Source organism: Branchiibius cervicis (assembly GCF_042661605.1).
Lineage (GTDB): Bacteria > Actinomycetota > Actinomycetes > Actinomycetales > Dermatophilaceae > Branchiibius > Branchiibius cervicis.
In genome coordinates this window covers 2726438-2841780 of the sequence record NZ_JBHSWJ010000002.1, presented here as the reverse complement: position 1 = coordinate 2841780, position 115343 = coordinate 2726438, and the positions used below count along the sequence as shown (strand labels likewise).

The following is a 115343-nucleotide window of genomic DNA, read 5'->3' as shown; positions in this document are numbered from 1 at the left end:
TTTCGAGTTGGCCGGGCTCTCGTTCATCGGTCTCAACGGCGGCCCGCAGTTCCGCCCGACCCCGGCGCTTTCCTTCATGGTCAACTTCGACCTGTCCAGGGACCCCGACGCGCGGGGATCGCTGGACCGGGTCTGGGCTGCGCTCAGCGACGGCGGGCAGGTGCTGATGGAAGTGGGGGAGTACCCGTTCAGCCCGCATTACGGCTGGGTCGATGACAAGTACGGCGTGAGCTGGCAGCTGATGCTGACCGATCCGGAGGGCGACCTGCGTCCGCACATCATGCCCAGCTTCCTGTTCAGCGGAGCGGTCACCGGCCGGGCTCAGGAAGCAATTGCTTACTGGGGCAGTCTGTTCGAGGGTTCTCACCCGGGACAGATCGTGACGCGCCCCGAGGCTGAGGGCAACGCCGCCGCCGGCTCGCTGTTGTACGGGGACTTCACCCTCGGCGACCAGTGGTTCGTCGCGATGGATTCGCCGGTGGAGCACGCATTCACCTTCACCGAAGGTGTCTCGTTGAGCGTCTCCCCGCACGGCCAGGACGGTATCGACCACTTCTGGGCCGGCCTCTCGCACGTTCCGGAGGCCGAACAATGCGGGTGGTGCAAGGACCAGTTTGGCGTCTCCTGGCAGATCGTGCCGGTCAATATGGACGAATTGATGAGCAAGCCGGGTGCGTTCGCGACCATGATGAAGCAGCACAAGATCGTGATCGGCGAGTATTGAGCTAAGTTCGGCCGTGGGCTTCTAGAACCAGAGCAGGGCTATGTGCAGAACGGGTCGAAAATCGACGGTTATGTGAGTGTCGGCGCGGCTCGTCCGACCTGACCCCGCCGGCCGCCGGAGACCGCTAGCGTTCAGCTCAGCGATCCAAAGAAAGGGCAGCCCCATGACCCAGCCCGCCACCGAGTCCGCCCTCAGCGTTGAGCAGAACGGCATCAACACCGTCCCGGACGCCGAGCACAAAGGGCAGCCGCGAGAGCTCTTCTGGCCGTGGTTCGCAGCGAACATCTCGGTCCTGGGCATCGCCTACGGTGCCTACCTGCTGAACTTCAAGGTCTCCTTCTGGCAGGCGGTGATCGTCGGCGTACTGGGCATCCTCGTGTCGTTCTTCCTGTGCGGGCTGGTCGCGTTGTCCGGCAAACGCGGGCATGCGCCGACCATGACGTTGTCGCGAGCAGCATTCGGGGTCAACGGCAACCGGCTCCCGTCACTGATCTCCTGGCTGCTGACGGTCGGCTGGGAAACCGTGCTCTGCTCCCTGGCGGTGCTGGCCACCAGCACGGTGTTCAAGGAGCTCGGCTGGAGCGACGGCAACGCGACCAAGATCATCGCGATGATCGTCGTGGCGGCGCTGATCGTGGGCGGCGGGGTCATCGGCTTCGACTTCGTGATGAAGCTGCAGCAGTGGATCACCATCATCACGGGCGTACTCACGATCGTCTACGTCATCCTGGTCGTCGACCAGATCCACTGGTCCACCGTCAGCGCCATCCCGGCCGGGGGAGCGCCGCAGGTGATCGGTGGGGCCATCTTCATGGCCACCGGATTCGGTTTGGGCTGGGTCAACGCCGCCGGTGATTACTCGCGGTACCTACCCAGCAGCGCGTCCAACAAGGGCGTCGTCGGCTGGACCACGCTCGGCGGCGCACTCGGTCCGGTCATCCTGCTGATCATCGGGCTGCTCCTGGTCGGCTCCTCCCAGGATCTCGGCCAGGCCATCAACAACGACCCGATCGGCGCGCTGGCCTCGGTGCTGCCGAACTGGTTCCTGCTGATCTTCCTGGTCGTGGCGATCCTCGGCCTGATCGGCGGCGCGGTGCTGGACATCTACTCCTCCGGGCTGGCGCTGATGAGCGTCGGGGTGAAGGTGCCGCGCCCGGTGGCCGCCGGCATCGACGGCACGATCATGATCCTGGGCACCATCTACTTCGTCTTCATCGCCGACAACTTCTTCTTCCCCTTCCAGGGCTTCCTGATCACGCTCGGCGTCCCGATCTCGGCCTGGTGCGGTGTCTTCCTCGCCGACCTGCTGCTGCGACACAAGGGCTATGCCTCACGTGAGCTGTTCGACCCGAACGGCCGCTACGGCAACGTCAACTGGATCTCTGTTGGCCTGGTCGTCGTCGGCACCGCCGTCGGTTGGGGCCTGGTCACCAACACCTACGCCGGGTGGCTGGGGTGCAGGGCTACCTCCTGGGCCCGATCGGCGGCAAGGAGGGCGACTGGGCCGGCGCCAACCTGGGTGTCGTCGCGGCTCTGCTGATCGGTTTCCTGGGCTACCTGCTCCTGGGCCGGCGCAACGTCCAGCGTCAGGAGGACATCCCGTTGCCCGAGTCCGAGGCCAACCTGGACATCGAGGAGCCCACGCCGTGAGCCGCCGCGAGGTGTTGATGCTCATCGACATGCAAGCGGTGTTCGCCAGACCCCCAGCCCGTGGGCCTCCGGTCAGTATCCGCAGGCCGAGCCGCACGCGCTCAGGCTGCGATCGGCGTACCCCGATGACCGTACGGCGATCACCCGCTACCTGCCGCCCGACCCGGTAACCGGGGCGTGGGTGCCGTATTTCGAGGTGTGGCCGTTCGCTCTCGATCCGGATCAGGCCGACTACGAACTCATGCCCGGCTTCGAGCCGGGCGGCGCCGTCCTCATCGAGCGCACGACCTTCGGTAAGTGGGACGCGGCGTCGTACCTGGCCATGGGCCGCCCGGATGCGATCGTGCTGGCGGGCGTCAGCACCGACTGCTGCGTGTTGTCCACGGCGCTGGCCGCTGCTGATGCGGGTGTCCAGGTCCGGGTCGCGGCCGACGCCTGTGCCGGTGCGAGCCCGGCCGACCACCAGCGGGCGCTGGACGCGATGGCACTCTACGCCCCGCTGATCGAGATCACCGACACGGACACGGTGCTGCGATCGTTATCGGCGTGAGACCGGTCGGATGGCACAGATCGGCCGCCCGAAACGTTGCACCACACAGATAATGGTGTGAGCCAACGAGAAGGGATCCCGTCATGGCGAGCAATCCGGTGTTCGACCGGTTCGACAAAGACCTGAGCAAGGGCGAATACGCCTCCATCGGTCAACCGCAGTACGGCCAGTACGCCCAGCCCCAGCAACCGGGGATGCCCGGGGGCCAGTGGTCGCAGGCCCCGGCCGCGGGTGCCGCGGCCTACCAGCAGAACCTCGAGGACCTGTACAACTCCCCGTCGGCGACCGCCGCGCAGACCCGGCGGATGACGATGAACGACGTGGTCATGAAGAGTCTGGGCCTCTTCGCGGTCCTGGTCGCTTTCGGCGCCGCGGCGTGGTTCCTGTGCGACCGCAACCCCTCGCTGACCGTCCCGTTCTGGATCGGCGGAGCGGTGCTGGGTCTGATCCTGGTGTTCGTCATCTCCTTCAAGAAGGTGGTGTCCCCGCCGCTGATCGTCGCCTACGCCGCGGTCGAGGGCGTCTTCCTCGGGGCCATCAGCCGCACGTTCGAGCACGCATTCCCCGGCGTGGTCATCCAGGCGGTCATCGCCACCCTCTGCGTCTTCGTCGGCATGTACGCGCTGTTCTTCACCGGTGTCATCAAGGTCACCGAGCGCTCCCGCAAGATCTTCATGATGGCGTTGCTCGGTTACGTCCTCTTCGCCGTCGTCAACGCGATCCTGGTCTGGACCGGAGTGCTGTCCGGTTGGGGAGTCGGCAACAACAGCGGTTGGGGCATCCTGATCAGCGTTTTCGCGGTCGGTCTGGCCGCCTACTCATTGGCCGTCGACTTCGACACCATCCAGCGCGGTGTGCAGGCCGGTCTGCCGGAGAAGTACTCCTGGCTGATGGCCTTCGGACTGATGGTCACCGTGGTCTGGCTGTACGTCGAGCTGCTGCGCCTGTTCGCCCGGATGCGCGACAACTGATCGACGTGCCGGACGCGGTCTCGGCCGAATTGGCCCGGATCGTCCGCCGCTGGCACGAGTTGCCGCAGGACCGGGCGGCCGGCCTGGCTCCCGCCGTGCATCACGTGACGCAGGCCCTCGCCGACGAGACGGCGAGGGCCTGCGGGCGCCAGCGGCTCGGCGTACCCGATCTGGGCCCGGCGCTCGTGGTCGACCAACTACGGGTCATCACGTACGACGCCCTGCAGGCCGGTCTGGACCGCACCTCGGTCGCGGACCGGCTGACCGCCCTGCGGCGCATGATTGCCTGAGCACGCACATCCCACCGATTTTTGGAGCGGGATTTACCCAGATCGACGCGTCTGAGGTGAATCGCGATCCAAGAGTCGCTGCTATGAACCCCGGACAAGATGAGGGGCCCGGTCGCTGATTGCGACCGGGCCCTTCACGCGTTATCTCAGCTCAGGCGTTCGTAGATGATGGCCATGCCCTGGCCACCGCCCACACACATCGTTTCCAGGCCGAAGGTGCCGTCGACGGTCCGCAGACCATTGAGCAGGGTGGTGGTGATGCGGGCGCCGGTCGAACCGAACGGGTGACCCAGCGCGATCGCACCGCCGTGGATGTTGAGTTTGTCGTAGTCCATCTTGAGGTCGTCGGCCGAGGGCAGCACCTGCGCCGCGAAGGCTTCGTTGATCTCGTAGAGGTCCATGTCGCCGATCGTCATCCCGGCCCGCTCGAGCGCCTGGTTGACCGCGCCGACCGGGCCCAGGCCCATGATCTCCGGCGACAGGCCGGTGACACCGGTGGAGACCACGCGGGCCAGCGGAGTGATGCCCAGCTCTTTGGCCCTGGTGTCGCTCATGACGACCAGGGCAGCGGCCCCGTCGTTCAGCGGGCAGCAGTTGCCCGCGGTCACGGTGCCGTTCTCACGGAAGACCGGGTTCAGGGTGGACACCTTCTCCAGCGTGACGCCGGCACGCGGGCCGTCGTCCGTGCTGACGACCGTGCCGTCGGGCAGTGTGACCGGGGTGATCTCGCGCTCGAAGAAGCCGGACTTGATGGCTTCCTCGGCCTTGTTCTGGCTGCGGACACCCCACTCGTCCTGTCGCTCACGGGACACACCGCGGGAGGTGGCCACGTTCTCAGCCGTCTGGCCCATCGCGATGTAGACGTCGGGCAGCAGACCGTCCAGGCGCGGGTCGGTCCAGGTGGCGTTGGTCTTCGCCGTCTCGTCGGTGCGCGCGATGGCCTCGGCGAACAGCGGGTTGCGCCAGTCGGCGGCGGTACCGCCGGCGCCGGAGAAGTTGGCGTAGCGGGAGACGCACTCGACGCCGGCGGAGATGAAGACATCGCCCTCACCGGCCTTGATCGCGTGCGCGGCCATCCGGGTGGTCTGCACCGAGGAAGCGCAGAACCGGTTCACGGTCGCACCCGGCACCGAGTCCAGACCGGCCAGCACTGAGACGACGCGGGCCATGTTGGAGCCCTGCTCGGCCCACGGCTCGGCGCAGCCGAGGTACAGGTCGTCGATGGTCGTGGCGTCGAGCTGCGGCACCTGGCCCAGGGCGGCGCGGACGATCTGGGTGGCCAGATCGTCGGGGCGGATCGTGGTCATCGATCCTTTGAAAGCGCGGCCGATCGGGGTCCGGGCGGCGGCGACGATTACTGCTTCGGTCATGGATCCTCCGTCGTTGCAGGTGTGGTCCAGTCTACGGCTGGTTACCGGCAGGTAGCGGTTCGGTCCCGTCCGAGGAACCTCGGGCGGTGCCGTCGGCGGGATCATCGGGCGCGTCGGTCTCTTCGGACTCGGCTCGCGGCGCTGTCTCGGCCGGCCTGGGTGCTGACGAGCGCCGCAGCAATGTCGCCCACCGGCCCCTCGAACCGCGTCCGGACCCATCGACCTCGGCCGGACTCACTTCGGTGCCGGGGTGACTGACGGCGCGCTTGGCCGCCACGCTGACCGGACTCACTGCCGGCTGGACGCCGGTCCCCAACCGGCTCAGCACCGGCCGGACGTTGGTGTGTTCGCCGAGGGCGTCCAGGACGCTGGGCAGCAATGCCGCCGCGACACGGGCGTATCCGGCGGGTGAAGGGTGGAACTGATCGGCGGAGAACATGATTTTGGGCGTTGCTTTGAACTCCGGCCCCAACAGGTCGCCCAGGGAGACCGTCCGGCCACCGTGCTCGACCACGGCCACCGTCTGCGCGGCAGCGAGGTCACGGGACAGCCGCTGGGCCACCAACCGCAACGGCTGGGCGACCGGCCGGACCACACCCAGATCCGGGCAGGTGCCGACCACCACCTCGGCGCCGATCTCGCGCAAGTCGTCGACCACCTCGATCAGCGATCGGACCGCCGCCGCCCGCGGTGTGCGTTTGGTGATGTCGTTCGCGCCCACCATGATCACGGCCAGCTGCGGCGCAGGGCCTTCCCGGACCAGCTTCATCTGTTCGGCCAGGTCCGCCGAGACCGCGCCCACCACGGAGAAGTTGTGCAGTTCAACCGGTCGGCCGGCGAAGGCGGCTACGGCAGTGGCCACGATGGCGCCCACCGTCTCGTGCGGAGCATCGACGCCGAGACCACGAGCGGAGGAGTCGCCGATGACCACCATCTGCAGCGGCTCACCCGGCCCCGCGCCGTACCGGCCGGAATCCTCCAACCCCTCACCCCACGGCGTACCCACGATGCGGCGCGCCCACTTGGCCTCCCCGACCAGCACGCCCCACGCGGTCGCGAGTCCGGCGGCGCCCAGACCACCGCCGTACGCAGCCGCCGCGGCGATCTTCTGTGCTCGTCGTGCGCGTCCCATGGGTCACCTCCGCCTCGTACGCGTCTCCCTGGAACCTAACGCAGCGACCCGACAGTGCGGTTCCGCGGTGTGCGGATGCGAGACTGCAAGGGTGAGGTACGCCGAACACATCGCCGACCTGGTCGGCGACACCCCTGGTCAAGCTCAATCACGTCACCGACGGCATCGCCTGCACGGTCCTGGCGAAGGTCGAGTACGTCAATCCTGGCGGCTCGGTCAAGGACCGGATCGCCCTGCGGATGGTCGAGGCCGCCGAGCGCAGCGGTGCGTTGCAACCCGGCGGGACGATCATCGAGCCCACGTCGGGTAACACCGGTGTCGGCTTGGCGTTGGTCGCCCAGCGCAAGGGTTACCAGTGCATCTTCGTCTGCCCGGACAAGGTCAGCGAGGACAAGCGCAACGTGCTGAAGGCGTACGGCGCGAAGGTCGTCGTCACGCCCACCTCGGTCGCGCCGGATGATCCCGACAGCTACTACAGCGTGTCCGATCGCCTCGTCCAGGAAACCCCGGGCGGCTGGAAGCCGGACCAGTACTCCAACCCGGAGGGCCCCAACAGTCACTACCACTCCACCGGACCGGAGATCTGGGCCGACACTGACGGCCGGATCACTTCGTTCGTCGCGGGCATCGGTACCGGCGGGACGATCACCGGCACGGGCCGCTACCTGCGCGACGTCTCGGCCGATCGTGAGGGCGGCCGGGTGCACATCGTCGGGGCCGACCCCGAGGGTTCGGTCTACTCCGGCGGCACCGGGCGGCCCTACCTTGTCGAAGGCGTCGGTGAGGACATGTGGCCGCGCGCCTATGACCCGAAGGTGCCGGACGAGATCATCGCCGTCAGCGACGCCGAGTCGTTCGCGATGACCCGTCGGTTGGCCCGCGAAGAAGGTCTGCTGGTCGGCGGCTCCTGCGGGATGGCCGTCGTGGCCGCCCTGAAGCACGCGGCGACGCTACCCGCCGACGCGATCGTCGTCGTACTCCTGCCCGACGGCGGACGCGGCTACCTGTCCAAGATCTTCGACGACGAGTGGATGGCGTCCTACGGGTTCCTGTCCGCAAGTGATGAGGTGAGCGTCGGTGAGGCGCTCGCGCGCAAGTCCGGCGCCCTGCCCGCGTTGGTGCACACGCACCCGGCGGAGACCGTGCGCGACGCGATCATGATCCTGCGCGAGTACGCCGTGTCTCAGATGCCCGTCGTCAACGCCGAGCCGCCGGTGGTGGTGGGCGAGGTCGCCGGATCGGTGAGTGAGCGCGAACTGCTGGACGCGTTGTACGCCGGGCGCGCGCACCTGGCCGATGCGGTCAGGAAGCACCTCGAACCTCCGCTGCCGTTGATCGGAGCGGGCGAGCCGGTCAGTTCGGCTCGCGAGCTGCTCGAGAAATGCGACGCGGTGATGGTGGTCGAGGACGGCAAACCCACCGGGGTGCTCACCCGGGCCGATCTGCTGTCGTTGTTGATCGACTGAGTTCGCGAAGGGCTGCCTCGGCGGCCTGGAAACCCGCCATCCCGTGCACGCCGCGACCGGAGTTTGGGTGGCCCTCGATTCGGTGCCCTCGATGTCCGTCGCCGCCAGACCGGCGCGGGCCAGCCGGATTTCGGCGGTCAGCCGGTTGGGGCCGCTGCCCACGACGACCGCTGTGGCAGGGTCATCGGCGGGTATGTGCGAAGCCTCTGCGCGCAGCGCCCATCGGGTGCTGACCAGCGGATTTGGCAGGTGCGCCACCCCTCGTCTAATGTCTTCCATGTCAGCCGCTGAACGCGGCAGGCAAACCCGGAGCAGCGCGCTGAACCGAGTTGGTAACAACCGATTCGGCGTGATATGCTGAGGGTCCTCTCGGAGCCAAGTGCGCGAGGAACGGCCAGTCGGCCGGTCTGACGCCCAAGAGCCGAGGGTGAAAACATCCGCTTGATGAGCAAGAACCTTCCAAGGGTTTCTGTTAGTCATGTCGGCGTGTTTCTTGAGAACTCAATAGTGTGTCGAGTGATTGATGCCAATTGTTTTTTGATTGGTTGTCAGTGTTATGAATTGTTGCCTGACCTTTTGGTTGGGTGCTCTTTGTTGATTGATTGCCAGTTTTGGATTGTCTGTATTTTTTTGCGGAGAGTTTGATCCTGGCTCAGGACGAACGCTGGCGGCGTGCTTAACACATGCAAGTCGAACGCTGAAGCACCAGCTTGCTGGTGTGGATGAGTGGCGAACGGGTGAGTAACACGTGAGTAACCTGCCCTTCACTTTGGGATAAGCCTTGGAAACGGGGTCTAATACCGGGTATGACTGCGCATCGCATGGTGTGTGGTGGAAAGCTTTTGTGGTGGAGGATGGGCTCGCGGACTATCAGCTTGTTGGTGGGGTAATGGCTTACCAAGGCTTTGACGGATAGCCGGCCTGAGAGGGCGACCGGCCACACTGGGACTGAGACACGGCCCAGACTCCTACGGGAGGCAGCAGTGGGGAATATTGCACAATGGGCGCAAGCCTGATGCAGCGACGCCGCGTGGGGGATGACGGCCTTCGGGTTGTAAACTCCTTTCGCCATTGACGAAGCCTTTTTGGGTGACGGTAGGTGGAGAAGAAGCACCGGCTAACTACGTGCCAGCAGCCGCGGTAATACGTAGGGTGCGAGCGTTGTCCGGAATTATTGGGCGTAAAGAGCTTGTAGGCGGTTTGTCGCGTCTGCTGTGAAAGCCCGGGGCTTAACTCCGGGTCTGCAGTGGGTACGGGCAGGCTAGAGTGTGGTAGGGGAGACTGGAATTCCTGGTGTAGCGGTGAAATGCGCAGATATCAGGAGGAACACCGATGGCGAAGGCAGGTCTCTGGGCCACTACTGACGCTGAGAAGCGAAAGCATGGGGAGCAAACAGGATTAGATACCCTGGTAGTCCATGCCGTAAACGTTGGGCGCTAGGTGTGGGATCCATTCCACGGGTTCCGTGCCGTAGCTAACGCATTAAGCGCCCCGCCTGGGGAGTACGGCCGCAAGGCTAAAACTCAAAGGAATTGACGGGGGCCCGCACAAGCGGCGGAGCATGCGGATTAATTCGATGCAACGCGAAGAACCTTACCAAGGCTTGACATACACCGGAATCATGCAGAGATGTGTGAGCCTTTTTGGCTGGTGTACAGGTGGTGCATGGTTGTCGTCAGCTCGTGTCGTGAGATGTTGGGTTAAGTCCCGCAACGAGCGCAACCCTCGTTCCATGTTGCCAGCACGTGATGGTGGGGACTCATGGGAGACTGCCGGGGTCAACTCGGAGGAAGGTGGGGATGACGTCAAATCATCATGCCCCTTATGTCTTGGGCTTCACGCATGCTACAATGGCTCGTACAGAGGGTTGCGATACTGTGAGGTGGAGCGAATCCCTTAAAACGAGTCTCAGTTCGGATTGGGGTCTGCAACTCGACCCCATGAAGTCGGAGTCGCTAGTAATCGCAGATCAGCATTGCTGCGGTGAATACGTTCCCGGGCCTTGTACACACCGCCCGTCAAGTCACGAAAGTTGGTAACACCCGAAGCCCACGGCCTAACCGGTTTACCGGGGGAGTGGTCGAAGGTGGGATTGGCGATTGGGACTAAGTCGTAACAAGGTAGCCGTACCGGAAGGTGCGGCTGGATCACCTCCTTTCTAAGGAGCGCTCACCTGTCATGTCATGTGCTTCCACCGGTTGGTGGGGGTGTGGTGTTGGCGGGTGCAGAGAAGACATCAGCATCACCGATACTGCTTACCCGTTGTGGGGTGGGTGGGTCCGTGTGGTGGGTGTTGCTCAAGGGTGGAACATCAATCATGGTGCCTCGTGACCGCGAGTGCCGACTCGATCAACTAGTACTGAAGATCAAGCCCGTTGTGGTGTGGTGTTCGTGGAGGGTTGGTGGTGTTGGTGGGTGTGGTGTGGGGGCGTCGGCACACTGTTGGGTCCTGAAGGAACACGTGAGTGTTTTTTCTGGTGTGGCACGCATGGTGCTGGTCCTCATCTGGTGGTGGGGGTTGGTGGTGTGGTGTGTGTGTTGTTTGAGAATTGCATAGTGGACGCGAGCATCTTGTTTTTTGTGTCTTTGTGAATTTTGGTTGCTGCCTGCTGTTGGTTGGTGGGTGGTGGTCAAGTTTTTAAGGGCGCACGGTGGATGCCTTGGCACCAGGAACCGATGAAGGCCGTAGTAATCTGCGATAAGCCTCGGGGAGTCGATAAACGGGCTGATCCGAGGGTTGCCGAATGGGGGAACCCGGCTGGAGTTATGTCCAGTCACCTGCACCTGAATGTATAGGGTGTGTGGAGGGAACGCGGGGAAGTGAAACATCTCAGTACCCGCAGGAAGAGAAAACAATAGTGATTCCGTGAGTAGTGGCGAGCGAAAGCGGATCAGGCTAAACCTGCGTTGTGTGATACCTGTCAGGGGTTGCGGCGTGGGGGTTGTGGGATGCGTTGTACCGGTACTGACATGCTGGTGGGTAGTGATAAATCGCGCGTGTAGTCGAAGCATCTTGAATGGTGCACCGTAGAGGGTGGTGGTCCCGTAGACGAAACATGTGTGACTGCCTGAACGTTTTTTCCCAAGTAGCACGGGGCTCGAGGAATCTCGTGTGAATCTGGCAGGACCACCTGCTAAGCCTAAATATTCCCTGGTGACCGATAGCGGACTAGTACCGTGAGGGAAAGGTGAAAAGTACCCCGGGAGGGGAGTGAAATAGTACCTGAAACCGTGTGCTTACAATCCGTCAGGGCCTGCCCCGTTGGGGGTTGGGTGATGGCGTGCCTTTTGAAGAATGAGCCTGCGAGTTAGTGCTCAGTGGCGAGGTTAACCCGTGTGGGGAAGCCGTAGCGAAAGCGAGTCCGAAGAGGGCGTTTGAGTCGCTGGGTCTAGACCCGAAGCGGAGTGATCTACCCATGGCCAGGTTGAAGCGCCGGTAAGACGGTGTGGAGGACCGAACCCACTTCAGTTGAAAATGGAGGGGATGAGCTGTGGGTAGGGGTGAAAGGCCAATCAAACTCCGTGATAGCTGGTTCTCCCCGAAATGCATTTAGGTGCAGCGTCACGTGTTTCTTGCCGGAGGTAGAGCTACTGGATGGCTGATGGGCCTCACCAGGTTACTGACGTCAGCCAAACTCCGAATGCCGGTAAGTGAGAGCGTGGCAGTGAGACGGCGGGGGATAAGCTTCGTCGTCGAGAGGGAAACAGCCCAGATCACCAGCTAAGGTCCCTAAGCGTGTGCTAAGTGGGAAAGGATGTGGAGTTGCTGTGACAACCAGGAGGTTGGCTTAGAAGCAGCCACCCTTTAAAGAGTGCGTAATAGCTCACTGGTCAAGTGATTCCGCGCCGACAATGTAGCGGGGCTCAAGCACACCACCGAAGCTGTGGCAATCACACATGTTCCCTAGTACCCGGACTTGTTCTGTGGTGTTCAGGGGTGTGGTTGGGTAGGGGAGCGTCGTGTCACCAGTGAAGTCCCGGTGTGAACCAGGGGTGGAGGTGACACGAGTGAGAATGCAGGCATGAGTAGCGAATGACGGGTGAGAAACCCGTCCGCCGAATAACCAAGGGTTCCAGGGTCAAGCTCATCTGCCCTGGGTAAGTCGGGACCTAAGGCGAGGCCGACAGGCGTAGTCGATGGACATCCGGTTGATATTCCGGAACCGGCGAAGGACCGCCCATATCGAGGCGAGGGATGCTAACCACCCAAACCATGGTCGTTGTGTCACCTTCGGGTGGTACTGATCGTGGGGAGCGTGGGACCCGATCTCGTAGTAGGTAAGCAAGGGAGTGACGCAGGAAGGTAGCCTCCGCGTGGCGATGGTTGTCCACGTCTAAGAGCGCAGCCCGATCGGTAGGCAAATCCGCCGGTCATGTGGGTGAGGCTTGATAGTGACCACGAATGTGGGAAGTAGGGTGATCCTATGCTGCCTAGAAAAACTTCTAGCGAGGTCCGAGCCGCCCGTACCCTAAACCGACTCAGGTGGTTAGGTAGAGAATACTAAGGCGATCGAGTGAATCGTGGTTAAGGAATTCGGCAAAATGCCCCCGTAACTTCGGGAGAAGGGGGCCCCAACCCTGAAGCCATTTACTGGCTAGGGGGAGGGCCGCAGAGACCAGGGAGAAGCGACTGTTTACTAAAAACACAGGTCCGTGCGAAGAAGTAATTCGATGTATACGGACTGACGCCTGCCCGGTGCTGGAAGGTTAAGAGGACCGGTTAACATCCTTTGGGTGTGAAGCTGAGAATTTAAGCCCCAGTAAACGGCGGTGGTAACTATAACCATCCTAAGGTAGCGAAATTCCTTGTCGGGTAAGTTCCGACCTGCACGAATGGCGTAACGACTTCTCCACTGTCTCAACCGCGAACTCGGCGAAATTGCACTACGAGTAAAGATGCTCGTTACGCGCAGCAGGACGGAAAGACCCCGGGACCTTTACTATAGCTTGGTATTGGTGTTCGGTACGGCTTGTGTAGGATAGGTGGGAGACTATGAAGCCGCCACGCTAGTGGTGGTGGAGTCAACGTTGAAATACCACTCTGGTCGTTCTGGGCTCCTCACCTCGGACCATGATCTGGTTCAGGGACAGTGCCTGGTGGGTAGTTTAACTGGGGCGGTTGCCTCCCAAAGAGTAACGGAGGCGCCCAAAGGTTCCCTCAGCCTGGTTGGCAATCAGGTGTTGAGTGTAAGTGCACAAGGGAGCTTGACTGTGAGACAGACATGTCGAGCAGACACGAAAGTGGGGACTAGTGACCCGACGGTGGCTTGTGGAAGCGCCGTCGCTCAACGGATAAAAGGTACCCCGGGGATAACAGGCTGATCTTGCCCAAGAGCTCATATCGACGGCATGGTTTGGCACCTCGATGTCGGCTCGTCGCATCCTGGGGCTGGAGTAGGTCCCAAGGGTTGGGCTGTTCGCCCATTAAAGCGGTACGCGAGCTGGGTTTAGAACGTCGTGAGACAGTTCGGTCCCTATCCGCTGCGCGCGTAGGAAACTTGAGGAGACCTGTCCCTAGTACGAGAGGACCGGGATGGACGAACCTCTGGTGTGTCAGTTGTCCCGCCAGGGGCACCGCTGATTAGCTACGTTCGGAAGTGATAACCGCTGAAAGCATCTAAGCGGGAAGCACGCTCCAAGATCAGGTTTCCATCACCAACACGGTGTGAAGGCTCCCAGCTAGACGACTGGGTTGATAGGCCGGACGTGGAAGCACAGCAATGTGTGGAGCTGACCGGTACTAATAAGCCAACAACTTGACCACACCACACCCCTAGCCGGTGTGGCAGGTGGCACCAAAACCACCACAAGAACACGAACACACGAACTGCTTGCGTCCACTATGCGAATCTGAAACAACACCCCACAACAACACGAATAAGTGAAAAGTGGTGGAACAACACGTTGTTTCACAACGTTACGGCGGTCATAGCGAAGCGGGAAACGCCCGGACACATCCCGAACCCGGAAGCTAAGCCCTTCAGCGCCGATGGTACTGCACCCGCCAGGGTGTGGGAGAGTAGGACACCGCCGAACAACCATTCAGCAAACCCTTTCAGGGCCACCCCACCGGTGGCCCTGGAAGCATTTTCGAGGTCGTTTCGGTTCCCGCTCGGAGTATGCAGAGCGGATTTGCAGGGTTATGTGGCAGGCTGGTTGTCTTATGGCAAGCACCGTCACCGGGGTCGCATCGTCGCGTCCGCCGTCTCCACGTGCACGACCCCGCCAGTCCCGCCAGCCGCTCGATCGGAGCAACTGGCGTGAGCAAGTAGCCATTTGGGTCGGCCGACTTCTGATGATTGCGGCGGTCTGGTCACTGATCACCATCCCGCTGCGCGGTTCGGTGCTGGCCGAATTCGGTGCCGACCTGCTCGGTCTGCTGAACATTCCCGCTGAGCCCAGCTTCTTCATGGCCGGCTTCCTGGCGGTACTCGCCGGCGGCGTGCGGCGACGGCTTCGCGCGGCGTACCTCTGGTTGGTCGTCTTGTCCGCCCTGTCCGTCGCGGCGTCCATAGCGATGGTCGTGCGCGCCCAGGACCGGCCCGAGTTCATCGACGATCTGCGGTTGCGGGGACTGGCTCACGAATATGCCGTCTTCCGAACCGGCGAGGTCGCCTCGGTCATCTCGCTGGTGGTGGGCGTAGCGGCGTTCGTCGTCCTCCTCAGCTGTCGCAGCCAGTTCCCGGCCCGCCTGAGCAAGAACGCCGTGGGCGCTGCGATCGGCGTCCTGATCGGGGGCCTGTTCTTCTCGTTCGTCGTGACCTTCTTGCTGACCTTGCAATTCCACGGCAGCCTGCACTCCCTGACCGAGAAGTTGGTGTGGTCATCCCGGTCGACGTTCGGTATCGATTCCAACCCGTCCAACGCCGCTGTCCTCAATGGGCACAGCGGGTTGCCGTGGGTGTACGGCCTGGCCGGCGTACTGTCCGCGCTTGCTCTGTTGTTGGCTCTGCTGGTCTTCTATCGCTCCGGGCGGCAGGCCGAAGCCATCTCCGCCGACGAGGAGCTGCAGGTGCGGCGGCTTCTGCTGGAGTACGGCGAAGACGACTCCCTGGGCTACTTCGCTACCCGCCGCGACAAGAGCGTGCTGTTCTCCCACGACGGTCTGGCGGCGGTGACCTTCCGCAACGAGGGCAGCGTCAGCCTGGCCAGCGCGGACCCGATCGGGCGGCACGACTCCTGGGCGGACGCCGTCGATCTGTGGATCAAGCAATGCCGCGACACCGGCCGCTATCCGGCCGTGCTGTCCTCCTCCGAGCGCGGCACGCTCACCTACAAAGCCGCCGGCCTGCGTACGTTCCCGCTCGGAGATGAGGCGATCATCTCGGTGCAGCGCTTCAACCTCAACGGCCCGGCGATGCGCCCGGTGCGGCAAGCGGTCCGGCGGGTCGAGCGTGCGGGATACACCACCCAGGTACGCCGGCACAGCGAGCTCACTCCCGACGAGCTGGCGCTGATCGCCACACTGGCCGAGGAATGGCGCGGTGAGGACACCGAGCGAGGGTTCTCCATGGCCCTCAACCGGCTGGGCGATCCGGCCGACGGACGCTGCCTGATCATCACCGCCCACGACACGACCGGAACCATCCGCGGGTTCCTGTCCTTCGTTCCCTGGGGCAGCCGGGGCGTGTCGCTGGACCTGATGCGACGGGACCGAAGCGCCGAGAACGGCCTCAACGAATACATGGTGTCGTGCCTGGTGGACGCCGCTCCCAAACACGGCATCCGGCGCATCTCGCTGAACTTCGCCGTCTTCCGGGAGGTCTTCAGCAATGCCGACCAGGTCAGCGCCGGGCCGGTTACCAAGGTCACCGATGCCGCGCTCAGCTATGCATCCAAGTTCTTCCAGCTCGAGACGCTCTACCGCAGCAACGACAAGTACCAACCGGACTGGGTCCCACGGTTGCTGTGCTACGACGCCGCCCTGACCGTGGCCCGCGCGGGTCTGGCGATGGGCACCGCTGAAGGTTTCGTGCCCGTCCTCGGCCCCCGCTTCCTGGTCGGGCAGCGACTGGCATCCGAGCAGGAGCAGCGCTCCGAACCGGACTTCGCCCTCAAGGTCCGGGCCCAGGAACAAGAGCTCCTGGCCGCCCGTGCCCCCGACCCGGTGCTCAACGAGCAGCAACGGGTCCGTCGTGACAAGATGGCGATCTCCGAGACCGAGGGCTTGCAGCCCTATCCGGTGTCGGTGCCGCGCACCCACCGCGTCGCGGACCTGCTCCTGCGCTACGTCGACCTCCCGCCGGACCGGATCACCGATGACACGGTCTCGATCGCCGGCCGGATCCGGGCGGTGCGGGACTTCGGTGGGGTGGTGTTCGCCGTACTCGATGACGAGGGGGCCCGGATCCAGGTGATGGTCACCGGGGACGGCACACCCGAGCAAGCCCGCTGCGCGTGGCGCTCGGCCACCGACCTGGGCGACCTGGTCAGCGTCACGGGGCGCATCGCGACCTCGCGCACCGGTGAGCTGTCGGTGCTGCTGGAGTCGTGGCAGTTGGCGGCCAAGTGCCTGTCACCGATCCCGACGTTGGGCACCACCCTGAGCGACGACCTGCGCGCTCGCAACCGCACCTTGGAGTTGCTCTCCGACCCCACCGCCATGGAGGTGTTGCGCAAACGGTCCCTCGGTGTGCGTTCGATGCGAAACACGCTGCAGGATCAGGACTTCCATGAGGTCGAGACGCCGATCCTGCAGACCGTCCACGGTGGTGCCAACGCACGGCCGTTCACGACGCACATCAACGCCTACGACATGGACCTCTACCTGCGGATCGCGCCCGAGCTCTTCCTGAAGCGACTAGCGGTGGGTGGGATGCAGCGGGTGTTCGAGCTGGGTCGTAACTTCCGCAACGAGGGGGTCGATGCCACCCACAACCCGGAGTTCACCTCGCTGGAGGCATACCAGGCGTACGCCGACTACAACGTCATGCGTGAACTGGCCCGTGAGGTCATCATCAACGCCGCGGTCGCGATCCACGGATCCCCGGTGGCGGCCCGCAAGCGCGAAGACGGCACCGTCGATCTGATCGACCTATCGGGGCCGTGGCCGGTCAAACCGGTGTACCAGGCGGTGTCCGAAGCAGTCGGCGTCGAGCTGACGACGGCTACGCCCCGAGAGCAGATCGCGGCGGTGTGCCGCGACAAGGGTCTCGAATTCGACGACCGGATGACCGCCGGGCAGTTGGTCGCTGAGCTGTACGACGAATTCGTGGAGGGCCAGACCACCTTCCCGACGTTCTATATCGACTTCCCGGTCGAGACCTCGCCGCTGACCCGGGTGCACCGCACCGATCCGAAACTCTCGGAGCGTTGGGATCTGGTTGCCTGGGGAGCCGAACTGGGTACTGCCTACAGCGAGCTCATCGATCCGATCGACCAGCGGCGCAGACTGACCGAGCAGTCGCTGGCCGCGGCGGCAGGAGACCTGGAAGCGATGGAGGTCGACGAAGACTTCCTGCGGGCGTTGGAGCTCGGTCTGCCGCCCACCGGCGGGTTGGGCCTGGGCGTGGACCGGGTGATCATGATGATCGTCGGCGAGCAGATCAAGGCCACCTTGGCCTTCCCGTTCGTCAAGCCTCGTACGATCAACGGGTGACCCGTCCGCTGATCGGCCTGACCAGCTACCACGACACCGTCTCCCGCGGTACCTGGGTGGACCAGGACAGTGCCTATCTGACGTACTCCTATGTCGCCAAAGTGGCTGCGGCGGGAGGGATCCCACTGTTGATCCCGCCCGTCCACGGCGCGGACGAGACCTGGGCACGCGACGTACTGGAAGGCTTGGACGGGCTGTTGCTCAGCGGCGGGGATGACGTCTCGGCTGCTCGCTACGGGCAGTCCCCGCATCCGTCGGCCCAGGAGCCGAACCCGCAACGTGATGAGTGCGAGTTGCTGCTGGCGAGGGTGTCCCGGAGTCTGGACCTACCGATGCTGGGCATCTGCCGCGGGATCCAGGTGATGGCGGTCGAGGCCGGCGGTGAGTTGATCCAGCATCTGCCGGATGAGTACGACGTCGTCGACCATCCCTCCGGCGGAGGTGTTTTCGGATCCCATCCGGTGCAGATCGAGCCGGGTTCAGTTCTGCACGAGCTGCTCGGACCCCGGGTCGACGTACCGACCTACCACCATCAGGCTGTGCACAGGGCGCCCGGCTATGAGATCGTCGCGCGAGCCGACGACGGGGTGGTCGAGGCCATGGTCGATCCCGTCGCCCGGTGGCGGGTAGGGGTGCAGTGGCATCCCGAGGAGGCTGCCGACCTGCGCCTCTTCGAGGCGTTCGTGACGGCAGCTACTGGAAGTCGCGCGACTGGGTGACCACCGTGATCGGCAACGCTTCGATCCGGTCGGCGACGACGTTGGTGACGCCCTCGGCGGTGCGTTCGAGGATCCCGCGGATCACCATGGCCGGCGCAGTGCGGGCAGTTCGCCGATAACGCTGCCAAACTCCCTTGCTGACAACGATATTCGCCAGGCCGGTCTCGTCCTCCAGGTTGAGGAAGGTGATGCCGCTGGCGGTGGCCGGTCGCTGCCGGTGGGTGACCACCCCGGCGACCCGGATGCGCCGACCAGACTCAGCGGTCGCCAGATCGGTGACCCGCAGGACGCCGTCCTTGACCAATCCCTCGCGAGCGTGTCGCATCGGGTGGTCGACCGGGCTGATCCCCGTCGCTTGCAAGTCGTGGATCAGTAGTTCACCGGTGGTCAGCTCGGGCAGCAGTGGCGGTTGGTAGGCCTGCTGCATCGGCAACTGATTGCTGCGTACGCCGGCCGCGGCCCCCGCCTGCCACAACGCCTCACGGCGGGTGCCCGCGATCGGTTCCAACGCGCCGGACAGGGACAGGGCCTCCAACTGATCGGTTTCCAGGTGGCAGCGCCGGGACAGGTCGGTCATGTCGGTGAACGGGCGGCGGGTTCGTTCGGTCACGATGCGCTGCGCCAGGTCGGCACCGATGGCGCTGATGTCCGCCAGACCCAGGCGCACGGCGTACCCCGCATCGCGTCGGTGGCCGGCCGAGTCGTCCGGTGCGTCCGGGTCGAACGGTGGCATGGCGCCCGGGTCCGCATCGTGCAGGCACTCCTCCCGACCCGGGTGACGTGCGCCGGTCAGTTCGAGCTCGGCGTACACCCCGGAGCGCACGATACAGGGGCTGAGCACCTCGACCCCGTGCCGGCGCGCGTCGTGCGTGAGGGTCTGCGGCGAATAGAAGCCCATCGGCTGGGCCCGCAGCAGGCCGGCGAGGAACGCGGCGGGGTAGTGCAGTTTGAGCCAGGAGCTGGCGTAGACCAGGACCGCGAAGCTGAGCGAATGGGACTCGGCGAAACCGAAGTTGGCGAACGCTTCGATCTTGGTGTAGATCTCGTTCGCGACCTCTTCGGACAATCCGTTGGATCGCATTCCGGCGTAAAGCTTTTCCCGTAACGCATCAATCCGCTCGACTCCGCGTTTGGATCCCATCGCGCGTCGTAGCAGGTCGGCGTCGGCTGAGGAACAATCACCGACGGCCATCGCCATCTGCATCAACTGCTCCTGGAAGAGCGGTACGCCGAGAGTGCGCTCCAGGACCGGCTCGAGCAGCGGGTGGGCGTAGGTGACCGGCTCTTCACCGGTGCGCCGGCGGATGTAGGGGTGGACCGCGCCTCCCTGGATCGGGCCGGGCCGGATCAGACCGATCTCGACGGCCAGGTCGTAGAAGCAGCGCGGTTTCAGCCGGGGCAATGTGCCGATCTGAGCCCGGCTCTCCACCTGGAATACCCCGATCGAGTCCGCCCGGCACAACATGTCGTAGACGCCGGGCTCTTCCTTGGGAAGCGTCTCGATCCGCCAGGTCTCGCCCAGGTGCTGGGCGGTCAGATCGAAGGTGTGTTGCACCGCCGCCAGCATTCCCAGGCCGAGCAGATCGAACTTCACCAGTCCCATCCAGGCACAGTCGTCCTTATCCCATTGCAGGACAGTACGATCCGGCATTCGTGCTGGCTCAATAGGACACACCTCACTGACCGGGCGGTCGGTGAGCACCATGCCGCCGGAGTGGATGCCGAGGTGGCGGGGAAGCTGAGCACCTGGGTGGCCAGGTCGACCACCTCGACGGGGATGTCGTGGTCGGTGCTATTGACTTCTGCACCCCACCGCTCGACCTGGCGAGAATAGGCGTCCTGCTGACCTTGGCTGTGCCCCAGCGCTTTTGCCATGTCCCGCACGGCGTTCTTGGGGCGATAGGTGACCACGTTGGCGACCTGGGCGGCGTTGCGCCGGCCGTAGCGGCGGTAGACGTACTGGATCACTTCCTCGCGGCGACGGGAGTCGAAGTCGACGTCGATGTCGGGTGCTTCCTCGCGCAACTCGGACAGGAATCGTTCGAACGGCAGCCCGTAGTAGATGGGGTCGATCACGGTGATGCCCAGGACGTAACAGACCGCCGATGCCGCAGCGCTACCCCGGCCCTGGCACAGGATGCCGCTGCGCCGGGCGAACTGCACGATGTCGTTGACGATCAAGAAGTAGCCGGGGAAGTCTTTGCGCTCGATCACGTCCAGCTCCCGCTCGAGGCGGGCTTCGGCCTCTGCCGTGAGGGTCGGCCAGACCCGTGCCGCACCCCGCCAGGTCAGCTCTCGCAGCCAGGACATCGGGGTATGTCCCTGCGGCACATCCTGTTTCGGCAGACGCGGGCTGGCGGCTCGCAAGGGGAACGCGCACTCGTCGGCGATCTCGACGGTGCGTCCGATGGCTCCGGGGAATCGGGTAAACCGGCTCTGCAGCTCCGCGCCGCTCTTGAGATAGGCCTGCCCGTGCGCAGGCAGCCAGCCGTCCAACTCCTCCAAGCTGCGCCGGGAGCGCACTGCGGCCAGTGCCGTGGCGATCCGGAACTGGTCCGGGGTGGCGTAGTGCACCGCGTTGGTCGCCACGACTGGGACCCCAGCGCGTACGGCGACCCGCGCCAATTGGTCGCAGCGCACCGAGTCCGCGGGCGAGCCGTGATCGGTGAGCTCGACGAAGACGTTGCCGGCACCGAAGTGCTCCTGCAGGATCGAGACTTCCCGGGCGGCGGCATCGACACCGTCGCGATCCAGGGCTCGCCGGACAGCACCCTTGCGACAGCCGGTCAGCACGACCCAGCCGCCGGCGGCCTCCGTCGCAACGCTGGCGAGGTCGTGCACCGGCCGGCCCTTCTCGGCGTCGCTGGCCAGGTGTCCGTCGGTAAGCGCCCGGGACAACGTGCGATACCCCGCGCTGCCTTTGGCCAGGACCAGCAGATGATCCCCTTCAGGGTCGGCGATGCCGTTCTGCGGTGTGCTCAGACCGAGGGAGAATTCGGCACCGAAGCAGGTCCGCAGGTCGATCGCATCCTCGGTCGCGGCGTACGCCTCGGCCGCCTCGGCGAACCGGACCACGCCGTACAGACCGTTGTGATCGGTCAGCGCCATCCCGTGAAGCCCCAGCCGGGCCGCCTGGGTGATCAGTGCCTCGGGGAGGCCGCGCCGTCCAGGAAGCTGTAGTGCGAGTGGGCGTGCAATTCGGCGTAGGGGACATTCGGTCCGTGATCCACCTCGAGCGCGCGAGCTTTGAACGCGGCTCGTTTGCGGGAGAAGCCGGGTGCATCGCCACCATCGGCGGGGTAGGTCCTGGCTTTGGGTTCGGGCCGGATGCCCTGGGACAGGGCACGTTCCAGTTGCCACCAGGGGATTGCCGGGTTATTGAAGCCCATGGCTCACCTCAGTCATAACGCGCCTCAGCCCACCACTCGCCGGCCGCGTGCAGCACCAGCCAGGCCTGCTGTTGGTCGTCGACGAGTTGGAACCGGTGCAGGGGTTTCTGGTCGGTCTTGGCCCGTCGCCACCACCGGCCGTTGACCGGCCATGGCCCGGCCCACGCGGTGATCCGACCGGTCGACCGGCCCGGCCATTCGGCGGTGGCCGGGGTGCCGGTGAGTACTCCGCGATCACTGATCGAGAGCGGGGTGCCGCGCTCGGTCAGCACCCGCATGGCTTGGGCTTCCCGGAAGACGACCGATGGGGCGGGACCGGGGACGGTGTCCGGCCACGGTTGTTCCAGCCGTCGCACTGCCCGGTCGGGAGTGGCTTGTCCGAACGGGGAAAAAGCTTGTCGCTCATGCAACATCCGGCCACCGACGACACTGCCGACCAGGACTGCGTCATAGCCCAGCCGGTGCTGCAGGCCGGTGAGGGTGTGCAGCACGTGGTCGTCAGGCCGATCCCCCCACAGACCCTGGCTGTGCTGCACGGCGGCGTCCAACTCGGTGGCGGCGATCTCGATCAGGGTGATCGGCCGGCGCTTCTGCTTGCCCAGATCGGTGAGTTGCCACTGCACCCGGTCGAGGATCTCCCGGGCGCCCAGGTGCCATGGGTGGCGCCACTCGCGTTCGTGGATCTCACCGGCGCTTTCGCGGGGTCCCGGCTCGTGGTGGGTGATGATCCGGATCCCGGTGCACACCAGTGATCCGTCGTTGATGCGAGCACTGAGTTGCTCCACGGCAGAACCGCATTCGCTGACGATGGCTTCGATGGCATCGGAGGGTTCGTCCAACACGATGCGGGCGGCCAGCTCGTCCGGGGCGGTGCGCGGATTGAGGATCGGTGCGTCGAGCCCGCACGCCAGCTGATGGGCACGAAGGCCGGCCGCACCGAACCGGTCGAGAACCTGTTCGCGGGGTAGTCCGGCCAGTGCGCCGATCGAGCGAATACCCATGCGGCGCAGCACGTTCGCCATTTTGGGATCGCCGGCTGCTTCGGCAATGACGGTGACGGGCAGGTCGGCCAGCAGGCCGGGGAGCCGCCCGGCGGGACGACCTCCACCCCCTGGTAGGCCGCTTGTTCTGCCGCGAAGAGACCGTCAGCCACTGCCACGCGAACGTCTGGTGCCCCGTCAGGGTGGGCTCGGCGTACGGCGATCTGCAGCTCCTGCGCGGCCCGCACCTCGGACCCGTAGAAGCGGGCGGCTCCGCCGGCCCGGACGGCGGCGACACCGGGCCGGACCAGATGCACACTCGGCACCACGTCAGCCATGGCCCGCAGAATAGGCTCGAAGGCACGCTGCTCGGCCTCCGGATCATGTTGCAGGACAATGAGATCCGGGCAGCGATGTTGCGCCTGGCGCAGGCGGTCCCCGGGTCGGATGCCTTCGTCGCGCGCGGCCGGTGAACACGCAACCACGGCTCCTTTGGCGACCAGTGCCATCGGTGCGTGCTCGGGCACCCGGTGGATCATCCGGGCGGCGAGGACTGGCCACTGAGGACACCAGATCAGCATGACCCGGACGGGCTGCGGCGCTGGCTTCACCGTTGCCCCTGCGGTTTCTGAGGTGATCGCAGTTTGTGAGGGTCATTCAAGGCACAGGCATCCTCAGAATCCTCGATCTCCTCAGAATCGGTGACCAGTCCCGTCATGAGAGCTCCAGGTGCACGCTGCGTGTCCTGTGCCGCTCGGTGATGTCCAGGCGCAGATGCCGGCGGGTCAGATAGCCGCGGCCGTCGCCGATGCCGTCCCAGCGCTCGGTGTGCGCGTGCACGTGGGCCAGCGATCCGGCCGGCCAGCGGCCCAGTACGACGATCGTTGCGCGACGGTCCCGCAAACGCGCAGTCAGGCGGTTCAACTCCGCAGGGGCGAGCCGCGGCGGGGCGGGGGCGATCACCAGGTCGACCGCCTCGATCAGGGCGGCGATCACCTGGGTCCAGTCTTTCCCACCGGTCGGCAACAGGATCAACCGGTTCAGGGCGATACCCCAATCGGCGGCGGCCTCGATGCCGAGATCGGGAATGCCGACCACGCCCGCCCAGCCACCGGCGTCGCTGGCCCCGGCGATCAGGCCGAGGGCGATCGTGAGGGAGCCGGTCAGGTGGTAGATGCCTCCGCGGCGCAGACCGCCAGGGAAGGCAGGTGCGAGAATCGGGTGCACCGGCAGGTTGCCGCGCGGTGGCCGGGAGGCTCCGCTGAGGTGCTCGATGGGATCCAGCGGGCGTACGTCGGCCGGGCGCACCGCGGGGGCGCGATCGGTGACGGGAGCCGGTTGGAGCATCCATCGATCATCGAACAAGTGTTCGAACTATGCAACCCGCGGCGGCGTGTCGTGTGCGATGTATCAGGACATGGGTGACAGGGAAAACGCTTAGCGTTTCGCCCACGCTGCACTTACGGTCGCGAGCGTGGAAACCCTTGCATATCGACCATTGCCCATCGACCAGTCCGAAGTGGTCTATGCGTACGGGCCGGACTCACAGCTCCAAGACGGCGTTTCCCCTGGCGAGACGGTCGAGCTCGTTCTGTTGGGCAGTACTGCATACCCGGGCACCTCGCGTCGCGTCTGGGTGCACACGCCGGCAGGTCACGACGCCGCGAGGCCCGCGCAGGTGGTCGTGTTCCAAGATGGCTGGTGGTACCTCGACCCCGCAGGGCAGGTGCGCGCCGGGACCGTGCTGGACAACCTCGTCGCCTCGGGAGCCCTGCCACCGACCCTCGGGGTGTTTGTCGACCCCGGCGTCTTCGCCGACGTCGAGGACCCCGACGAGCGGAAGAACCGCCACGCCGAGTACGACGCCTTCGATGACCGGTACGTCACCTTCCTGCTGGAGGAGGTCCTTCCGCTTGTGGAGGGCCGCTGGGCCCTCAGCGCCGACCCGGCCCACCGGGCCATCTGCGGCGGCAGCAGCGGAGGCAATTGCGCCTTCACCGCCGCCTGGCATCGGCCGGATCAGTTCGGACGCGTCATCGCCTTCCTGTCCAGCTTCGCCCAGATGCCCGGGGAAACCCCTACCCGCAGCTCATCCCGAAGACGCCCGCTAAGCCACTGCGGGTTTTCCTGCAGGCCGGACATCGCGACCTCAATTGGAATGAGCCCGAAGAGAACTGGCTGGCCACCAACCTGCGCGTCTCGGCAGTTCTTGCCGAAGCCGGCTACGACTTCCGCCTTGTCCTTGGTGACGGTGGGCACAGCCCCAACCACGGCGGTGTTTTGCTCCCTGACGCGCTGCGCTGGACCTTTCGGCCCACCACCGACGAGGTCTTCGCATGAGTTGATAACCCAGGGTTATCAAGCCGCCGAACCTTACCGTCGTTCTGTCGGGGGAAAGGTGTGGGTAGCGCTCCAGAACGCCAGGTAGCCGCCCGGACGCAACAGTTGCCAGGCCTGACGGTAGCGCTGGGAAGGGTCGATCCAGTGCCACGCCGTGGCAGCGAAAACCAGGTCGAAGGGCTCGAACTGATCTGGTGGGAGGTCTTCGAAGCGGGCCTGCCGGACCGTGATGTCGGGGAACGCTCGAAGGTTGTGACGTGCCGCGGCCGCCAGGGCGGGCCCAGGCTCAACACATGTCGTGCGGCAGCCCCGTCTGGCTAGCGGCAGGGTTGCTTTGCCCATGGCGCAGCCGATCTCCATCACCCGGCTGGAAGCGGTCAGTTCGGTGGCGGCGATCAGGGCCTCATACAAGGCGTCGGGGTAGGTCGGGCGTGCGTCCTCGTACAGGTCTGCGACCGAGTCGAAGCTCCGCCGCAACTCCGATGGTTCGATCACGGGCTGATCATTTCACCGAACCCCAACGCCAAGCCTGCGCGCAGCATCACACCTGGAAGAGCGACGCCAACGACATGGGGGCGCTTGTGGTGGAGGTGCATGACCCATCGGTCAAGCACGACGAATTTTATTGCCGGACAAGCTTTTACGGTGCAAGACCTACAACACCTTGCCCGGGTTGAAGATGCCGTGCGGATCAAGGGCCTGCTTCACGGCACGTTGCATCGCAAGCTCCTCAGCCGACAGCTCTTGATGCAGCCCGTCACGTTTGAGCAGGCCGACACCGTGCTCACCGGTCACGGTGCCACCAAGGTCCAAGGCGTCGGCAATGATCTGACGGAACGCGGTCTCGGCTCGTTCGCGTGCAGCGGTGTCGCCGACATCGGTGATCAGCAGCGGGTGCAGATTTCCGTCGCCGGCGTGGGCGATATTCGCGATCAGGGTGTCGTTGTCGACAGCAGCCTTCTCTATCCGGCGCAGCATCTCCGGCACGGCAGCCTTCGGGACGCACACGTCCTCGGTGAGCACCGGGCCGAGCCGCTCCAGTGCGGGGTAGGCGAGTCGGCGTGCGGCGAAGAGCGCCTCAGCCTCCTCGGGGTCGCTGGAGGCGGCAGCCCAGGTCGCACCGGCCGTCTCGAAGGCCTCCAGCATCACCTGGGCCTCGTGCTCACCGGCGGCGCCGGGCGCGTCGGTGCGGCCCAGGAGCACGACGTTCGCATCGACCGACAGACCCATGTTCTTCCACTTGTCGACCGCCGCCAGACAGTGCTTGTCGATCAGTTCCAGCGCCGAGGGAACTACCCCTGATGCCCCGATCGCCTCGACGGCGTTCCCGGTATCGACGATGGAGGAGAAGTAGCCCGCCACCGTGCGTTGCGGCGGTTGCAGGTCGCGCAGGCGCACGGTGACTTCGGTGACCACCCCGAGCGTGCCCTCCGATCCGACGATCAGCCCGGCCATGTCGTAGCCGGCGACGCCCTTGGCCGTACGGCGACCGAGCCGGACGATCTCACCCAGCCCGTTGACGACCTCGAGCTCCAGGACGTAATCGCGGGTCACGCCGTACTTGACGCAACACAGTCCGCCCGCGTTGGTCGCGACGTTGCCGCCGATCGTCGACCACGGCGCACTGGCCGGGTCCGGCGGGTACCACAGGCCGTGCTCAGCAACGGCGGCTCGCAGGTCGTCGTTGACGACGCCGGGCTGGACGACGGCAAGGCGTTCGATGCCGTTGACCTCGACGATCCGGGTCATCCTCTCCGTCGACAGGATCACGCACCCGTCGACGGCGTTCGCCCCACCGGACAGCCCGGTGCCGGCGCCCCGGGTCACCAGCGGCACCGAGTGTTCGAGGCATACGCGGACGACGGCCTGGACGTCGGCCGTGTCACGAGCGCGGACCACGGCGAGCGGCGGGGCGTACGGCGCCCATTCGGCCTCGTCGTGGGAGTAGGACGCCAGCACCTGCGGATCGGTGACAAGACGCCCCTCCGGCAGAACTTCGGTGAGGCGGGCGACGACCAGGTTGGTCAGTGGTGCGGTGGAGGGGGCTGAAGACGTCACCACCTCAGTGAACATCACCATTCGCGGCGCTCGGACGCCAAGGGACGACCGACCCAGCCGCGTCGTAAGTTCTGGGTAAGTTCTGCGCCGCTGCTCTGGTGTCCGGAACCGGTGAGGAGTTTGCTCCTAGGGGTATCACCCTCACCCCCAGGAGCGCGCCATGTCCCGTCCACGCACGATCGTCCTCACTGCCGCCGTCGCCAGTGTCACCGGATTGGGGCTGGTGCCCACCGCTGATGCAGCGAGCGTGCGCTATGTCGCTCTCGGCGACTCCTACTCCGCCGGGGTGGGGGCCGGCAGCTACATCTCCAGCAGCGGCAGTTGCGATCGCAGCCCGAACGCCTACTCAGCTTTGTGGGCGGCGGCCCACGCGCCCTCGTCGTACGCATCGGTGGCTTGCTCGGGGGCGACGACAACCGACGTCATCAACAAACAGCTCTCGGCGCTGTCGTCGAGCACCACGCTGGTCAGCATCACCATCGGCGGTAACGACGAGAACTTCGGCGGGATCATGCAGGACTGCAACCTCAAAGGCACCACGACCTGTGTCAACGAGATCAACGCGGCCAAGGCCGATGCGACGGCGCACCTGCCGGCCAAGCTGGCCAAGGTCTACAGCGCGATCAAGTCCAAGGCGAGCAACGCCCACGTGGTGGTGCTGGGCTACCCCGACTTCTACGACGTGGCTAAGAGCTGTATCGGCCTGAGCCAGGCATCACGCACCGCGATCGACAGCGGCATCGACCTGCTCGACTCGCTCACGAAAACCGCTGCTACCAAGGCGGGTTTCACCTTCGGTGACGTCCGCTCGGCGTTTGCCGGCCACGAGATCTGTGACTCCGGCCGCTGGCTGCACTCGGTGAATCTGCTGGACATCGAGGAGTCCTACCACCCGACCGCGACCGGTCAGAAGTCCGGCTACCTGCCGGTCTTCAGCGCGAAGGTGTGATCCTCACACGTCCCGATAGAGTTCGGCCGCCCAGCCGACGGGGCGGAAGCCCATCGCGTCGTTGACCGCGATCATCGGGGCATTGGACTCTGCGTTCCAAGTGCGCACGTACGCCGCGTGCGGGAAGGCCTCCTGCATCGCCCGGGCGGTGCGCACTTTGAGTGCCATGCCCAACCGGTGCCCGCGATGGGCGCGGTCCACCAACGTGCCCCACTGGTAGACCCGGCCGCCGTCGGTCGCCGCGTACACCAGGTCGGTATAGCCCACCGGTTCGCCATCGGGGGATAGCGCCAACGTCGTGATCCGGGTCCTCCCTTGCTGCTCCAGCTCTTCTTCCTGCTCGCGGATCCGCCGCTCGTCCCACACCTCGACCTCGGGCACATGCTCACCCGTGGGCGCTTCGGTTTCCACCGCACCGACCAGCCGGCCGTAGCCGGGCAGAACCTCCTGCGGTGCGGCGCCGGCCCACGTGCGGAATGTGTAGCCCGCATGATGATCGGCCGCCTGACGCTCCAGATCGTCCAGTACGTCGACCGGCACCGGCAGGTCGAGGATCCGTTGGACTTCGAGCTGGCTGACGTGAAATCCGCTTGCGGCAGCGAATTGCATTCCCGGAGAACCGGATCCGTCGCGACGGGCGTCGTACGGCCACTGCAACCAGGCGATGGCGCGACTGCGGTGCGCCGATCGTGCCTCGCTCAGCAATGACTCCAGCAGCGCGGTCCCAATACCGTGCCGCCGGGCCTCCGGCACCACCGCGATCCCGACGTCAGCGGTGCTGGTGTTGTCCAGCAGCGGCAGCATCGCGGCAGCCACTCCTACTACCTGGCCGTCGCTCAGCGCCTGACGCAGGACCCGTCGCGCAGCGTGCTGCGGACTGCGCAGCATCGCGATGGTCTCCTGCAACGAGTAGGAGGTGTGATAGGCGAAGTCGTGCTCTTCGGCCCGGTTGCGCGCTGTGTGGAACGCCTCGACGGCTGCGTCGGAGGAAACGTCGAGCGGTTCGATCACCCAGGTCACGCGTGCGAGCATCCCCTAGGGCACCGGCGTCGGCAACACGTTTTAGCCTGGCCCTATGAGTGAACTCAGCGGCACCGTTGCCCTTGTCACCGGCGCTTCCAGCGGGATCGGGGAGGCGACGGCGCGCACACTGGCCGCCGCAGGCGCGTCGGTCGCGCTCGTGGCCCGGCGCAAGGACCGGCTCGACGCCCTCGCCGCGGAGGTCGGCGGCGGCGCGCTCGCCATCGAGGCAGACATCACCGACCGTGACCAGGCCGGTGCTGCCGTTGAGCACACCGTTTCGCAGCTGGGGCGCTTGGACATCCTGGTCAACAACGCCGGCGTCATGCTGCTCGGCCCGATCGAGGATGCGCCGATCGAGGAGTGGGACCGCATGCTCGACATCAACCTGCGCGCGGCCCTGTCGATGACCAAAGCGGCTCTGCCGCACTTGCTGGCGGCCGCCGACAGCGATCCGCGCCGGGTGGCCGACCTGGTCAACATCTCCTCGACGGCGGGGCGGCAGGTCAAAAAGGGTTCGGCCGTCTACAACCTGACCAAGCACGGCCTGGGTGCGTTCAGCGAATCGTTCCGGCAGGAGTTCAGCCGGCGCCACCTACGGGTCGGGGTCGTCGAGCCCGGCGCGGTGGTCACCGAACTGCGTGAGCAGCTGCGCGACGGGATCCGGGAAGCGAACTACCAACGGCTGGAAACCATGGAACCGCTTCAGGCGCAGGACATCGCTGACGCCATCTTGTTCATGGTGACGCGGCCACGGCACCAGACGATCAATGAACTCCTCATCCGCCCGACGGAACAGGACGACTGAAAGCCGGCCGATCGGCGTACGCGAAGAGGGTTCTCAGCCAGGCAGGATGTCCTGCTGCGCAGGCAACTGGTCCTGACGCACGATCCCCACCGGGCAGGTCATGCCCTTGAAGCCGTGGTTGCAGTATCCGCCGGGGTTCTTGTGCAGGTACTGCTGGTGGTAATCCTCGGCGTAGTAGAACTGGCCGACGTCGGAGGCCGGCTTCTCCTCGGTGCTGATCGCGCCGAACCCGTTGTCGTAGAGCACCTTCTGGAAGTCCTTGGTCGTCTGCGCGACCGCGGCCTCCTGCTCGGGCGTGGTCCAGTAGATCGCCGAGCGGTACTGCGTGCCGACGTCGTTGCCCTGCCGGTTGGCGGTCGTCGGGTCGTGGTTCTCCCAGAACGCCTTGAGCACCTCGCCGGCGCTGATCTGCTGCGGGTCGTAGACGACCATCGCGGTCTCGGTGTGCCCGGTGCGGCCGGTGCAGACCTCTTCGTAGGTGGGGTTGGGGGTGTAGCCGCCCATGTACCCGACGGCGGTGGTGATGACGCCGGGCAGACGCCAGAAAATCCGCTCGGCGCCCCAGAAGCAGCCCATCGCGACATAGAGCGTCGCGGAGCCCTCCGGGAACGGCGGGTGCATCGACGTGCCGAGGACCACGTTGGTGTCGGGGATGTCCGGCAACGGGTCGGGTCGACCGGGAAGTGCTTCCTGTGGCGTCACCATGGTGGCGGTGCGTCCGAATCCAAAGACCATGTCGTCGATTGTCTCATTTTGATCACGGATTGGCTCGCCCCGCGGGTGGCCGAAACCGATTCGGTGCCTCCCCTGGGGATGGGTAGCCTTTGCGGGTGCTGACCGTGCAAGACGCTTTGCTGACCCTGCAGAAATTCTGGACCGACCGGGGTTGCCTGGTCGTGCAGCCGTTCAACACCGAGGTCGGCGCCGGAACCATGAACCCCGCGACCATCCTGCGGGTGCTGGGTCCCGAGCCGTGGCGCGTCGCGTACGTCGAGCCCTCCGTGCGCCCCGACGACAGCCGGTACGGCGAGAACCCCAACCGCCTGCAGACGCACACCCAGTTCCAGGTCATCCTCAAACCGGATCCGGGTAACCCCCAGGAGCTCTACCTGCAGTCCCTCGAAGCCCTCGGCATCGACCTGGCGGCGCACGACGTCCGCTTCGTCGAGGACAACTGGGCCCAACCGGCCATCGGCGCGTGGGGTCTGGGCTGGGAGGTGTGGCTGGACGGGATGGAAGTCACCCAGTTCACCTACTTCCAGCAGGTCGGCGGGCAGAACCTCGAACCGGTCTCGGTCGAACTGACCTACGGCATCGAACGGATCATGATGGCCCAGCAGGGCGTCACCCACTTCAAGGACATGGTCTACGCACCGGGCGTGACCTACGGCGAGCTGTTCGGCCAGTCCGAGTACGAAATGTCGCGCTACTACCTGGACGACGCCGACATCGACACCAACCGCGAGCTGTTCGAGCGCTACGTCGCCGAGGCCGAGCGGCTCATCGAGGCCCGGTTGCCGGTACCCGCGCACACCTACGTGCTGAAGAGCTCGCACGCCTTCAACGTGCTCGATGCCCGCGGTGCCATCTCCACGACCGAGCGTGCCGCCGCCTTCGCGACGATGCGCCGGCTCTCGCGCGAGGTGGCCGGATTGTGGGTCGAGCGACGTGCCGAACTGGACTTCCCACTGACCAAGCAGGAATTGTCGTCGATGGGCGGTCTCGCAGCTCCCTCGCCCGAGCCCGCGGCGTTGCCTGACCCATTGCCCTCGGAGCCGGCGACCTTCGTGCTGGAGATCGGCACGGAGGAACTACCGCCGCACGTGGTGGACCAGGCCATCGAGCAGGTGCGCACGTTGGCGACCGAGGCGCTCGCGGACTCCCGATTGACGTACGGCGACCTGGCCGTGGCCGCGACCCCTCGCCGGATCGTGCTGACGATTCCCGCTGTCTCTGCTGCGGAGCCGGACGCGTCGACGTTGCGTAAGGGCCCGAAGGTTGCCGCCGCCTATGACGCGTCCGGCCAGCCGACCAAGGCGCTGCAGGGCTTTGCGCGGGGCCAGGGTGTCGAGGTATCCGATGTGGTCACAGCCGAATTCGACGGTGCGACGCACGTGGCGGTGTCGGTGGAACAGAAGGGCCGCACCGCGCCGGTCGTGCTCGGCTCGTTGATCGAGAAGGTCGTCGAAGGGTTGCGCGCCGACCGCAACATGCGCTGGTCCGATCCGCAGTTGGCCTACAGCCGCCCGATCCGCTGGCTCGTGGCGCTGTGGGGCTCGCTGGTGGTCCCCGCTCAGGTGTCGTCGCTGGTCACCGGCCGCACGACGTACGTGCAGCGGGGGATGACACGCCGCTGGTCGATGTCGCCTCCGCGACGGACCTCATCCCGACGCTCGGTGCGCACGGCATCGTCCTGGACGTCGCTGCCCGCCGGACCGAGGTCGTCGACCAGGCCACCGATCTGGCGCAATCGGTCGGTGGCACAGTTGATTTCGACGCCGAGTCTGCTCTGGTCGATGAGATCACCAACCTGGTCGAGCAGCCCGTCGGCATCCTGGGGTCCTACGGCGAGAAGTACTTGGAGCTGCCCGAGCAGATCCTGGTCACGGTGATGCGCAAGCACCAGCGCTACCTGCCGGTGCGGGATGCCGCGGGCAGGCTCAAGCCGTACTTCGTCACGATGGCCAACGGCGACTGCGATCCGGACGTCGTGCGCACCGGTAACGAGTCGGTGCTGCGGGCCCGCTACGAGGACGCCGCGTTCTTCTTCGACGCGGACCTCACGGTGCCGTTGGCCGACTTCCGTTCTGCCATCGACAAGCTCACCTTCGAGGAGCGCGTGGGCTCGGTGGCTCAGCGCGCCGACCGGATTGCCTCTGTAGCAACGAAACTCGCCGAAGGAGTGGAGGGCGTCGACGAGGTCACGCTGACCCGCGCCGGGGAACTGGCGAAGTTCGACCTGTCCACGCAGATGGTTGTCGAACTGTCCTCCCTGGCCGGCACCATGGCCAAGGTCTACGCGCAGCGGGCGGGGAGACCCCGGCCGTCGCCCAGGCCCTCTACGACATGGAGTGCCCGCGCACCGCCGGCGGTGCGTTGCCGGAGACGCTGGAGGGTGCGCTGTTGGCGCTGGCGGACCGCTTCGACCTGCTGGCCGCGATGTTCGCTATCGGCGCGAAACCGACCGGCTCCTCCGACCCCTTCGCGCTGCGCCGCGCGGCGCTCGGTGTCGTTGCCATCCTGCGCGCGCGGCCCGAGCTGTCCGCGATCACCGTGGCGGACGGCCTGAAGGCGGCTGCGGTGCGACTGGTTGCCCAAGGTGTGACCGTGCCGGGCGAATCCGTTGACGCTGCAGCGGAATTCGTGCGCGATCGGTTCGTACAGCAATTGCGTGACGAGGGTGTCCCGGCCGGGTTCGTCGACGCGATCGCGCCGCTGGCCGATCGGCCCGGTGCGGCTGAGCAGGCGCTGGCCGACATCGAGTCGCTGCGTAAGGACGCCGGCTTCGAGAAGCTGGTGGAGGCGACCCAGCGCATCACCCGGATCGTCCCGGGCGGCACGTCATCGGCGTACGACGCGTCGGTCCTGACCGAGCCGGCCGAGCTGCGGCTGGAAGCCCAGGTGGCCACGCTGCCGGATCAGAGCGCGGCTGGTCTGCCCGAATGGGCGGCGACCGCCGGTGACCTGACCGACTCGCTGAACACGTTCTTCGACGACGTGCTGGTGATGGCCGAAGACCCCGCGGTGCGCGCCGCCCGGTTGGGGCTGCTGCAGTCGATCGTCGACAAGGCGCCGTCCGGGATCGACTGGAAGGCGTTGTCCAGCGCGCTCGGGTGAGGCAGGGCGCCCGGTCAGGCGGTCTGTGCCGGTCGGTGCTTACGGTTGATGGACGCCTTGGCCGCGCGGGTAGCAGCCGCGGGCACCATCGACCTGCTGGCCCGCGGCTATCAGACTCGTGAGGTGGAGAAGGATCTCGAGGGCCTCCAGCACCCAGGGGTTTAACCCCTCGCGGTTGTCCGCGGCGGATGGTTGAGTGCGGGTATGGCCTCCCGCGCTTCAAACTTCTGCATCGACGCCGCCGACGCCTACGCCCAAGGGGTGTGGTGGGACCAGGTCCTGGAGGACTTCACCCTGGATCCGGAGGCCGAGCCAGGCGAGGAGGAGGTCGGGCTGACCGGGCCTGACGACCGCTTCCTGATCTTCCTGGAGGTGCCCGAGCCCAAGACGGTCAAGAACCGCATGCACATCTGCCTGCGCCCTACCGACACCGGCCGCGACGAGGAGATCGAGCGGATCCTGGGGCTCGGGGCGACTCTGGTGAACGACCTGCGCAACGGGGACAAAGGGTGGGCGGTGCTGGCCGATCCCGAGGGCAACGAGTTCTGCGTGCTGACGCCATACAGATCCTCGGGGGCCGACTCGTAGGGTGGAGACCATGACGGGTTTCTCGACCAAAGCCATCCACGCCGGCCAGGAGCCGGATCCGCGCACCGGTTCGGTGGTGCCCGCGATCTACCAGACCTCGACGTACAAACAGGACGGCGTCGGCGGGCTGCGGGAGGGTTACGAGTACTCCCGCTCGGCGAACCCGACCCGGGACGCGCTTCAGGAGTGCCTGGCCGAATTGGAAAGCGGCACAAAGGGATTCGCGTTCGCGTCCGGGCTGGCCGCCGAGGACGCCATCCTGCGGGCGGTACTCAAGCCGGGTGACCACGTGATCATCCCCAATGACGCGTACGGCGGGACCTTCCGGCTCTTCGACAAGGTGCACCGGCCGTGGGGCGTTGAGGTGTCGCTGGCGAAGGTGTCGCAGCCCGACGCCATCCGCGGGGAGATCCGGCCCAACACCAAGCTGATCTGGATCGAAACTCCGACCAACCCGCTGCTCGGCATTGCGGACATCGAGGCCATCGCGGCGGTCGCCCGGGAGGCAGGGTGCTGCTGGTCGTCGACAACACCTTCGCCTCGCCGTACCTGCAGAATCCGCTCACGCTCGGCGCCGACATCGTCGTGCACTCGACCACCAAGTACTGCGGTGGCCACAGTGACGTCGTCGGCGGCGCGGTCGTCGTGCGGGAGGCGGAGCTGGCCGACGCGATCGGCTTCCACCAGAACGCGATGGGCGCGATCTCCGGCCCGTTCGACTCCTGGCTGGTGCTGCGCGGCCTGAAAACCCTCGCGGTCCGCATGGAGCGGCACAGCGACAACGCCGAGAAGGTGGCCCAGTTCCTGGTGGAGCGCGACGACGTCACGCACGTCTACTACCCGGGCCTGGACTCACATCCGGGGCACGACGTCGCGGCCCGGCAGATGCGCCGCCCCGGCGGGATGATCAGCTTCCAGGTCACCGGCGGGCAGGACCGGGCACTGGATGTCGTCGGCGGCACGAAGGTGTGGACGCTGGGGGAGTCACTCGGTGGCGTCGAGTCACTGATCGAGCACCCGGCCAAGATGACGCACGCCTCCGTGGCCGGCACCGAACTGGCCGTGCCGGACGATCTGATCCGCTGCTCGGTCGGCATCGAGGACGCCGACGACCTGATCGCCGACCTGGCCGAAGCGCTGGATCGCACCCGTCGCTGACCGCTAACGCGACAACGCGCCGCGACGAAAATCGTCGCGGCGCATTGGTGTGCAGCAATCAGCCCTCGAAGGGGCTCGCCGAGACGATCTTGACCTCGACGGTCTTGCCGTTCGGTGCTTCGTAGCTGACCGTGGAACCGACCTTCTGGTCCAGGATGGCCGCGCCCAGCGGGGACTTCTCGCTGTAGACGGTCAGGTCGTCACCGGCGCCCTCGCGGCTGCCGAGCAGGAACTTCTCCTCGTCGCCGAAGATCTCAGCCGTGACGAGCATGCCCGGGTGCACCGTGCCGTCGGCCTTGGGAGCCTCGCCCACCGTGGCGTTGCGCAGCAACTCCTCCAGGGTGCGGATGCGGGCCTCCATCTTGCCCTGCTCCTCCTTGGCCGCGTGGTAGCCGCCGTTCTCCTTCAGGTCGCCTTCCTGGCGGGCCTCTTCGATCTTGGCGGCGATCTCGCTGCGACCGGTGGTCGTGAGCTGCTCGTGCTCGGCCTTCAGGCGGTCGAATGCGTCCTGGGTCAGGAACGTCGTGCCGGTGTCAGTGCTGGTCACGTCGATCTCCTCCAACTGGTATAAGACAAAAAAGGTAGGCCCGGACCCGCGGGTCGCCGCTTGCTGGAACTTTTCCAGGATGCGCGGCCGGTCTGCAGGTCCAGACCCGTTCGTGCAAGAACCTCCATTATAAACGACGCTCTGTGGAGCACCCGGCGATGGGGTGACCTGGGTCACCTGCCGCGCTCAGCGGTATTCGCAGGAATCCACTGTGGCCGCGACCGCCCGGGAGACCGTCGCGACCGAGCGGGTGTAGCGCGTCGTGGTCAGGTCGCTGGCGGGCAGATCCACCTGGAGTACGCCGACCTGCCCGTGATTGTTGTCGAGGGCTTCCAGCGTGCACCGGACCGGCCGGCCGCCCTGGTTGGTGACATCGAATATCACGTCGACCCGTGCGTCACTGACGACGTTGTGCCCGGCGTCGGACCACGCCAACCCCTTGGTGGCGGACAGCCCGAACCAAATGGCCGCCAGCACACCGAGGGTGATACCGATCGTGCCGACCACCCACCACTTACCGGTGCCGGGGGCGGGTTTTGGCAGGGCCATGGAATGAGACAATAGAGCGCGTGACTGGCTCGGATCAGACCGCCCTGGACTCTGCACGGGATGCAGACCGCAGCAGCCTTCGCCTGCTCGCGGTCCACGCCCACCCCGACGACGAATCCAGCAAGGGCTCGGCCACCATGGCCAAGTACACCGCGCAAGGTCACCGGGTGATGGTCGTGTCCTGCACCGGCGGGGAGCGCGGCGACATCCTGAACCCCAAGCTGGCCGACGACCCGGAGGTCAAACGGGACATGGCCGAGTACCGGCGCCACGAGATGGCCAAGGCCGCGCAGATCCTCGGGATCGAACACACCTGGCTGGGTTTTGTGGACTCCGGGCTGCCGGAGGGCGATCCGCGGCCGCCGTTGCCCGCCGGCAGCTTCGGGTTGGAACCGCTGGAGGTGACCGTCCCCGCCCTGCTGCGGGTGATCCGCGAGTTCCGGCCGCACGTGATGACGACGTACGACGAGAACGGCGGCTATCCGCACCCGGACCACATCATGACCCACGTCGTATCGCTGGCGGCGTTCAACGCGGCGGGCGACCCCACGGCGTACCCGCAGACCGGTCCGGCCTGGCAACCGCTGAAGCTGTACTACGACCGGGGCTTCTCCCGCGAGAAGATGCTGGCGATGCACGAGGCGCTGCTCGAACGCGACGGGGAGTCGCCGTTCGGGGACTGGATGAAGCGCTGGGAGGGCGCACCCCCGCCGCGCATCACCACACGCGTCGACGTCGCCGACTACTTCCCGGTCCGCGAGCAGGCGCTGCTGGCGCACGCTACCCAGATCGACCCGGACGGTTCGTTCTTCGCGCTCTCGCCCGCCGAGCAGGCGAACATCTGGCCGACGGAGGAGTGGGAGCTGGCGGCGTCGTACGTCCCGGTCCCGGCCGATGAGGACGACCTCTTCGCCGGAATCGACCCCGACACCGCGGACGCCCTGGCCAGCAAGGGCTCGTTGGACCTGGTCGTCGACGACATCCGCGAGACGACGCTGCCCGAGAATCTGCGGGTCGGCTGATGGGCGGCGACGAGAACGTCTCGACGACGGCCGGCATCTGGGGCTTCATCATCCTGTTCGCGCTGGCCTTGGCGTGCTGGCTGCTGTTCCGCAGCATGAACAACCGGCTGCGCAAAGTGCGCTACTCCGCGGCCGACGAGGCCCGGGACCGCGAAGCGATCGAAGTGTCGGAAGCGACCGGTGAATCCGAGCGGCAGGCGGCGATCGAGTTGGACGAGGAGCGCCTGGAGGAAAAGGGCGAAATCACCGAGACGGCCGACGAGGATCGGCAGTAGCGGACGGTCAGTGGGTGAGCGTCGCCGCGGTGACGTCGTGACCGTAGATGGCCATCGACGCCGCGACGTAGTGCGCGACGAACGCCAGGATGGTGAAGGTGTGGAAGATCTCGTGGAACCCGAACCAGCGCGGTGAGGGGTTCGGCCGTTTCGTGCCGTAGATGACCGCACCGATCGTGTAGAGCGCGCCGCCGGTGATGATCAGGGTCAACACCGCCGGGCCGCCGCCGTGCAGCATCGGCTTGATGTAGAAGACCGCGACCCAGCCGAGCGCCATGTAGACCGGGACGTAGAGCCAGCGCGGGGCGCCGGTCCAGAAGACCCGGAAGCACACACCGAGCAACGCTCCGGTCCACACGATGATCAGCAGCGATCGGGCCTCGTTCGGCGGCAACAGGGTCAGCGCGAACGGCGTATACGTGCCGGCGATGATCAGGAAGATGTTGGCGTGATCCATCCGGCGCAGTGTTGTTGCGGTCTTCGGACTCCAGTTGCCGCGGTGATAGACCGCGGACGTGCCGAACAACAGCACCGCGGTGACGGTGAAGACGATGGCGCCGACCCGACCGGTGGTGGTGTCGGCTGTTGCGATGAGGACGGTCCCGGCTATCAGGGCCAGCGGCGCCATCACCAAGTGCAGCCAGCCGCGTAGCTTCGGTTTGACCGCCGCGATCAGGGCCTTGGCGTCCTCGCGGGCGTCGGCGAGGCTGTCGCGGACGCCGTCCTTCATCTCGGACACGCTGGGCAGCTCGGGCAGGCTGGGCTTGTTCATGGTGGTACCTCAGGATCCGAACCGGCGGTCACGCTCGGCGTAGGCACGCAGCGCTCGCAGGAAGTCGACGCGTCGGAAGTCCGGCCAGTAGGCCTCGCAGAAATAGAACTCGCTGTGAGCGCTCTGCCACAGCAAGAAGCCACCCAGGCGTTGTTCGCCGGAGGTGCGGATCACCAGGTCCGGGTCAGGCTGGCCCTTGGTGTAAAGGTGCTGGGCGATGTGATCGACGTCGAGGTCGGCGGCCAACTCCTCGATCGTCGCGCCCTTGGCGGCGTGCTCCAGGAGCATGGAACGTACGGCGTCCGCGATCTCTCGCCGACCGCCGTACGGAACGGCCACGTTGACCAACAGGCCCTTGACGTCAGCGGTGTCCTCGGCGGCCTGTTTGAGCACGTTGGCGGTCCGCTCGGGCAACATGTCCAGGGCGCCGACCGGGTTCAGGCGCCACCGCCGAGCGGTGGCCAGGTCGGTGACGACCGACTCGATGATGCCGAGCAACGGGCGCAGTTCGTTTTCCGGGCGCGACAGGTTGTCGGTCGAGAGCAACCACAGGGTCACGACCTCGACGCCGACCTCCTCGCACCAGGTCAACAGCGGTTCGATGTTGTCCGCGCCGGCCTGGTGACCGCTGGCCGTGTCCGCGCCACGGGCCTTGGCCCAGCGCCGGTTGCCATCGAGCATCACCCCGACGTGGCGGGGCAGGTTGTCCTTGGGCAGGTCGCGGGCCAGGCGGCGCTCGTACACGCCGTACAGCACATCGCTGATCCGGACCATTGCCCCTGTTCCTAACCATTGAGTAAGTACTCGCCGTAACCCGAACCTCAGGTTAGCCCCGAACGGGTGGGCCCTGCACGGACTACCCGGCCAGGACAACGCCGATGGCGGACTTTGTTCGACAGTGCGAAGTCCGCCGTTCCGGTTGGTCAGCCACGCGCCGTACGCCGTTAACAGAAACGTCACACACCGATGGGCGAGGCGCAGCACAATCACCGCCGGTCTGCCGTAGCGTTCCGAACACGACCACATCTCGTGGTCGAACGGAAAGGCCCACTGGATGCAGCTGCTTCGGCTGCGGAACAGAGGGCCGGTTGCCCTCGGTGGGCTTATCCGGTCACTGTTCCGCAAGTGATTGCGCGGTTATCGACCGCGCGCCGAGGAGTGTGTATGAGCATCAACGCCCAGCCCGGCCGCCGCACCTACGTCCTGGACACTTCGGTCCTGTTGTCCGATCCACGGGCTTTCACCCGCTTCGCCGAACACGAAGTGGTGCTGCCTGTGGTCGTGGTGACCGAACTGGAGGGTAAACGGCACCACCCGGAGCTGGGCTACTTCGCCCGCTCCGCGTTGCGGTTGTTGGACGATCTGCGCGTGCAGCACGGGCGTTTGGACGCCCCGGTGCCGTTGAACGACGGCGGCACACTCCGCGTCGAGCTGAACCACACCGATCCGCAGTCGCTGCCCTCCGGATTCCGGCTCGGTGACAACGACACGCGCATCCTGGCGGTGGCCCGCAACCTGGCCAACGAGGGTCACGACGTGACCGTGGTCAGCAAGGATCTGCCGATGCGGGTCAAGGCTTCCGCGGTCGGGATGAACGCCGAGGAGTACCGCGCGGAGCTCGCGGTCGACTCCGGGTGGACGGGTATCACCGAGATCGAGGTCGGTGACGCCGAGATGGCCACGCTGTACGACGAGGGACGGCTCGAGCTGGCGACCGCGGCTGAACTGCCCTGTCACACAGGCGTGGTCCTGCTCGGCCCGCGCGGCTCCGCGTTGGGTCGGGTCACGCCCGACAAGTCGGTGCGGCTGGTCCGGGGGATAGGGACGCCTTCGGTCTGCACGGCCGCTCGGCCGAACAGCGCATCGCACTGGACCTGTTGCTCGACCCCGATGTGGGCATCGTATCCCTCGGCGGGCGGGCAGGAACCGGCAAGTCGGCGCTGGCACTGTGTGCCGGCCTGGAGTCGGTGATGGAGCGCCGGCAGCACAGCAAGGTGATCGTCTTCCGACCGCTGTACGCCGTCGGCGGTCAGGAGTTGGGCTACCTGCCCGGCACCGAGAACGAGAAGATGGGGCCCTGGGCGCAGGCCGTTTTCGATACCTTGTCAGCCGTCGTGTCCCGCGAGGTGATGGAAGAGGTCGTCGACCGCGACCTGATCGAAGTCCTGCCGCTGACCCATATCCGCGGTCGTTCGTTGCACGACGCGTTCGTGATCGTGGACGAGGCGCAGTCGCTGGAGCGCAACGTGCTGTTGACCGTGCTGTCGCGGATCGGGCAGAACTCGCGCGTGGTGCTCACCCACGATGTCGCCCAGCGCGACAACCTGCGGGTCGGCCGCCACGACGGGGTCGCCGCGGTCATCGAGAAGCTGAAGGGCCACCCGCTCTTCGCACACGTCACGCTGCACCGCAGTGAGCGCAGTCCGATTGCAGCGCTGATCACGGACATGCTGGAAGGCCCCGACGCGTAGCGGATCCCGACAGCACCCTTGCGATCGGCCGGTCCCCGCTGGGGCCGGCCGATCGGCGTACCGGCGGCATCTCGGATCGGTGAACATTTGGGAACTTAGCTGTGCACAACCCCCCAATGTGTGCACTATTCGAAGAGGGGCAGTACATCGAGCTCAGGGGGAGCCGTGGATGAACCGTTGGTAAAGGAGCGGGAGCCGTCACTGTCCGATGCGCTCATTCCGCTCGGTGCACTGGCGGTGCTGATCGCCGGATCGCTGGCCCTGTTCGGGTTGGACGCCCTGGACGGACCCATCCAGGTGGCGCTGCTGTTGTGCTGCGCAATCGCCGCGCTGGTCGCGATCAAGAACGGGCACCGGTTCGACGCGGTGCAGGAGGCAGCAAAGGGTTCCATCGCCTCGGTCACCAGCGCGATCTTCATCCTCTTTGCCGTCGGCGGCCTGATCGGGGTGTGGAATCTGTCCGGCACGATCCCGACCCTGGTCTACTACGGCATCCAGGTGTTGTCGCCCGGATTCTTCTATGCCGCAACGGCTTTGATCTGCGGCGTGGTGGCTCTGAGCATCGGCAGCTCCTGGACCACGGCGGCCACCATCGGGGTCGGACTGGTCGGGATCGGCGATCTGTTGGGGGTGTCCCCGGCGATCACCGCAGGCGCGGTCATCTCCGGTGCTTACCTGGGGGACAAGACCTCTCCGCTGTCGGAAACCACCATCCTCACCGCGCAACTGGCCGGAGTGGACGTCTACGAGCACATCAAGCGGCAGGTGTGGACGTCGGTACCGGCGTTTGTGATCGCGCTCGTCGCCTTCACCGTCTTCGGCATCGTGCGGCCAACCTCGCACTCCGACCTGGTCACCGAGACCGACCTGGACAAACTCAACCAGGTCTTCTCTATCACGCCCTGGGCGCTGCTGCCGCTGGTCCTGTTGATCGTCATGTCGTTCAAGAAGGTGCCGGCTTCCTTGGCGTTGCTTGCCTCAGCACTCTTCGCCGGAGTTCTGGGCGCCTTCTTGCAGCCGAAGGTCTACGCCGATTTCATCGGGCACGGCGGCAACGTGGTGATCAACTCGATCAAAGCGGTGTGGCGCGCTCTGGCCAACGGGTTCTCGATCAACACCGGGATCACCGATGTCGACCGGCTGCTGTCGCGCGGCGGTATGGACAGCATGCTGATGACGATCTGGCTGATCCTGGGCGCGGTCACCTTCGGCGCCATGCTGTCCGAATTCGGATTGATCGAACGACTCGTGCAGCCGATGATCTCCGCCGCGACGTCCACCGGACGATTGTTCGCCACGGTGTTCGCGTGCGCCTTCGGGCTCAACCTGGTCGCCGGTGACCAGTACATCGCGCTGGTCCTGCCCAACCGCATCTTCAAGGCCGAGTTCGCCAAGCGGGGGTTGGCACCGACGAACCTGTCACGGCTGGCGGCGGACAGCGGAACCGTGACTTCGCCACTGGTGCCGTGGAATTCATGCGGCGCTTTCATGGGTGCGACGCTCGGAGTGGCTACGTTGAGTTATGTGCCTTATGCCATCTTCTGTTACGCCAGCCCGGCACTGAGTGTGCTGTATGGGTTCACCGGATTCCGGATCGAACGGATCGAACCGGCCAGTTCCTCCCTCGCCGAGGAGACAAAGTCATGAGCATTGAGCAGGACGTCGTCACCGCACCTGTTGACGAGCAGAAGATGAGTGTGCCGACCCTGACCGCCATGGTGGTCGGCTCCATGGTCGGCGCCGGCGTCTTTTCGCTACCAGCCCGGTTCGGAGTCGCCACCGGCATCCTCGGCTCGTTGATCGCCTGGGCGATCGCCGGCGCCGGCATGCTGATGCTGGCCTTCGTCTTCCAGAATCTGGCCATCCGGCGCCCGCAACTTGACTCGGGCGTGTTCATCTACGCGAAGGCGGGATTCGGCGACTATGCCGGGTTCAACTCCGCGATCGGCTTCTGGGCCAGTTCCGTTGCGGGTAACACGTTCTACTGGGTGTTCATCTGCGCCACGCTCGGGGAGTTCTGGGGCGGGTTCGGGGACGGCGACACGGTGCTGGCGGTGCTGCTCTCCAGTGCCGGCGTGTGGTTCTTCCACTACCTGATCGCCCGTGGCGTACGGGACGCGGCGATCGTCAACCGGATCGTCACCGTCTGCAAGATCCTGCCGATCCTGGTCTTCATCATTGTGCTGCTGGTCAACTTCAAAGCCGGTGTCTTCAAAGACAACTGGCTGGCCTCGACCTACGGTGACCTGGGGAACCTGAACGAGCAGGTCCGCAACACCATGTTGATCACCACCTTCGTCTTCATCGGGATCGAAGGGGCCAGCGTCTATTCCCGCTTCGCCAAGCGCCGCGAAGACGTCGGTAGGGCAACGGTTCTCGGCTTCCTCAGTGTGCTGTCGATCTTCGCCTTGGTGACTTTGTCCAGCTACTCGGTGATGCCCCAGCCGGAACTGGCAGGGGTGCGCCAGCCCTCGATGATCGGCGTCTTCGAGTCCGTGGTCGGGGAGTGGGGCCGGGTCTTCATCAGCATCGGCGTGCTGGTCTCGGTCCTCGGTGCCTACTTGGCCTGGACCTTGATGGCGGCCGAGGTGATGTACATCCCCGCCCGCAGCGAGGACTTCCCCAAGTTCCTCGGCGTGGAGAACAAGGCGGGTACGCCGATCACCGCCTTGATCGTGACATCCCTTGCCGTACAGGCCCTGCTGGGCCTGACCTTCGTACTCACCGACGCGCTGAACTTCATGCTGGATCTGTGCACCAGTCTGGCGTTGTTGCCCTATCTCCTGGCCGCCTCCTACGCACTCAAGATCGGCATCACCGGCGAAGGGTACGACGGGGTGTCTGATCGAATCCGACGCAAGGAGACGATCTTTGCCGGGATCGCGGTGGCCTATACGTTGTTCCTCTTCGATGCGGCCGGGCTGAAATTCGTGCTCCTGTCGACGCTCATCCTCGCCCCGGCCACCCTGCTCTACGTGAAGGCCCGCAGCGAGCGCGGCCGACGCATGTTCACGCCCGTCGAACTAGGCGTCTTCGGCCTGATCGCGCTCGGCGCCATCGCCGGGGTGGTCGGTCTGTGGACTGGCGGGATCACCATATGACCTCACGGACCGCTCAGCACGACCTGGAGACCGGCTCCCTTCGAAAGGTGACACCATGACCGAATCCGTTGTATCGACGTACGGGGTCCACTCCGAGGTGGGCCGGTTACGCAAGGTCCTGGTGTGCGCGCCGGGACTTGCCCACCGGCGGCTGACCCCGACGAATGCCGCCGAGTTGTTGTTCGACGACGTGATGTGGGTGGAGAACGCCCAGCGTGACCACGCCGACTTCGTCAACAAGCTGACCCAGCGGGGTGTCGAGGTCGTCGAACTGCACCAGCTCGTGGCCGAAACCCTCGACGTGCCCGGCGCCCGTGACTGGATCCTCGACCGCAAGGTGATCCCCAACCAGGTCGGCCTCGGACTGGTCGATCCGACCCGCGCCTATCTGGAGACCCTGACCTCCGCCCAGCTCAGCGAGTACCTCATCGGCGGCCTGGCCACCAACGATCTGCCGGAGGACTTCCGCAGCCCCTACCTGGCTCTCGCGCGCGAATCCGCCGGCGTACGTGAGTATCTGATGCCGCCGCTGCCGAACACTCTCTACACCCGGGACACCACGTGCTGGCTATACGGCGGGCTCACGATGAACCCGCTCTACTGGCCGGCGCGCACCCAGGAGACGCTGCTCTACAAGCTGATCTACAGCTACCACCCGGACTACGTCGGCTCGAAAATCTGGTGGGGTGATGCCGAACTCGATTGGGACGAGGCAAGTTTCGAGGGCGGCGACATCATGCCGGTCGGCAACGGGGTGGTGCTGATGGGCATGAGCGAGCGTACCTCCCGCCAGGCGATCACCCAGGTCGCTGAAGCGCTCTTTGCCCAGGGCGCCGCGGAGAAGGTGGTTGTCGCGGGAATGCCGAAGCTGCGAGCGGCCATGCACCTGGACACTGTGTTCACCTTCGCTGACCGCGACGTGGTGACTGTTTATCCCACGATCATGGACGCCGTGCACACGTTCACGCTGCTGCCGAGCGACAGCGCTCCTGGCGTGGATGTCATCGATGAAGGCTCGACACCCTTCGTGGACGTCGTGGCCCGCTCGCTCGGGTTGGATGCACTGCGGGTGATCGAAACCGGTGGTGACGTCTACCAATCCGAGCGTCAGCAGTGGGACAGCGGCAACAACGCCGTCGCCCTCGAGCCCGGGGTCGTTTTCACCTACGACCGCAACACGGTCACCAACACGTTGCTGCGCAAAGCCGGCATCGAAGTGATCACCATCGTCGGTGCCGAGTTGGGCCGCGGCCGCGGTGGTGGGCACTGCATGACGTGCCCGATCAGCCGTGACCCCGTCGACTTCTGAAACTCGGAACCGGGCGTCCTTCGGGCTCCTCGGGCTGGGTGCGGCGGCCCTTGCGGGTCTGCTCGCCGGGCTTCTGGTCTGGGGTCTGTGGACCCTCGGCCACGACTCCCCAGCGTCTTCGAACGCCAGCGTGTGCGACGTGACGAAGGTGGCCAGCGACGTACTGCCATCGGTGGTCACGATCGCGGTGGCCGGACCGTCCGGTTCGGGCACCGGGTCGGGCGTGGTCGTGCGTACGCCGATCGCCGGGGCGGGAGGCGCGGCCTCGGCGCCCGCGGGCCGGGACTACGTAATCACCAACGACCATGTCGCCGCGCCGAACGGCGCGACCGGTCAGATCCGGGTGACCTACGCCGACGGGCATTCCAGCGCAGCCACGCTCACCGGACGTGATCCGCTGACCGACCTGGCCGTCGTGAAGGTGGAGGACCCCTCGTCGAACGCGCGCCCGATCACGGTCGGTGATTCCGCCGATCTGGTAGTCGGGCAGGGGGTCGTGGCGCTCGGGGCGCCGCTGGGCCTGTCCTCGACGGTGACCAGCGGCATCGTCAGTGCCACCGATCGCTACGTGCGGGTGCCCTCGGAGTCCGGCACGACCCACCATCTGATCGGTGCCGTGCAGACGGATGCGGCGATCAATCCCGGTAACAGCGGCGGTGCGCTCGTGGACTGCGCGGGGCAGCTGGTGGGTATCAACTCCGCCGGGGCGGCCCCGGGTGGTGACGGCGGGAGTGTCGGTCTCGGATTCGCCATCCCCTCAGGGTTGTTCGCGCCATTGGCCACCGAGATGATCAGTACCGGTGCCGTACGGCATCCGACGCTGGGTGTCCAGGTTGCGGCCGTGACCCAGCAGATGCACGCACAGTACGGGTTGCCGGCAGGGCTCTTCGTGCAGGCGGCGACGGCTCCCGCGGCCGACGCCGGGATCGTCGCCGGGGACGTCATCACCGCGATCAACGGCTCGCCGATGCGCAGCCCTGACGATCTGATCCAGGTCGAACTGAAGTCCGCGGTCGGCGACGAGGTCACGGTCTCCCTCGCTCGCGGGTCCCAAACCCGCGATGTCACCGTCCGGTTGGCGTCTGCATCATGATTTCGTTGGTTCCTATCGCAGGAGGTTGGTCGTGCGGCGATTGATGGTTGTGCTGGTCGCGTCGTTGCTCACAGGGTGCTCGTCAGGGTCGTCCGGCGTCGAGGAGCACCCTCTGGATTCGATGACCGCAGTGGATGGTTCGACGTTCCGGTCAACGCAGGTGACCGGGCACGACCTGGTCGACCAGACCTCGATCGTGCTTACTTTCGACGGCGACCGCTTGTCGGCCAACGCCGGGTGCAACCAGATGTCGGCCCAAGCGTCGGTCACCGACGGCAAACTGAAGTGGGTCGGCCATCCCATGAGCACGATGATGGCGTGCGATGAGGCCAAGACCCGTCAGGATGCGTGGCTGACCGAGTTGCTCGTCGGTGGCGTCCAGGCGCAGACGGCGCCGCGCCGGCTGATCCTCACCGACGGCGACATCACGGTCGATCTGGTCAATGAGGCCACGACCAAGTGACTTTGGGACCAGACTGCGAATATGACTGATGGATTCACACCGTACGAAGAACCCACCGCCGACGTCGTCGGTCAGCTCAACGGTCGCTCGTTCGTGAGCACCACGGTGACCGGGCACGACCTGGTGACCGACAGCACCATCGGACTGTCCTTCGAGGACGGTCGCCTCGCCGCACGGCCGGGTTGCAACAACTACAGCGGCCCGGTGGCCGTGACCGATGGCACCCTCGCGTGGTCGGGCCCGGCGATCTCGACGCGGATGGCATGCAGTGAAGAGCTGATGGCCCAGGACGACTGGTTCAATGACCTGCTGACCAACGGCGCCGTCTTGGCGGTCGGGGAGAACTCCATCACGTTGACGGCGGGCGACGTCAGCGTGGAATTCGGCGAGCTGCAGCCGCGCGACGAGAGCTGAGCCGACGCCCCGGGGGTTGGCTGATTTGCATGCCCGCCGGTGATCAGCGACAGTGGCAAACGGTCTCGTTTGGATAACGGGACCGTTTCGCTGTCCCTGACGGAAGAGGCTCTCGATGACTCGCCGGGTTGGCCGGCACCGCGCGCGCCGCGGTGTCCGTGCCGCCATCGGTCGCCCGGCGGCGGTGCCGGTGACCGCCTTCGCGCTGGTGTGCGCCGCGGCAGCGGTTCACCAGACCGCCGGTGCAGCAAACGCGCACGCTCCGACGGTGCAGGCCGCCGTTGCGGTCACCCCCGGCTCGACCCCGCAGGCCTCGCTGTCCGGGCAGGCTGAGCACCAGTCGTCGCGCTCGCAGAACCGCCCCACGCTGCCGGTGGTGCCTGCGGCCAAGGCCGTGACGGCCACCCCGTCCGCCTCCCCGAAGGCTTCGGCCGCAGTACGCCCGGCCAGCCCCGCGCAGGCCCAGCGGATGGCACGCAGCATGCTCGCGGCGTACGGGTGGAGTCAGACCCAGTGGCCGTGCCTGAACAAGTTGTGGACCCAGGAGTCGTCGTGGATGACGACCGCGGAGAACCCGTCGTCGGGCGCCTACGGGATCCCGCAGTCGCTGCCGGCCGGCAAAATGGCGACCGTCGGGGCCGACTACCGCACCAACACGCGCACCCAGCTGACCTGGGGGATGCAGTACGTGCGCGATGCCTACGGTTCGCCCTGCGCGGCCTGGGACTTCCACCTCGCGCACAACTGGTACTGATGGGTCGCAGGCAGCGGATCTGCGAGAATGAGCGAGATGTTCCGCAATCGTGTCTTCGCCGTCTGCTACTGGCTGATCACCATCGCGCTCGCCGTCGCGGGCGGGGTGTGGGGCGCTTCGTTGCTCGGCTCCCAGTCACCGGAGTTCCACGATGACGGCAACGGAGTAGTCGCCTCGTCGGCCTCTCATGTGCTGTTCGAGGTGCTCGGCGGCGTGCTCGGGGCGGCCATCGTGCTGGCGATTGCGTCGCTGATCTGGTTCTTCCTGTGGTGGCGCGCCCGGCAGGACGGCCTCATCGCCGACCAGGACGACGACGATTACGACCTGTCACTGGACGACGTCGACGACATGATGGTCGATGAGGACTCTTCCGACGAGGTGTACGACGTGGAAGAAGAGTCCTCCGCGTCGCCGGGCGACGGCGCCGGCCGCGGCTAGCGGTCAGTCGGTGTGGCCGCAGGTGTTGTCGCACAGCAGCCACAGCTTGGAGGCGCCGCAGCCGCAGGAGGTCAGCCGGGTCTCATGCTCGGCGACGTAGTTGACGTCGGCCGGGATGTCGGTGATGTCGAGGTCGCCTTCGATCATGACGGCGCCGTCGGCGGAGGCGGTGATGGCGGTGGGTCTGGTCGGTTGCTCAGCCGGCCCGTCGATCAGGCGATACTGCAAAGCGCCACTGTGGCAACGGCGTACGACCTCGGCCAGTTGGGCCGGGTTGGCGTTGTCCGGTTGGATCCAGGGGCGTTTGGCGGTATCGAAAACCGCGGGTAGTCCGTGCACACACTCCGCGTAGTGGATGCACCGTGTGGCGTCGTAGGTCACCTCGATGCCGGCGCCGACGTAGCGCTTGCCCTGCTCGAACGGCGTCTGACTGGACATCGTGACCTCCCGGGGTTTGCGGTCGTCGCGGCCGCGATCGGTGGCTGACCCTCACGACGGTAGTCAGGTGCGGTACGTCGCGCGACACGCGAACCCACCGCGGGGTATCAGGACCACCGGTCGGTTGCTCTTCATGGTCGTCACGGTGGGCGCCCGAAAGGAAGACCGGCGATGAGCGAAACGGACGAAACGGGTCAGCCGGAGCCGACCCCCGAGGCCGAGCACGCACGCCGTCGGGTACGGCGGGGAGCGATCCCCAGCACACCCGAGCAGCGTGCAGAAGCAGCGCGCTACGACCCGGCCGCGGCCGACCGTGACGATCCCGATTCAGAAGAAAGCCATTGAAGGAGCACAACCATGCCTGGTCAGACCCTCGGCCGCGGAGCGATTCCCACGCCGACACACGTCATGAAAGCGGCCGCCCGGCACAAGGCAACGATCGCGGCACCGCCTTCGTACCTGGTGAGACCGGCGCGAATCTCCATGTGGGGTAACGACGTCCACGGTGACTGCGTGACCGCGGAGGAGGCCTTCGCCAAGGCCTGCAATTCACCGGAGATCTTCATCACCGACCAGCAAGTCATTGCCTGGGCGACCCGGCACGGCGTCCTCGAGGGTGCTCAGCTGGTGTCGGTGATGGACACCATGCGCACCGACGGATTCACCTCGGGCAGCTACGAATACAACGACGGTCCGCACTACCTGGTGGACTACACCAACTCCGGGAATCTGCACAGTGCGATCAGTCGAGGACCGGTCAAGCTCGGCATTGCGGCCAACCAGGTGGAGCAGGCGTATTGGGGGAACGACGGCCACACCGGTTGGTACGGAACGGGTTTCACCACCGACGACGCGGAGGACCACTGCGTGTCGCTGTGCGGATACGGCACCGTGGGTTGGCTCGCGGGCAAGCTCGGGGTTCCGGTGCCGGCCGGTGCTCAGGCGTCAACCCCGGCGTACGCCATGTTCACCTGGAACTCGATCGGCATCATCGACGCAGCCTCCATGATCGCGGTCACCCAGGAGGCGTGGTTGCGCACGCCGACAACCATCACCACGCGCAACTCCAATCCGGGTCAGCCGACGATCCAGCAGGGCGCCACGGGCGATGCGGTCAAGCGCTTGCAGCGGGCGCTACGGCGTACGCCGAACCTGGGCGTGGTCGTCGACGGCAACTTCGGGCCGCGCACCAGGGCGGCCGTGGTCGACTTCCAGCAGGGTGCAGGGCTCACGCCGGACGGGATCGTAGGCCCGCTCACCTGGGCGGCCCTGCCCGGCGGGGGAGCGATGCCGACCCTGCAGCAGGGCGCTTCGGGTGCCGTCGTCACGCATCTGCAGCAGGTGCTCACCACCGGTGCCTCCGGTCAGTGGGGCACCACGCCCGGCGGCGTGGACGGCCAGTTCGGACCGCACACGGCGGCGTCGGTGAAGGCGTTCCAGCGCTGGGGCGGCGTCGCGCAGAACGGCGTGGTCGCCGACCCCACGTGGGACGTGTCGTTGCACGCGGCCAGCGCCGACCTGGAGACGCAGGTGGGGTTGCAGTTTGCCGCCCCGTGACGGCGACGGTCTCACCGTCACGTGCTCACCCCGTGGCCAGGGCGTGCGAGACGGCCCCGGTGGCCACAGTTGCTGCTGCCTGCTTCTGAGCCGGCGGACCCCAGCCCCACGGCGGATCGGGGATGTCGCGCCGCAGGGTCGGCGCGATGTCGGACTGGAACAACGCCAGGCTGTCGCGATGCTGCTCCGGGGTCAGGCCACCGGCGTCCGCGTGGACGTGCAGCACACTGTGGCCGAACTGGTCGTGGTAGCGGTGAACCTTGTCGATGATCTGCGCCGGGGAACCGATCAGGGCTGAACTGTGCTCGACGTAGTCTTCGAAAGTGGTGAAGACCTGCGGCACCCCCGCCCGCCTCTGTGCAGCCGAATTCCCCTCCCACACAGGACGATAGGTCGCCAATGCGACCTGCGAGTTGCGGTGCGAGTAGTAACCGGCGGTGCCGGCGCCCACCGTGGCCCGCGCCGGGTCGTGGCCGTAGTGGGCCCACCGCTGCCGGTAGTAGTCGATGAGCTCGGCGTAGGGCTCGATCGGATTCGTGACGTTCGCGGAGAACAGCGGGTCGCCGTACCGCGCGGCCAGATCCACCGACTCGTGACTTGTCGCCGAGCCATGCCAGATACGGATCGGGTGCTGGTAGGGCTGCGGCCACACTTCGGCGTCGCGCAGCGGCGGACGGAACTGGGTGTCGTAGGTAATCCGGTTGTCCTGCCACAGGCGGCGGAACACTTCGAACGACTCGGCGTTGCGCGCCCACTGGTCCTCGGGCGTCACGTTGAAGAGGTCGCGCTGGGCGGCCCCGTTGCCTTTGCCGATGATGAGTTCGAGCCGGCCGCCGGAAAGATGATCCAGGGTCGCGTAGTCCTCGAACGCGCGCACCGGGTCCAGCAGGCTCAGGGTGGTCACTGCCGTGAACAGTCGAATCGACCGGGTCCGTGCAGCGATGTGCGAGAGCACGACCGTCGGCGAGGAGGAGATGAACGGGCGCTCGTGCCGTTCGCCGACTCCGAACCCGTCGAAGCCCAGTTGCTCTGCGAGGAGTGCGTTTTCGATGACCTCTGCGAAGCGATCATGGGTGGATACCTGGTGGCCGGTGACGGGGTCAGGGGCATGGACGATGAGGGTGATGGCGAGGAACTTCATGTCGTCTGCTGCCGGTCGCTGGTGGTGTCAGTCATGACGGAACCTCCGTTGTCAGGGTCCCGCGGCGGAGACCACGCGCTTGCCACGGGGTTGCCGCAGCCGGGCTTTCACCTGGAGCACCCCGCCGCGGGTGGGAGGGTTGCCGGTCAGCCAGCCAGGGCTTGTCGCTGACACTCGTTGCCGTGTGGCACGTTACCCACGACGGGCCAGGAGAACAAATGCCTACTGCCTGACTAGACAATGGTGGCGCCACGCGCGGGACTGGTCCGGCACCCCCGTGTTGGACCATGAACGGTTGTGGGGGATTGTGATCTGTCTCACCATCTGCCATAGTCGGTTAATCGTTTATACGAGGAGGTGTAGCGATGGCTGTCCGGATCAAGGACATCGCCAGCCAGCTCGGCGTCAGCGACGCGACCGTGTCGCTGGCGCTTTCGGGCAACCCCCGCATCTCCGCCGCCACGCGAGAACGAGTCCTCGCGGCTGCCAAGCAACTGGGATACCGGCCGAACACAGCGGCGCGCGCGCTGCGCACCGAGTCGACCAAGGCGCTCGGACTGATCGTTTCGGACGTGTCCAACCCGTTCTTCGGCGAACTGGCCGGCGAGATCGAACGACAGGCGGGAGCGTCCGGGTATTCGGTCATGCTGTGCAACTCCGATGAGGACGTCGAGCGGCAGGACGAGTACCTCAGTGAGTTGTTGGGCGGTCGCAGAGCTGACGGAGTGATCCTCGTGCCAGTGGCGTCGAGTACCCCAGCGTTGCGGGAGGCCGCTGCGGGCCGCGCAAAGATGGTCATTCTGGATCGACCGCTGACCGTCCCCGGCACCGGTGAGCAAGCCAACTATCTTCGGTCGCTACCGACGGTCCGCAGTGATGCCACGGAAGCGCTTCGCGAAGCAGCCGAGATGCTCGTAGCGCTGGGTCACAAGCGAATTGGAGTCGTCGCGCCGCCGCAGACGACCCCCTTGGCCGAGAACGACGCGGCGAGATCCGTGACGCCCTGGTGACGGCCGGCGTGTCGCCGCGAGCGGTGTTGGTCGAAGAGGGCGACTTCCGCGAAGGTAGCGGCCATCAGGCGGCCAAGGAGTTGCTGAGCCGCAGAAGCCGTCCGACCGCGATTGTGGCGGCGGACGGGCTGATGGGTGTCGGTGTCCTCAAAGCAGCCCGAGAACTGGGACTCCGGGTCCCTTTCGACGTGTCGGTGGTGTGCTTCGACGACGCCCCGTGGTTCGACCTGTTCGATCCGCCGCTGACCGCCATTGCGCAGCCTGTGCAAGCGCTGGCCGAGGCAGCGGTTCAGTCCTTTCTCGCGTTGGTCGCCGGGATAGCACCGCCGGACCTGGCCGCGTGTCGACCACCCTGCACGTTGCTACGTCGCGCGTCGTGCGGACTCGCGCCGCTTTGATTCCTACCCGTGGGTCGTGTGCCCGCGGCCAGCTTCCGATCTTCCAGGAAAACAAGCACAACCATTACAAGGAGATTCCCATGAGTAAGCACACCACGACCGGCCTGGTGGCCGTTGCGATCACCGGACTCGTTCTCACGACGGCCGCGTGTGGACGTGGCGGCACGAGTAGTGGTCAATCGTCTAACTCGGGCTCGAAAGCGAAGATCGCCATCGTCACTCGCGACTTCTCCAACCCCTATTGGGCCGCACTGCGTGACGGAGCCGTCCAGGAAGGCAAGGCGCAAGGCGTCGATGTGACGGTAAAGGCCGGGTCGAATGAGACCGACTCGCAAGGCGAGAACGCGCAGATCAGCACACTGGCCGGCCAGGACTTCAACTGCTTCGCAGTGGTTCCGGTGAACGCGACCAACGTCATCACACCGTTGGTTCCTGTGGCGCGCAAAAACACCCCAATCCTCAACCTCGACACCCAGATCGACCCATCGGCCGCCAAGGCCGCCGGCGTCTCGTTCGCATCCTTTATCGGCTCCGACAACTTGGAGGCCGGCAAGCTCGCGGCCAGCAATCTCAGCAAGGCCATGGGTGGCACCGGGAAGGTGGCCCTCCTGCAAGGCATTGCAGGAGAGCAGAACGGCATCAACCGGGAGAAGGGCTTCGCGCAGGAGTCGGCGGGCAAGCTGACCGTCGTCGCGAAGCAGCCCGCCAACTATGACCAGAACACGGCCCTGTCCGTGACCACCACCATCCTGCAGGCGCACCCGGACATCACCGGGATCTTCGCCGCCAACGACACGATGGGTCTCGGTGCGGCGCAGGCGGTGAAGAACGCCGGCAAGGAGGAAAGGTCAGCATCGTCTCGGTTGACGGCATCCAGGAAATGCTGAAGTCGGTGCAGACGGGAACCAACACCGGCACCGTGACCCAGTACCCGTACGCCGAAGGCCAGATGGCCGTCCAGGCGTGTATGGCGAAGGTCGCGGGCAAGAGCATCCCCGAGCGGGTCGTCGCCCCCATCGCCTACATCGATAAGGCGAATGTGTCGCAGGCGATCAGCAGCTTCCCCAAGCCGTTCGGCAAGTTCAACGACCCGTTCGGCACGCCCAAGTCGTTCAACTGACACCGGTCCACCGTCATCTCACGAAAGGTTCATCATGCAGGCAGTAGCGCATGCCGACGCTGACGTCGAAGCGCGACCACGGCGCGACCGGCGGATCACCGAGCGCATCGCGAAGTACGCAGCGCCGATTGCGTTGGTGTTGTTGTGGATCGTCTTCTTCATCGCCACCCCGAAGTTCTTGACGGGTGACAACATCACCAGCCTTCTGGTGTCGGCATCCATCCTCATGGTGCTGTCGATGGGACAGCAGTTGGTGATCACCGTTGCGGGCATCGATCTGTCGATCGCTTCGAACCTGCCTTGGGCGGCCGTGGTCCTCGCCTGGACGTATTCGCACGGCTGGAACATCGCATTGGCGATGCTCGCTGCGGTCGTCGCCGGACTCGTGGTCGGCTTGGTCAACGGCGTGCTCGTTGCGCGACTGCGCATGGCGGACTTCATCGTCACCCTCGGCACGTTGTCCGTCGTCAGCGGCATCACCCTGGTCATCACCGGTGGGAACCAGACACCCGTGACGTCGGGGTTCCTGCAGGGCCTGGCACTGAATGGGATCGGACCGATCCGATGGTTCTGGCTGGTTGCGGTGATCGTCGCGCTGGTCACCGGCTACCTGTTGTTCTGGACCAAGACCGGAACCTACCTGCTCGCCGCGGGAGGGGATATCGACGCCGCACGCGACGTCGGCATCCGCGTCGTGAGCATCCGGACCCTCGCGTACGCCGCATCCGGGCTGGCGTGCGGTGTTGCCGCGGTCCTGTTCGTGGCCAACAACGGTGGCTCGGACCCCACGATGCAGACCAATCTGTTGCTGAGTTCGATCGCGGCCGTGGTGCTGGGAGGTACCAGCCTCAGCGGTGGCCGCGCGTCCGTTCTGGGCACGGCAGCAGGAGCCATCCTGCTTCAGACGTTGTTGAACGGATTCACCTTGCTGGACATCTCCCAGTACTACCAACCGGTGGCGGTCGGCCTGGTCGTGCTCGGCGCGGCGTTCCTTTCCCGGTTCCAGCGATAGGAGGAAGACGTGACAACGACAACCGAAACATCAACGACGCCAACCGAAACCGGAGTTCTGCTCGACGCTCGCGGCCTGACCAAGTCATTCGACGCGGTCCGCGCGCTGCGGGGGCCGACCTCGCACTCGTCAGGGGTGAGGTGACCGCACTGCTGGGCGACAACGGTGCGGGCAAGTCCACCCTGGTGCGGTGCATCACCGGTGTGCACTCACCGGACTCGGGCACCATCACGTTCAACGGCAGGGAGGTGCACTTCAGCTCACCGGAAGTGTGCCGGGCCAACGGCATCGAGACGGTCTACCAGAACCTGGCGCTGATCGATGACCTCTCGGTCTGGCAGAACCTCTTCCTCCGCCGTGAGATGACGTCCGGTTTCCCGCCCTTCCGCGTGCTCAACAAGAAGGCCATGCGCGAGCGGGCCGAGGGCATCCTTCACGAGCTGGACGTGGACATTCCCAGCGTGACGACAACGGTCCGGCGGATGTCCGGTGGCCAACGCCAGAGCATTGCGATCGCCCGGGCGGCCCACTGGGGCAAGCAGTTGGTGGTGATGGACGAGCCGACAGCGGCTCTCGGCGTCCGGGAAACTGCCGCAGTCGAGAAGCTGGTCTTGCGGCTTAAGGAGCATGGCGTGACGGTCCTGCTGATCACCCATGACATGGCCCAGGTCGGTCGCATCGCCGACACCGCCGTGGTGATGCGGCGGGGTCGGACCGTGGCACGTCGGGCGGTCAGCGATGTCAGCGCCGATGACCTGGTCGCACTGATCACAGGTGCGAAGGAAGGCGACGCAAATGAGCGCTGATGTGTCAGTGGTCGGCTCGATCAACCTCGACCACACCACCGTCACATCGGCTTTTCCCGGTCCGGGCGAAACGATCCTCGGTGAATCGGTCGCGACCAGTGTCGGCGGCAAGGGCGCGAACCAAGCGGTCGCAGCAGCGCTGGCCGGTGCTCACGTGAGCATCGTCGGATCGGTCGGATCGGACCCGGACGGAGATCGCGCACTGGCTGCGCTCAGTGCGGCGGGCGTGTCGGTGGATCGGGTGCGGCGCTGCGACGATGTGCCAACCGGCACGGCGTGGATCACGGTCGCCGACGGTGAGAACAAGATCATCGTCGTGCCCGGGGCGAACGAGGACGTCACCATCGATGGTGCCGATACGGAAGCATCGGTCACCCTGTGTCAGTTGGAAATCCCGATGGACGTCGTGGCATCGGCGGCCGGGCGGGCGGGACTCTTCATCCTCAATGCCGCGCCGGCCACCGAGATCACACCGGCGTTGCTGCGCCAGTGCGACGTTCTCGTGGTGAATGAGCACGAGCTAGCCACCATCACCTCCGAGCTCATCGGGTCAGTGAACTCGATCGTCACCGCTTCGAGGTCGCTTCTGGACGCCGGTGTTCGCGCGGTGATCACGACGGTGGGCGCACAAGGCGCTGTCCTTTGTCAGCCAGGTGGGGCATCGCTGACTGCCGCGCCCCGTGTGCCGGTGGTTGACACCACCGGCGCCGGGGACGCGTTCTGCGGCGTCCTCGCGGCCCGTCTTGCTGCGGGCGATGTGCTCTCCGTGGCCGTGAAGTGGGGTGTGGCCGCCGGGTCTCACGCCGTCCAGGCACCGTCCGCCCAGTCCTCCTATCCGGATGGGGCCCAACTCAAGGCAGCCGTCGAAGCCATCGCTCCAGCAAAGGAACTCACCTCGTGATCACGACTGGAATCATTCACGCCGACCTTGCCCGGCATCTCGCCGGTCTACGGCATACGGAGCACTTGGTCATCTGCGACAGCGGTCTGCCACTCGGTGACGTGCCCACCGTCGATCTGGGCTATCGGTACGGGCAACCCGGATTCATCGATGTGATCGAGACCATCCTGCCCGCCGTCACCCTCGAAGCCAGCTGGATTTCGCAGCCAATGGTGCAGGCCAACCCGAAATGCCTCTCAGCACTGAGAAATCAGGGGCTCTCACCGCAGGAGCTCGATCACGAAGACTTCAAAGTCCGGGCGCTCGCGGCCAAGTTCGCTGTCCGCACCGGCGAGGACACGTTCTACGCCAATGTGATCTGCCGCGCGGGCGTCCCCTTCGCGAAGTGACCGGATTGCCGGCTGGGGTCAGACGTGCGGGAGCAGTTCGCTGGGGCTGATGCCGTACTGCTTCTTGAACGTGCGGGAGAAGTGGCTGGCGTCGGAGAAGTGCCAGCGCCGAGCGACCTGACTGACCGGGCTGCCCGAGGTGAGATCGTCACGGGCGCGGGCCAATCGGCGTACGCGAAGGTAGCCTGACACGGTCTCGCCGGAGTCCTCGAAAGCCCGGTGCAGGGATCGCACGGACACCCCGATCCGGTCGGCGATCACGGCGGGCGACAAGGTGCCGCGATGCAGGTTGCGCTCGATGAAGGCTTCGGCGGCGGACCGGGTGGCGTACGTCGATTGCGGCCAGAGCTGTCGCGGCGCCTGCAGCGCTGCGGCCAGTAGCTCGATCGTGGCGTTGCGGGCCGCGGGCAGTGCGCCCAGCGGAAGGTCGTCGATGGTGCGGGACAGGCCGTCGAGATAGTTGCGCAGGAGCGACACGGCGGGGGCGTCGGCATCCAGCACCGAACCGGTGAGCAATTCGCCGCGCGCTCCGACTTCGGCCAGGGCGGCTTTGGGCACCAGCAGGCTGCGTTTGATCAGCGGTTCCTGGACCAGGAATTCGGCGTGTTGGGCGGAGTCCCACATCACCACGCTGCCGGGAGTCAGCTGCGCGGTACGACCGGCCTGAGTGACCTGCTCGCGGCCCTGCAGCGTCATCAGCATGACAAGGTATTCGCCCTCGGTCTGGCTGATCTGTGGGCCGCGGCGGACCCCGGCGCACGGGTCGCACGAGCAATCGACCAGGACCAGATCGGCCAGGTGCCGTTGGCGCACAGAGGCGGAGTACGGCGTGTGGTCGGCGGGCGTGATCTCCGTGATGTCCCAGGTCAGATGGGTCTTGGACAGCAGGCGGGCCCATGCCTCGCGAGCGGACGCCAGGTCGTCGTCCCGCAGGGTCTGCACCATCGAAGCCTCCTTCGTCTCTTCGAATGTAACCCCGATCACACCGTCGCTGCTCGGGGTGGCGCGCAGAGGCACGAAGTCGGCACGCAGATGCATGGCTGTGAGCTAGGTCACTTCCTAGTGTCGCTGACAACCCGCTATTCCGAGTGGGCGATCACAGGAGATCACCATGACCCAGACACTGGACGAGAAGGCGCAGGTCGCCGTACCGGACAACCGCACGGACGTCGAATTCGACTCCGACGGAGTGACGTTGCGCGGGTGGTACTACCGCGCGTCGGGCGGCGGCACGGCGCCCACAATCGTGATGAGCCACGGGTTCGCTGCGGTCAAGGAGATGTACCTGGACAAGTACGCCGAGGCGTTCTCGGCCGGCGGGCTGAACGTGCTGGTCTACGACAACCGCAACCTGGGTGCCTCCGACGGGCAGCCGCGCGGGGAGATCACGCCGTGGCAGCAGATCGACGACTACCGCAACGCGATTACGTACGCCGAGACCCTCCCGGGCACTGACCCGGACCGGATCGGGATCTGGGGCTCGTCGTACTCCGGCGGACACGTGCTGGTGGTGGCGGCGCAGGACCGACGGGTCAAGTGCGTGTCCGCCCAGGTACCGGTCGTCGACGGTGACGCGAACTTCAGGCAGTTGGTGCGTGCGGACTTCGTGGGCGGCGCGCGCGACGGTTTCAACGCCGACCGGCGGGCGCGCTTCAACGGCGGGGCGCCGGCGATGATCGACGTGGTCAACAAGGACCCGATGGCACCCTCGGCCTTGCCGACCCCGGACTCCTACGAATGGTTCATCGGCACCCACGAGCTGCGGGCGCCGTCGTACGTGAATTCGTGCACGTTGCGCAGCGTCGAACGGTTCTCGGAGTATCAGCCCGGTGCCTATCTGCGGTTGATCGCGCCGACCCCGCTGCTGATGTGCGTGGCCTCCGACGATGTGCTGACACCGACGAAGATCGCGATCGACGGGTTCGCCGAGGCGCGCGAGCCGAAGAAGCTGGTGGTGCTGCCCGGTGGGCACTTCGATGCCTACGTCAAGGGATTCGAGATCTCCTCGAAGGTGCAACTGGAGTGGTTCCGGCAGCACCTGATGGCCGACGCGTCGAAGGAGGCCTGAGATGGCACAGGAAGGACGCCTGGCCGGCAAGGTCGTCGTCATCACCGGCGGGGCATCGGGGTTCGGCCGTGAATCGGCATTGCTGTTCGCCCAGCACGGGGCCAGCGTCGTGGTCGCGGATGTGGTGGAGAAGCCGCTGGCGAAGGGTTTCGAAGCGGATCTGGACACGCCAACCGCCGACGCCATCACGGCCAAGGGCGGCCGGGCGGTCTACGTGAAGTGTGACGTCACCAAGAAGGCGGACACGGACGCTGCGGTTGCGGCGGCCGTCTCCGAATTCGGCCGCCTGGACGTGATGTTCAACAACGCAGGGATCTACCGAGGCGGCAAGCTGATGGACGAATTCACCGAGGAGGATCTCGACGCGTGCTTCAACGTGAACGCCAAGGGCACGTTCTTCGGCATCCAATCCGCCGTCGCGCAATTTCGCAAGCAGGAGCCCGGCCCGCACAACCTGCGGGGCACGATCGTCAACCTGGTGTCGACCGCGGGCCTGCAGGGGCACCCGATGCAGTCGGTCTACAACATCTCCAAGGGTGCTCAAGCGAACGTGACACGTTGTGCCGCAATCGAGTACGGCGCAGAGGGCATCCGCGTTAACGGCATCTGCCCGACGTACGCCAAGACCGCTCTGACACGTGATCTGTACGAGGACATGGCCTTCATGAAGGAGTTCAGTGAGTCGGTGCCGATGAAACGCTGGGGCGAGATGGAGGACGTCGCCAACCTGGCCCTGTTCCTCGCCTCGGACGAGTCGAGCTACGTCCACGGTGACCTGGTGCGGATCGACGGCGGCGAAACCCTCTGCCGCTACTCGGTGTAGGAGAAAGGAACAGTCATGGTCGAGAACAAGGTAGCGGTTGTCACGGGCGCCAGTTCCGGGAACGGTAGGGCGATCGCGCGACGGTTGGCCGCGGACGGCTTCGCGGTGGTCTGCAGTGATCTACACGCCGAAGCCCTGGCGGGAGGGTACGAGCAGGACGCCAACGTCGCGACCCACGAGGCCATCGTGGCGGCCGGTGGGCGCGCCGTCTTCGAGAAGGCCGACGCGGCAAGCTATTCGGACGCGCAGCTGGTCGTCTCCAGGGCGGTGTCGGAGTACGGCCGGCTTGATGTGATGGTCAACAACGCCGGCATCTTCACCGGGTTGTGCACCATCGTCGATGAGAAGGAGGAGGACTTCGACAAGACGCTTGCCGTCAACTTGAAGGGTGTGTGGGCCGGCAGCAAAGCCGCGATCACGCAATTCATGCGCCAGGAGGTGCGCGAGGACACCCGTGGTGTCGTGGTGAACATCGCCTCCATCGGCGGCCTTGTCGGGCTGGCGCAGGAGCCCGGATACTGCGCTTCGAAAGGCGGCGTGGTGAACCTGACCCGGCAGATCGCGGTCGACTTCGCGCCAGAGCAGATCCGAGCGGTGGCCGTCTGCCCGGGATTCCTCGCCACAGCGATGGTGCGGCCGTTCCTGGATGATCCGGAGTTGAACGCCGGCCTGCACAGCCAGTCACCGTGGCCCAACCTGGGCACCGCGGAGGACGTCGCCAAAGCAGTCGCGTTCCTGGCCAGTCCGGAATCGCGCTGGGTGACCGGCTCCACGTTGACCGTGGACGGCGGGTTCACCGCTCGCTAGCGCACCCGCCGACGAGCGCCGGCCGCTGAGACCCCCACTCGGTGGCCGGCGCTTTTTGCTGACCTCGGTGCGTCGATTCGTCGACGAGGAGACCGGCGTGCTGGTCGACGTTCTCAGACCTCCACATAGAAAACACAGGTTTCTCTCAGAAAGGGTCCCGTTCAGTAGGGCATCTGCTCTACGCTCGCGAGATCGTTGCCCACAGCTCAATGAGGAGTTCTTTGATGTCCGAGTCGACACCGCCTTCATCGGGATCCCAGCCGTCATGGGACCCCGGTTTCTACCCGGACGGCCAAGGCAACGAACGATACTGGGACGGCCAGCAATGGACTGAACAGACTCGCCCGATTGCACCGACCCAAGCCACTACAGCTCCCACGACGCCGCCTGGACAAAACACCCCGGCAGCCAACGCCTACTCGGGCACGACTGCTGACGCCGCGAGCGAAACAAGGAAGCGCAGGAAATGGCCGTGGGTGGTGGGTGGTCTCGTAGCCGTGGCTGTGGTGGGGGGAGCAATCGGCAGCCAAGGTGGCACGGATAAGCCCAAAACGTCGGCGACGCAGACGGCCTCCACGCCCCAAGCCTCTCCAACGAGTCAGCAGCCAACGTCTGACACCCCATCGAGTGAGCCCTCGAGCCCCGAGGCCACACCTACGGATGAGCAGTCGACCACGGCAGACACGGCGGGAAGGACACCGACGGGAAAGCTCACCACGCTCGGCGCGGGGACATTCGCAGTAGGGTCCAAGATCCCCCCGGGGCTGTACGACGTGACCGCGGCGAAGGGGGAGCAGGGCAACTTCTTCGTGACCGGAACTGACGACTACAACGAGATTCTGGGCGGCTCCGATCTTGGTGTCAGCAAGGTCAGGGTCAAACTGCAGGACGGTGACAGTGTGCAGATTTCTGGCATGCGAAAGGTGACCTTCACTCCGGTTACGGCTCCCTTCGTGACCAATCACGCGAAAGCGACTCTCTATGCCGGGCAGTTTGCGGTCGGCGAAGACATCGGAGCGGGGCGCTACAAAGTGACCCCCGGGGCCGGGCAGTCAGGCAACTTCTTCGTTGACGGTGGCAACTATGTCAACGAGATCCTGGGTGGTTCAGACGGGCTCGGCGTTCCAAGCGTTGAAGTGGATCTTTCGGAGGGTGACGTGATCACCATTTCCGGAATGGACCAGGTGGTGTTCACGCCAGAATCTTGACGTGTGTTAGAAGTGCTGCGACAGCTTGATGTTGCCGTGGTGCTCACGTAAGGCTGGCCAGTCGATCGGCGGCAGCCCGTACGGCGGCACGGAGTTCGGGTGGGGCGTCCAGTTTCAGCGGAGCATCAATTGCCAACAGCCGCTGCGGAATCCAGTCGAGTCGCTCCGCGCGGATCGTGACCTGTTGCCAGCCGTCGGGCCCGGGCTCGATCGTGGCGATGGTCCGGGAAGCCATGCCTCGACCTGTTCCACCGTGGCCTGCACCCGGAGGCGGACGGTGTACCGGTAGTCCGCGGTGGCGAAGGCACGGGCCAGGTCCGTCGGCTCGGTGACGGGCCGGCGGAAGTGGCCGGGCGCCGTACGGGTGCGGGCGATGCGATCACAGCGGAAGGTGCGCGTCGCGTGCCGGGTGGTGTCGTAGGCGATGAGGTACCAACGTCCCTGCAGCACAACGACTTCATGCGGATGAATGGCGCGCGTGGTCCGCTCGCCGGCACGGTCGGCGTAGTCGATGGTGAGCGGGGTGCCGGTGCGGACCGCCTCGCCAACAGTGAGGAGTACGTCGGGGGCAGGCTGCTCGGTGACCTCGCCGCCCTGTGCGGCAAGAGCCGCTTCTTGAAGGACGGTCGCGCGTTCGACGAGGTGCTGCGGCAGGGCACGCCGCAGTTTGGCGATGGCGGTCGCGGTGGCGGCCCGGGACGCGGGGCTGCGCTCGGCGGCCGCGCTCTCGGAGAGGGCGAAGAGGACGGCCAGCGCTTCATCGTCGCTCAACATCAACGGCGGGAGGCGGTATCCGGTCGCGAGCCGGTAGCCGCCGTACCGGCCGCGGAGGCTCTCGACCGGGATGTCGAGGTCGCGCAGTTGCTCGACGTACCGACGCACGGTGCGCTCGTCGACCCCGAGATCGGAGGCGAGCTCGGCCCGGCTTCGGGTGGTCGCTGACTGCAGCAACGTCAGCAACTGCAGGATGCGCGCGGCGGGACGGGGCATGTCTCCAAGCGTATGAGCAATAGTGGGCTGGTTCTGTCCACTATTGACCGTAGTGTCCGTGGGGTCAGAACGCCTACGAGGAGATGCCATGAGACTCGCTGCCACCCGGATCATCACCGACGACGTCGACGGGGTGGTCACTTTCTACGAGCGATTGACCGGGGCGTCGGCCGCCAGATTGCACCCACTGTTCGCCGAGATCACTATGGACACAGGGACGTTGGCGATCGCGAGTGCACAGACGGCGCCGTTGTTGGCGAATGGCGTGACGGCCGCATCGAACCGCTCGGTCACGCTGGACTTCTTGGTGCCGGACGTGGACGCGACGTACGAGCAGGTGCGCTCGTGGGCTGCGGTCGTCCAAGCACCGACTGATCTGCCGTGGGGCAACCGCTCGCTGCTCGTGCGCGATCCGGACGGCAACCTGGTCAACCTGTTCGCGCCGACGAGCGACGCCGCCAAGAGGCGCTTTACTAGCTCGTCTTTGTAGGAATAGCGCTCTTGAGGGCGAAGTCGGCGCTGATGGCCGCCGCCGTCGTCAGCAGTCGTGGCAGGTGTTGCTCCACAAGGGTTTCCACCGTCGTCTCGGCCGCGTGAACGGTGACGTTGAGTCCGGCCACCACCCGTCCCGTTCCGTCCCGCAGGGGGCGGCCACCGAACGTACGCCGCGCGCCAGCGCCTCGTCGGTCAGGCACCAGCCGCGTTCGCGCGTGAGGGCCAGTTCGGTCCGCAGTTCCTCAGGCGTCGGTGACAGTCGGACCTCGACGCCGGATCGTGAGGGTTCGGCGAGGACGCTTGCGACCTGATCGTCGGTCAGATCGGCCAGAAGCACTTTGCCCAGGGAGGTGGACGCGGCCGGGAATCGGGTGCCGATGGTCACCGCCAGGGCAATCAGTTTCGGCACCGAAACCCTTGCCACATAAACGATGTCGGAGCCGTCGAGCTGAGCGATGGACGACGACTCGCCGGTGGCGGCTACCAGTTTCTCCATGTGCGGACGGGCGATGTCCCACCAGCCCATCGAGTGCACGTATGACATGCCCAGCTCGAGAACCCGCGGCGTGAGGGAGAAACCGGATTCCCTCGACTGCACGTAGCCGAGCTCGGCCAGGGTCAGCAGGATGCGTCGGGCAGTGGGCCTGGCCAGGCCGGTGCGATCTGCTACCTCGGTCATCGTCAACGTCGGGCGGGTGGCATCGAACGCGCGGATGACGTCGAGACCGCGAGCCAGCGCCTCGATGAAATCCGGTCCATTGCCGCGCTCGGCCACAGCACCCCTCCTGATCAACGACGTGTCGCCACTGTAGAGGGCTCGGCACGTGAGCAGACCACGCGAAGACCTTGACAGCGGGTGTGACCAGGAGCACAGTTACGGCATACGGACACGTGACCGCTAGACGGACAGGATGATCGACGACCCATGACGACGGACGGTGCTGGACCTCTCTCCGGCCTGGTGGTCGCGGACTTCTCGCGCATCCTCGCCGGCCCCTACGCGACGATGCTGATGGCCGACCTCGGTGCGGAGGTCATCAAGGTCGAAGGTCCGTCGGGTGACGACACCCGCACCTGGGTGCCGCCGACGCGGCAGGAGGTGTCGACGTACTACCTGAGCATCAACCGCAACAAGCGCTCGATCGCGCTGGACCTGAAGGACCCGGCCGACCGTGCGGTCGCCAGCGACATCGCCGCCCGCGCGGACGTGCTGATCGAGAACTTCCGGCCGGGCGGGCTGGCGAAGTACGGCTTGGACTACGCGGCCGTCGCTGCGGCCAACCCCGGGGTGATCTACGCATCCATCAGCGGTTTCGGCTCCGGTGGGGGTGCGCATCTGCCGGGGTATGACCTTCTGGTGCAGGCCATGTCAGGCCTGATGAGCCTGACCGGTGATCCCGATGGGCCGCCCTACCGGGCCGGGATCTCCGTCTTCGATGTGATGACCGGGATGCATGCGTTGATCGGGATCCTGGCCGCGCTGCACGAGCGCGACAGCTCCGGGCAGGGCCAGCACATCGAGGTCAACCTGTTGTCGTCGGCGCTGTCCGGCCTGGTCAACCAGACCGGGGCGTACGTCGCGGGAGACGTTGTCCCCCACCGCATGGGTAACGCCCACCCGAGTCTGTTCCCGTACGAGCCGATGCCGACCGCGGACGGGGACCTCATCGTGATCGCCGGCAACGACCGGCAGTTCGCGGCGCTGTGCGAAGCGCTCGGGGTGCCGGAGCTGGCAGGCGACGAGCGCTTCCGGACGGTGGGGGACCGCACCGAGAACCGGGAGCTGCTGCGGCCGCTGCTGGAGAAGCAACTGGCGCAACGGACCCGGGCCGAGTGGTTCGACGCTCTCGTGGCCGCCGGCCTGCCGGCCGGCCCGATCAATTCGATCGCCGAGGAGTCCGGTTCGCCGCGGATCTCGGTCTCGGACCGGTCGTTGAGGTTGGCGAGGAAGCAATGCCTTTGGTGCGCAACCCGATCACGTTCTCCCGTTCGTCGGTGCGCTACGACCTGGTCCCGCCGGCCGTGGGACAGCACCGTCAGGAAATCTTGGACTGGCTGGAAGGGAAGGCGTCATGAGTGAGGAACTGTCGTTCCCCACCTCGCTGGGGATGTCCACCACCTCGACGATCACCCTGCTCGGCGAGGACCTGGCCGGGGATCTCATGGGCAAGGTCAGTCTGACCGAGCTGGTCTACCGGATGGTGACCCTGCGGACGCCGACCCCCGGTCAGGTGCGGCTGTTGGACGCCTGCCTGCTCGCATTGGCCGATCACGGCTTCACCCCAACCGCGCTCGCTGCGCGCCTCACCTATCTGTCCGCGCCCGACTCCATCCAAGGCGCTATGGCGGCCGGCCTGCTCGGCGGTGGGTCGCGGTTCCTGGGGGTGACCGAGGACTGCGGGCAGTTCCTGCACGTCGTGGTGGAGGACCTGCCCGAGCGCCCACAGACCGAGGCGGGATGGGACGAGGTGGCGCGGGACGTCGTACGGGAAGCTCGCGCCGAGGGTCGGATCATCCCAGGACTGGGGCACCCGGTGCACAAGGAACTCGACCCGCGCACACCGGCACTGGTGCGCATCGCCACCGAAACCGATTGCTACGGGCCGCATCTGGCCCTGTTCGAAGCAATCGGCCGGGTGCACACGGAGTTCATGAGCCGGCGTCTCGTGCTGAACGGCGCCGGTGTCGTCGGGGCTGCCCTGGCCGACCTGGAGCTGCCGGTCGAGTTGTTGCGCGGCTTCGCGCTGCTGGCCCGAGCGGCCGGGCTGCTGGGGCAGTTGGCCGAGGAGCAGCGGATGCCGATGGCGATGCGGACGTATCTGCTGGTCGAGGAGAACGCCACCTTCGTGGACCCGGCCTCGGTGACGGAGGCGGCCGATGAGTGAGGTCGACGCCAACCGGCAACTCGCGTTGAACGCAACGCCCGAAATCCGTTCTGCCTGAGGCTTGGAGGAGACATGGCACAACTCGTTGCGGTGCTCGCGACGACGCACCACCCGTTCTACTACCGCACGAGCCAGTTGCCGCCGGACGAGGCGCCGCCGTTCGCGGCGGAGTGGATCAGCAAGGTCACCGCGTACCGGGAGACGCTGACCAAGGCGCGGCCCGACGTACTGGTCATGGTCGGCTCGGATCACTTCCACCAGCTGTGGCTGGACAACATGCCGCAGTTCCTGGTCGGCAACGCACCGTTCTACGACGGCAACTGGGAGAACGAGATTCGCGAGTTCGGGATGCCCAAACTCTTCCTGAAGGGCCACCCGGAGCTCTCGGCGTACATGCTGCGGGAAGGGATCGACAAGGGATTCGATCTGGCGTTCTCCAACGAGTTGCGCGTGGACCACTCGGTCACGTGCCCGATCTTCACGGTGCGCCCGGATGCCGACCTGCCGATCGTTCCGATCTACACCAACATCTTCGCGCCGCCGCTGCCGCAGCCGGAGCGGTTCGTGCGGCTGGGCCAGACGATCCGGGAGATCATCGACGCCTGGCCCAGCCGCCTGCGGGTCGCAGTCATCGGCACCGGCCACCTGTCGCTGGAGTTGGGTGGCCCGCGGCAGTTCGGCCCGACTGGACCCGACCCGGAGTTCGATGCGCAGGCGGTCGAGTGGATCCGCACCGGTGATATCGACGGCGTGCTGAAGAACGTGACGTTGGAGTCGCTGCACGCGCCGGGGAACGCCACGCACGGGTTCATGGACTTCATGCTGATGATGGGCATCGCCGGTTACGAACACGCCGACTACGCCGACCAGCTCAGCCTCTTCCACACGATGGAGGCCTACTTCACCTGGTATCCCAACCCGCACCTGCTGGAGGCGTGAGCGATGAGCCGCTATCTGCTGGACAAGTTCCTCTACACCGTCGACCGGGACCACGAGCTGACCGAGCGGTACCGCGCCGAGCCGGAAGCGTTGGTCGCCTGGTGGGAGGAGAACATCGCCAACTCGCTGCTGAACTGCGTGGTGGCCGAGAAAACCACCTGGCTGCGGTTCACCGACGAGGAGCGTACGGCGCTGATCACCCACGACTCCGTCCGGCTCTTCGAGCTCGGGGCGCATCCGTTCCTCACCCTGACCCTGTGGATCGCGATGTTCGAGCGGGACTTCGACGAACCGCTGGCCATGCAACTGGACTACGCCAGGAAGCTGGCCGACAAGACGCTGCCTTACCCCGACATCACCACCTGAACCGGAGAAACGCCATGAGTTCCATTGACACACAGTCCGTTTCGGACACTCCTGTGATCGTCTTCCGGCACGGTCTCGTGCTGACCATGGACGATGCGCACACCGTCATCGACGATGGGGACGTGCTGGTCGTCGGCACCGACATCGCGGCGGTGGGGCGGAATCTGGAGGTGCCGGACGGGACCGTCGAGATCGACGCGAGCGGCGGCATCCTGATGCCCGGCATGGTCGACACCCACCGGCACATGTGGCAGACCGCGATGCGCGGGTACGGCAGTGACTGGACGTTGACGCAATACTTCGTGTGGAACTACCTGGAGCACGGTCGCAAGTTCCGGCCGCAGGACATCTACGCGGGCAATCTGCTGAGCGGGCTGGAGGCCCTGGACTCGGGTGTCACGACGTCGGTGGACTGGTCGCACGGGCTGTCGACCGTGGAGCATGCCGAGGCAGCGGTCGACGCGCTGCAGGAGGTGCCTGGCCGGTTCGTCTTCGCCTACGGAAATATCCACGCTGGGCCCTGGGAGTGGACGGCATCGCCGGACTTCCGCTCCTTCGTGGAGCGGCGGATGCCGCGCTCGGAGATGCTCGGCTTCCAGCTGGCCTTCGACGTGACCGGCGACCCGGCGTTCCCGGAGAAGGCGGCGTTCGAAGTCGCCCGCGAGTTGGAGGTGCCGGTGACGACGCACGCGGGTGTGTGGGGTGCCACGAACGACGACGGCATCCGGCTGATGCACGAGAACGGTTTCATGACGCCTTCCACGGTGTACGTCCACGCCGCGACGCTCAGCGACGACTCCTACCAGCGGATCGCGGCGACCGGCGGGACCGCATCGGTGTCCGCGGAGAGCGAATCCAGTTGCGGCCAGGGTTATCCGTCCAGTTGGGCGCTGCGCCGGCACGGCATCCCGATCTCGCTGTCGGTCGACACCAGCGTGTGGTGGAGCGCCGACGCGTTCGCTGCGATGCGGGCAACGGTGTCAGCCGACCGGGCGCGGGAGCACCACGAAGCGCACGGGCTGGGTGAGACGGTGACACACGTGGCGCTGCGGGCTCAGGAGGTCGTGGACTGGGCAACCCGCGGCGGGGCCAAGGCGCTCGGTCTGGACTCGCTGGTCGGCAGTCTCGAGCCGGGCAAGCGGGCGGACGTCGTACTGGTCAAGAACGACGACTCACCGGTGATGTTCCCGATCCTGCAGCCGTACGGGCACGTGGTGTTCCAGGCGCAGCGCGGCGACGTCGACACGGTGCTGGTGAACGGCAAGGTCGTCAAGCGCGACGGCAAGCTCGTAGGCGCCGATCTCGCGCGCGCTCGCGAGGTGGTGGCGGACACGATCGACTACCTGCGCGGCGAGTTGGGCGAGCAGGAGTGGACCTCCGGGATGAGCCCGGACATCCCTGAGTCCAAGGTGCTGGACAACCCCTACACCTATACGGAGTACGCCGACGCGTCGACCCACAGCGCGGAGCGCGTGTAGCGGGGCGCGTGTAGCGGGGCGCGCCAGCGCGTCGCACCTGGCGGCTGCGCCGCGCAGGCGAAGTAACGAATTCCTTTCGCACGACGGAAAATTGGCGCTTGTAATCCGCGGTTTGCCCTGCGCTGCACCAGGTCGCTCCCAGTTTGCGTCCAGCCTATTGACGGCCAGAAGCCAGCTACGGCCCCTAGCTTCTCACCGAGGGGGAGGGGATGAACGTGGTGGACCAGCCGCCAATTGCCGGGCCGGACGGGCGCAATGCGCCCGCGAACTGGTATCCCGTGGGTGCGGGTCAGGAGCGGTTCTGGGACGGATACAACTGGACCGAGTACGTCCGCACGGCGTGGGTCACTCCCGGGCAACCGGCTGCGCAGCCGGTCCAGACTCAGTCGCCCTCTCCTGTGTCAGGTCGCCTCGTGCGACGGGACAAGTCGGGCTGGGTGTACGTGGGGCGCGCCGTCCCGGCGCTGATAGCCATCATGTTTCCCTTCATGCACTGTCTGTCTGGATCCCACGATGAGTCGTTCTCGGTCAGCTCGACCGAGGTATCTGCGCCGATGACACCTGCGGCCGCGGCTCCGGATCCGGCGACAATCAGTCCGTCCCCGACCACCACGTTCGCATCCATCACGCCGCACCGGATGACGTTGAAGGCGGGCGATTACACCGTCGGCACGGGTGAACTCGCGGCGGGCACGTATGACGTCACGCCGGCGGCGGGTCAATCCGGGGAACTGAATGTGACTGGCGACGACGGTGACCCGTCCGAGATCAGCTCGATGCAGGGACTGGGCTCGTCTTCGGCCGATGGGCAGGTGCCGAAAATGCGGGTCGATCTGAAGCTTGGTGAGACCGTGACCCTGTCGCAGTTGAAGAGTGCGACGCTGGTGCCGGTCATAACGGGCGCGGCGCCACGTCGCGCCCGGACGGTCCTGTTTGCAGGGACGTTCGTCGTGGGCACGGATCTTGCTCCGGGCGATTACCGCGTCACGCCCGGGCCCGGCCAGAGCGGCAACTTCTTCGTCGACGGCCTTGAGAACGACTACAACGAGATCCTGGGCACCGCGGCAGATGGCGGCCAATCCAGTCTCGATGTCCGTCTCGGTGCCGGTGATGTGATCGAGACTCGCAACATGAGCGCGGTGATCTTCACTCCGGAGGCGTGACGCGGTGGAGCACTCGGGCGGCCCCAGCTTGTTGACGCGATCTGGTGGCTCCCACATTCCGGGGAGCGAGGAATCAGCTCGTCGCAGACGCCGGCGCAGCGCACCGTCCGGTGCCGGGTCCACCGAGCCGGAACGAGGTGGGTGAGACGGCGCCGAAGTCGTACTGGCTGGGGCTGGTGGCGCGCACGGCCAGGTTGGGAGTGTCAGTCGAACCCTCCAGGCGGTAGCCCGCGATGAACGAGGAGAACGACTTGCTGCCCAAACGTCCGTCACCCATGTCGGTACAGCTGGGGGAATCCGAGCCGATCTCGGCGACCTCACCGAACGCGGAGATCAGTTGGGCCTTGGTGTAGGTGCCGTTCCACAGCGAGCCGGGGAAGTAACCGACGGGTTGGTAGTCGAAGTAAACCCACCAGCTGCCGTTGACGTTGCGGATGGCGAACTGGCCGACCCCGGGGAGCACCCGCATGCCGGGCTTGATCCACTTCGAGACCTGCACGAACCCGCAGCCGTTGTAGCAGGATTCCTGCCCGTTGACCCAGTGGTAGACGAACAGGTGGGCGTGGGCGTCGCCGTTGAGCGAGGGTCGACGGTCCAGCCGATCTCGACAGTCGACGTCTGGTCGGCGTTCTGTAGGGCCAACTCCTGCAGGGTGTGCTCGCCGTACGCCGCCGCGGATTGATTGACCTCTGGGTCGGCGATCCCCATCACGATCTGCGCGCTGGTCGCGTTGGTCACCTGCTGGCCGACGACGTAGTCGTAGCACGCGCCGTACCAGCAGATCGGTGCGTCGGCCGTGGTCGTCGCCGGTGGCAGGGAGGGCGCCACGGCCGGGGAAGCAGTCCTGGCGCTGCTCGTGATGGCGGTGCTGTCGATGACGGTCGCGGCGCTTGCGGACCCGCCCTGCCCGAGGCCGAAGCCGATAGCGGCGGCGGTAGCCAGCGACGCGCCGGCGGCGAGGAAGGTCCGAGCGTTCATCGGTACTCCTGGGGTAGCGGATGGGGCGAGCGTCCCTGAGCCAAGCACAAGTTCGACAGTAAATGTGTCTACTGCGGCGATTGAGTTGGCTTCTTCGGCCAGCCCGGTGATCTTGGATGCCGGTCCTGCGGGCTGACCGCGTCAGACCGGATGGTGCCCGCGGTTGAGGGGAGGACTAGCGTCGCGACTATGGGGGAAGCGGTTGAGGCAGGCTCCCGGCCGCGGCCGAGCGTCTTCGTGATCACCGCCGTCGTATCGGCGCTGTCTCTGGTCATCTTCGCGGTAGCTCTTCGGTTCGGATGGTTCGGTCCCGATGTGGGCGCGGGAGCGAACTTCTGCGAGGCCGCGCGTGACGGCCTGATCAAGCAACCAGCCAACACGCTGAGCAACGTCGGATTCGTGATCGCGGGCCTGGCGGCGGCGTTCTATCTCGACCGGCATTGGTCGCATGTCGCGCACGCCCGGTTGCTGGCCGCGTTCCCGGCGCTGATCGCGCTGCTGGGGCCGGGCAGTATGGCCATGCACGCGACCCAGTCGAGCCTCGGTGGCCGGTTCGACGTGGGGTCGATGTACCTCGTGGCTGGCTTCGCCGCGGCGTACGGGATGACTCGCCTTCTGGGACGCGGATTGCCCACGCTGGCAGTGCTATTCGTCATCCTCGTGGTCGCTGCGGAGGTCCTCGGAGCTTCCGATGTGCCGGCGCCGCTGGTCGACACGGCCGGCAACCTGGCATTCGCGGTGCTTCTGCTCATTGCCGTCTTGATCGAGGTCGTCATCCAGCGCCGGCCGCGTCATCCCCGGTCGTGGCGGTCGGCGTTGGTCGCTGTCGGCGCGATGGCGGTGGCTTTCGTCATCTGGAGTCTCAGCCATTCCGGCGGGCCGCTGTGCGATCCGGATTCGCTGCTGCAGGGGCACGCCGTCTGGCACGTGCTGTGCGCGGTGTCGGCGTACGCACTGTCCCGCTTCTATGCCAGCGAGCGCTTCCATAATGACAGGCGCCCCGCTATTTGAAAGGGCGGAGGTGTGGAAGCCATTGCACCGGTTTCTCCGGCAACCATGTGCAACGGCTACCGAACCTTCGAACGATCTCTTTACGCTGCGGGCTACAGCTTCTCGTAGAGCGCCCCCGGGCGGCCGCGCAGGTTCTGCGACGCGTGCGTGCACCGGTTCTCTGCCACCTGCGTCATACGCCGCGTGGTGAATCTTGCATAGTGACAATCCGTTTCGCGCGGAGGCTCCACCCAGCTCGTGCCGGTCTCTGACGATGTGCGCGGCATCGAGCAGGACCGAGTGGCGTAATTCGCAGATGCAGCAGCGCATGTCGTAGGCGCGCATACCCATCGTCCGGAACGCTGGTTGGTGCAGCCGAGCTAGTGTGCCGCTCGATGTATTGGCGCATCATTTCCTCCAACCCGGAAGCCAACTGTGGAAGCTGTTGAAGGCCGTCGATGTCCAGGATGAACTGCTGCGCAAGCTCCTCGCCGCGCAGGTAGATAGGGAATCTGGGCGCGTAACTGCCACGGTCGACACCCACTAACCAGATCAACGGCAGTCGCATTTCCATCGCCCGGCGTTGGGCGCGGTTATCGGGATGGTCGGGGTCGTCGCCGCGCCATTTGCAGCGATACCGACCGTCGGGGCCGATGCAGTCCGCAGACGGTCGAGGCTGATCAGGACGACGGTAGACCGTCTGGAAGGACAATGCCGCAGGCAGGACCCTGGGCCGCCAAATGCCACGCTGGCGCTCCTTGAGCGGGACCCGTTCGCCCCGGAAGGTAAAGTCCTCGATGTCTGTCCAGGAGATGGGGGTGGCGCCGTCGTGGGTCCGGGCGCTCAGCCAATCGAACACGGCGCACCGCAGCGGCATGTCCTCGTCCCCCGTTCACATGCCGGCCCTTGTCGGTGAGAGCTTTGCGCGTCGAGGCGGGGTCCTTTCTCTAACCCGCCGGTCGATCCGCTATCGCCCGCGCTTAATCCCCGGAATGCGATCAAAGGGAGTTGCGCACGCCCTGACCCTGTCCGTCGTCGTGGCTAGTGTCGGATCATGTTGCTGATCCGGGTGGGTGAGTCTCAGTTCGCTGGCGAAAAGGATGTGGCCGAGCAACTAGCAAGATGGACGCGCCCGAGCGACCCCGCAGGGATCGCGCTTTGGCAACCGACGATGCCTGCAGGCTGTCATTGCGACGTCCTGGTGATCTCACCCGGCGGGATAGTAGTCATCGAGGTCAAGGGTCTAAAGGAAGGCGCCAACGGCCGGATGCCAAGCGGACCAATCGAAACCCCAGGTAATGGGCGGTGGGTTTGCGATGGCGTTGAACTGGAACTCTTTCTCCAAGACGGGTCGTTGAATCCACTCGGCCAAGCCCAGAACTATGCAACTAACCTCGGTCAGCTCTTCCGCGAAAAGCTCGAGGTTGCAGACCTTTACGTCAGGGCGCTGGTACTACTGGTGAAACCCCAGTACGCGAAGGGAGCTCCGGTCGAAATTGCTGGTGGGATCCACGATTACCACGAAGGCAGGCGCGGCTTACTATCGGTCACTACGTTGACCCACCCGCGTGCCAGTCGATCGTTCCGGCGCTATTTTCATCGGCTGAACGAGCGCGCTCAGATTACCGCGGCTACTGCGCTGGAAATTCTGGAACTCCTTGATGTTCCCGGATTCACGCACGAATCGCTAGTAGCCATGAGGTTCCCGCGAGAAAAAAGTCGATATCGAAGGTCGCGAGGAACGGGGACAGCGGCCCTGTAAAGGCTCACATAGTGCCTGCGCCGGTTACCGTGCAACCGCCGATACTCGATTCCACGTTACCAGGTCAACAATCGGTATCGGAGTTGCCAACGTTATTTCGGCCCAACCACGACACCGGCCCGGATCGTTTCCACACGGAGTGGAATATTGCCCGCCACCCGAAAGCACATCGAGAATCGCTTCGCTGGTTGCGGTGGGTTGGGGTTCAGCACTTGTCCTAATTGTTGTAGCGGTCGTAATGGCGGTCGGGGTAAACCTCGTTCACCGCGCTGCGGCCAGGGCAGTCACCGCCTCGAGCACACCACTTAGGCCACGCACTACAAGTATGTTTGCAACGCCGTCTCGCAACATCTTCTGCTCTGCTCAGGGTTCGTCCCTAAGGTGCGATATAAATACGGCATACTATAAGAAACCGGCAATGCCAAAACACTGCGTCTCGCCTGTGAATTGGGGTCACGTTATTGTCCTAGACTCCACCGGAGCACACTTGGTGTGCACGGCAATGCGACGCGTGGTTCAGTCCGGCCAGCCGATTCTGTCTCGAAACTCGACAACTACGGTCGGAGATGCAATCTGCACCAGCACGATCAAGCAGCTCGAGTGCAACCGTGGTGCGCATGGATTTACACTCAGCCGCGAGGGCTATCACGCTTATTAAGTAATAGCCTGTTGCTTGAGAGATCAGCGCGGACCGCAGGTGTTTCGCCGGGGCCGCTAGTTTCGTAAAGCGCGATCGGGTCTGGCGGCCAGGTGTGTCGTGGGTCCTTGTCAGATTGGCCATGTCGGAAGCGGGGCGACCGCTACGGCTTCTCGTAGAGCGCGGCGTTATCAATGTGTAGACGCTCTACCTTCCTAACAGATACTGACATCTCGTACTCAAATAGTTCGACGTCAGGCAGGGTGGCACAGGCGAGCCGGAGGTCGTTGGAGACCTTGCGACAGACGATGATTCCGCGCACGGGTTGGCCCGGATCGGCCAGCTCTGCTCGGACCCAGTTGATGTACCGCAGGATTTGCCCTACGACGCGGTCGTAACCTTTTGACACTTTGAGTTCAAGCACCACGAAACCTCCCGAAGCGTCGACCGCCAGGATGTCAATCCGCCGCCCGTCCCCGGCAGGGTACTCAAAGCCGCGCATACCCTCATCGTCGAACATGCGCATGCCGGACTCGATCAGATGCAGGTTGTCGGCGAGGTAGTTCTGGAGGTCACGTTCCAAAGCAAACTCGGATGACCCCACTGGATCGCTGGAATCGACAGCCCCTTCGTCCGGTGCCTCCGCCTCGGTCGCCGCCGTTTCCGTGGCCGCATGTATTGGCGCCGGGTCCCGGCTCGGGTCGTACCTGCGGTAAACCGCTGGCCCGACCTTGAAGAGTAGATCGTCGGAGCCCCGATGAGGGGAGTAGTTCAGCCGAACGGGATCATTCGTGGCCGCCTTTGCGAGATGCGCACGAACGCTCCCCGGCTTAACCAATGGGTAGTTCTCGTGGAACCACTCGATGGCGTCGCTCGCAGTCAACGTGTCGTCGCCCGTCAGGGCGAGGTCGTTGAGCATGTCGGCGAGCAGGAAGCGAATCGGCTTGTCGTAGAGGCTCACTGAGCCATCCTCTCCGGTTTGATCAAGCTGGGGAAGGGACCGTCACGCCAATGGCGGATGAACGAGGCGCCGCAGCGTCTCGCGGGTCTCCCGGTCCGCCGAGTAGAGCGCTACACCCTGCATGCCACGGGTCAGCAGCACCTTGTAAACGTTCCGGACCAACCGATCGAACTCGTCGTCACTGACCCTTTTCGTGTTCCGGAAATCGGGGTCGCGGTTCTTGGTGCGATCGGTCACCCAGTGGCCCTCACGCAGCACCATGTCCGGCCCGATGATGACGCCAGCGAAGTCGTACTCGAAACCCTGGGCCGTGTAGACGCATCCGACCTGGCCGAAGCCGGCGTCGTCGGAGGCCCACAGCGCTGCCGGCGGAGCACCACCGACGGACCTCTCGCCTTTGAGGTTCCACGGGTGGGACCAGTCACCGATCACGACATCGTTCACCAGCGTGCCGTCGGGGCGGGGATCGCTCCACGGCCAGCAGTACCCGGCCGACAACCGAGCTCCGAAACCCTCGTTGCGATGCCGCTGCATGAGGTGCTCCAACTCGTACGGGGAGTCGACCACCTCGACGTCGAACCGGTCGTCGCCTTCCCACTCGGTCGGTCCTCCCGGGGTGAGTTCGAGCAGCCGCTGCACCCACTCGACGTACGCCGCCGAGCCCCCGCACCGGAACTGGTCCTCCAACCCGATGCGCTGCACCTGGATACCGTGTTCGGCGGCGTACTTTTCGATGTCTTCGACGGTGCCCTGTTCCCCGGGGCGCACCACCTGGAATTCGTCGAGCAGAAAGACGGGCACTCGCGCGGCGGAGAACAACTCGTCCAGTTGGGGCCGGCCCGTGCGGAACGCGGCCTTGGTCCAGCGGTTGGCTGACGTCTCCCGAATACGGTGTGCCTCGTCAAGGATCAAAACGTCCAGGTCGTTGGCCTCCGCGCCCATGAACGAATTGAAGTACTGGAACATCTTCTTGACCGACGACGACCGTGCGCCGGCCACCTTCCGCAGCGTCAGCGTGAACGAGCGAGATCCGGTGGCGTGAAGTACCGCGCGTCCCTGCCGTGAAAGTTCGCCCAACAGCGACAGTGCGATGACGCTCTTGCCGCTCCCCGGGCCGCCGGTGACGATCACTGCGGTCTTCACGTTCTCGCGCCTCGCTCGCTCCACTGCGTGGAGCACGAAGTTGTACGCGTCGGCTTGTTCGTCAAGAAGAGTGAACATCTCCCGTCGCTGCACTTCTTCGGCGGCAACGGTCAGGAGTTGGCGCGAGGGAGCGATCCGGCTGTGCATCAGTTCGTCCGCAAACGCGGCTCCGGATGCGTCAGGTGCGAACCGCGTGCGCAGGTAATCAACGAACGCTCCGCGTCGTTCGCCGGTGAACAGCCGTCCGTGTTCATCTTCCGGCGTCTGGAAGAGGTCACGGACTCCCGAGTCGGTTGCGTTGTGCAGGTAGGCGACTCCGCTGACCGAGTCGGCGCGATCTGCTAGGACCGTCGTGAAGTCGACGAGGTACTCCCGGTAGTGCCGGACCTGTTCCAGCGGGTGGGTAACCGGTCGGTGTCCGTACGCCTCGATGGAGACCAGGTTGGGGTCTCCCTCGTACGTGGTCGCGTCACTCCACTGTTTGAGCTCGACGATGACGTAAGACGGGCCACCGGTTCGTAGGTGCTGACCGACGAGTACGACGTCTGCGCGTTTGCTGGTCAACGGGAGTTGATACTCGATGAGCATCTCGACGCCACCGAGACCAGCTGAAATGAGGTCGGCGCGAAGGGCTGGGATGCTCCGGCTCCACGAGTGACGTTCAGAAGGCGAAGGCCGGTGCCCGGTGGTAATCGTCATCTGCTCCGCCAAGTGCTTCACGAGCCATTCCTCGTGACCCGATAAAGCCTCGGCGGTGGTGCGGTACAGCGTCACAGAACAGGTCCCCAGGCAGCACGAAGTACTCCGTGCGGGTGGGGGCATGTCCTGGAGTGGAAGCCCGTCGGGCCGCGATTACTGTCCGCACTCTAGCTTCGCTTGGCCGGGGCCTCCACACCACGGCGCAGCCCTCGGCGTCGTGTTCGTAGAAAGCACCGCGTGCCGGCGCTTCGAACGGTGCGCATCGCTGCACGATCATCGGATCACCGTGGACAACGGTGCACCCCGGTGCTGCAGGTGGCGTGCACGAAGTCGGTGCTACCCGGAGGGGAGCACCGATCAGACAAGGGTGCTCTGTGCGCGGACGCGCACACCTTGGTTGACGCCGGGCAACTCTTGGTCGAGGTTCGCGGCGGCGACGAGTGAGCTCTAACTCTCGAGCAATCAGGCAATCGGCGGCTGGTGCGATGAACGTGAGGGATTCGCCGCCTGGTCTTCGCCCATGGCACGTGTAGGCCGAGGCGGGCCTTCTCGGACGACCCAACGACACCAAGTTCAGTGTGGCGAGCTAGGTCTTGGCGCCGGGGTATCGATTAAGCACGGTCGAAACTTGGACACCTTGGCCGACGATTTGTCCGTTGGCATGGGAGGCTCCCACCGTGAGCCCAGGTGAAGTCAACGAGGTGGCCGTAGGGCTGTATGAGTCCCTGGCGACTCGCTCGCTCGAGGCCAAGGTCGCGATGCACCCAGATCTGGTCGCGGCGTACGGCAGCGTCGACGACGCGGACCAGGCCGAGGTCCTGGGCCGGCACGTGCGGGACGTCGTACAACGGGCCCTTGCTGGCGAGCGTGACCCGGCGCGGCGGCTCGCCATCGTGAACCGGATCGTGGAATCCATCGATGACGCCCAACAAGAGGTCAGCGCCGCTCGGCAGCTGCTCTCTCTGAGCGTGCCGGAGGGCCCGGGCCGCCTGCCGATCGACGGACGGCGCCCGGTCACTCCGCTCTCGGATGCGGCCCTGCTGACTAACGCGCACGGCGAGCCCGGAGTCGGCGCTGAGCTACGCAACGAGTTACCCAGTGCGGACGCGGTCGACGCGATCATCGCCTTCGTCAGGTGGTACGGGCTCCGGCTGCTCGAGCCGGAACTCAAGCTCGTCGAGGAACGCGGTGTGCCTCTGCGGATCATCACCACGACGTACATGGGCGCCACAGAGCGTGCGGCTCTGGACCGGCTGGTGCGCGACTTCTCCGCACAGGTCAAGGTGCAGTACGACGCGCAGCGCACCCGATTGCACGCCAAGTCGTGGATCTTCCGGCGGGACAGCGGCTTTGACACCGCCTACGTCGGCTCGTCGAACCTGTCGCGGGCCGCGCTCCTCGACGGCGTCGAGTGGAACGTGCGCCTGTCCAACGTCGCCACGCCGACCATCATGCAGAAGGCGCGCGCGACCTTCGATAGTTACTGGGCTGACCCGACCTTCGAGTCGTACGAACCGGACCGTGATCGCGATCGACTGGACGACGCGCTCGCGGAGGCCTCCGGGCGGCGTACACACGACAGGGTCACCATCTCCCTCTCCGGCTTGGAAGTTCAGCCCTATCCGTTCCAAGCGGAGATGCTCGAGGAGCTCGCGGTGGCCCGGCAGGTGCACGACCGGCACCGCAATCTGGTCGTCGCCGCGACCGGCACCGGCAAGACCGTGATCGCCGCCCTGGACTACCGCGGGCTGTGCCATGACCTCGGGCGCCGGCCCCGTTTGCTCTTCGTGGCCCACCGACGGGAGATCTTGACCCAGACTCTGCGCACCTACCGCGAAGTGCTGCAGGATCCGAACTTCGGTGAGCTCTACGTCGGTGGCGCGCGACCCGAGCGCTGGGAGCACGTATTCGCCTCGGTGCAGTCCTTGACGTCGTACGACGTAGCGAACCTGCCGCCCGATGCGTTCGAGGTCGTGGTGATCGACGAGTTCCACCACGCCGAAGCGCCGACGTACCGCGCAATCCTCGACCACTTGAACCCGCTTGAACTGCTCGGCCTGACCGCGACGCCGGAGCGCGCCGACGGAGTAGACCTGCGCGACTACTTCGATGGTCACGTTGCCGCCGAGCTGCGACTGTGGGACGCCCTCGCCGCAGACCTGCTGACGCCCTTCCACTACTTCGGCATTGCCGATGGCACCGACCTCAGCCAGATCGAATGGAGTCGCGGCGGCTACGACACCGCTGACCTCGAACGGGTCTACACCGGCAACCATGCGCGTGCGGCCCTGGTGCTTAGAGCACTTGACGACAAGATCGGCGACCTGCGGCACATGAAGGCGCTGTGCTTCTGTGTCTCGGTCGCGCATGCGCAGTTCATGGCTGACCAGTTCAACCGCGCCGGCATCAGCGCAGCAACCGTCGTGGGCACCACCGGCGATGACGACCGCCGTGATCGCGTCCGTGCGCTCGCCGAGGGCCGCTTGCAGGCACTGATGACTGTCGATGTCTTCAACGAGGGCATCGACGTGCCGGAGATCGACGCCGTGCTCTTCCTGCGTCCGACCGAGAGCGCCACGGTCTTTCTGCAACAACTCGGTCGTGGGTTGCGCCGGATGGAGGGCAAGCCGGTGCTGACGGCGCTGGACTTCGTTGGCCATCACCGCAAGGAGTTCCGCTTCGATCGCCGGCTCGTTGCGATGACGGGCAGCACGCGAGCGGGATTGATCGAGGGTGTCGAGACGGACTTCCCCTTCCTGCCGGCCGGCACGCAGATCGTCCTCGACCGCGCGAGCAAGGACGCGGTCCTGGAGAACATCCGGGCCAACGTCGCCACCCGCTGGGACAACATCCGGGCGGAGTTGCGCGCCCACCCCACCTCCAGCCTGGGTCAGTTCCTGCACGACTCCGGGGTCGAGCTGTCTGACGTGGTGAAGGAGGGCCGCTCCTGGGCGCGGCTACGGCGCGAGGTGGGAGTCGACGTACCTGCTGGTGGTCCAGGAGAAGCCGCACTGCTCAAACGAGTTCGCGCCCTCACGCACGTCGATGACCCAGACCGGGCCACCGCCTACCTGACGTGGCTCGGCGACGAAGCCCCGGCGTACGGCGATGCGGACGCTGACCTGCAGGCGTACGGCCGGATGCTCACCTTCTCCCTCTGGCCGGACGGCGGTGGGTTCAGCACGTACGACGAGGCGCTGGCCGCCCTGCGCAGCGAACCTGCCGCCCGCCAGGACCTGCGGTCCGTCATCGAGCTCGGGCTGGCCGGCGCGCAACGGGTCACCTCGGCGCTGGCCGGCAGGGCCCTTCGCGTGCACGGTCGCTACACCCGCGAGGAGATCCTGGCGGGGCTCGGCCACGCCGAGCTGGACGGGCTGAAACCGAAGTCGTTCCAGTCGGGGGTCTTCTTCGCGAAGGCCGCGAACACCGACGCGTTCCTGGTCACGCTGCGTAAGTCGGACGCGCAGTATTCGCCGACCACGATGTACAACGACTACGCGGTCAACCGGGAGCTCTTCCACTGGGAGTCGCAGAACTCGACGTCGCTGGCCTCACCGGTCGGGCAGCGGTACGTGCACCACGCCGAACGCGGCTCGAGCGTGGTGCTATTCGTGCGCGAACGCAAGGTCTCCGAGTTCGGTGCGGGCGCGCCGTACCTATGTCTCGGACAGGCGACCTACGTGTCGCACCGGGGGAGCGGCCGATGGCCATCACCTGGCGGCTGGCTACGCCGATGCCCACGGCCGACTTCGAGGCGGCCAAGGTCGTCGCGTAGGGCCCGCACTCGGCCTGCTGCCTGTCGGTGGTCACGCATACGGTCACGGCATGCCTGTCGCCCGCCGGGTCGCCGCGAATCGAGAGAGGGCCTTGCGCCCCTGGTCGGTTGCGGGCACGGTATCGTTTCGCGATACTGACGTATAACGTTAGTAGCATCTGGTGATCCAATCCTTCAAGGACTCCGAGACGGAGAAGGTGTGGAACCGAGTACGCGTCAGATCGTTGGGGCCGGAGTTGCAGCGAGCCGCCCAGAAAAAGCTGCGTCTCCTCAACGCCGCTACCGAGCTGAACAGTCTGCGGGTGCCACCGGGGAACCGACTCGAGTAGCTCGTTGGGAAGCGCGCTGGACAGTATTCGATCCGCATCAATGACCAGTACCGGATCTGCTTCGGCTGGACGGACGGCGGCCCAACAGACGTAGAGATCGCCGACTATCACTGAAGAAAGGGTGAGGAAAGCGGATGACCAAGGCGCACGAGCCGATCACCCCTGGAGAGATTCTCCGGACGGAGTTCCTCGAACCGCTCGGGATCACGCAGTACCGCCTCGCTCAGGCGACCGGTCTCTCCCAGACGCGGATCAGTGAGATCGTTCGGGGCAAGCGCGCCATCACGACCGACACGGCGCTGAGGCTGGCGAAGGCACTAGGAGTCGACGACCGTTTCTGGATCAACATCCAGACCGACTACGACCTGGAGCTCGAGCGCGACCTGCACGCCGACGACTTGGCCAAGGTCATCACCCTGGTCGCTAGCTGATCCGTTGCGGTCAGGTGTGGTGCTCAGAGCTTGCGCAGGCGCACCCGGCGTACGGCGTGGTCCGGACCCTTCGTCAACACCAGGGAGGCGCGGCCACGGGTGGGCAGAATGTTCTCGGCCAGGTTCGGGGCGTTGATCGAGTCCCAGATGCCCTCGGCGATCTGCACGGCTTCGGCGTCCGAGAGGGACGCGAACCGGTGGAAGTAGGACTGGGGGTCGGCGAAGGCGGTCTTGCGCAGGGAGAGGAACCGGTCGACGTACCAGCGCTGGATGTCGTTCTCGTGCGCGTCGACGTAGACGGAGAAGTCGAAGTAGTCCGACACCGCCATCGCTCCGCCGCGGGAGCCGGGCACGGCGGGGGAGGGTTGCAGCACGTTCAGCCCCTCCACGATCAGCACGTCGGGCCGCTCCACGGTGACGAACGAACCGGGCACGATGTCGTAGGTCAGGTGCGAGTAGACCGGCGCGGACACCGACGGCGAGCCGGCCTTCACTTCGGCGACGAACCTGATCAGCGCTCGCCGGTCGTACGACTCGGGAAAACCCTTGCGGTCCAACAGCCCTCGTCGTGACAGCTCCGCGTTCGGCATCAGGAACCCGTCCGTCGTGATCAGCGACACCGACGGCGTGTCCGGCCACCGCGACAGCAACTCCTGCAGGATGCGGGCCGTGGTCGATTTGCCGACCGCGACCGATCCGGCGACGCCGATCACGAAGGGCACCTTCGCCGGTGACTCGCGCAGGAAGTCGCTGGTCACCTTGTGCAGCCCGGCGGTCGCGCCCACGTAGAAATTCAGCAAGCGCGATAACGGCAAATAGACCTCTTCGACCTCGGCCATGTCCAGGCGCTCACCCAAACCCCGCAGCCGGCGTACGTCCTGATCGTCCAGGCTCATTGGGTGCGCGTCACGCAAGTGCGACCAGGCCGCACGGTCCAGCTCGACGTACGGCGAGGGGATCGGGTGACCGTTAGGACGTGACACGCGCGACAGCCTAACGGCGGGCGTCCGACTAGCGACGCGTACCGGCTAGCTCGCCTGCTCCATAAGCTCCGTGAGTCCTGGATAGTCGCTGGTCTCGGCCAGAATGCGCTCGAGATCCTTGCGAGCCATTGCCTTTTTGCCTTCTGCCAGGTAGGTCCGTGCCCGTTCCAGCCAAGCGAGACGACGAATGGCCGGGTCACGTTTGCTCGACTTGAGCGCCTCCTTGAATGCTGCGCGAGCGGCGGTGTAGTTGTGTGTTTCCCGGAACGCCACGCCGCGGAGCGTCAGCAAAAGTGCACTGGGATCGTCCACATTCGCAATCTCATTGGTGAGATCAATGACCTCCTCCTGCCGGCCAGCCTCGGAGTAAAGCTCAGCGAGACTGACAGCCGAGATGAACGATGGTTCTAGTGCTTCGACCACTGCTATAGCGCCGTCCAGGTCTCCGACTCCCTGCAGTAGTTCCGCCAGTGCCAGTCCCACGGCGTCTTTTGTGAGCGGCATTGTGGCGGTGACCCCGGCAGCGACGCCAAGCGTCAGGGTGCTCGCGGACATGTACTTCCTGACGAAGCGGTCGGACTCGAACGAGCCGGGGTACGACCATAGCCAGGTGAGTAGCTCGCGTGCGCGGTCATAGGACTGCCGCTGATAAGCAAACATCCCTTCGAGCAACGCGGCAGCCACTTGCGCGTCGGGCCACGACCGCGCGACTTCCGCGACTTTGTCAGGATCTCCAGTTTGCATCGCCGTGAACAACTTCTTCTCCCACCGAGGCGCCATAAGGCCGGGCTTCGTCGACGGTTTCGCAACAGCGGAGGTTGGTGCTGCGTTGACCGCCTGTGTAGACGACTTGGATTTAGTGTTTCCCTTCTTGGTCCCGCCGCTAGATTTCGTGTAGCGAACACCTGTGCCCGGGACGCCCGCGGTCGTTGTCGTGCGGCCGGAAGAGCTACGGGTGATGCGTGCTCCTGGAACACCGACCGAAGTGGACACCCCGGACTTGGATACGGTCATTCGGACGCCGGGCACAATCTTGAAACTCTTCCGCGCGGTAAATCCCATTCGTCAACACTGCCACTTTTGACCAACGTTCACCATGTGCGTACCCGGCGTCACACCCGTGGCACCAGACGGCTACCACAAGGTGTCTCGGCGGCATCCGGGGAGCCGGCCGCTTCAGCGATCAACTTTTCGCACACCGGGGCCGCGATCGCCGACGGGATGACGGTGGCCGTCTCCAGCGCCCGGCAGATCAAGGTCAAGGCGAGTTCGCCGGTGCACGTGATCGTTGACGTGACGGGAGTGATCGGCTGAGCCCCGCATGGGACGTCGCAAGCTGAGCTCTTGATCCTGCCCATCCGGGGGCAACACATCGAAGCCGACCAAACTGTATAACGCTCGCGGGGCCACGGTTTGGCAGCTGATGGTTAACCGGAGCGCATCGGGTTAACCATGAGACGCCAAACCGTCGGCGCGAATGAGCGACGTCCACGGAGCATCGCCTCGCACCGCCTACCCTTGTCCCCATGTGCGGAATCGTGGGCTACGTCGGGCCGACCACCAACACCAAGGCGCTCGAGGTGGTCATGGAGGGCCTCGCGCGCCTGGAATACCGCGGCTACGACTCCGCCGGCGTCGCCCTCGTCGGCGACGAGGCCGTCTTCATCCGCAAGAAGGCGGGCAAGTTGGCCAACCTGGTCGCCGACATCGACCAGTACCCACTGCGTGATTCCCGTACGGCGATCGGCCACACCCGCTGGGCCACCCACGGCGGCCCGACGGACGTCAACGCCCACCCGCACCGCGGCGGCACCGACGGCAAACTCGCCCTCATCCACAACGGCATCGTCGAGAACTTCGCCGTCCTGCGCGACGAACTGCAGGCCCAGGGCGTGCAGTTCAAGTCCGAGACCGACACCGAGGTCGTCGCCCAACTGCTCGGCACCCTTTACGACGGTGACCTGACCGAGGCCATGCGCAAGACCGTCGCCCGCCTCGAAGGCGCCTTCACCCTGCTCGCGGTGCACGCCGACCAGCCCGACGTTGTCGTCGGCGCCCGCCGCAACTCCCCGCTGGTCGTCGGCCTCGGCGAGGGCGAGAACTTCCTCGGCTCCGACGTCGCCGCTTTCATCGGCTACACCCGCGAAGCCCTCGAGCTCGAGCAGGACCAGATCGTCACCATCACCCCGGACGGCGCGACGGTCATCAACTTCGACGGCACCCCCGCCACCGGCAAGCCCTTCCACGTCGACTGGGACGCGGCGGCCGCCGAGAAGGGCGGCTACGCGACGTACATGGAGAAGGAGATCTTCGACCAGCCGCAGGCCGTCGCCGACACCCTCCTGGGCCGCAGCACCCCGTCCGGTGACCTGCAGCTGGACGACATGCGCATCACCGAGGAGCAACTCGCTGCCGTCGACCGGGTGACGATCGTGGCCTGCGGCACCGCGGCGTACGCCGGGATGGTCGCCAAGTACGCCATCGAGCACTGGGCGCGGATCCCCGTGGAGGTGTCGTTGGCGCACGAATTCCGCTACTGCGACCCGATCGCCGACGAGAAGACGTTGGTCGTCTCGATCAGCCAGTCCGGCGAGACCATGGACACCCTGATGGCCGTCAAGCATGCCCGCGACCTCGGCGCGCTGACCCTGTCGATCTGCAACACGCATGGTTCGACCATCCCGCGCGAATCCGACGCGGTCCTCTACACCCACGCCGGCCCCGAGATCGCGGTCGCCTCCACCAAGGCCTTCCTCGGGCAGATCACCGCCTGCTACATCCTCGGCCTCTACCTGGCCCAGCTGAAGGGCGGCTCCTACGCCGAGGACGCCAAGCAGGTCATCGCCGAACTGCAGGACGTCCCCTCGAAAATCGCGGCCGTCCTGTCCGATGTGGGCCGGGTCCGCGAGGTCGCCCGTTTCATGGCCGACACGCGCAGCGTCCTCTTCCTCGGCCGGCACGTCGGCTACCCGATCGCGATGGAGGGCGCCCTGAAGCTGAAGGAGCTGGCCTACATCCACGCCGAGGGCTTCGCCGCCGGTGAGCTCAAGCACGGCCCCATCGCGCTGATCGAGCCGGGCCAGCCCGTTTTCATCGTGGTGCCCGGCCCGGACACCCCGCACGGACTGCACGGCAAGGTCGTCTCCAACATCCAGGAGATCCGCGCCCGCGGCGCCCGCACCCTGGTCATCGCCGAGGAAGGCGACTCCAGCGTCGACGAATTCGCCGACGAGGTCTTCCGCGTGCCGCACACCTCACCGATGCTGCAACCGTTGCTGACCGTGCTGCCGCTGCAGGTCTTCGCCCTCGAACTGTCCACCGCCAAGGGCCTGGACGTCGACCAGCCGCGCAACCTGGCCAAGTCCGTCACGGTCGAATAGATGATCCTCGGGGTCGGCATCGACGTCACCTCGGTCAACCGCTTCGCGGAGGCCCTTGAACGTACGCCGGCCCTCGCCGACCGCGTCCTCGTCGCCTCCGAGCGGACCATGCCCATGCATTCGCTGGCCGGGCGATTTGCCGCCAAAGAGGCGCTCGCCAAGGCCCTCGGCGCCCCCGGTGACCTCGCCTGGCACGACGCCGTCGTGGTCACCACCCCCGCCGGGCAGCCCTTATGGGAGTTGTCCGGTACCGTCGCGGCACGTATGACTGCCTTGGGTGCCACCACCGCGCACCTGTCGATCTCGCACGACGCCGGGATCGCCACCGCCATCGTGATTGTGGAGGGCCCGTGATCCACGCGTATTCGGTCGATGACGTCCGCGCCGCCGAGGCCGCGATGCCGGAGCTAGCGACCGGTGAGCTCATGCAACGCGCCTCGCAAGGGGTCGCCGAAGTGGCCGCCGCGCGACTGGAGGAACTCGAAGGCTCCTCGGTCGTCGTACTCGCCGGTCCCGGCGGCAACGGCGGGGACGCGCTGTTCGCCGGGTCCTTCCTCGCCGCCGACTTCGACGTGGTCGCGATCCTCACCGGATCCGGCGCGCACGAGCCGGCGATCAACGCTGCGCACGACGCGGGAGTCGTTGTGTTGGAAGCGGATTCGCCGTCCGCCCGGTCCGCGCTGGAGGAGGCCGACCTGGTCATCGACGGCATGACCGGTATCGGCGGCCGCCCCGGCCTGCCGCCGGGCACCTCCGCCCTGGTCGACGCCATCGGCGACGACGCCTATCTGCTGTCGATCGACCTGCCCTCGGGCGCTGACCCGGCGGGGTTGGTCGCCTCCGATTGCGTGTACGCCGATGAGACCGTGACCTTCTCCCTGCCCAAACCGGTGCACCTGCTGCCCGCGACCGAGGCCGCCTGTGGGCTGCTCACCGTCGTCGACATCGGGTTGGCCGAGCCGGGGCGCGCGGCCGTTTCGCGGCTCACCTTCGCCGACGTCGCCTCGCTGTGGCCCACGCCGGGCCCGGACGACGACAAGTACTCACGCGGCGTACTCGGAGTCGTCTCCGGCGGGGAGCACTACACCGGCGCCGCGCTGATGGGCGTGACGGCGGCGGTCACGGCCGGGGTCGGGATGGTGCGGTACGTCGGACCGGAAGCCCCGACCAACCTGCTGCGGGCCGCGGTGCCGGAGGCGGTCTTCGGGCAGGGCCGGGTGCAGGCCTGGCTGATCGGCTCGGGGATGGACTGGGACGACGCGTCCGAGGAGCAGAAGCGCGTGATCGGCGACGCCCTGGCCTCCGACCTGCCGGTCGTCGTCGACGCCGGGGGACTGGACGCGCTGACGCGGCCGCGTTCGGCGCACACGCTGATCACGCCGCACGCGGGCGAATTGCTGCGCCTGGGGCGACGGGTGCTGGACGAGCACTTGCCGGACAGCTGGGTCCAGGATGCGCCGGTGGCGGCTGCCCGCAAGGTCGCGGACGCGCTCGATGTGGCGGTGCTGCTCAAGGGCTCGGTGACGATCGTGGTACCCCCACCCACACCGGACTGCCCGTGCACTCCCAGGCCGACGGCCCGTCGTGGCTGGCCACCGCCGGCTCGGGCGATGTGCTCGCGGGCATCTGCGGTGCGCTCATGGCCGGCGGGGTCCCGCCGCTGGGCGCCGGCTCACTCGCAGCGCTGGTGCACGGTGTCGCCGCCCACGACGCCAACCCCGGCGGCCCGATCCGGGCCATGGACATCGCGCACCAGGTGGGTCGCACGGTGGCGAGGTTGCTGAGCCGCTGACTCGCGTTCGTCGCGGGGAAATATTGATTCGCTGACTGTCGGTGGCTCGCCGTACCGTTGAGCAAGCCATGACCGTCACCGCCACGCCGCCGCAGACCACCTCGCCCGAACCCGCCGCAGACCCTTCGCGCCGGGTCGATCTGGGCCGTCTGCGCAGCGCCTGGGGGATCGCCGCGTTGGTCTTCCTGGCCATCGCGGTCATCGGTCAGACCCTCGGCACGGTCGTCGCCGGACACCTCGCGACCAACCCCACCGCAACGCTGGTCTGGCTGCTCGCGATCTGTGTCGCCGGCGGCGCAATCCTCGACACCGCAGGGCGATTTACCTGGGCGGCGGTCGTCGACCGCGCCGAGGGGCGGCTGCGCGAAGACCTGCTCGACGCGGCGCTGCACCAACCCCTGTCGGCGCTGAACGAGCAAGCCGTCGGTGAAGTCCTCGACCGCGTCGACGACGACACCCACGAGGTCGGCAACCTGGCCCGGCGCGAGTCGTGGGGCTTGATGCGGACCCTGTTCGGTCTGCTGCCGATGTGGATCGTGGCAGGCATCACCTGGTGGCCGGCTGCGATCCTCTTCCCGATCGTCGGGGTCGCGGTGTTCCTCGCGATCCGTCCGCTGCTGAGCCAGATCGCCGAGGGCAAGGTCATCGAGGAAATGGCCTGGACCGACCACGCCGCCGCCCTCGAGGAGGGCATTGCCGGAGCCGACGACCTGCGTACGTCGCTCGGCCAGTCGTTCGCCGTCCGGCGACTCGCGGGACTGTCGGCCAAGGTGCACGACCGCTTCTTCAAGGTCGTCACCATCGAGGGCCGGCTGATCCGCCGCACCGGCTTGATCGCCTACGGGTTCCTGGCGCTGACCGGTGTCGTCGGTGTGGCCCTGGTCAGCAGCGATCACCTGTCGCTGGGCGAATTGGTGACGCTGTTCCTGGTCACGACCACCTTCGTCGCACAGATCGACCAGACCGCCCACCACTTGCCCGACCTGCAGGCCGGTCTCGGTGCCGTCATCCGGCTGCGTCAGATGCTGGCCGTCGCGCCCGAGCCCTCCGGCGGTGTGCCCGTGCCCGAGGGCGGCCTGTCGATCGACGTCCACGGGCTCGACTTCAGCTACGGCAGCGGGTCGTTCGGACTGCACGATGTCAACCTGCACGTGCCCGCCGGTGACACCATCGCCCTAGTCGGCCGCACCGGATCGGGCAAGTCCACGCTGGCCTCGTTGCTGTCGCGAGCCGTCGAAGCGCCGATCGGCACCGTCTTCCTCGGCGGCGTCGACATCGTCGATCTGGACCTGCAGCAACTGCGCTCCAGCGTGGGCGTGGTCACCCAGCGCACCGAGATCCTGGCCGGCACCCTGGCCGACAACATCACCCTCTTCACCGAGTTGCCCCGCGCCAGCGTCCAGGACGCGGTCGACCGCCTCGGCCTGACCGACTGGGTCGAGGGCCTGTCCGACGGTCTCGACACGCTGCTCGGTCCGGGCGGCACGGCGCTGTCAGCGGGGAGGAGCAGCTGGTCGCCTTCGCGCGGCTGCTGGTCCGCAACGTGCAGGTCGTCGTCCTGGACGAGGCCACCGCCCGGATGGACCCCGTCACCGAAGCACGCGTCGTGGCCGCCGCGGACCGTCTCATCGCCGGCCGCACCGGTGTCCTGATCGCACACCGCCTCGGCACCATCGAGCGAGCCCGTCTGGTGGCGGTGCTCGACGGTGGCCGGGTGGTCCAGCAAGGCGTGCGGGCCGAGTTGGCCCAGCAGCCGGGACCGTTGCGCGACCTGGTGCTGGCCAGTGCCGCGGTCGAGACCGAGCCCGCCGAACGCCCCCGTGACGTGGGCGGATTGGTGGCCACTCGGCGTACGACGGAGCCTCCTCCCGCCCCCGAGGTCGGCACCGGCCCATCCCTGGCCAAAGGCATCGCGCACGCACTGGTCGTGCGGCCCGAGTGGGGCCTCATCGCAATCGGGATGTTCCTGATCTCCGCGATCTGCGGCGGCCTGGGCGCCGGAACCGGCTGGATCTGGGGCAACATCGTCCAGGACCTGCAGGACGGCGACACCCCGTCGTGGCTGCTGGTGGCGCTGGTGGCCTGCCTGGCGATCGGGGTTTTCACTCTGGTCTCGGCGATCAAGCGCTACCCCCGCTGGTGGATCGAGATCCTGCTGCGCGTGCGGATGTCCGTGCTGGTCGGGCAGACCGCCCAGCACCGCCTGCCCAAGACCCCGCCCGGTGAAGTGGTCGCCCGGGCGATGGATGCCGACCGTTATGCGCGGTACGCCGATCGCTGGGTCGACTTCGTCAACGGCCTGGCCATCGCGCTGGTGACGGCCCTGTTCGCCGGGACCTGGGTCGCCGGTGCCGTGCTGCTGATCGTCATGATCGCCTCGGCGCTGGCCTCTGCCCTGGGACGCCCCGTCGCCGGTCGCTCGGCGGCGCGCGCCTCGGCCGCCCGCGCCTCGTTCGGCCGGTCGCTGGTCTCTGCCCTGGACTCGGCGCGCACCATCAAACTGGCCGGCCGGATCCCGCAGATCCACCGCCACCTGCGCAAGGTCGACGGCGGCCGCGTCGAAGCAGCCGTCTTCGAGCACCGGGTCCAGGCGTTGCTGGACGGGGTGCCGATCCTGATGGTGCAACTCGGCGTCGTCGCTGCCTGGGCGGCCTACCTCGCCGGGTGGTGGGGCCTGGCCACGGCCATCCTGGTGGCCAACGCCGTGAACGGATTCGACTGGTTCGGCCGGGTCGCGGGCTCCGTGGTGACGGAGGCTCCGGGCACCCGGGCCTGGCAGAAGGCGACCTCCCGCTACGCCGGCGGTGCCGACCTGATGGATCTGCCGCCGGGGGTTGACCTGCTCACCGGGGAAGCGCCCGGCGCGCCCGAGGTCGAGCGAATTCCGCTGCGGGAGTTGACCCTTCGTGACGTGACCGCGCTGCACGACGACGGCACGATCGGCGTCACCGGGGTCAATCTGACCGTCGAGCGCGGCGAGTTGGTGCTGCTGCTCGGTCAGGTCGGCTCGGGCAAATCGAGCCTGCTGAAGTCGCTCGCGGGCCTGCTGCCGCACACCGGCTCCATCCAGTGGAACGGCGTCGAGGTCCAGGACGCCGAGCTCTTCCTGCGGCCCGGGCAGGTCGCCTACGTGGGGCAGATTCCGCGGGTGCTGTCGGGGACGTTCGATGACAACGTGCGCCTCGGTTTCGATCGCGACTTCGAGCAGCCGGCCGATGATGCGCGGTTGTCGCGGGACGTGGCGGACGCTGGTGGTGCCTCGGCGCTGGTCGGGCACCGCGGTGTGCGACTGTCCGGTGGGCAGGTGCAGCGCTTGGCGTTGGCCCGGGCCCTCGCCGCGGATGCGGAGTTGCTGCTGGCCGACGACGTCTCCAGTGCGCTGGACGCGGCCACCGAGATCGAGTTGTGGACCGCGCTGCGCTCGCGCCAGATGACCGTCATCGGCTCGACGTCGAAGCGATCGGCGCTGGAGCGGGCCGATCGGGTGGTCGTCCTGGTGGACGGCACGTTGGCGGACGTCGGGCCGTGGCGTGAGTTGTCGACGCGTTGGGGTCACCTCGCGGGCTGAGAGCCGGAACGATTCACCGCGGCGCGGCATGGTGTCTCGTTGTCTTCATAACCCTCGGTTATCAAGACAACGAGACACCCACTCCTCACAGACCGCAGCTGACGGCCTGAGCGGAAGATCCGAGCGGGTGGCGGCGTTACCTCGATGAAACGCTCGCGCGATAACGTTCGACTTCGCCGCATCCCGGTCGGATACGTCGCAGGCACCTCATCACCATCAGGGAAGTACTACGTGGGAACTCGTCAACTCGATCTCGGCTGCACCTTCCGCCATCAGGCGGCATGGCCGACCGCTGCCCTGCTGCACGTGGTGCCGGCCGTCCCCAGCGACGGCGGCGCCCCGGCCATGCGACGCAACGCGGGCATCATCTTCAAGGACGAGAAGTGGAGCCTTGAACCCCAGATCGAGATCCATCCCTACACCGATACCTTCGGCAACCAGATCCAGCGCTTCACGATGCCGCAGGGCGTCTCTACCGTCTCCTACAGCGTGCGCGCGGAAGTGCCCGACGAGATCGATCCGGCCGATGAGAGCGCGCCCGAGCTGTCGCCGATTGACCTGCCCGACGAGACGCTGGTCTACACGCTGGCCAGCCGCTTCTGTCACAACGATGTCCTGTCCGGTCAGGCCTGGAAACTCTTCGGCGGGATGGAACCGGGCTACCAGCGGGTGGCCGCGATCTGCGACTGGACCTGGAACTACCTGACCTACACCACCGGCTCGACGACGTTCACCAGCACCTCCACGGATGCCTTCCTCACCGGCCGCGGCGTTTGCCGCGACTTCGCGCACCTGATGATCACCATGTGCCGCGCCCTGAACATCCCGGCCCGCTACGCCCACGGCTACCTGCCCGATATGGACGTGCCGCCGCTGCCGACCCCGATGGACTTCCACGCCTGGGTCGAGGTCTACCTCGGCGACCGCTGGTGGACCTTCGACCCGCGGCACAACGCCCGCCGCAAGGGACGGGTGTTGATCGGCGTGGGACGCGACGCGGCCGACGTCGCCCTCATCACGACGTACGGCGCGCCCTGGCTGCAGTTGATGACCGTCACCGCGCAGGAGCCCGGACTCGCCCCGATGTGACGCACGGCGCACTCGCGGGTCCTTCACGGACCCCCGACACGCCGCGTGTAACACTGAATCCGCTATGACTGCTCAGCCCCCAGGCGACGCGACTGCGCGGATCACCGTCGACCTCGACGCCATCCGGCACAACGCGGACGTCCTCAAACGCCGTGCCGGCGACGCCGAGTTGATGGCCGTCGTCAAGGGCGACGCGTACGGCCACGGCCTGATCCCGGTTGCGGGCGCCGCCCTCGACGGCGGCGCCACGTGGCTGGGGGTCGCCCAGCTGCGCGAAGCCCTGCAACTGCGCGAAGCCGGGGTCACGGCGCCGGTGCTGTCCTGGCTGCACGCTCCCGGCACCGACTTCGACGCCGCGGTCGCCGCGGACGTGCAGGTCGCCGTACCCCACGTCTGGGAGATCGATGCGGTCGCCGAGGCCGCCCGTCGCGCGGGCAAGCCGGCCACCGTGCACCTGAAGGTCGACACCGGCCTGGCCCGCAACGGGGCCTACGGGCCGCAGTGGCCGGAGTTGCTCACGGCGGCCGCGAAACTGCAGGCCGAGGGCGTCATCGACGTCGCCGGGATCATGACGCACTTCATCTTCGCCGACTCCCCGCAGCACCCGAGCGTGCTCGCCCAGCAGGAGGCGTTCGCCCAGGCGGTCAAGGACGCCGAGCAGGCCGGTCTCGATGTACGGGTGCGGCACATGGCCAACTCCGCGGCGACCCTCACCGGTAGCGACGTGGCCTGGGACATGGTGCGCCCGGGGATCGCGCTCTACGGACTGAGCCCGGTGCCGGACATCGGCAGCTCCCGCGACTTCGACCTGGTCCCGGCCATGACCGTCGATGCGAATGTGACCATCGCCAAACGGGTGCCGGGCGGGCAGGGGGTCAGCTACGGCCACACCTACGTGACCGACCGCGAGACCACCCTCATCGACGTACCCATCGGCTACTCCGACGGCATCCCCCGCTCGGCGTCCGGCAAGGGGCCGGTGCAGGTCGGCGGTCAGCGGTTCACCGTCAGCGGCCGGGTGTGCATGGACCAGTTCGTCGTCGACGTCGGGGATCTGCCTGTGGCAGAAGGGGACCGGGTCGTACTCTTCGGCTCCGGCGAGAACGGCGAGCCCACCGCGCAGGACTGGGCAGAGGCTGCCGGGACCATCTCCTACGAAATCGTCGGCCGGATGAGCGGGCGGCTGCCGCGGATCTACCGGGGGCAGTCGTGAGTGCACTGACCCGCGGCGTCGGCATCGGAGTGGGCGCCCTGGTGGCTGGCGCAGCGGCGGCCGGCGGCTACGCCCTGGACCGGGTGCGCCGCGAGCACCGCGCCGAGCTCGACGGTGTGGACCTGACCCGCTTCGTGGTTCCGGCCGACGACGAGCGCGTGGTGGTCGCCGACGACGGCGTTCCGCTGCACGTCGAGGTCGACAACCCGGACGCCACCGAGCACACCGTGCTCCTCAGCCACGGCTTCACCCAGAACCTGCAAGTGTGGGTCAAACAGCGAAGAGCGTTGCGCGACAGAGGATATCGAGTCGTCCTGTGGGACCAGCGCGGCCACGGACGCTCCGCCGAAGGGGAACCCCGTCCTACTCCGTGGTCACCACGGCGAATGATCTGCGGGCGGTGCTAGAGGCAACGGACAGCGGTGGCGCACTGACGCTCGTGGGTCACTCCATGGGCGGCATGTCGATGATGCTCCTGGGCGAGACCAACCCGGACCTGGTCAAGAACCGAGTGTCGAGTGCGGCCTTCCTCAGCACCAGCAGCGGCGACCTGTCGCGGGTGGTCAATTGGGGACTGGGCCGCTTCGGTGGGGTCGTGAACTCCGTCGCGCCCGGCGCGCTGAACGGCCTTGCGCATCGGCAGGATTGGGTCGACTGGACCCGCCACACGGGTCGTGACGTCGAGCGGTTGATCGTCAACCAACTCGCCTTCGGGGGCGAGACCAGTCCCGAGGTGACCGCGCTGACCGCGGACATGATCGCCCGCACCCGCCTCTCCGTGGTTGCCGGCTTGATGCCGTCGCTTCTGAAACACGATGCGGCAGTGGGGCTGTTGGCGTACGGCCAGATTCCGGCCGTCGTGATGCACGGGGTGGGTGACAAGGTGATCCCGGTCGAGCACGCGCGACTGCTGGCCAGGGCTCTTCCGCACTCCGAGCTGGTCATCGTCGAACACGCCGGGCACATGTTGCCGTTGGAGCAACCGCAGATCGTCAACGAGCAGCTGCTGGCGCTGATCGACTCCTCCGTCAATGCCTGAGTACGTCGCGCGGTTGGCTTCTCCGGACGCCACCGCGGAGTTCGGGCACGCCCTGGGGTCACTGCTGCAGGCCGGTGACCTGGTGCTGTTGCACGGTGACCTCGGGGCCGGCAAGACGACGCTGACCCGCTCGCTGGCCGAGGGCCTGGGCGTGCGAGGACCGATCACGTCGCCGACCTTCGTACTGGCGCGGACGCACCCATCGCTGGCGGACGGACCCTCGCTGGTGCACGTGGATGCCTACCGACTGGCCGGCGACGCCGCCGCCCTGGACGATCTGGACCTGGACGCCTCGCTCGACGAGTCGGTCACCGTGATCGAATGGGGGGCCGGGATGGCCGAGGGGCTGTCGGCCGACCGTCTCGAGATCTCCCTGACCGCTTTGCCGGACGAATCGCGTGAGGTGCGCGTGGTGCCGGTGGGGGAGCGCTTCGAATCGTTGGTTTCGACGCTGCCTCGTTAACCTTGGTGGGTGCTGCTCGCCCTCGACACCGCCACGAACGCGGTCACCGCTGCCGTGCACGACGGCACCCGGGTCGTCGCGTCGCACTCGGTGGTCGATGCCCGGCGGCACGCCGAGATCCTCATGCCGGTGATCGATCGTGTGATGGCCGGCGTCCCCAAGTCGGCGCTGACCCAGATCGCCGTCGGGGTGGGACCGGGCCCCTACACCGGCCTTCGTGTCGGTGTGATGACCGCCATGACGTTGGGTCATGCGCTCGGTGTTCCGGTGGTCGGCCTGTGCAGCCTGGCCGCGCTGGCCGCTGCCGTGCCGCTCGATGAATTCGCCGTCGCGACGGATGCGCGGCGCAAAGAGGTCTATTGGGCGGTGTATTCACACGGCGTACGCCGATCCGCGCCTTCGGTGAGTCTGCCCGGTGAGCTGCCGATCGACGTACGCGAATTGCCGACGGCCGGGCGCGGGCCGCTGCTCTACCCGGAGTTGTTCGCACGCGGGATCGAACCGCTGGACGTGGACGCGGGGTGGCTGGCGACCGAGGTGGCTCGCCGGCAGGCGGCGGGGGAGCCACTGGACGAGGTCCGCCCGCTCTACCTGCGGCAACCGGACGCGAAGCCTTCGAGCGGTGTGAAGTCGGTGCTGACGTGAGTGTCGAGCTGCGGGACATGCAGTGGCCGGACCTGGCGGCGCTGGACGCGCTGGAGAAGGAACTGTTCGGGCCGTGGGCGTGGAGCCAGGAGACCTGGTGGCAGGAGCTGGCGGGCCGGCCGCGGCGGCGGTACGTCGTGGCGACCGATGGCGATGACATCGTCGGGTACGCCGGCCTGGACCACGGGGGTGACGTCTCCGATGTGATGACCGTCGCCGTCGCGCCCTCGCACCAGGGGACCGGGTTGGGGCGCTCGCTGATGCAGTGGCTGCTGGAGCAGGCAGCCGGATCGGAGGCGGTGCTGTTGGAGGTGCGCGCGGACAACGCCCCGGCGATCGCGCTGTATAAGAAGTTCGGGTTCGAGCAGATCCAGGTGCGGCGGCGGTACTACCAGCCCGGTGATGTCGATGCGTTGATCCTGCGGAGGCTGCTGTGAGCGAGCCGCTGATCCTCGGCATCGAATCCTCCTGTGACGAAACGGGAGTCGCGTTCGTGCGCGGCAACACGCTGCTCACCGATGCGGTCGCGTCCAGCGTCGAGCTGCACGCGCGGTTCGGCGGGGTGGTGCCGGAAGTCGCCAGCCGGGCGCACCTAGAGGCGATGATCCCGATGATGTCGCGCGCGGCGGCCGAGGCCGGGCACTCGTTGTCCGATGTCGATGCCGTCGCGGTCACGTCCGGACCGGGGCTGGCCGGGGCGCTGATGGTCGGTGTCGCGGCGGCGAAGGCTGTCGCGTGGGCGCTCGACAAGCCGCTCTACGGTGTCAATCACCTTGCAGCGCATGTTTGCGCGGACGTGTTGGATCACGGTCCGCTGCCGTCCCCGACGGTCGCCCTGCTGGTGTCGGGTGGACACACCGACCTGCTGCTGGTGAACGACATTGCCACCGATGTGGTCGCCCTGGGCCGCACGATCGACGACGCCGCGGGGGAGGCGTTCGACAAGGTGGCCCGGGTGCTGGGGCTGCCCTACCCGGGCGGTCCCGAGATCGACCGGCTGGCGGTGGACGGTGACCCGCGAGCGATCCACTTCCCCCGGGGGCTGACATCGCGCAAGGATTTGGAGCGGCATCGCTACGACTTTTCCTTCTCGGGGCTGAAGACCGCGGTCGTGCGGTACGTGCAGGAGCAGGAGCGCGACGGCATCCCGTTGGATCTGCCCGACATCGCCGCGTCGTTCAGCGAAGCGGTCGCCGACGTGCTGACCCGCAAGGCGATCGACGCCTGCCAGGAGTACGGCATCAGGAACCTGCAGATCGGCGGCGGCGTCACCGCGAACCGTTGGCTACGAAGGATGGCCGAGGAGCGTTGTGCCGCAGCCGGAATCGAGCTGCGGGTGCCGCGGATCCGGCTGTGCACGGACAACGGCGCGATGGTCGCGGCATTGGGTTCGCAGATCGTGCAGCGCGGGTTGCCGCCGTCGACGCTGGGCCTGGGCACCGACTCGTCCTTGCCGGTGGAGCAAGTCCAGATGTAGCGCGGCCGGTCTATTCGTCGGCGAGGAGCAGGACCGCTTGGACGCCGCTGACCCGGGTGATCGCGATCGTGCCGGATCGCGGGCCGCTGAGGCGCAACTGGCGCCGCAACCCATCCGCATCCAGGGACACGCCCTTCTTCTTGATGGTCAGGTTCCCGATCTGCTCATCGCGCAGCCGGGCCCGAAGCGCCTTGACGTTGAAGGCAATAGCCTCCCGCACGGCGTACCTCTTGGCCCACGGCACGAACCGCTGCTTGGCTGAGGTGACGTAGCCCAAGCCCGGCGCCAACTCGCGGCCGTCGACGGCGTTGACCAGGGCCCCGGTCAGCCCGGCGCGGATCACGGCCCGGTCGGCTTCATAGAGGAACCCGCGCACCTGATCGAGATGCGCTGTGTCGTGCGTGGCGTCCGCGGCGTCGGCCTCGGTGATGCGTTCGGGGGCGTGCTCGTCCAGGACGACGACCGCGCTACGCCCCTTGACCGGCGCGAGGGAGCCCCACCACATGGCGCATTCGAGAACTTCACCGCGATAGGAAACCCACTCTGCCGCAGCATCGCTCGGGACAGCCGCGTGCGGCATCGACGGACTGAGCTTGGCGCCCACGGCAGGTAGCCGGTGAGCCACATCCAGCACGAAGTCCCAACTCGGTGCCAGCTCCTCGAGGGAGAACGTACGCCGAGTGCGCCCCTTCGCGTCGGTGACGCCGGGTGTCCGCCGGGCCGGGTCCAGCCATGCGCCGGTGCTGCGGGCCGCTTCACCGGAAGGCAACATGACGTCCTCGGCGCGCGCATGCTGCACGGAAACCCGCGGCCACGGTCGCAGATTGACCGCGGCCACCGCGGCGGTCGTCTCGTCGGCATCGACTGCGTGCACGTGCAGACCGGCCTGCGCCAAGGCGATGGCGTCCGCCCCGATGCCGCAGCCCAGGTCGAAGACGGTCTCGACCCCGGCATTCGCGAACCGTGACGCATGCAGTGCAGCGATCCGGCCGCGCGTGGCCTGCTCGACGCCGTCGGCAGTGAAGAGCATCTGCTGGACGGCGTCACCGAATTTCACTGCCGCGCGGGCTCTCAGCCGGGACTGGGTCAGCGCAGCGGCCACCAGATCGGGATCGAAACCGTCCGCCCGCAGGCGGGAGCCGAGCGCGATCGCCGCCTGCTCGTCGTACGGCGGCAACGATTGCAACAGGCCCCATCCCTCACCGGTCGCGAGGCGCGCGACGAGAGCGGGATCCATGGTCGCTAGTTTGGCCCATATGACTGCCCTCCCGGTGATTCTGGACGTCGACACCGGCGTCGACGATGCATGCGCGCTGCTCCTCGCGGCCCGACACCCTCCCTCGACCTGCGCGCGGTCAGTTGCGTCGGCGGCAACGCGCCGGTGGACGACGTCGTGCGCAACACCTTGATCGCCCTGCATGCCGCCGGTCGCGACGACGTCCCGGTCGCCCGCGGCGCGGATCGGCCGCTGCTGGAGACACCGGTGGATGCCCGGCACGTGCACGGTGAGGACGGGATGGGCGATCTCGGGTGGCCGCCCGCCCAGCGCGGCTCCGACCCGCGGCACGCGGTGGAACTGCTGCGCGACACGCTGCTCGCCTCCGCCGAGCGGATCACGCTGATCCCGCTGGCGCCGATGACCAACATCGCGCTGTTGCTGCGCACCTACCCGCAGGTCGCGGGCAAGATCGAACGCATCGTCTTCATGGGCGGCGCGGCCGATGTCGGAAACGCCACCGCCTCAGCGGAATTCAACGTCTTCCACGATCCCGAGGCGGCGGCGATCGTCCTGGCCGCGACGGCTGAGCTGGGAGTGCCGGTGACGATGTACGGGCTCGACGTGTTCTACGCACCGGTGGTCACCCGGGCCGAAGCGGCCGCCCTGACCGGCTCGGACGCGGCCCGGCTGGGCGGCGCGCTGATCACCTTCCAGTGCGATCGCTTCCACCGCGACGAGGCCACTATCGGCGATGCCGGGGCCGTCTGCGCGGTCATCGATCCGGGTGGGCTCACCACCCAGGAACGGCCGATGCGGGTGGAGTTGGGCGGCTCGTGGTCGCGCGGGCGCACCATTGTCGATCGGCGCGACTGGGATGGCGACATGAGCCACGATCCGCATGGGCCGGCGCCGCGCATCGACGTCGCGCTGGCGGTCGACGCCATCCGATACGCCAACCTGTGGCAGGAGACGCTGCGATGACCGTCTACGTGCTCGGCGCACTCAACGTCGACCTGGTGACCCGCGTGCCCCACCACCCCGCACCCGGGGAGACCATCCTGGGCCGCTCGGACGGCCGCTTCGCGGGTGGCAAGGGAGGCAACCAGGCCATGGCGGCCCGTCGCGCGGGTGCCGAGGTCGTCATGGTGGGCTGTGTGGGCGACGACGAGCTGGGCTGGGCTTACATCTCCCGCCTGCAGGACGCGGGGATCGACGCCGACCAGGTCGACGCCACGACGGCCGGGCCCACCGGCACCGCGTTGATCACCGTGTCCGACGACGGTGAGAACTCCATCATCGTCATCCCGGGGGCGAACGAAAGCGCCTCGGTGCCAGCGGGCTTCGTGAGCGGCGAGGTGCTCCTGGCGTCGCTGGAAGTGCCGTTGTCCGTTGTGGCGGAGACAGCCCGGGCCGCCCACGAGGCCGGCGTGCGGGTGGTGCTGAACCTCGCGCCGTACGCCGATCTGCCGGCTGACGTGATCGCCCTGGCCGATCCTGTGATCGTCAACGAGACCGAGGCGGCGCAGTTGACCGATGCCGGTCTGCGGCCGGCGTCGGTGGTCACGACGCTGGGGTCGCAGGGTGCCACCTGGACCCGAGGCTCAGGTGAGGTGGCGCGGGAGCCGGGGATCGCCGTACGCCGAGTGGTCGACTCCACGGGCGCCGGCGACGCGTTCTGTGGTGCCCTTGCTGCCGCCTTGGCCGGCGGTCTCGGTGATGCGGATGCGTTGCGCGAGGCCAACGCCGCTGGTGCGCAGGCGGTTTCGTGGCAGGGCGCCCAACCGGACGGCGCCATCTGACAGGGTCAGGTCAGGAGGCGGTCGACCAGGTCGGTCCAGGCGGCCAGGATCCGGTCGCGATCAATGCCCTCGAGGCGGACCTGCTGCTCGAGGATGCGGCGGTCCAGCGGAGCGATCAGCGCAACGGCCAACAGGGGCAGATCACCGCGAGCGCCCGCAGCTCGCAGCAGATAGCGCACATGGGTCGCGACGAAGCTGTCCATCGCGAACGAGCGCTCCACGGCATCGCCGGCCGCCGCGATCAACTCCGCGCCGGCCAGATTGAGCTCGATCAACGATGCTCCGAAGGCGACCAGTCGTTCCCGAGGCGGTGCGCCCGGGCCCAACGGCGGCTCGCCGGACAACACGCGCTCCTGCCAGGCGCGGGCGTGCTCGTTCAGCAATGCGCCCATCACGCCCTCCCGGGAGCCGAAGCGCCGGAAGACGGTGCCCTTGCCGACACCGGCCTCGCAGGCCAGGCGGTCCATGGTCAGGGCGTCGGCTCCCTCGGCCGCCACCAGGCGGCGCGCCGCGCACAGGAGTGCTTCTCGGTTGCGTGCGGCGTCGGCGCGCTCGGTGGGCAGGCCGAAGGCGATCGGAAGCGGCGGGGGCTGTGACATGACGTGGATCACTTTACGATGCAGCGGAATTGACAAAGCGGACCGCGGTCCGTTTAATCGACAGCGTACCCCACCACAGACTTCTGAGGAGAATCCATGACTACCGTTGCCGTCCTCGTCGGCAGCCTGCGCGCTGAATCCGTCAACCGCCGCCTGGCCGAGACCCTGCGCGACAACGCGCCCGAGGGCGTGGAGCTAGTGATCGTCGACGGCCTGGCCGATCTGCCGTTCTACAACGAGGAGATCGACAACGCATCGCAGGTGCCGGCCTCCGCGGTGGCGCTGCGGGACAAGGTGGCCGCTGCCGACCGCGTGCTGGCGGTCACCCCCGAATACAACGGCACCATGCCGGCCGTGCTCAACAACGCGATCGACTGGCTGTCGCGTCCCTACGGTGCCGGAGCCATCGTGGGCAAGCCCTTCACCGTGATCGGCGCGACCCCGACGCCGTTCGGCGGCAAGTGGTCGCATGCCGACGCCGCGCGCTCGGCCAGGATCGCCGGCGCGCACGTGCTGGAGGACGCCATCGTGTCGCAGACGGCCATCGACGTCGACGTCTTCGGCGCCGAGGTGCAGGACAAGTTCGCTGCGGCGTTGCTGGCCCTGGTGGAAGCGGAAGCGCCCGCGGCAGCCTGAGGAAGGTAGCCCCGACCGCGACGCATGGCCCGCGCGATTCTGAGGAGTGCGTCGGTTCTGAGGTTGCTTGCCGCGTGCAGCGGCCTCAGAACCCGCGATCTCCTCAAAATCGGCGCCGGACCGAAGGTGCCCCTGAGCCCGAGGTGGGTTGCGCGCGGGGGTTCGCTCTCGGCGTACGGGAAAGGGTTGGCACTCGGCTTGCATGAGTGCCAGCGCCCGCCTAGATTCAGAGTTAGCACTCCGCCTCGGACAGTGCTAACGGCAGACCAGGGTCGACCCCCGCGACGGCGGCCCCGCGAAACCGGCGGAAACTACGGGGCGGACGCACCCTCCAACGCAACGAATCGAAGAGGAAGGTCCCACCGTGTCGGTGAACATCAAGCCGCTCGAAGACCGCATCGTGGTCAAGTCGGTCGAGGCCGAGCAGACCACCGCGTCCGGTCTGGTCATCCCGGACACCGCCAAGGAGAAGCCCCAGGAGGGCGAAGTCCTGGCGATCGGCCCCGGCCGCATCGACGACAAGGGCCAGCGCGTCCCGCTGGACGTCGCCGTGGGTGACAAGGTCATCTACTCCAAGTACGGCGGCACCGAGGTCAAGTACGGCGGCGAGGAGCTGTTGATCCTGTCCGCGCGCGACGTCCTCGCGGTTGTCGGCTGACGAACCTCACACGCAGCGCCCCGGCTCGTGCGCCCATGTTCGGGCCCACGGGACCGGGGCGCCTGTGTTGACGAAAGGAATCTGTAATGGCAAAGACGCTTGAATTCAACGACGAGGCTCGCAAGTCCCTGGAGCGCGGAGTCGACGCCCTGGCCAACACGGTCAAGGTCACGCTCGGCCCCAAGGGCCGCAACGTCGTGATCGACAAGAAGTGGGGCGCCCCCACCATCACCAACGACGGCGTGACCATCGCCCGTGAGGTCGAGCTCGAGGACCCCTACGAGAACCTCGGCGCGCAGCTGGCCAAGGAAGTGGCCACCAAGACCAACGACGTGGCCGGTGACGGTACGACGACCGCGACCGTCCTCGCGCAGGCCATGGTCAAGGAGGGCTTGCGCAACGTCGCCGCGGGTGCGGCCCCCGCCGGCCTCAAGCGAGGTATCGACAAGGCCGTCTCCGCGGTCAACGACCGCCTGCTGGCCAACGCCCGTGAGGTCGACGGTCGTGACGAAGTCGCCTCTGTCGCAGGGCTTTCCGCTCAGGACGACACGATCGGCGGCCTGATCGCCGACGCGTTCGACAAGGTCGGCAAGGACGGTGTCATCACCATCGAGGAGTCGGCCACGGCCACCACCGAGCTGGACTTCACCGAGGGCATGCAGTTCGACAAGGGCTACATCAGCGCCTACTTCGTGACCGACGCCGAGCGCATGGAGGCCGTCCTGGAGGACGCCTACATCCTGATCAACCAGGGCAAGATCTCGGCCATCGCCGACGTGCTGCCGCTGCTGGAGAAGGTCGCCCAGTCCGGCAAGCCGCTGGTCGTCATCGCCGAGGACGTCGACGGTGAGGCCCTGTCCACGCTGGTCGTCAACAAGATCCGCGGCATCTTCAACGTGGTCGCGGTCAAGGCACCGGGCTTCGGTGACCGGCGCAAGGCGATGCTGCAGGACATCGCGATCCTCACCGGCGGCCAGGTCGTCGCCGAGGAGGTCGGCCTGAAGCTGGACCAGGTCGGTCTGGAGGTGCTGGGTCAGGCCCGTCGCGTGGTAGTCACCAAGGACAACACCACGATCATCGACGGTCAGGGTGCGGCCGAGGACGTCACCGGCCGCGTGGCCGAGCTGAAGTCCGAGATCGAGCGCACCGACTCCGACTGGGACCGCGAGAAGCTGCAGGAGCGGCTGGCCAAGCTTGCCGGCGGGGTCTGCGTGATCAAGGTCGGCGCGCACACCGAGGTGGAGCTGAAGGAGAAGAAGCACCGCATCGAGGACGCCGTCTCCGCGACCCGCGCCGCGATCGAGGAAGGCATTGTCGCCGGTGGCGGGTCCGCTCTGGTCCACGCCGCCGCCGCGCTGCAGAACCTTGCGCTCGAGGGCGACGAGGCCACCGGTGCCTCCATCGTGGCCAAGGCCGTCGTCGAGCCGTTGCGCTGGATCGCCGAGAACGCCGGCCTCGAGGGCTACGTCGCCGTCTCCAAGGTGGGCGAACTGCCCGTCGGCAGCGGCCTGAACGCCGCCACCGGTGAGTACGGCGATCTGGTCGGTGCCGGTGTGATCGACCCCGTCAAGGTGACCCGGTCCGCGCTGTTGAACGCGGCCTCCATCGCCTCGATGGTGCTGACCACTGACACGCTGGTCGTCGACAAGCCCGAAGAGGAAGAGGCTGAGGCCGGTCACGGTCACGGCCACGGCCACTAGTAGGTCAACGTCTGCGGCGCCCGTCACTGCTTCGGCAGTGGCGGGCGCATCTCGTGAAGGGGTATACACAAGAAATCGTGCGGACTTGCTCAGGCAGGGGTCCGCATGCCTATGGTTGAAGGGTTGAGCATTCAACAGAAGCCAACGAACCCGTCGGTGAGGAGTGGTGCAGTGAGCCTCGGCCCGCTACGCAAACCACGTCTGACCGGCGACGTTGCCGCAGAATCCAACCCCACTTCCGTAACACTTCCGCCCGCTGGCGCGATATCACCGGAGAACGCGCAGACCCCCTGCGTGATCTAGTGACGCAGTCCCGGCACGGCGATGACGTCGCGACCAACGATTTGATGGCCGCTGTCCACCAGCTGTCGCTGCGTTACGCACGTGCGCGGCTGGGCAGGTACGCAGCGGCCACTGACGTAGCGGCGGACGTCGCGCAGGAGGTGTGTGGCCGTGCTGATGGCATTGCCCCGGTACACCGACCGCGGCCTGCCCTTCGAAGCGTTCGTCTACCGCATCGCCGCCAACAAGGTGGCCGATGTACGCCGCGGCGCCATGAAGGACCCGATCCCGACCGAGGAGTTCCCGGCCGTCGAGGATCTGGCGCCGGGCCCCGAGGAACGCGCCATCAGCGCCGATGAGGCTGTCCGGGTCTGGGACCTGCTGGCCACGCTGCCCGAGCAGCAGCGCGAAATCCTCACCCTGCGGGTCGCCGTCGGGATGACCGCTGAGCAGACCGCCAGTTCCCTCGGGATGACTGCGGTCGCGGTCCGGGTCGCCCAGCACCGCGCGCTGGCCAAGTTGCGCGAGACGCTGCTGAAGCAACAGGAGGCGGATCAGTGACGCCCTCCTTCGACCAGATCCACGAGGACGACCAGCTCCTGGACGCCCTCGGCGCTCGCAACCGGGTCCGCGGCGACGAGCTGACAGGGCTGCTATCGTCCTGGACCACCGAGATCGACAACCCGACGGCGTTGCCGCGGGCCGGTCGGCACGCCCGGCACTCCCGCGCGCTGCGGATCGGCCTGACGACCACCGTCGTGCTCGGCACGCTGTCCGTCGGCGGTGTCGCCGCTGCGGTCACCGGGACCAAACTGCCCGTCCTGCACCAGTTGGGTCAGGTCACCCAGGGCTTCTGGGGTGAGTCCGGTGCGCCCGCCGTGGTCGGACCGCCGCCGTCGTCCGCTCCGCCGCGCTCGACCGATCCCTCGACGCCGTGGACGGTCGACCCCACCCGCACCTCGGGTACGTCGCGCGACGACTCGACCCGTGACCTCGCGACGCACGTCCCCTCCCTGGTGCCGCCGAGCATCCACACCCACCTGCCCGGTGTACCGGTGAGTGCTCCCCGGCCCCGTGCGGCAGCGCCGTCCGCGGCCAGTACCGCCCAGCCGACGCCGAGTTCGACCACGACGACGCCGTCCAGCAAGCCCACGTCGACCGGCAAGCCCACGCCGACCGGCACGTCCACTTCCTCGGGTACGCCGACCCGCACGGCCCCGGTCTTCGGGACCGTCTCGCCGAGCCCGACCAGTTCGTCGTCCAGCGACCCGGACGAGCCGACCGCGACCCCGAAGCTGACGCCGTCGTCGAGCACCAGCGGTACGCCGTCGACGACCGGTTCGCCGCCGGCGACCGGCTCGTCGACGCCGTCCGGTTCCAGCAGCACGTCCGTCTTCAGTACCTCCTCGTCGAGCGCCGCCAACACGTCCCGCTGACCCGGCCAGGCGCCATCCGGTTGTGACCCGGAGCACTCCCGTGATCGCCGTACGATTGGGTAATGGAGATTCCCGACCACTTCGGCCAGTTGGGCCTCACCTACGACGACGTCCTGCTGCTGCCGGGTGAAACGGACGTCATCCCGAGCGAGGTCGACACCACCGCCCAGTTGACCCGCGAACTCACGCTGAAGGTGCCGTTGGTGTCCGCCGCCATGGACACGGTGACCGAGTCACGGATGGCGATCGCGATGGCGCGCCAGGGCGGTATCGGTGTCCTGCACCGCAACCTGTCGATCCAGGACCAGGCCGAGCAGGTCGACCTGGTCAAGCGTACGCAGACCGGCATCATCTCCAACCCGGTCACCATCGGCCCGGACGCGACGCTGGAGGAGCTCGACGAGACGTGCGGGCGCTACCGCGTCTCCGGTCTGCCGGTCGTCGACGTCGACAACAAACTGATCGGCATCATCACCAACCGCGACCTGCGGTTCACCCCGCTGGCGGAGTGGGCCACCACCAAGGTCAACGAGATGATGACGCCGATGCCGCTGATCACCGGTCACTCCGGGATCAGCCGCGACGAGGCAACGGCCCTGCTGCGCAAACACAAGCGCGAGCGCCTGCCGCTGATCGACGACGAAGGTCACCTCACCGGCCTGATCACCGTCAAGGACTTCGTGAAGTCCGAGCAGTTCCCCGACGCCAGCAAGGACAGCCAGGGCCGGTTGCTGGTCGCCGCCGCGGTCGGGTACTTCGGTGACGCGTGGGAACGCGCGACGACGCTGGTCGATGCCGGTGTCGACATCATCGTCCCCGACGTCGCCAACGGCCATGCGCGGCTGATGCTGGACATGATCCGCAAGCTCAAATCGGACCCCGCGACCCGCCACGTGCAGGTCATCGGCGGCAACGTCGCGACCCGCGAAGGTGCCCAGGCGCTGGTCGACGCCGGGGTGGACGCGGTCAAGGTCGGCGTCGGGCCGGGCTCGATCTGCACCACCCGCGTCGTGGCCGGGGTCGGGGTCCCGCAGGTCACCGCGATCTACGAAGCCGCTCAGGCCTGCAAGCCCGCCGGCGTGCCGGTCATCGGTGACGGCGGTCTGCAGTACTCCGGAGACATCGCCAAGGCACTCGTCGCCGGCGCATCGACCGTCATGGTGGGCTCGTTGCTCGCGGGCTGCGAGGAGTCGCCCGGCGACCTGATCCTGATCCAGGGCAAGCAGTTCAAGACCTACCGCGGCATGGGGTCGTTGGGGGCAATGGCCTCCCGCGGCAAGAAGTCCTTCTCCAAGGACCGCTACTTCCAGGCCGATGTGACCAGCGACGACGAGATCATCCCGGAGGGGATCGAGGGCCGGGTGCCCTACCGCGGACCCCTGGGGGCCGTCGTACGCCAACTCGTCGGCGGTCTGCACCAGTCGATGTTCTACGTCGGTGCCCGCACGCTGCCGGAGTTGCAGTCGCGCGGGCGGTTCGTGCGGATCACCTCGGCCGGTCTGAAGGAGTCCCACCCGCACGACGTGCAGGGCATCGTCGAGGCCCCGAACTACTGGGCCGGATAACCTCGTCCTGTGACTGAGATCGAGATCGGCCGCGGCAAGCGCGGACGGCGCGCCTTTTCCTTCGACGACATTGCGGTGGTGCCTTCGCGGCGGACCCGGGACCCGGAGGAGGTGTCGCTGGGCTGGCAGATCGACGCCTACCACTTCGACCTGCCGGTCATGGCCGCCCCGATGGACTCGGTCATGTCACCGGCGTCCGCCATCGAGTTCGGACGTCTCGGCGGTCTGCCGGTGCTCGACCTCGAGGGTCTGTGGACCAGGTACGAGCGTCCGAAGCCGCTGCTGGAGGAGATCGCCCAGCTGCCGCCCGGCGACGCCCTGCCCCGGATGCGGGAGATCTACTCCGAGCCGATCCGCCCTGACCTGATCGCCCTGCGCCTGAAGGAGATTCGCGACTCGGGCTGCACCGTGGCCGGTGCCCTCTCACCTCAGCGCACCCAGGAGCACTGGAAGACCGTGGTCGACGCGGGCGTGGATCTGTTCGTGATCCGCGGTACGACGGTCAGCGCCGAGCACGTGTCCGGCAACTCCGAGCCGCTGAACCTCAAGCGCTTCATCTACGAGCTCGACGTCCCGGTCATCGTGGGCGGGGTGGCCACCTACACGGCGGCCCTGCACCTGATGCGGACCGGCGCGGCGGGTGTGCTGGTCGGCTTCGGCGGGGAGCGGCGCACACGACGCGGCGGACCCTGGGCATCCATGCACCGATGGCTTCCGCGATTGCCGACGTTGCCGGCGCACGCCGGGACTACATGGACGAGACCGGCGGTCGCTACGTGCACGTCATCGCCGACGGCGGGATGGGCTTGTCCGGCGACGTGGTCAAGGCGATCGCCTGCGGTGCGGACGCCGTGATGCTGGGTGCCGCGCTGGCCCGGTCCTCCTCGGCTCCCGGAGCCGGCTACCACTGGGGCTCGGAGGCGCACCACGCGCAACTGCCGCGCGGGGAGAAGGTCTACGTCGGCACGATGGGCACCCTGGAGCAGATCCTGAACGGTCCGGGCCAGTCCGCCGACGGTACGACGAACATCACCGGTGCGCTGCGCCGCGCCATGGCGACGACCGGGTACACCGAGCTCAAGGAATTCCAGCGCGTCGAGGTCGTGGTCGCGCCGTACCAGCGGTCCTGACGCCGGCTGAGGCCGGAGTTGTCGACGGAGCGCAGCGGAGTCGGCGGCGGAGGTCGAGGACAAGGAAGGGCCGCGATAGGTGCGGTCCTGACGCCGGCTGAGGCCGGAGTTGTCGACGGAGCGCAGCGGAGTCGGCGGCGGAGGTCGAGGACAAGGAAGGGCCGCGATAGGTGCGGTCCTGAGGTCTTCCGGGCGCCATCTTTTCCGAGCGTCGCGGGGACTGCCGGGTGAGTTTTCTGCGGGTGTAGTACCGCTGGGTGACCCACGTCACTTACTATTCCGTAACATGACCGAGACTCTGCAGGACTCCGTCGCCTCGACGAACACGGTCGCGACCGACCGAACCAGCCGACCGCCGTACGCCGTTGCGCCCCATCTCGCGCCCCGGCTGGCGCGTCGCGTCCTCAGCTCGCCGGGGGCCGAGTCGATCGAATGCGTCACCCCGTTCACCGGCGGGGTGCTGGCCACCCTGCCGGGCAGCACCGTCGAGGACGTGGAAGTCGCCTACAAGACGGCGCGCAAGGCTCAGCGCAAGTGGGCGGCCACGCCGGTGCGGGACCGGGCCCGGTTCCTGCTGAAGCTGCACGATCTGGTCCTGAAGAACCAGAACGAGCTGATGGATCTGATCCAGCTCGAGTCGGGCAAGACCCGCCGCAACGCGTTCGAGGAAGTGATGGACGTGGCCGGGGTGAGCCGCCATTACGCACGTCGGGCGCATCACTACCTCAAGCCGCGCCGGGCGCTCGGTGCCGTCCCGGTGCTCACCCAGACCCGGGTCCTGCACCACCCCAAGGGTGTCGTCGGCGTCGTCGCACCCTGGAACTACCCGCTGTCGATGTCCATCACCGACGCGCTGCCGGCCCTGGTCGCGGGCAACGCCGTGGTGCTGCGGCCGGACTCCCAGTCGGCGCTCACGGCGCTGCGCGCGGTGGAGCTGATCGATCAGGCCGGTCTGCCGACCGGGTTGTTGCAGGTGGTCCTCGGATCGGGTGCCACGGTCGGCCAGGCGGTGCTCGACCAGGCCGACTATGTGATGTTCACCGGGTCCACCAAGACCGGGATCGGGGTGGCGCAGCGGGCGGCCGAGCGGCTGGTCGGCGCGTCCATGGAGTTGGGCGGCAAGAACGCTATGTACGTCGCGGCGGACGCCAACCTGAGCAAAGCCGCCGACGGTGCGGTGCGGGCCTGCTTCTCCTCGGCCGGTCAGTTGTGCATCTCCATCGAGCGGCTGATCGTGCACGAGAGTGTGGCCGACGAATTCACCAAGCTCTTCGTCAAGAAGGTGCAGGCGATGAAGCTCGGGTCCGACCTGGACTGGGGCAACGACATGGGTTCGCTGATCTCGAAGAACCAGCTCAAGACAGTCGTCGACCACGTCGAGAACGCCAAGGCCAACGGTGCGGTGGTGCTCGCCGGTGGCAAGGCGCGACCCGACCTGGGTCCCTACTTCTTCGAGCCCACCGTGCTGGCGAACGTGCCCGACTCGGCGACCTGCCGGCGGTGCGAGACGTTCGGTCCGCTGGTCTCGATCTACCGGGTGTCCTCGGACAAGGAGGCGATCGACTTCGCCAACGACTCCGAGTACGGCCTGAACGCGTCGGTCTGGACCAAGCGGGTTCTGCGCGGGCGGCAGATCGCGGCGCAGATCAAAGCCGGCACCGTGAACATCAACGAGGGCTACGTCGCTGCCTGGGGTAGCAACGGCGCCCCGATGGGCGGGATGGGCCAATCCGGCCTGGGCCGTCGCCACGGCTCCGAGGGCATCGTGAAGTACACCGAATCGCAGAACGTCGCCGCCCAGCACGTCATGCCGATCGCGCCGTCGTTCGGTGTGCCGGAGAAGCTGTGGGCCAAGACCATGTCGGTCGGACTGCGGGCTATGAAGCTGGGGAGGCTTTCGTGACAACGGATTACGACTACGACGTCGTCGTCGTCGGGTCAGGATTCGGCGGCGCTGTCTCTGCGATGCGCCTGGCGGAGAAGGGCTACTCCGTCCTGATCTACGAAGCCGGGCGGCGCTTTGCCGACAAGGACTTCGCCAAGACCTCCTGGCGGCTGAACAAATACCTGTGGGCGCCGGGGCTGAAGCTGTACGGCGTGCAGCGCTACCACGTCCTGCCCAACGTCATGATCCTGGCCGGCGCCGGGGTCGGCGGCGGCTCGCTGAACTACGCGAACACCCTCTACAAGCCGCCGTCGGAGTTCTTCAAGGACCAGCAGTGGGGGCACATCACCGACTGGGAGGAAGAGCTCGCGCCGCACTACGAGACCGGCAAGAAGATGCTCGGCGTCGTGGAGGAGAACCCCTGCTGGGGACCGGTCGAGCAGTTGATGAAGGACACCGCGCAGGAGATGGGCGTCGGTCACACGTTCCGCAAGACGCCGGTCGGTGTCTTCTTCGGTGAGCCGGACAAGACCGTCGCGGACCCGTTCTTCGGTGGCGAGGGCCGGCCCGCACCGGCTGCACCGAGTGCGGCAACTGCATGGTGGGCTGCCGCGTGGGCGCCAAGAACACGCTGATGAAGAACTACCTGGCGTTCGCGGAGAAGGCCGGGGCGGTCATCGAGCCGATGCGGACCGTGACCAGTCTCGAAGCCCTCGGTGAGACAGAGGGATTCAGGGTCACGACGCAGCGCACCGGTGCGTGGACCGCCAAGAAGGAGAAGTCGGTGACAGCGCGGCACGTCGTGGTGGCCGCGGGGACCTGGGGCACGCAGCAGCTGCTGCACGCGATGAAGGCCTCCGGCAGGTTGCCCAAGCTGTCCGACGCCCTGGGCGTGCTGACCCGGACCAACTCCGAGGAATTGGCCGGTGCCGCGACGATGACCGTGCCCGAGGGCGTGGACCTCACGACGGGGGTCGCGATCACCACCTCCTTCCACGTCGATGAGACCACGCACGTGGAGAACTGCCGCTACGGCAAGGGCTCCAACGCGATGAAGCTGCTGGTCGCCGGCATGGTCGACGGCGAGGGTCGTGGGGCGCTGGCGCGGTTCGCGGCGTTCGGGGTGGAACTGGCCAAGAGCCCGGTCAAGCTGCTGATGGCCGGGCCGCTCGGGCCGGGCTGGAGTGAGCGCACCATCATCGGCCTGGTCATGCAGGTCTCGGATAACTCGATCACGGTGTCGGCGAAGAAGAAGCTGACCGGTGGTTTCAAGCTGACCAGCAAGCAGGGTCACGGTGCGCCGAACCCGACCTGGTTGCCGCAGGGGCATGCTGCCGCCCGCGTCATGGCGGACAAGCTGGCGCAGCTGACCGGCAAGAAGACCATCGCCGGCACCAACTGGGCGGAGCTGGCCAACAAGCCGCTGACCGCGCACTTCCTGGGTGGCGTGGTCATCTCGGACTCTCCCGAGAAGGGCGTGATCGATCCCTACCACCGGGTGTGGGGCTACCCGGGGCTGTTCGTGACCGACGGATCGGCCGTCTCGGCCAACCTCGGAGTGAACCCCTCGCTGACGATCACCGCGCAGGCCGAGCGGGCTGCGGCGATGTGGCCGGCCAAGGGCGAGGAGGATCAGCGCCCGGCCCAGGGATCGGCGTACCAACGTCTGGACGTCAAGCCCAACCGGGTGCCGGGCACGGATCTGGGGATGCCGAAGATCCGACCGCTGCAGCCGGTCGCCTGATCCCATCAGTACGTACGGCGGTCGTTGCCTTGCGAGGGGACGATCGCCGTTTCGTGTGCCCGGCGGCAACGTGTGGTGGTTTCGTCACGGATCGTGGTGCCGCCCCGGCAGGTGAGGGGTGACTTGTGGTGGTTTCGTCACACATCGGGCACTACCCATCCGGGACTAGGCACCTTCCTCCGACCGCCAGGCCCGCCAGAGCGCGGCGTACGAGCCCTCCTTGGCGAGAAGCTCTTCGTGCGACCCGAGTTCGCTGATCCGGCCGTCCTCGATCACCGCGACCCGATCGGCATCGTGGGCGGTGTGCAGGCGGTGCGCGATGGCCACGACGGTTCGTCCGGTGACGACCGCGTTCAGTGACCGCTCGAGGTGACGGGCCGCTCGGGGATCGAGCAGCGAGGTCGCTTCGTCCAACACCAACGTGTGCGGGTCGGCCAGCACCAGGCGGGCCAGCGCCAGCTGTTGTGACTGCGCATCCGTCAGCCCGTGGCCGCCGGCACCTACCGCGGTGTCCAAGCCGTCCGGCAGCGCTCCGGCCCACACCGCAGCGTCCACGGAGGACAACGCCGTCCGCAGGGTCTCATCAGAAGCGGTCGGCGCGGCGAGCAGCAGGTTGTCGCGCAATGTGCCCACGAAGACGTGATGCTCCTGGGTGACCAGAGCCACCTCACCGCGCAGCACCGGCAGGGTCAGATCGACCAACGGCACGTCACCCACCGTCACCGAACCCGCGCGGGGTCCGTCGATGCCGGCCATCAATCGGCCCAACGTCGACTTGCCGGCACCGGAGGGACCCACCATCGCCAGTCGCTCACCGGGCTGCAGCGGCAACGAAACCCCGTGCAGCACATCGCGACCCGCGCGGTAGGCGTAGCGCACGTCGTCCGCGGCTATCTGGTCCGACGTCGGCTGGGCACCGGTCGCGATCCGGTCGGCAGGGACCTCCTCCACGCCGATGACCCGCGACAAAGCCGTCGCACCGACCTGGATCTCGTCCAGCCACCCGAGCAACTCATCGACCGGGCCGGACAGGGCCTGCGCGTACAGCACGATCGTGGTGACCTGGCCGATCGTCGCGTGTCCTTCGAAGACCAACCAGCCGCCCCAGAGCAACACCACCGCGACCGGACCGAGGACCCCGAGGTCGATCGAGGGGAACCACCGCAGTCGCAGCGCCAGGGTGCCCAGCTCGGCGTCGAACATCTCGGCGATGCTCGCGTCGATCCGGTCGCGTGCGCGCCCTTGCAGTGACAGCGCGTCCAATGTCCTTGCGCCCTCGACGGTTTCGGTGACAACGGCGTTACCTACCGCATAGCTCGCGCGCTCGCGCAGGTAGCGGTCGCGCGCCAACCGCAGATAGCGACGCGTGGTCAGCACCATCATCGGGATGCCGGCCAACAACCCGACGGCGACCAGGGGATTGACCACGAGGGCCACGATCAACGTCAACGTGACCGTCACGGCGCCCACGAACAGGGCAGGGATGCCGTACCGCACGACGTACGCCAACGCCTCCACGTCGTTGGTCGTGCGCGCGACCAGGTCACCTGTCCCGGCCCGTTCCACCGTCGAGAGAGGCAACTCGACCACGCGCTCGACGTAGCGCTCGCGCAGCCGGGCGAACACGTCCTCGCCCATGACGAATGCCGCCCGCCGCGCGAACCACACCAGCACCGTCTGCACCAGCACCGCCCCCAGGAAAGCCAGCGCGATCCGATTGACGGTGGCGTACGTCGTGCCGCCCGTCAGATCGTCCAGCAACCGCCCCATCAGCCACGGCGTGACCAGCGCCGCCAGGGCGGCCAGCCCCTGCAGCCCGACCACGAGCGCGAGGAAGCCCCGATGCTCGCGGATGAGAGTCAGCGTGTGGTTGCGCACCTGGCGCGGGGTGGCGACCGGCAGCGTACGCCGCGTGGTGTCCGTCATTCGTCCCCCCGCACGACGACCCGGCGGTACGCCGAGTGGTGCCGCAGCAGGTCAGCATGCCGTCCGCGCGCGGTCACCCGGCCGTCCTGCAGCAATACGACCTCGTCGGCGTGATCCAACAGCAGCGGACTGGCGGTCATCACCACCGTGGTGCGACCGGCGCGTTCGGTGACCAGCCGACCGGCGATGCGGGCTTCGGTGTGCGCATCGACGGCACTGGTGGGCTCGACCAGGACAAGGATCGGCGCCTCAGTGAGCAGGGCGCGGGTGAGGGTGAGGCGCTGGCGCTGACCGCCGGAGAAGGTGCGGCCGCGTTCCTCGACCTGCGCATCCAGTCCGTCGTCGACCGCGTCCAGGATGTCCTCGGCACTCGCGACGTGCAGTGCTTCGCGCACCCGTGCATCGCTGGCGCGCTCCCACGGATCGAGCTCCTCGCGCAGCCGGCCGGTGAAGAGTGCGGGGTCGATCTGGGAGACGACCACACGGTCACGCACCTGGCCCAGCGGCACGTCCGCGATCGGCGTACCGGCGAACGTCACCTCGGTGCGCTCGGCCCCGAAGCGGCCCAGCCGGTCCGCCAACGCGGCGGATTCCTCGGGGCGTGCGGATAC

General features: G+C 66.6%; 97 protein-coding genes, 3 rRNA genes, 13 pseudogenes and 1 riboswitch (2 of these 114 running past the window's edge). Of the genes and pseudogenes, 81 read left to right on the top strand and 32 right to left on the bottom strand.

The window, feature by feature from the left end:
* The 6 genes from ACFQBT_RS14725 to ACFQBT_RS14700 all read left to right on the top strand — a co-directional run.
* Positions 1-724: the 3' portion of a VOC family protein gene (locus tag ACFQBT_RS14725; RefSeq protein WP_377823762.1), read on the top strand. The gene continues 176 nt to the left of window position 1, outside the view; only the last 724 of its 900 coding nucleotides appear in the window; its start codon lies off the left edge, out of view; the stop codon is at positions 722-724.
* 163 nt (positions 725-887) lie between these two features.
* Positions 888-2264 (top strand): purine-cytosine permease family protein, encoded by a 1377-nt coding sequence (locus ACFQBT_RS14720; RefSeq protein WP_377823760.1) that lies wholly within the window; start codon positions 888-890, stop codon positions 2262-2264.
* Positions 2180-2374, top strand: a complete 195-nt coding sequence (locus ACFQBT_RS14715; protein WP_377823758.1) for a hypothetical protein — start codon at positions 2180-2182, stop codon at positions 2372-2374. The genes ACFQBT_RS14720 and ACFQBT_RS14715 overlap by 85 nt, the downstream gene beginning before the upstream one ends.
* 181 nt (positions 2375-2555) lie before the next feature.
* Positions 2556-2924 (top strand): cysteine hydrolase family protein, encoded by a 369-nt coding sequence (locus ACFQBT_RS14710; RefSeq protein WP_377823756.1) that lies wholly within the window; start codon positions 2556-2558, stop codon positions 2922-2924.
* Positions 2925-3007: 83 nt separating this feature from the next.
* Entirely contained in the window at positions 3008-3895 is an 888-nt protein-coding gene (locus ACFQBT_RS14705; protein ID WP_377823754.1) for a Bax inhibitor-1/YccA family protein, read from the top strand.
* 5 nt (positions 3896-3900) lie between these two features.
* Entirely contained in the window at positions 3901-4185 is a 285-nt protein-coding gene (locus ACFQBT_RS14700) for a hypothetical protein (protein WP_377823752.1), read from the top strand.
* Positions 4186-4331: 146 nt separating this feature from the next.
* Here the strand turns inward: ACFQBT_RS14700 and ACFQBT_RS14695 are convergent, their stop codons facing one another.
* The gene (locus tag ACFQBT_RS14695) at positions 4332-5555 is read right to left on the bottom strand and encodes an acetyl-CoA C-acetyltransferase (protein ID WP_377823750.1); all 1224 of its coding nucleotides are present in this window, start codon (positions 5553-5555) and stop codon (positions 4332-4334) included.
* Between the two features lie 31 nt (positions 5556-5586).
* Entirely contained in the window at positions 5587-6687 is a 1101-nt protein-coding gene (locus ACFQBT_RS14690) for an SGNH/GDSL hydrolase family protein (protein ID WP_377823748.1), read from the bottom strand.
* Between the two features lie 91 nt (positions 6688-6778).
* Between ACFQBT_RS14690 and ACFQBT_RS14685 the strand changes: the two are divergent.
* From ACFQBT_RS14685 to ACFQBT_RS14660, 6 genes and pseudogenes are all read left to right on the top strand, one after another.
* Positions 6779-8153: pseudogene (locus ACFQBT_RS14685) on the top strand (cystathionine beta-synthase).
* Between the two features lie 629 nt (positions 8154-8782).
* A 16S ribosomal RNA gene (locus tag ACFQBT_RS14680) occupies positions 8783-10311 on the top strand.
* Positions 10312-10781: 470 nt separating this feature from the next.
* Positions 10782-13917: ribosomal RNA gene (locus tag ACFQBT_RS14675) — 23S ribosomal RNA — on the top strand.
* A 154-nt stretch (positions 13918-14071) separates the two neighbouring features.
* Positions 14072-14189: ribosomal RNA gene (gene rrf / locus ACFQBT_RS14670) — 5S ribosomal RNA — on the top strand.
* The 16S, 23S and 5S rRNA genes sit together here, the layout of an rRNA operon.
* A 106-nt stretch (positions 14190-14295) precedes the next feature.
* Complete coding sequence (gene lysX, locus ACFQBT_RS14665) at positions 14296-17751, top strand: bifunctional lysylphosphatidylglycerol synthetase/lysine--tRNA ligase LysX (protein WP_377823746.1); 3456 nt, start codon at positions 14296-14298, stop codon at positions 17749-17751.
* Complete coding sequence (locus tag ACFQBT_RS14660; protein ID WP_377823744.1) at positions 17748-18470, top strand: gamma-glutamyl-gamma-aminobutyrate hydrolase family protein; 723 nt, start codon at positions 17748-17750, stop codon at positions 18468-18470. The genes lysX and ACFQBT_RS14660 overlap by 4 nt, the downstream gene beginning before the upstream one ends.
* Here ACFQBT_RS14660 and ACFQBT_RS14655 read toward each other — a convergent pair.
* The 4 genes and pseudogenes from ACFQBT_RS14655 to ACFQBT_RS14640 form a co-directional block, all read right to left on the bottom strand.
* Positions 18445-21859: pseudogene (locus ACFQBT_RS14655) on the bottom strand (error-prone DNA polymerase). The gene ACFQBT_RS14660 and the pseudogene ACFQBT_RS14655 sit on opposite strands and share 26 nt — an antisense overlap.
* 8 nt (positions 21860-21867) lie before the next feature.
* Positions 21868-22872 (bottom strand): hypothetical protein, encoded by a 1005-nt coding sequence (locus ACFQBT_RS14650; RefSeq protein WP_377825609.1) that lies wholly within the window; start codon positions 22870-22872, stop codon positions 21868-21870.
* A gap of 239 nt (positions 22873-23111) precedes the next feature.
* Positions 23112-23348: pseudogene (locus ACFQBT_RS14645) on the bottom strand (Y-family DNA polymerase); the annotation flags it as partial.
* A 205-nt stretch (positions 23349-23553) separates the two neighbouring features.
* Complete coding sequence (locus ACFQBT_RS14640; RefSeq protein ID WP_377823743.1) at positions 23554-24186, bottom strand: hypothetical protein; 633 nt, start codon at positions 24184-24186, stop codon at positions 23554-23556.
* A gap of 127 nt (positions 24187-24313) precedes the next feature.
* Between ACFQBT_RS14640 and ACFQBT_RS14635 the strand changes: the two are divergent.
* Positions 24314-24823, top strand: a pseudogene (locus ACFQBT_RS14635) (alpha/beta hydrolase); the annotation flags it as partial.
* A gap of 35 nt (positions 24824-24858) precedes the next feature.
* Here the strand turns inward: ACFQBT_RS14635 and ACFQBT_RS14630 are convergent.
* The 3 genes from ACFQBT_RS14630 to ACFQBT_RS14620 all read right to left on the bottom strand — a co-directional run bounded on the left by ACFQBT_RS14630 (position 24859) and on the right by ACFQBT_RS14620 (position 27237).
* Positions 24859-25098 (bottom strand): hypothetical protein, encoded by a 240-nt coding sequence (locus tag ACFQBT_RS14630; protein ID WP_377825608.1) that lies wholly within the window; start codon positions 25096-25098, stop codon positions 24859-24861.
* 114 nt (positions 25099-25212) lie between these two features.
* Complete coding sequence (locus ACFQBT_RS14625) at positions 25213-25674, bottom strand: class I SAM-dependent methyltransferase (RefSeq protein ID WP_377823741.1); 462 nt, start codon at positions 25672-25674, stop codon at positions 25213-25215.
* 159 nt (positions 25675-25833) lie between these two features.
* On the bottom strand, positions 25834-27237 hold the full coding sequence (locus ACFQBT_RS14620; protein WP_377823739.1) for an FAD-binding oxidoreductase: 1404 nt from the start codon (positions 27235-27237) through the stop codon (positions 25834-25836).
* Between the two features lie 160 nt (positions 27238-27397).
* Here ACFQBT_RS14620 and ACFQBT_RS14615 point away from each other — a divergent pair, with 160 nt between their 5' ends.
* Positions 27398-28186, top strand: coding sequence for an SGNH/GDSL hydrolase family protein (locus ACFQBT_RS14615; RefSeq protein WP_377823737.1), 789 nt, complete (start codon positions 27398-27400; stop codon positions 28184-28186).
* 3 nt (positions 28187-28189) lie between these two features.
* Here ACFQBT_RS14615 and ACFQBT_RS14610 read toward each other — a convergent pair whose 3' ends face one another.
* Positions 28190-29206, bottom strand: a complete 1017-nt coding sequence (locus ACFQBT_RS14610) for a GNAT family N-acetyltransferase (RefSeq protein ID WP_377823736.1) — start codon at positions 29204-29206, stop codon at positions 28190-28192.
* Between the two features lie 55 nt (positions 29207-29261).
* Between ACFQBT_RS14610 and ACFQBT_RS14605 the strand changes: the two genes are divergently transcribed.
* Positions 29262-30014 (top strand): SDR family NAD(P)-dependent oxidoreductase, encoded by a 753-nt coding sequence (locus ACFQBT_RS14605; RefSeq protein WP_377823735.1) that lies wholly within the window; start codon positions 29262-29264, stop codon positions 30012-30014.
* 33 nt (positions 30015-30047) lie between these two features.
* On the opposite strand, the gene msrA is transcribed toward ACFQBT_RS14605, so the two are convergent.
* The gene (gene msrA / locus ACFQBT_RS14600) at positions 30048-30749 is read right to left on the bottom strand and encodes a peptide-methionine (S)-S-oxide reductase MsrA (protein WP_377823733.1); all 702 of its coding nucleotides are present in this window, start codon (positions 30747-30749) and stop codon (positions 30048-30050) included.
* Positions 30750-30844: 95 nt separating this feature from the next.
* Between msrA and ACFQBT_RS14595 the strand changes: the two are divergent.
* The 3 genes and pseudogenes from ACFQBT_RS14595 to ACFQBT_RS14585 all read left to right on the top strand — a co-directional run bounded on the left by ACFQBT_RS14595 (position 30845) and on the right by ACFQBT_RS14585 (position 35597).
* Positions 30845-33851 (top strand): annotated as a pseudogene (locus ACFQBT_RS14595) (glycine--tRNA ligase).
* Positions 33852-34055: 204 nt separating this feature from the next.
* Positions 34056-34439: a VOC family protein gene (locus ACFQBT_RS14590; protein ID WP_377823732.1), complete on the top strand. Its 384-nt coding sequence runs from the start codon at positions 34056-34058 to the stop codon at positions 34437-34439.
* Positions 34440-34449: 10 nt separating this feature from the next.
* A pseudogene (locus tag ACFQBT_RS14585) lies at positions 34450-35597 on the top strand (cystathionine gamma-synthase).
* 58 nt (positions 35598-35655) lie between these two features.
* Here ACFQBT_RS14585 and greA read toward each other — a convergent pair.
* On the bottom strand, positions 35656-36144 hold the full coding sequence (greA, locus tag ACFQBT_RS14580; RefSeq protein WP_377823730.1) for a transcription elongation factor GreA: 489 nt from the start codon (positions 36142-36144) through the stop codon (positions 35656-35658).
* Positions 36145-36330: 186 nt separating this feature from the next.
* Positions 36331-36693 carry a DUF4307 domain-containing protein gene (locus ACFQBT_RS14575; protein ID WP_377823728.1) on the bottom strand — a complete coding sequence of 121 codons (363 nt, stop codon included), beginning with the start codon at positions 36691-36693 and terminating at the stop codon, positions 36331-36333.
* 20 nt (positions 36694-36713) lie between these two features.
* On the opposite strand from ACFQBT_RS14575, the gene mca reads away from it, so the two are divergent.
* Together mca and ACFQBT_RS14565 are read left to right on the top strand one after the other, a co-directional pair.
* Positions 36714-37715, top strand: coding sequence for a mycothiol conjugate amidase Mca (mca, locus tag ACFQBT_RS14570; protein ID WP_377823726.1), 1002 nt, complete (start codon positions 36714-36716; stop codon positions 37713-37715).
* Positions 37715-37990 carry a hypothetical protein gene (locus tag ACFQBT_RS14565; protein ID WP_377823724.1) on the top strand — a complete coding sequence of 92 codons (276 nt, stop codon included), beginning with the start codon at positions 37715-37717 and terminating at the stop codon, positions 37988-37990. The genes mca and ACFQBT_RS14565 overlap by 1 nt, the downstream gene beginning before the upstream one ends.
* A gap of 7 nt (positions 37991-37997) precedes the next feature.
* Here ACFQBT_RS14565 and trhA read toward each other — a convergent pair whose 3' ends face one another.
* Entirely contained in the window at positions 37998-38762 is a 765-nt protein-coding gene (gene trhA, locus ACFQBT_RS14560) for a PAQR family membrane homeostasis protein TrhA (RefSeq protein ID WP_377823722.1), read from the bottom strand.
* Between the two features lie 9 nt (positions 38763-38771).
* Positions 38772-39536 carry an isoprenyl transferase gene (locus ACFQBT_RS14555; protein WP_377823720.1) on the bottom strand — a complete coding sequence of 255 codons (765 nt, stop codon included), beginning with the start codon at positions 39534-39536 and terminating at the stop codon, positions 38772-38774.
* Positions 39537-39926: 390 nt separating this feature from the next.
* On the opposite strand from ACFQBT_RS14555, the pseudogene ACFQBT_RS14550 reads away from it, so the two are divergent.
* From ACFQBT_RS14550 to ACFQBT_RS14510, 9 genes and pseudogenes are all read left to right on the top strand, one after another.
* Positions 39927-41233, top strand: a pseudogene (locus tag ACFQBT_RS14550) (PhoH family protein).
* A gap of 165 nt (positions 41234-41398) precedes the next feature.
* On the top strand, positions 41399-42880 hold the full coding sequence (nhaC, locus tag ACFQBT_RS14545; RefSeq protein ID WP_377823718.1) for a Na+/H+ antiporter NhaC: 1482 nt from the start codon (positions 41399-41401) through the stop codon (positions 42878-42880).
* The gene (locus tag ACFQBT_RS14540; protein WP_377823716.1) at positions 42877-44334 is read left to right on the top strand and encodes a basic amino acid/polyamine antiporter; all 1458 of its coding nucleotides are present in this window, start codon (positions 42877-42879) and stop codon (positions 44332-44334) included. The genes nhaC and ACFQBT_RS14540 overlap by 4 nt, the downstream gene beginning before the upstream one ends.
* A gap of 55 nt (positions 44335-44389) precedes the next feature.
* Complete coding sequence (locus tag ACFQBT_RS14535) at positions 44390-45643, top strand: arginine deiminase (RefSeq protein ID WP_377823714.1); 1254 nt, start codon at positions 44390-44392, stop codon at positions 45641-45643.
* Positions 45624-46736, top strand: a complete 1113-nt coding sequence (locus ACFQBT_RS14530) for a S1C family serine protease (RefSeq protein WP_377823712.1) — start codon at positions 45624-45626, stop codon at positions 46734-46736. Before ACFQBT_RS14535 ends, ACFQBT_RS14530 begins: the two co-directional genes overlap by 20 nt.
* Positions 46737-46857: 121 nt before the next feature.
* Positions 46858-47199: an META domain-containing protein gene (locus tag ACFQBT_RS14525; protein WP_377823710.1), complete on the top strand. Its 342-nt coding sequence runs from the start codon at positions 46858-46860 to the stop codon at positions 47197-47199.
* A gap of 21 nt (positions 47200-47220) precedes the next feature.
* On the top strand, positions 47221-47613 hold the full coding sequence (locus ACFQBT_RS14520) for an META domain-containing protein (protein ID WP_377823708.1): 393 nt from the start codon (positions 47221-47223) through the stop codon (positions 47611-47613).
* A gap of 115 nt (positions 47614-47728) precedes the next feature.
* Positions 47729-48367 (top strand): aggregation-promoting factor C-terminal-like domain-containing protein, encoded by a 639-nt coding sequence (locus ACFQBT_RS14515; RefSeq protein ID WP_377823706.1) that lies wholly within the window; start codon positions 47729-47731, stop codon positions 48365-48367.
* 36 nt (positions 48368-48403) lie between these two features.
* A complete protein-coding gene (locus ACFQBT_RS14510) occupies positions 48404-48805 on the top strand; it encodes a hypothetical protein (protein ID WP_377823704.1) in 402 nt (133 codons plus the stop codon).
* A gap of 3 nt (positions 48806-48808) precedes the next feature.
* On the opposite strand, the gene ACFQBT_RS14505 is transcribed toward ACFQBT_RS14510, so the two are convergent.
* Positions 48809-49243 carry a (4Fe-4S)-binding protein gene (locus ACFQBT_RS14505; RefSeq protein WP_377823702.1) on the bottom strand — a complete coding sequence of 145 codons (435 nt, stop codon included), beginning with the start codon at positions 49241-49243 and terminating at the stop codon, positions 48809-48811.
* 171 nt (positions 49244-49414) lie between these two features.
* Here ACFQBT_RS14505 and ACFQBT_RS14500 point away from each other — a divergent pair, with 171 nt between their 5' ends.
* Both ACFQBT_RS14500 and ACFQBT_RS14495 read left to right on the top strand, forming a co-directional pair.
* Complete coding sequence (locus ACFQBT_RS14500) at positions 49415-49588, top strand: hypothetical protein (RefSeq protein ID WP_377823700.1); 174 nt, start codon at positions 49415-49417, stop codon at positions 49586-49588.
* Positions 49589-49600: 12 nt separating this feature from the next.
* On the top strand, positions 49601-50800 hold the full coding sequence (locus ACFQBT_RS14495) for a peptidoglycan-binding domain-containing protein (protein WP_377823698.1): 1200 nt from the start codon (positions 49601-49603) through the stop codon (positions 50798-50800).
* A 25-nt stretch (positions 50801-50825) separates the two neighbouring features.
* Here the strand turns inward: ACFQBT_RS14495 and ACFQBT_RS14490 are convergent, their stop codons facing one another.
* Positions 50826-51941, bottom strand: coding sequence for an LLM class flavin-dependent oxidoreductase (locus ACFQBT_RS14490; RefSeq protein ID WP_377823697.1), 1116 nt, complete (start codon positions 51939-51941; stop codon positions 50826-50828).
* A 70-nt stretch (positions 51942-52011) separates the two neighbouring features.
* Positions 52012-52123, bottom strand: a riboswitch (SAM riboswitch).
* A 183-nt stretch (positions 52124-52306) separates the two neighbouring features.
* On the opposite strand from ACFQBT_RS14490, the gene ACFQBT_RS14485 reads away from it, so the two are divergent.
* The 8 genes from ACFQBT_RS14485 (at position 52307) to ACFQBT_RS14450 (ending at position 57577) form a co-directional block, all read left to right on the top strand.
* The gene (locus ACFQBT_RS14485) at positions 52307-52951 is read left to right on the top strand and encodes a LacI family DNA-binding transcriptional regulator (protein ID WP_377823695.1); all 645 of its coding nucleotides are present in this window, start codon (positions 52307-52309) and stop codon (positions 52949-52951) included.
* Positions 52948-53349, top strand: coding sequence for a substrate-binding domain-containing protein (locus tag ACFQBT_RS14480; RefSeq protein WP_377823693.1), 402 nt, complete (start codon positions 52948-52950; stop codon positions 53347-53349). Before ACFQBT_RS14485 ends, ACFQBT_RS14480 begins: the two co-directional genes overlap by 4 nt.
* Complete coding sequence (locus ACFQBT_RS14475; RefSeq protein WP_377823691.1) at positions 53292-54236, top strand: substrate-binding domain-containing protein; 945 nt, start codon at positions 53292-53294, stop codon at positions 54234-54236. The genes ACFQBT_RS14480 and ACFQBT_RS14475 overlap by 58 nt, the downstream gene beginning before the upstream one ends.
* Positions 54237-54241: 5 nt before the next feature.
* Positions 54242-54469 carry a hypothetical protein gene (locus tag ACFQBT_RS14470; protein ID WP_377823689.1) on the top strand — a complete coding sequence of 76 codons (228 nt, stop codon included), beginning with the start codon at positions 54242-54244 and terminating at the stop codon, positions 54467-54469.
* A gap of 34 nt (positions 54470-54503) precedes the next feature.
* A complete protein-coding gene (locus ACFQBT_RS14465) occupies positions 54504-55481 on the top strand; it encodes an ABC transporter permease (RefSeq protein WP_377823688.1) in 978 nt (325 codons plus the stop codon).
* A gap of 140 nt (positions 55482-55621) precedes the next feature.
* Positions 55622-56287: an ATP-binding cassette domain-containing protein gene (locus tag ACFQBT_RS14460; RefSeq protein ID WP_377823686.1), complete on the top strand. Its 666-nt coding sequence runs from the start codon at positions 55622-55624 to the stop codon at positions 56285-56287.
* A complete protein-coding gene (locus ACFQBT_RS14455; RefSeq protein WP_377823685.1) occupies positions 56277-57188 on the top strand; it encodes a ribokinase in 912 nt (303 codons plus the stop codon). The genes ACFQBT_RS14460 and ACFQBT_RS14455 overlap by 11 nt, the downstream gene beginning before the upstream one ends.
* Positions 57185-57577 carry an RbsD/FucU domain-containing protein gene (locus ACFQBT_RS14450; protein ID WP_377823683.1) on the top strand — a complete coding sequence of 131 codons (393 nt, stop codon included), beginning with the start codon at positions 57185-57187 and terminating at the stop codon, positions 57575-57577. Before ACFQBT_RS14455 ends, ACFQBT_RS14450 begins: the two co-directional genes overlap by 4 nt.
* An 18-nt stretch (positions 57578-57595) precedes the next feature.
* On the opposite strand, the gene ACFQBT_RS14445 is transcribed toward ACFQBT_RS14450, so the two are convergent.
* Positions 57596-58615, bottom strand: coding sequence for a helix-turn-helix domain-containing protein (locus tag ACFQBT_RS14445; RefSeq protein ID WP_377823681.1), 1020 nt, complete (start codon positions 58613-58615; stop codon positions 57596-57598).
* Positions 58616-58688: 73 nt separating this feature from the next.
* Between ACFQBT_RS14445 and ACFQBT_RS14440 the strand changes: the two genes are divergently transcribed.
* From ACFQBT_RS14440 to ACFQBT_RS14420, 5 genes and pseudogenes are all read left to right on the top strand, one after another.
* Entirely contained in the window at positions 58689-59645 is a 957-nt protein-coding gene (locus ACFQBT_RS14440; protein WP_377823679.1) for an alpha/beta hydrolase, read from the top strand.
* Between the two features lies 1 nt (position 59646).
* Positions 59647-60468 carry an SDR family NAD(P)-dependent oxidoreductase gene (locus tag ACFQBT_RS14435; RefSeq protein ID WP_377823677.1) on the top strand — a complete coding sequence of 274 codons (822 nt, stop codon included), beginning with the start codon at positions 59647-59649 and terminating at the stop codon, positions 60466-60468.
* Positions 60469-60483: 15 nt separating this feature from the next.
* The gene (locus ACFQBT_RS14430; protein ID WP_377823676.1) at positions 60484-61275 is read left to right on the top strand and encodes an SDR family NAD(P)-dependent oxidoreductase; all 792 of its coding nucleotides are present in this window, start codon (positions 60484-60486) and stop codon (positions 61273-61275) included.
* A 209-nt stretch (positions 61276-61484) separates the two neighbouring features.
* Positions 61485-61628: pseudogene (locus ACFQBT_RS14425) on the top strand (DUF2510 domain-containing protein); the annotation flags it as partial.
* A 420-nt stretch (positions 61629-62048) separates the two neighbouring features.
* Positions 62049-62483, top strand: coding sequence for a hypothetical protein (locus tag ACFQBT_RS14420; RefSeq protein WP_377825606.1), 435 nt, complete (start codon positions 62049-62051; stop codon positions 62481-62483).
* 43 nt (positions 62484-62526) lie between these two features.
* On the opposite strand, the gene ACFQBT_RS14415 is transcribed toward ACFQBT_RS14420, so the two are convergent.
* Complete coding sequence (locus ACFQBT_RS14415; protein ID WP_377825507.1) at positions 62527-62658, bottom strand: hypothetical protein; 132 nt, start codon at positions 62656-62658, stop codon at positions 62527-62529.
* Positions 62598-63473 carry a helix-turn-helix transcriptional regulator gene (locus ACFQBT_RS14410; protein WP_377823674.1) on the bottom strand — a complete coding sequence of 292 codons (876 nt, stop codon included), beginning with the start codon at positions 63471-63473 and terminating at the stop codon, positions 62598-62600. Before ACFQBT_RS14410 ends, ACFQBT_RS14415 begins: the two co-directional genes overlap by 61 nt.
* An 88-nt stretch (positions 63474-63561) precedes the next feature.
* On the opposite strand from ACFQBT_RS14410, the gene ACFQBT_RS14405 reads away from it, so the two are divergent.
* Positions 63562-63963: a VOC family protein gene (locus tag ACFQBT_RS14405; RefSeq protein ID WP_377823673.1), complete on the top strand. Its 402-nt coding sequence runs from the start codon at positions 63562-63564 to the stop codon at positions 63961-63963.
* A gap of 48 nt (positions 63964-64011) precedes the next feature.
* Here the strand turns inward: ACFQBT_RS14405 and ACFQBT_RS14400 are convergent, their stop codons facing one another.
* Complete coding sequence (locus ACFQBT_RS14400) at positions 64012-64743, bottom strand: IclR family transcriptional regulator domain-containing protein (protein ID WP_377823671.1); 732 nt, start codon at positions 64741-64743, stop codon at positions 64012-64014.
* A 150-nt stretch (positions 64744-64893) separates the two neighbouring features.
* Between ACFQBT_RS14400 and ACFQBT_RS14395 the strand changes: the two genes are divergently transcribed.
* The 6 genes from ACFQBT_RS14395 to ACFQBT_RS14370 all read left to right on the top strand — a co-directional run bounded on the left by ACFQBT_RS14395 (position 64894) and on the right by ACFQBT_RS14370 (position 70799).
* Positions 64894-66048 carry a CaiB/BaiF CoA transferase family protein gene (locus tag ACFQBT_RS14395; protein WP_377823669.1) on the top strand — a complete coding sequence of 385 codons (1155 nt, stop codon included), beginning with the start codon at positions 64894-64896 and terminating at the stop codon, positions 66046-66048.
* Positions 66041-66853: a citryl-CoA lyase gene (locus tag ACFQBT_RS14390; protein WP_377823667.1), complete on the top strand. Its 813-nt coding sequence runs from the start codon at positions 66041-66043 to the stop codon at positions 66851-66853. Before ACFQBT_RS14395 ends, ACFQBT_RS14390 begins: the two co-directional genes overlap by 8 nt.
* 72 nt (positions 66854-66925) lie before the next feature.
* Positions 66926-67792, top strand: a complete 867-nt coding sequence (locus ACFQBT_RS14385; protein ID WP_377823665.1) for a DODA-type extradiol aromatic ring-opening family dioxygenase — start codon at positions 66926-66928, stop codon at positions 67790-67792.
* A gap of 3 nt (positions 67793-67795) precedes the next feature.
* Positions 67796-68158 (top strand): hypothetical protein, encoded by a 363-nt coding sequence (locus tag ACFQBT_RS14380; protein ID WP_377823663.1) that lies wholly within the window; start codon positions 67796-67798, stop codon positions 68156-68158.
* Positions 68159-68172: 14 nt separating this feature from the next.
* Positions 68173-69636 (top strand): amidohydrolase family protein, encoded by a 1464-nt coding sequence (locus tag ACFQBT_RS14375; protein ID WP_377823661.1) that lies wholly within the window; start codon positions 68173-68175, stop codon positions 69634-69636.
* A gap of 443 nt (positions 69637-70079) precedes the next feature.
* Positions 70080-70799 carry a hypothetical protein gene (locus tag ACFQBT_RS14370; RefSeq protein ID WP_377823659.1) on the top strand — a complete coding sequence of 240 codons (720 nt, stop codon included), beginning with the start codon at positions 70080-70082 and terminating at the stop codon, positions 70797-70799.
* A 73-nt stretch (positions 70800-70872) separates the two neighbouring features.
* Here ACFQBT_RS14370 and ACFQBT_RS14365 read toward each other — a convergent pair whose 3' ends face one another.
* Positions 70873-71565, bottom strand: coding sequence for a neprosin family prolyl endopeptidase (locus ACFQBT_RS14365; RefSeq protein ID WP_377823658.1), 693 nt, complete (start codon positions 71563-71565; stop codon positions 70873-70875).
* A gap of 401 nt (positions 71566-71966) precedes the next feature.
* Here ACFQBT_RS14365 and ACFQBT_RS14360 point away from each other — a divergent pair, with 401 nt between their 5' ends.
* Positions 71967-72788: a ceramidase domain-containing protein gene (locus tag ACFQBT_RS14360; protein WP_377823656.1), complete on the top strand. Its 822-nt coding sequence runs from the start codon at positions 71967-71969 to the stop codon at positions 72786-72788.
* Between the two features lie 177 nt (positions 72789-72965).
* On the opposite strand, the pseudogene ACFQBT_RS14355 reads toward ACFQBT_RS14360, so the two are convergent.
* Positions 72966-73097: pseudogene (locus ACFQBT_RS14355) on the bottom strand (HNH endonuclease); the annotation flags it as partial.
* 724 nt (positions 73098-73821) lie between these two features.
* Here ACFQBT_RS14355 and ACFQBT_RS14350 point away from each other — a divergent pair.
* On the top strand, positions 73822-74529 hold the full coding sequence (locus ACFQBT_RS14350) for a nuclease-related domain-containing protein (protein ID WP_377823654.1): 708 nt from the start codon (positions 73822-73824) through the stop codon (positions 74527-74529).
* An 800-nt stretch (positions 74530-75329) separates the two neighbouring features.
* Here the strand turns inward: ACFQBT_RS14350 and ACFQBT_RS14345 are convergent.
* Both ACFQBT_RS14345 and ACFQBT_RS14340 read right to left on the bottom strand, forming a co-directional pair.
* Entirely contained in the window at positions 75330-76127 is a 798-nt protein-coding gene (locus ACFQBT_RS14345; RefSeq protein WP_377823652.1) for an endonuclease NucS domain-containing protein, read from the bottom strand.
* Between the two features lie 42 nt (positions 76128-76169).
* Positions 76170-77858, bottom strand: coding sequence for a DNA/RNA helicase domain-containing protein (locus tag ACFQBT_RS14340; protein ID WP_377823650.1), 1689 nt, complete (start codon positions 77856-77858; stop codon positions 76170-76172).
* Positions 77859-78646: 788 nt separating this feature from the next.
* On the opposite strand from ACFQBT_RS14340, the gene ACFQBT_RS14335 reads away from it, so the two are divergent.
* Positions 78647-81883 carry a DEAD/DEAH box helicase gene (locus ACFQBT_RS14335; protein ID WP_417281788.1) on the top strand — a complete coding sequence of 1079 codons (3237 nt, stop codon included), beginning with the start codon at positions 78647-78649 and terminating at the stop codon, positions 81881-81883.
* A 324-nt stretch (positions 81884-82207) separates the two neighbouring features.
* On the top strand, positions 82208-82504 hold the full coding sequence (locus tag ACFQBT_RS14330; protein ID WP_377823649.1) for a HigA family addiction module antitoxin: 297 nt from the start codon (positions 82208-82210) through the stop codon (positions 82502-82504).
* Between the two features lie 23 nt (positions 82505-82527).
* On the opposite strand, the gene coaA is transcribed toward ACFQBT_RS14330, so the two are convergent.
* From coaA to ACFQBT_RS14315, 3 genes and pseudogenes are all read right to left on the bottom strand, one after another.
* Entirely contained in the window at positions 82528-83496 is a 969-nt protein-coding gene (gene coaA, locus ACFQBT_RS14325; RefSeq protein ID WP_377825505.1) for a type I pantothenate kinase, read from the bottom strand.
* A gap of 36 nt (positions 83497-83532) precedes the next feature.
* Complete coding sequence (locus tag ACFQBT_RS14320) at positions 83533-84243, bottom strand: tetratricopeptide repeat protein (RefSeq protein ID WP_377825604.1); 711 nt, start codon at positions 84241-84243, stop codon at positions 83533-83535.
* A 147-nt stretch (positions 84244-84390) separates the two neighbouring features.
* Positions 84391-84549, bottom strand: a pseudogene (locus ACFQBT_RS14315) (DUF4236 domain-containing protein); the annotation flags it as partial.
* Positions 84550-84585: 36 nt separating this feature from the next.
* On the opposite strand from ACFQBT_RS14315, the gene ACFQBT_RS14310 reads away from it, so the two are divergent.
* From ACFQBT_RS14310 to tsaD, 14 genes and pseudogenes are all read left to right on the top strand, one after another.
* On the top strand, positions 84586-84801 hold the full coding sequence (locus ACFQBT_RS14310) for a hypothetical protein (RefSeq protein WP_377823647.1): 216 nt from the start codon (positions 84586-84588) through the stop codon (positions 84799-84801).
* A gap of 212 nt (positions 84802-85013) precedes the next feature.
* A complete protein-coding gene (glmS, locus tag ACFQBT_RS14305) occupies positions 85014-86867 on the top strand; it encodes a glutamine--fructose-6-phosphate transaminase (isomerizing) (RefSeq protein ID WP_377823645.1) in 1854 nt (617 codons plus the stop codon).
* The gene (locus ACFQBT_RS14300; RefSeq protein ID WP_377823643.1) at positions 86868-87221 is read left to right on the top strand and encodes a holo-ACP synthase; all 354 of its coding nucleotides are present in this window, start codon (positions 86868-86870) and stop codon (positions 87219-87221) included. It begins immediately after the preceding gene.
* A gap of 44 nt (positions 87222-87265) precedes the next feature.
* Positions 87266-88351: pseudogene (locus ACFQBT_RS14295) on the top strand (NAD(P)H-hydrate epimerase); the annotation flags it as partial.
* A 74-nt stretch (positions 88352-88425) separates the two neighbouring features.
* Positions 88426-88659 carry an NAD(P)H-hydrate dehydratase gene (locus ACFQBT_RS14290; RefSeq protein WP_377823641.1) on the top strand — a complete coding sequence of 78 codons (234 nt, stop codon included), beginning with the start codon at positions 88426-88428 and terminating at the stop codon, positions 88657-88659.
* A gap of 68 nt (positions 88660-88727) precedes the next feature.
* On the top strand, positions 88728-90311 hold the full coding sequence (locus tag ACFQBT_RS14285) for an ABC transporter ATP-binding protein (RefSeq protein ID WP_377823639.1): 1584 nt from the start codon (positions 88728-88730) through the stop codon (positions 90309-90311).
* Entirely contained in the window at positions 90203-92227 is a 2025-nt protein-coding gene (locus ACFQBT_RS14280) for an ATP-binding cassette domain-containing protein (protein ID WP_377823637.1), read from the top strand. Before ACFQBT_RS14285 ends, ACFQBT_RS14280 begins: the two co-directional genes overlap by 109 nt.
* A 231-nt stretch (positions 92228-92458) precedes the next feature.
* The gene (locus ACFQBT_RS14275) at positions 92459-93316 is read left to right on the top strand and encodes a transglutaminase domain-containing protein (RefSeq protein WP_377823635.1); all 858 of its coding nucleotides are present in this window, start codon (positions 92459-92461) and stop codon (positions 93314-93316) included.
* 64 nt (positions 93317-93380) lie between these two features.
* Complete coding sequence (gene alr / locus ACFQBT_RS14270) at positions 93381-94529, top strand: alanine racemase (RefSeq protein WP_377823633.1); 1149 nt, start codon at positions 93381-93383, stop codon at positions 94527-94529.
* A gap of 230 nt (positions 94530-94759) precedes the next feature.
* A pseudogene (locus tag ACFQBT_RS14265) lies at positions 94760-95568 on the top strand (alpha/beta fold hydrolase); the annotation flags it as partial.
* Complete coding sequence (tsaE, locus tag ACFQBT_RS14260) at positions 95561-96031, top strand: tRNA (adenosine(37)-N6)-threonylcarbamoyltransferase complex ATPase subunit type 1 TsaE (RefSeq protein WP_377823632.1); 471 nt, start codon at positions 95561-95563, stop codon at positions 96029-96031. The pseudogene ACFQBT_RS14265 and the gene tsaE, both read left to right, overlap by 8 nt.
* Positions 96032-96040: 9 nt before the next feature.
* On the top strand, positions 96041-96676 hold the full coding sequence (gene tsaB, locus ACFQBT_RS14255; protein ID WP_377823630.1) for a tRNA (adenosine(37)-N6)-threonylcarbamoyltransferase complex dimerization subunit type 1 TsaB: 636 nt from the start codon (positions 96041-96043) through the stop codon (positions 96674-96676).
* Positions 96673-97113 (top strand): ribosomal protein S18-alanine N-acetyltransferase, encoded by a 441-nt coding sequence (rimI, locus tag ACFQBT_RS14250; protein WP_377823628.1) that lies wholly within the window; start codon positions 96673-96675, stop codon positions 97111-97113. Before tsaB ends, rimI begins: the two co-directional genes overlap by 4 nt.
* Complete coding sequence (gene tsaD, locus ACFQBT_RS14245; RefSeq protein ID WP_377823626.1) at positions 97110-98153, top strand: tRNA (adenosine(37)-N6)-threonylcarbamoyltransferase complex transferase subunit TsaD; 1044 nt, start codon at positions 97110-97112, stop codon at positions 98151-98153. Before rimI ends, tsaD begins: the two co-directional genes overlap by 4 nt.
* A gap of 10 nt (positions 98154-98163) precedes the next feature.
* Here the strand turns inward: tsaD and ACFQBT_RS14240 are convergent, their stop codons facing one another.
* Positions 98164-99390 (bottom strand): class I SAM-dependent methyltransferase, encoded by a 1227-nt coding sequence (locus ACFQBT_RS14240; RefSeq protein WP_377823624.1) that lies wholly within the window; start codon positions 99388-99390, stop codon positions 98164-98166.
* A 69-nt stretch (positions 99391-99459) separates the two neighbouring features.
* Between ACFQBT_RS14240 and ACFQBT_RS14235 the strand changes: the two genes are divergently transcribed.
* Positions 99460-100353: a nucleoside hydrolase gene (locus ACFQBT_RS14235; protein WP_377823622.1), complete on the top strand. Its 894-nt coding sequence runs from the start codon at positions 99460-99462 to the stop codon at positions 100351-100353.
* A complete protein-coding gene (locus tag ACFQBT_RS14230) occupies positions 100350-101171 on the top strand; it encodes a ribokinase (protein WP_377823621.1) in 822 nt (273 codons plus the stop codon). The genes ACFQBT_RS14235 and ACFQBT_RS14230 overlap by 4 nt, the downstream gene beginning before the upstream one ends.
* Positions 101172-101176: 5 nt before the next feature.
* Here ACFQBT_RS14230 and ACFQBT_RS14225 read toward each other — a convergent pair whose 3' ends face one another.
* Positions 101177-101770, bottom strand: coding sequence for a TetR/AcrR family transcriptional regulator (locus ACFQBT_RS14225; protein WP_377823620.1), 594 nt, complete (start codon positions 101768-101770; stop codon positions 101177-101179).
* Between the two features lie 96 nt (positions 101771-101866).
* Between ACFQBT_RS14225 and ACFQBT_RS14220 the strand changes: the two genes are divergently transcribed.
* The 10 genes and pseudogenes from ACFQBT_RS14220 to ACFQBT_RS14180 all read left to right on the top strand — a co-directional run bounded on the left by ACFQBT_RS14220 (position 101867) and on the right by ACFQBT_RS14180 (position 112806).
* On the top strand, positions 101867-102406 hold the full coding sequence (locus ACFQBT_RS14220; RefSeq protein ID WP_377823619.1) for an NAD(P)H-dependent oxidoreductase: 540 nt from the start codon (positions 101867-101869) through the stop codon (positions 102404-102406).
* A 364-nt stretch (positions 102407-102770) separates the two neighbouring features.
* On the top strand, positions 102771-103064 hold the full coding sequence (gene groES, locus ACFQBT_RS14215) for a co-chaperone GroES (protein ID WP_109685981.1): 294 nt from the start codon (positions 102771-102773) through the stop codon (positions 103062-103064).
* A gap of 86 nt (positions 103065-103150) precedes the next feature.
* Positions 103151-104764: a chaperonin GroEL gene (groL, locus tag ACFQBT_RS14210; RefSeq protein ID WP_377823618.1), complete on the top strand. Its 1614-nt coding sequence runs from the start codon at positions 103151-103153 to the stop codon at positions 104762-104764.
* Between the two features lie 447 nt (positions 104765-105211).
* A complete protein-coding gene (locus ACFQBT_RS14205; RefSeq protein WP_377823617.1) occupies positions 105212-105607 on the top strand; it encodes a sigma-70 family RNA polymerase sigma factor in 396 nt (131 codons plus the stop codon).
* On the top strand, positions 105604-106482 hold the full coding sequence (locus ACFQBT_RS14200; protein ID WP_377823615.1) for a hypothetical protein: 879 nt from the start codon (positions 105604-105606) through the stop codon (positions 106480-106482). The genes ACFQBT_RS14205 and ACFQBT_RS14200 overlap by 4 nt, the downstream gene beginning before the upstream one ends.
* Before the next feature lie 62 nt (positions 106483-106544).
* Positions 106545-108047, top strand: coding sequence for an IMP dehydrogenase (gene guaB, locus ACFQBT_RS14195; protein WP_377823613.1), 1503 nt, complete (start codon positions 106545-106547; stop codon positions 108045-108047).
* A 9-nt stretch (positions 108048-108056) separates the two neighbouring features.
* A pseudogene (locus tag ACFQBT_RS14190) lies at positions 108057-109177 on the top strand (GuaB3 family IMP dehydrogenase-related protein).
* A 286-nt stretch (positions 109178-109463) separates the two neighbouring features.
* The gene (locus ACFQBT_RS14185; RefSeq protein ID WP_377823611.1) at positions 109464-111080 is read left to right on the top strand and encodes a succinic semialdehyde dehydrogenase; all 1617 of its coding nucleotides are present in this window, start codon (positions 109464-109466) and stop codon (positions 111078-111080) included.
* Positions 111077-111697, top strand: coding sequence for an FAD-dependent oxidoreductase (locus ACFQBT_RS19905; RefSeq protein WP_417281787.1), 621 nt, complete (start codon positions 111077-111079; stop codon positions 111695-111697). The genes ACFQBT_RS14185 and ACFQBT_RS19905 overlap by 4 nt, the downstream gene beginning before the upstream one ends.
* Positions 111676-112806, top strand: coding sequence for a GMC oxidoreductase (locus ACFQBT_RS14180; RefSeq protein ID WP_417281786.1), 1131 nt, complete (start codon positions 111676-111678; stop codon positions 112804-112806). Before ACFQBT_RS19905 ends, ACFQBT_RS14180 begins: the two co-directional genes overlap by 22 nt.
* 165 nt (positions 112807-112971) lie before the next feature.
* Here ACFQBT_RS14180 and ACFQBT_RS14175 read toward each other — a convergent pair whose 3' ends face one another.
* Complete coding sequence (locus ACFQBT_RS14175) at positions 112972-114732, bottom strand: ABC transporter ATP-binding protein (RefSeq protein ID WP_377823609.1); 1761 nt, start codon at positions 114730-114732, stop codon at positions 112972-112974.
* Positions 114729-115343, bottom strand: the end of a protein-coding gene (locus ACFQBT_RS14170) for an ABC transporter ATP-binding protein (protein ID WP_377823608.1). 1095 nt of this gene lie beyond the right edge of the window; only the last 615 of its 1710 coding nucleotides appear in the window; its start codon lies off the right edge, out of view; it ends in the stop codon at positions 114729-114731. The genes ACFQBT_RS14175 and ACFQBT_RS14170 overlap by 4 nt, the downstream gene beginning before the upstream one ends.

Excerpts from the sequence above, each read along its gene's own strand:
- ACFQBT_RS14720 (WP_377823760.1), top strand. The coding sequence starts at position 888 with ATGACCCAGCCCGCCACCGAGTCCGCCCTCAGCGTTGAGCAGAACGGC.
- ACFQBT_RS14705 (WP_377823754.1), top strand. The coding sequence starts at position 3,008 with ATGGCGAGCAATCCGGTGTTCGACCGGTTCGACAAAGACCTGAGCAAG.
- ACFQBT_RS14695 (WP_377823750.1), bottom strand. The coding sequence starts at position 5,555 with ATGACCGAAGCAGTAATCGTCGCCGCCGCCCGGACCCCGATCGGCCGC.
- ACFQBT_RS14690 (WP_377823748.1), bottom strand. The coding sequence starts at position 6,687 with ATGGGACGCGCACGACGAGCACAGAAGATCGCCGCGGCGGCTGCGTAC.
- lysX (WP_377823746.1), top strand. The coding sequence starts at position 14,296 with ATGTGGCAGGCTGGTTGTCTTATGGCAAGCACCGTCACCGGGGTCGCA.
- ACFQBT_RS14640 (WP_377823743.1), bottom strand. The coding sequence starts at position 24,186 with ATGCTCCAACCGGCTCCCGTCACCGATCGCGCCCCCGCGGTGCGCCCG.
- ACFQBT_RS14615 (WP_377823737.1), top strand. The coding sequence starts at position 27,398 with ATGTCCCGTCCACGCACGATCGTCCTCACTGCCGCCGTCGCCAGTGTC.
- ACFQBT_RS14605 (WP_377823735.1), top strand. The coding sequence starts at position 29,262 with ATGAGTGAACTCAGCGGCACCGTTGCCCTTGTCACCGGCGCTTCCAGC.
- msrA (WP_377823733.1), bottom strand. The coding sequence starts at position 30,749 with ATGGTCTTTGGATTCGGACGCACCGCCACCATGGTGACGCCACAGGAA.
- ACFQBT_RS14590 (WP_377823732.1), top strand. The coding sequence starts at position 34,056 with ATGGCCTCCCGCGCTTCAAACTTCTGCATCGACGCCGCCGACGCCTAC.
- ACFQBT_RS14575 (WP_377823728.1), bottom strand. The coding sequence starts at position 36,693 with ATGGCCCTGCCAAAACCCGCCCCCGGCACCGGTAAGTGGTGGGTGGTC.
- ACFQBT_RS14565 (WP_377823724.1), top strand. The coding sequence starts at position 37,715 with ATGGGCGGCGACGAGAACGTCTCGACGACGGCCGGCATCTGGGGCTTC.
- trhA (WP_377823722.1), bottom strand. The coding sequence starts at position 38,762 with ATGAACAAGCCCAGCCTGCCCGAGCTGCCCAGCGTGTCCGAGATGAAG.
- ACFQBT_RS14555 (WP_377823720.1), bottom strand. The coding sequence starts at position 39,536 with ATGGTCCGGATCAGCGATGTGCTGTACGGCGTGTACGAGCGCCGCCTG.
- ACFQBT_RS14540 (WP_377823716.1), top strand. The coding sequence starts at position 42,877 with ATGAGCATTGAGCAGGACGTCGTCACCGCACCTGTTGACGAGCAGAAG.
- ACFQBT_RS14535 (WP_377823714.1), top strand. The coding sequence starts at position 44,390 with ATGACCGAATCCGTTGTATCGACGTACGGGGTCCACTCCGAGGTGGGC.
- ACFQBT_RS14525 (WP_377823710.1), top strand. The coding sequence starts at position 46,858 with ATGACCGCAGTGGATGGTTCGACGTTCCGGTCAACGCAGGTGACCGGG.
- ACFQBT_RS14520 (WP_377823708.1), top strand. The coding sequence starts at position 47,221 with ATGACTGATGGATTCACACCGTACGAAGAACCCACCGCCGACGTCGTC.
- ACFQBT_RS14515 (WP_377823706.1), top strand. The coding sequence starts at position 47,729 with ATGACTCGCCGGGTTGGCCGGCACCGCGCGCGCCGCGGTGTCCGTGCC.
- ACFQBT_RS14510 (WP_377823704.1), top strand. The coding sequence starts at position 48,404 with ATGTTCCGCAATCGTGTCTTCGCCGTCTGCTACTGGCTGATCACCATC.
- ACFQBT_RS14505 (WP_377823702.1), bottom strand. The coding sequence starts at position 49,243 with ATGTCCAGTCAGACGCCGTTCGAGCAGGGCAAGCGCTACGTCGGCGCC.
- ACFQBT_RS14500 (WP_377823700.1), top strand. The coding sequence starts at position 49,415 with ATGAGCGAAACGGACGAAACGGGTCAGCCGGAGCCGACCCCCGAGGCC.
- ACFQBT_RS14495 (WP_377823698.1), top strand. The coding sequence starts at position 49,601 with ATGCCTGGTCAGACCCTCGGCCGCGGAGCGATTCCCACGCCGACACAC.
- ACFQBT_RS14490 (WP_377823697.1), bottom strand. The coding sequence starts at position 51,941 with ATGAAGTTCCTCGCCATCACCCTCATCGTCCATGCCCCTGACCCCGTC.
- ACFQBT_RS14485 (WP_377823695.1), top strand. The coding sequence starts at position 52,307 with ATGGCTGTCCGGATCAAGGACATCGCCAGCCAGCTCGGCGTCAGCGAC.
- ACFQBT_RS14465 (WP_377823688.1), top strand. The coding sequence starts at position 54,504 with ATGCAGGCAGTAGCGCATGCCGACGCTGACGTCGAAGCGCGACCACGG.
- ACFQBT_RS14455 (WP_377823685.1), top strand. The coding sequence starts at position 56,277 with ATGAGCGCTGATGTGTCAGTGGTCGGCTCGATCAACCTCGACCACACC.
- ACFQBT_RS14445 (WP_377823681.1), bottom strand. The coding sequence starts at position 58,615 with ATGCATCTGCGTGCCGACTTCGTGCCTCTGCGCGCCACCCCGAGCAGC.
- ACFQBT_RS14440 (WP_377823679.1), top strand. The coding sequence starts at position 58,689 with ATGACCCAGACACTGGACGAGAAGGCGCAGGTCGCCGTACCGGACAAC.
- ACFQBT_RS14435 (WP_377823677.1), top strand. The coding sequence starts at position 59,647 with ATGGCACAGGAAGGACGCCTGGCCGGCAAGGTCGTCGTCATCACCGGC.
- ACFQBT_RS14430 (WP_377823676.1), top strand. The coding sequence starts at position 60,484 with ATGGTCGAGAACAAGGTAGCGGTTGTCACGGGCGCCAGTTCCGGGAAC.
- ACFQBT_RS14410 (WP_377823674.1), bottom strand. The coding sequence starts at position 63,473 with ATGCCCCGTCCCGCCGCGCGCATCCTGCAGTTGCTGACGTTGCTGCAG.
- ACFQBT_RS14405 (WP_377823673.1), top strand. The coding sequence starts at position 63,562 with ATGAGACTCGCTGCCACCCGGATCATCACCGACGACGTCGACGGGGTG.
- ACFQBT_RS14395 (WP_377823669.1), top strand. The coding sequence starts at position 64,894 with ATGACGACGGACGGTGCTGGACCTCTCTCCGGCCTGGTGGTCGCGGAC.
- ACFQBT_RS14390 (WP_377823667.1), top strand. The coding sequence starts at position 66,041 with ATGAGTGAGGAACTGTCGTTCCCCACCTCGCTGGGGATGTCCACCACC.
- ACFQBT_RS14385 (WP_377823665.1), top strand. The coding sequence starts at position 66,926 with ATGGCACAACTCGTTGCGGTGCTCGCGACGACGCACCACCCGTTCTAC.
- ACFQBT_RS14380 (WP_377823663.1), top strand. The coding sequence starts at position 67,796 with ATGAGCCGCTATCTGCTGGACAAGTTCCTCTACACCGTCGACCGGGAC.
- ACFQBT_RS14375 (WP_377823661.1), top strand. The coding sequence starts at position 68,173 with ATGAGTTCCATTGACACACAGTCCGTTTCGGACACTCCTGTGATCGTC.
- ACFQBT_RS14360 (WP_377823656.1), top strand. The coding sequence starts at position 71,967 with ATGGGGGAAGCGGTTGAGGCAGGCTCCCGGCCGCGGCCGAGCGTCTTC.
- ACFQBT_RS14350 (WP_377823654.1), top strand. The coding sequence starts at position 73,822 with ATGTTGCTGATCCGGGTGGGTGAGTCTCAGTTCGCTGGCGAAAAGGAT.
- ACFQBT_RS14340 (WP_377823650.1), bottom strand. The coding sequence starts at position 77,858 with ATGCTCATCGAGTATCAACTCCCGTTGACCAGCAAACGCGCAGACGTC.
- ACFQBT_RS14330 (WP_377823649.1), top strand. The coding sequence starts at position 82,208 with ATGACCAAGGCGCACGAGCCGATCACCCCTGGAGAGATTCTCCGGACG.
- glmS (WP_377823645.1), top strand. The coding sequence starts at position 85,014 with ATGTGCGGAATCGTGGGCTACGTCGGGCCGACCACCAACACCAAGGCG.
- ACFQBT_RS14300 (WP_377823643.1), top strand. The coding sequence starts at position 86,868 with ATGATCCTCGGGGTCGGCATCGACGTCACCTCGGTCAACCGCTTCGCG.
- ACFQBT_RS14285 (WP_377823639.1), top strand. The coding sequence starts at position 88,728 with ATGACCGTCACCGCCACGCCGCCGCAGACCACCTCGCCCGAACCCGCC.
- alr (WP_377823633.1), top strand. The coding sequence starts at position 93,381 with ATGACTGCTCAGCCCCCAGGCGACGCGACTGCGCGGATCACCGTCGAC.
- tsaE (WP_377823632.1), top strand. The coding sequence starts at position 95,561 with ATGCCTGAGTACGTCGCGCGGTTGGCTTCTCCGGACGCCACCGCGGAG.
- ACFQBT_RS14240 (WP_377823624.1), bottom strand. The coding sequence starts at position 99,390 with ATGGATCCCGCTCTCGTCGCGCGCCTCGCGACCGGTGAGGGATGGGGC.
- ACFQBT_RS14235 (WP_377823622.1), top strand. The coding sequence starts at position 99,460 with ATGCGCGCTGCTCCTCGCGGCCCGACACCCTCCCTCGACCTGCGCGCG.
- ACFQBT_RS14230 (WP_377823621.1), top strand. The coding sequence starts at position 100,350 with ATGACCGTCTACGTGCTCGGCGCACTCAACGTCGACCTGGTGACCCGC.
- ACFQBT_RS14225 (WP_377823620.1), bottom strand. The coding sequence starts at position 101,770 with ATGTCACAGCCCCCGCCGCTTCCGATCGCCTTCGGCCTGCCCACCGAG.
- ACFQBT_RS14220 (WP_377823619.1), top strand. The coding sequence starts at position 101,867 with ATGACTACCGTTGCCGTCCTCGTCGGCAGCCTGCGCGCTGAATCCGTC.
- groL (WP_377823618.1), top strand. The coding sequence starts at position 103,151 with ATGGCAAAGACGCTTGAATTCAACGACGAGGCTCGCAAGTCCCTGGAG.
- guaB (WP_377823613.1), top strand. The coding sequence starts at position 106,545 with ATGGAGATTCCCGACCACTTCGGCCAGTTGGGCCTCACCTACGACGAC.
- ACFQBT_RS14185 (WP_377823611.1), top strand. The coding sequence starts at position 109,464 with ATGACCGAGACTCTGCAGGACTCCGTCGCCTCGACGAACACGGTCGCG.
- ACFQBT_RS14175 (WP_377823609.1), bottom strand. The coding sequence starts at position 114,732 with ATGACGGACACCACGCGGCGTACGCTGCCGGTCGCCACCCCGCGCCAG.